This window comes from Amycolatopsis lurida (assembly GCF_900105055.1).
GTDB lineage: Bacteria > Actinomycetota > Actinomycetes > Mycobacteriales > Pseudonocardiaceae > Amycolatopsis > Amycolatopsis lurida.
The window spans coordinates 399,825-515,167 of record NZ_FNTA01000004.1; the positions used below are offsets into that span (position 1 = coordinate 399,825).

At 66.5% G+C, this 115,343-nt stretch carries 78 protein-coding genes, 1 tRNA gene and 1 pseudogene (1 of these 80 only partly in view); 32 read left to right on the forward strand and 48 right to left on the reverse strand.

Features of this window, described 5'->3' with window-relative positions:
* The first annotated feature begins 32 nt into the window (after positions 1-32).
* Positions 33-116 (forward strand) — tRNA-Leu (locus tag BLW75_RS07125).
* On the opposite strand, the gene BLW75_RS07130 is transcribed toward BLW75_RS07125, so the two are convergent.
* The 6 genes from BLW75_RS07130 to BLW75_RS42165 all read right to left on the reverse strand — a co-directional run bounded on the left by BLW75_RS07130 (position 98) and on the right by BLW75_RS42165 (position 6,021).
* Entirely contained in the window at positions 98-556 is a 459-nt protein-coding gene (locus BLW75_RS07130) for a hypothetical protein (protein WP_091597000.1), read from the reverse strand. The genes BLW75_RS07125 and BLW75_RS07130 overlap by 19 nt on opposite strands.
* A 29-nt stretch (positions 557-585) precedes the next feature.
* Positions 586-1,653, reverse strand: a complete 1,068-nt coding sequence (locus tag BLW75_RS43420; protein WP_034307010.1) for an integrase core domain-containing protein — start codon at positions 1,651-1,653, stop codon at positions 586-588.
* A 233-nt stretch (positions 1,654-1,886) separates the two neighbouring features.
* On the reverse strand, positions 1,887-3,500 hold the full coding sequence (locus BLW75_RS07140) for a hypothetical protein (RefSeq protein WP_091597003.1): 1,614 nt from the start codon (positions 3,498-3,500) through the stop codon (positions 1,887-1,889).
* 6 nt (positions 3,501-3,506) lie between these two features.
* Positions 3,507-5,009 carry a trypsin-like peptidase domain-containing protein gene (locus BLW75_RS07145; RefSeq protein ID WP_034307012.1) on the reverse strand — a complete coding sequence of 501 codons (1,503 nt, stop codon included), beginning with the start codon at positions 5,007-5,009 and terminating at the stop codon, positions 3,507-3,509.
* Position 5,010: 1 nt separating this feature from the next.
* Positions 5,011-5,346: a trypco2 family protein gene (locus BLW75_RS07150; protein ID WP_034307015.1), complete on the reverse strand. Its 336-nt coding sequence runs from the start codon at positions 5,344-5,346 to the stop codon at positions 5,011-5,013.
* Between the two features lie 459 nt (positions 5,347-5,805).
* The gene (locus BLW75_RS42165; protein ID WP_143055298.1) at positions 5,806-6,021 is read right to left on the reverse strand and encodes a hypothetical protein; all 216 of its coding nucleotides are present in this window, start codon (positions 6,019-6,021) and stop codon (positions 5,806-5,808) included.
* A gap of 163 nt (positions 6,022-6,184) precedes the next feature.
* On the opposite strand from BLW75_RS42165, the gene BLW75_RS42170 reads away from it, so the two are divergent.
* Positions 6,185-6,853: a hypothetical protein gene (locus BLW75_RS42170; protein WP_143055299.1), complete on the forward strand. Its 669-nt coding sequence runs from the start codon at positions 6,185-6,187 to the stop codon at positions 6,851-6,853.
* Between the two features lie 1,054 nt (positions 6,854-7,907).
* On the forward strand, positions 7,908-8,348 hold the full coding sequence (locus BLW75_RS07155) for a hypothetical protein (RefSeq protein ID WP_034307017.1): 441 nt from the start codon (positions 7,908-7,910) through the stop codon (positions 8,346-8,348).
* A 590-nt stretch (positions 8,349-8,938) separates the two neighbouring features.
* On the opposite strand, the gene BLW75_RS42175 is transcribed toward BLW75_RS07155, so the two are convergent.
* Both BLW75_RS42175 and BLW75_RS07165 read right to left on the reverse strand, forming a co-directional pair.
* Positions 8,939-9,790 (reverse strand): hypothetical protein, encoded by an 852-nt coding sequence (locus BLW75_RS42175; RefSeq protein ID WP_143055300.1) that lies wholly within the window; start codon positions 9,788-9,790, stop codon positions 8,939-8,941.
* 631 nt (positions 9,791-10,421) lie between these two features.
* Positions 10,422-13,982 carry a DEAD/DEAH box helicase gene (locus BLW75_RS07165; protein WP_244175780.1) on the reverse strand — a complete coding sequence of 1,187 codons (3,561 nt, stop codon included), beginning with the start codon at positions 13,980-13,982 and terminating at the stop codon, positions 10,422-10,424.
* A 94-nt stretch (positions 13,983-14,076) separates the two neighbouring features.
* Here BLW75_RS07165 and BLW75_RS43165 point away from each other — a divergent pair, with 94 nt between their 5' ends.
* Both BLW75_RS43165 and BLW75_RS07175 read left to right on the forward strand, forming a co-directional pair.
* Positions 14,077-15,453, forward strand: a complete 1,377-nt coding sequence (locus BLW75_RS43165) for a phosphorothioated DNA-binding restriction endonuclease family protein (RefSeq protein WP_198935669.1) — start codon at positions 14,077-14,079, stop codon at positions 15,451-15,453.
* An 84-nt stretch (positions 15,454-15,537) separates the two neighbouring features.
* The gene (locus BLW75_RS07175) at positions 15,538-16,101 is read left to right on the forward strand and encodes a sce7726 family protein (RefSeq protein ID WP_158005352.1); all 564 of its coding nucleotides are present in this window, start codon (positions 15,538-15,540) and stop codon (positions 16,099-16,101) included.
* On the opposite strand, the gene BLW75_RS07180 is transcribed toward BLW75_RS07175, so the two are convergent.
* Complete coding sequence (locus BLW75_RS07180; protein ID WP_034307021.1) at positions 16,067-17,113, reverse strand: beta family protein; 1,047 nt, start codon at positions 17,111-17,113, stop codon at positions 16,067-16,069. The two genes, BLW75_RS07175 and BLW75_RS07180, sit on opposite strands and share 35 nt — an antisense overlap.
* 338 nt (positions 17,114-17,451) lie before the next feature.
* Here BLW75_RS07180 and pglW point away from each other — a divergent pair, with 338 nt between their 5' ends.
* The 10 genes from pglW (at position 17,452) to BLW75_RS07230 (ending at position 44,732) form a co-directional block, all read left to right on the forward strand.
* Positions 17,452-21,888, forward strand: coding sequence for a BREX system serine/threonine kinase PglW (gene pglW / locus BLW75_RS07185; RefSeq protein WP_091597006.1), 4,437 nt, complete (start codon positions 17,452-17,454; stop codon positions 21,886-21,888).
* Positions 21,885-25,538, forward strand: coding sequence for a BREX-2 system adenine-specific DNA-methyltransferase PglX (gene pglX / locus BLW75_RS07190; protein WP_091597009.1), 3,654 nt, complete (start codon positions 21,885-21,887; stop codon positions 25,536-25,538). The genes pglW and pglX overlap by 4 nt, the downstream gene beginning before the upstream one ends.
* The gene (locus BLW75_RS07195; protein ID WP_034307025.1) at positions 25,535-29,356 is read left to right on the forward strand and encodes a BREX-2 system ATPase PglY family protein; all 3,822 of its coding nucleotides are present in this window, start codon (positions 25,535-25,537) and stop codon (positions 29,354-29,356) included. Before pglX ends, BLW75_RS07195 begins: the two co-directional genes overlap by 4 nt.
* Positions 29,356-32,058: a BREX-2 system phosphatase PglZ gene (gene pglZ / locus BLW75_RS07200; RefSeq protein ID WP_034307028.1), complete on the forward strand. Its 2,703-nt coding sequence runs from the start codon at positions 29,356-29,358 to the stop codon at positions 32,056-32,058. The genes BLW75_RS07195 and pglZ overlap by 1 nt, the downstream gene beginning before the upstream one ends.
* A complete protein-coding gene (gene brxD, locus BLW75_RS07205; protein ID WP_034307030.1) occupies positions 32,055-33,380 on the forward strand; it encodes a BREX system ATP-binding protein BrxD in 1,326 nt (441 codons plus the stop codon). The genes pglZ and brxD overlap by 4 nt, the downstream gene beginning before the upstream one ends.
* On the forward strand, positions 33,377-35,479 hold the full coding sequence (locus tag BLW75_RS07210; RefSeq protein WP_034307032.1) for a DEAD/DEAH box helicase: 2,103 nt from the start codon (positions 33,377-33,379) through the stop codon (positions 35,477-35,479). Before brxD ends, BLW75_RS07210 begins: the two co-directional genes overlap by 4 nt.
* 660 nt (positions 35,480-36,139) lie before the next feature.
* The gene (locus tag BLW75_RS07215) at positions 36,140-38,083 is read left to right on the forward strand and encodes a DNA/RNA helicase domain-containing protein (RefSeq protein ID WP_034307035.1); all 1,944 of its coding nucleotides are present in this window, start codon (positions 36,140-36,142) and stop codon (positions 38,081-38,083) included.
* A gap of 524 nt (positions 38,084-38,607) precedes the next feature.
* On the forward strand, positions 38,608-40,110 hold the full coding sequence (locus tag BLW75_RS07220) for a hypothetical protein (RefSeq protein WP_167373480.1): 1,503 nt from the start codon (positions 38,608-38,610) through the stop codon (positions 40,108-40,110).
* Positions 40,107-42,758: a phospholipase D-like domain-containing protein gene (locus tag BLW75_RS07225; RefSeq protein WP_091597015.1), complete on the forward strand. Its 2,652-nt coding sequence runs from the start codon at positions 40,107-40,109 to the stop codon at positions 42,756-42,758. Before BLW75_RS07220 ends, BLW75_RS07225 begins: the two co-directional genes overlap by 4 nt.
* Positions 42,759-43,418: 660 nt before the next feature.
* Complete coding sequence (locus BLW75_RS07230) at positions 43,419-44,732, forward strand: MFS transporter (RefSeq protein ID WP_034307037.1); 1,314 nt, start codon at positions 43,419-43,421, stop codon at positions 44,730-44,732.
* Positions 44,733-44,776: 44 nt separating this feature from the next.
* On the opposite strand, the gene BLW75_RS07235 is transcribed toward BLW75_RS07230, so the two are convergent.
* From BLW75_RS07235 to BLW75_RS07290, 12 genes are all read right to left on the reverse strand, one after another.
* On the reverse strand, positions 44,777-45,574 hold the full coding sequence (locus BLW75_RS07235; protein WP_034307040.1) for an SDR family NAD(P)-dependent oxidoreductase: 798 nt from the start codon (positions 45,572-45,574) through the stop codon (positions 44,777-44,779).
* A 25-nt stretch (positions 45,575-45,599) separates the two neighbouring features.
* Complete coding sequence (locus tag BLW75_RS07240) at positions 45,600-47,066, reverse strand: aldehyde dehydrogenase family protein (RefSeq protein ID WP_091597018.1); 1,467 nt, start codon at positions 47,064-47,066, stop codon at positions 45,600-45,602.
* Positions 47,063-47,788 carry a hypothetical protein gene (locus BLW75_RS07245; RefSeq protein ID WP_034307042.1) on the reverse strand — a complete coding sequence of 242 codons (726 nt, stop codon included), beginning with the start codon at positions 47,786-47,788 and terminating at the stop codon, positions 47,063-47,065. Before BLW75_RS07245 ends, BLW75_RS07240 begins: the two co-directional genes overlap by 4 nt.
* A gap of 37 nt (positions 47,789-47,825) precedes the next feature.
* On the reverse strand, positions 47,826-49,394 hold the full coding sequence (locus BLW75_RS07250) for a class I adenylate-forming enzyme family protein (RefSeq protein WP_158005353.1): 1,569 nt from the start codon (positions 49,392-49,394) through the stop codon (positions 47,826-47,828).
* Positions 49,395-49,399: 5 nt separating this feature from the next.
* A complete protein-coding gene (locus BLW75_RS07255; RefSeq protein WP_034307044.1) occupies positions 49,400-49,660 on the reverse strand; it encodes a hypothetical protein in 261 nt (86 codons plus the stop codon).
* Positions 49,661-49,672: 12 nt separating this feature from the next.
* Positions 49,673-51,589, reverse strand: coding sequence for a hydantoinase B/oxoprolinase family protein (locus BLW75_RS07260; protein ID WP_034307047.1), 1,917 nt, complete (start codon positions 51,587-51,589; stop codon positions 49,673-49,675).
* Positions 51,590-51,601: 12 nt separating this feature from the next.
* Positions 51,602-53,668 (reverse strand): hydantoinase/oxoprolinase family protein, encoded by a 2,067-nt coding sequence (locus BLW75_RS07265; protein WP_034307049.1) that lies wholly within the window; start codon positions 53,666-53,668, stop codon positions 51,602-51,604.
* 95 nt (positions 53,669-53,763) lie between these two features.
* Complete coding sequence (locus BLW75_RS07270) at positions 53,764-54,819, reverse strand: LuxR C-terminal-related transcriptional regulator (RefSeq protein WP_091597027.1); 1,056 nt, start codon at positions 54,817-54,819, stop codon at positions 53,764-53,766.
* 42 nt (positions 54,820-54,861) lie between these two features.
* On the reverse strand, positions 54,862-55,821 hold the full coding sequence (locus BLW75_RS07275) for an alpha/beta hydrolase (protein ID WP_034307052.1): 960 nt from the start codon (positions 55,819-55,821) through the stop codon (positions 54,862-54,864).
* Positions 55,818-61,967, reverse strand: coding sequence for a type I polyketide synthase (locus BLW75_RS07280; protein WP_034307054.1), 6,150 nt, complete (start codon positions 61,965-61,967; stop codon positions 55,818-55,820). The genes BLW75_RS07275 and BLW75_RS07280 overlap by 4 nt, the downstream gene beginning before the upstream one ends.
* On the reverse strand, positions 61,964-63,682 hold the full coding sequence (locus BLW75_RS07285) for a fatty acyl-AMP ligase (RefSeq protein ID WP_034307057.1): 1,719 nt from the start codon (positions 63,680-63,682) through the stop codon (positions 61,964-61,966). The genes BLW75_RS07280 and BLW75_RS07285 overlap by 4 nt, the downstream gene beginning before the upstream one ends.
* A 10-nt stretch (positions 63,683-63,692) precedes the next feature.
* Entirely contained in the window at positions 63,693-64,850 is a 1,158-nt protein-coding gene (locus BLW75_RS07290; RefSeq protein WP_241783328.1) for an MFS transporter, read from the reverse strand.
* Between the two features lie 243 nt (positions 64,851-65,093).
* Here BLW75_RS07290 and BLW75_RS07295 point away from each other — a divergent pair, with 243 nt between their 5' ends.
* Both BLW75_RS07295 and BLW75_RS07300 read left to right on the forward strand, forming a co-directional pair.
* Positions 65,094-66,524, forward strand: coding sequence for a beta-propeller fold lactonase family protein (locus BLW75_RS07295; RefSeq protein WP_034307060.1), 1,431 nt, complete (start codon positions 65,094-65,096; stop codon positions 66,522-66,524).
* A gap of 358 nt (positions 66,525-66,882) precedes the next feature.
* A complete protein-coding gene (locus BLW75_RS07300) occupies positions 66,883-68,367 on the forward strand; it encodes a helix-turn-helix domain-containing protein (RefSeq protein ID WP_091597033.1) in 1,485 nt (494 codons plus the stop codon).
* Positions 68,368-68,510: 143 nt separating this feature from the next.
* Here the strand turns inward: BLW75_RS07300 and BLW75_RS07305 are convergent, their stop codons facing one another.
* From BLW75_RS07305 to BLW75_RS07315, 3 genes are all read right to left on the reverse strand, one after another.
* Positions 68,511-69,269, reverse strand: a complete 759-nt coding sequence (locus BLW75_RS07305; RefSeq protein ID WP_034307063.1) for an SDR family NAD(P)-dependent oxidoreductase — start codon at positions 69,267-69,269, stop codon at positions 68,511-68,513.
* A gap of 32 nt (positions 69,270-69,301) precedes the next feature.
* Entirely contained in the window at positions 69,302-69,664 is a 363-nt protein-coding gene (locus BLW75_RS07310; RefSeq protein WP_091597035.1) for a nuclear transport factor 2-like protein, read from the reverse strand.
* Positions 69,665-69,750: 86 nt separating this feature from the next.
* A complete protein-coding gene (locus BLW75_RS07315; protein WP_034307065.1) occupies positions 69,751-70,926 on the reverse strand; it encodes a CaiB/BaiF CoA transferase family protein in 1,176 nt (391 codons plus the stop codon).
* Between the two features lie 88 nt (positions 70,927-71,014).
* On the opposite strand from BLW75_RS07315, the gene BLW75_RS07320 reads away from it, so the two are divergent.
* Complete coding sequence (locus BLW75_RS07320) at positions 71,015-72,469, forward strand: aldehyde dehydrogenase (RefSeq protein ID WP_034307066.1); 1,455 nt, start codon at positions 71,015-71,017, stop codon at positions 72,467-72,469.
* Positions 72,470-72,481: 12 nt separating this feature from the next.
* Positions 72,482-73,861, forward strand: coding sequence for an MmgE/PrpD family protein (locus BLW75_RS07325; RefSeq protein WP_034307068.1), 1,380 nt, complete (start codon positions 72,482-72,484; stop codon positions 73,859-73,861).
* A 79-nt stretch (positions 73,862-73,940) separates the two neighbouring features.
* On the opposite strand, the gene BLW75_RS07330 is transcribed toward BLW75_RS07325, so the two are convergent.
* The 14 genes and pseudogenes from BLW75_RS07330 to BLW75_RS07395 form a co-directional block, all read right to left on the reverse strand.
* Positions 73,941-75,365: an aldehyde dehydrogenase gene (locus tag BLW75_RS07330; RefSeq protein ID WP_034307070.1), complete on the reverse strand. Its 1,425-nt coding sequence runs from the start codon at positions 75,363-75,365 to the stop codon at positions 73,941-73,943.
* A gap of 17 nt (positions 75,366-75,382) precedes the next feature.
* Positions 75,383-76,432, reverse strand: coding sequence for a zinc-dependent alcohol dehydrogenase family protein (locus BLW75_RS07335; RefSeq protein ID WP_034307072.1), 1,050 nt, complete (start codon positions 76,430-76,432; stop codon positions 75,383-75,385).
* Between the two features lie 25 nt (positions 76,433-76,457).
* Positions 76,458-77,945 carry a sugar ABC transporter ATP-binding protein gene (locus BLW75_RS07340; RefSeq protein WP_034307074.1) on the reverse strand — a complete coding sequence of 496 codons (1,488 nt, stop codon included), beginning with the start codon at positions 77,943-77,945 and terminating at the stop codon, positions 76,458-76,460.
* The gene (locus BLW75_RS43425; protein ID WP_034307075.1) at positions 77,942-78,982 is read right to left on the reverse strand and encodes a hypothetical protein; all 1,041 of its coding nucleotides are present in this window, start codon (positions 78,980-78,982) and stop codon (positions 77,942-77,944) included. Before BLW75_RS43425 ends, BLW75_RS07340 begins: the two co-directional genes overlap by 4 nt.
* Positions 78,979-81,159, reverse strand: a complete 2,181-nt coding sequence (locus BLW75_RS07350; protein WP_091597038.1) for an ABC transporter permease — start codon at positions 81,157-81,159, stop codon at positions 78,979-78,981. Before BLW75_RS07350 ends, BLW75_RS43425 begins: the two co-directional genes overlap by 4 nt.
* A gap of 12 nt (positions 81,160-81,171) precedes the next feature.
* Positions 81,172-82,245 carry a sugar ABC transporter substrate-binding protein gene (locus BLW75_RS07355; protein WP_143055302.1) on the reverse strand — a complete coding sequence of 358 codons (1,074 nt, stop codon included), beginning with the start codon at positions 82,243-82,245 and terminating at the stop codon, positions 81,172-81,174.
* Between the two features lie 14 nt (positions 82,246-82,259).
* Positions 82,260-83,270 (reverse strand): ABC transporter permease, encoded by a 1,011-nt coding sequence (locus BLW75_RS07360; protein ID WP_091597041.1) that lies wholly within the window; start codon positions 83,268-83,270, stop codon positions 82,260-82,262.
* Between the two features lie 17 nt (positions 83,271-83,287).
* On the reverse strand, positions 83,288-84,715 hold the full coding sequence (locus tag BLW75_RS07365; RefSeq protein WP_034307083.1) for an MmgE/PrpD family protein: 1,428 nt from the start codon (positions 84,713-84,715) through the stop codon (positions 83,288-83,290).
* Between the two features lie 289 nt (positions 84,716-85,004).
* Positions 85,005-86,108: a LuxR C-terminal-related transcriptional regulator gene (locus BLW75_RS43430; RefSeq protein WP_143055303.1), complete on the reverse strand. Its 1,104-nt coding sequence runs from the start codon at positions 86,106-86,108 to the stop codon at positions 85,005-85,007.
* A 130-nt stretch (positions 86,109-86,238) separates the two neighbouring features.
* Positions 86,239-86,727, reverse strand: a pseudogene (locus BLW75_RS07375) (nitroreductase family protein); the annotation flags it as partial.
* Between the two features lie 30 nt (positions 86,728-86,757).
* Positions 86,758-87,918: an acyl-CoA dehydrogenase family protein gene (locus BLW75_RS07380; RefSeq protein WP_034307086.1), complete on the reverse strand. Its 1,161-nt coding sequence runs from the start codon at positions 87,916-87,918 to the stop codon at positions 86,758-86,760.
* A gap of 10 nt (positions 87,919-87,928) precedes the next feature.
* The gene (locus BLW75_RS07385; protein WP_034307088.1) at positions 87,929-89,839 is read right to left on the reverse strand and encodes an AMP-binding protein; all 1,911 of its coding nucleotides are present in this window, start codon (positions 89,837-89,839) and stop codon (positions 87,929-87,931) included.
* 2 nt (positions 89,840-89,841) lie between these two features.
* A complete protein-coding gene (locus tag BLW75_RS07390) occupies positions 89,842-90,303 on the reverse strand; it encodes a MaoC family dehydratase (RefSeq protein ID WP_034307090.1) in 462 nt (153 codons plus the stop codon).
* Positions 90,304-90,340: 37 nt separating this feature from the next.
* A complete protein-coding gene (locus tag BLW75_RS07395) occupies positions 90,341-91,234 on the reverse strand; it encodes an HpcH/HpaI aldolase/citrate lyase family protein (protein WP_034307093.1) in 894 nt (297 codons plus the stop codon).
* A 67-nt stretch (positions 91,235-91,301) separates the two neighbouring features.
* Here BLW75_RS07395 and BLW75_RS07400 point away from each other — a divergent pair, with 67 nt between their 5' ends.
* Complete coding sequence (locus BLW75_RS07400) at positions 91,302-92,171, forward strand: alpha/beta fold hydrolase (protein WP_241783330.1); 870 nt, start codon at positions 91,302-91,304, stop codon at positions 92,169-92,171.
* 170 nt (positions 92,172-92,341) lie between these two features.
* Here the strand turns inward: BLW75_RS07400 and BLW75_RS07405 are convergent, their stop codons facing one another.
* From BLW75_RS07405 to BLW75_RS07435, 7 genes are read right to left on the reverse strand one after another with little or no spacing between them, the layout of a single operon-like run.
* Positions 92,342-93,118: an SDR family NAD(P)-dependent oxidoreductase gene (locus BLW75_RS07405; RefSeq protein WP_034307097.1), complete on the reverse strand. Its 777-nt coding sequence runs from the start codon at positions 93,116-93,118 to the stop codon at positions 92,342-92,344.
* Positions 93,115-94,677: a class I adenylate-forming enzyme family protein gene (locus tag BLW75_RS07410; RefSeq protein WP_091597047.1), complete on the reverse strand. Its 1,563-nt coding sequence runs from the start codon at positions 94,675-94,677 to the stop codon at positions 93,115-93,117. The genes BLW75_RS07405 and BLW75_RS07410 overlap by 4 nt, the downstream gene beginning before the upstream one ends.
* Complete coding sequence (locus tag BLW75_RS07415) at positions 94,674-96,134, reverse strand: aldehyde dehydrogenase family protein (RefSeq protein WP_091597050.1); 1,461 nt, start codon at positions 96,132-96,134, stop codon at positions 94,674-94,676. The genes BLW75_RS07410 and BLW75_RS07415 overlap by 4 nt, the downstream gene beginning before the upstream one ends.
* Positions 96,131-96,853, reverse strand: coding sequence for a hypothetical protein (locus BLW75_RS07420; RefSeq protein ID WP_034307100.1), 723 nt, complete (start codon positions 96,851-96,853; stop codon positions 96,131-96,133). Before BLW75_RS07420 ends, BLW75_RS07415 begins: the two co-directional genes overlap by 4 nt.
* Positions 96,850-98,772 (reverse strand): hydantoinase B/oxoprolinase family protein, encoded by a 1,923-nt coding sequence (locus BLW75_RS07425; RefSeq protein ID WP_091597053.1) that lies wholly within the window; start codon positions 98,770-98,772, stop codon positions 96,850-96,852. Before BLW75_RS07425 ends, BLW75_RS07420 begins: the two co-directional genes overlap by 4 nt.
* Positions 98,773-98,777: 5 nt before the next feature.
* Positions 98,778-100,805: a hydantoinase/oxoprolinase family protein gene (locus tag BLW75_RS07430; protein WP_034307106.1), complete on the reverse strand. Its 2,028-nt coding sequence runs from the start codon at positions 100,803-100,805 to the stop codon at positions 98,778-98,780.
* 14 nt (positions 100,806-100,819) lie between these two features.
* On the reverse strand, positions 100,820-101,029 hold the full coding sequence (locus BLW75_RS07435; RefSeq protein WP_034307108.1) for a hypothetical protein: 210 nt from the start codon (positions 101,027-101,029) through the stop codon (positions 100,820-100,822).
* Positions 101,030-101,205: 176 nt separating this feature from the next.
* On the opposite strand from BLW75_RS07435, the gene BLW75_RS07440 reads away from it, so the two are divergent.
* Entirely contained in the window at positions 101,206-102,165 is a 960-nt protein-coding gene (locus BLW75_RS07440; RefSeq protein ID WP_034307110.1) for an AraC family transcriptional regulator, read from the forward strand.
* On the opposite strand, the gene BLW75_RS07445 is transcribed toward BLW75_RS07440, so the two are convergent.
* Positions 102,053-103,273 (reverse strand): CaiB/BaiF CoA transferase family protein, encoded by a 1,221-nt coding sequence (locus BLW75_RS07445; protein WP_241783332.1) that lies wholly within the window; start codon positions 103,271-103,273, stop codon positions 102,053-102,055. The two genes, BLW75_RS07440 and BLW75_RS07445, sit on opposite strands and share 113 nt — an antisense overlap.
* Before the next feature lie 114 nt (positions 103,274-103,387).
* Between BLW75_RS07445 and BLW75_RS07450 the strand changes: the two genes are divergently transcribed.
* Entirely contained in the window at positions 103,388-104,080 is a 693-nt protein-coding gene (locus tag BLW75_RS07450; RefSeq protein WP_076167327.1) for a GntR family transcriptional regulator, read from the forward strand.
* Positions 104,081-104,148: 68 nt separating this feature from the next.
* Here BLW75_RS07450 and BLW75_RS07455 read toward each other — a convergent pair whose 3' ends face one another.
* Complete coding sequence (locus BLW75_RS07455; RefSeq protein ID WP_034307112.1) at positions 104,149-104,409, reverse strand: hypothetical protein; 261 nt, start codon at positions 104,407-104,409, stop codon at positions 104,149-104,151.
* Between the two features lie 134 nt (positions 104,410-104,543).
* Positions 104,544-105,191, reverse strand: coding sequence for a GntR family transcriptional regulator (locus BLW75_RS07460; protein ID WP_034307114.1), 648 nt, complete (start codon positions 105,189-105,191; stop codon positions 104,544-104,546).
* A gap of 91 nt (positions 105,192-105,282) precedes the next feature.
* Here BLW75_RS07460 and BLW75_RS07465 point away from each other — a divergent pair, with 91 nt between their 5' ends.
* The 10 genes in view from BLW75_RS07465 to BLW75_RS07510 are tightly spaced (at most 11 nt apart) and all read left to right on the forward strand, a layout consistent with a single transcriptional unit that may run on beyond the window.
* The gene (locus BLW75_RS07465; protein WP_034307117.1) at positions 105,283-106,440 is read left to right on the forward strand and encodes an acyl-CoA dehydrogenase family protein; all 1,158 of its coding nucleotides are present in this window, start codon (positions 105,283-105,285) and stop codon (positions 106,438-106,440) included.
* The gene (locus BLW75_RS07470) at positions 106,437-107,273 is read left to right on the forward strand and encodes an HpcH/HpaI aldolase/citrate lyase family protein (RefSeq protein WP_034307120.1); all 837 of its coding nucleotides are present in this window, start codon (positions 106,437-106,439) and stop codon (positions 107,271-107,273) included. The genes BLW75_RS07465 and BLW75_RS07470 overlap by 4 nt, the downstream gene beginning before the upstream one ends.
* Positions 107,270-108,418 carry an acyl-CoA dehydrogenase family protein gene (locus BLW75_RS07475; RefSeq protein ID WP_034307122.1) on the forward strand — a complete coding sequence of 383 codons (1,149 nt, stop codon included), beginning with the start codon at positions 107,270-107,272 and terminating at the stop codon, positions 108,416-108,418. Before BLW75_RS07470 ends, BLW75_RS07475 begins: the two co-directional genes overlap by 4 nt.
* A gap of 9 nt (positions 108,419-108,427) precedes the next feature.
* Entirely contained in the window at positions 108,428-109,156 is a 729-nt protein-coding gene (fabG, locus tag BLW75_RS07480; RefSeq protein WP_034307124.1) for a 3-oxoacyl-ACP reductase FabG, read from the forward strand.
* Entirely contained in the window at positions 109,156-110,010 is an 855-nt protein-coding gene (locus BLW75_RS07485; protein WP_034307126.1) for an HTD2 family dehydratase, read from the forward strand. Before fabG ends, BLW75_RS07485 begins: the two co-directional genes overlap by 1 nt.
* The gene (locus BLW75_RS07490) at positions 110,003-111,217 is read left to right on the forward strand and encodes an acetyl-CoA C-acetyltransferase (RefSeq protein ID WP_034307129.1); all 1,215 of its coding nucleotides are present in this window, start codon (positions 110,003-110,005) and stop codon (positions 111,215-111,217) included. Before BLW75_RS07485 ends, BLW75_RS07490 begins: the two co-directional genes overlap by 8 nt.
* A complete protein-coding gene (locus BLW75_RS07495; protein ID WP_034307131.1) occupies positions 111,214-111,666 on the forward strand; it encodes a MaoC family dehydratase in 453 nt (150 codons plus the stop codon). The genes BLW75_RS07490 and BLW75_RS07495 overlap by 4 nt, the downstream gene beginning before the upstream one ends.
* 11 nt (positions 111,667-111,677) lie before the next feature.
* Positions 111,678-113,009 carry a phenylacetate--CoA ligase family protein gene (locus BLW75_RS07500; RefSeq protein ID WP_034307475.1) on the forward strand — a complete coding sequence of 444 codons (1,332 nt, stop codon included), beginning with the start codon at positions 111,678-111,680 and terminating at the stop codon, positions 113,007-113,009.
* Positions 113,006-114,700, forward strand: a complete 1,695-nt coding sequence (locus BLW75_RS07505) for a CoA-transferase (protein ID WP_034307133.1) — start codon at positions 113,006-113,008, stop codon at positions 114,698-114,700. The genes BLW75_RS07500 and BLW75_RS07505 overlap by 4 nt, the downstream gene beginning before the upstream one ends.
* Positions 114,697-115,343: the 5' portion of an enoyl-CoA hydratase/isomerase family protein gene (locus BLW75_RS07510; RefSeq protein WP_034307136.1), read on the forward strand. It continues 172 nt past the right edge of the window; 647 of the gene's 819 nt are visible here — the first part of the coding sequence; the start codon lies at positions 114,697-114,699; its stop codon lies beyond the right edge, outside the window. Before BLW75_RS07505 ends, BLW75_RS07510 begins: the two co-directional genes overlap by 4 nt.

The window sequence follows — 115,343 nt, forward strand, 5'->3', positions numbered from 1 at the left end:
CCAGGCGACGTATACTCTTCTCACATCAGCAAGTCCGAGTGGCGGAATGGCAGACGCGCTAGCTTGAGGTGCTAGTGTCCTTAACGGACGTGGGGGTTCAAGTCCCCCCTCGGACACACGCAATATCTACACCGGGGCTGGTCATCGCATAGATGGCCAGCTCTTTTGGTTCGTAGCGTAACTCCAGGTTCAACCGCTGGTAGAGCCGGGCCAGCCCGGCTGGCTTCGCATCGGCGAGCATCGCTCCGACATCCCCGAGCGAATCGATCATCGCGTAGACCTCCGCGTCCGTGACTCTCCGGTCCGCAGGCGCGCCGTCCAGCTCGGCCTTGGCCGCAACACGCTCCGCGTGCGCCTGGTTCATGGCATCGACGACGGCCGTGGGATCGACTCCCGCCCCGATGGCTTCCTGGAACCGACGAAGCCGCGCCTCCGCGTCCGCCAGCCGGCGCCGAGCCGCCTCGTGCGCACCGCCAGTGTTCCCACCAGCGGAGTCAAGCAGCGCCGCAACGGTCTGGTCGACGTTGTCGGGCGCGAACAGCCTGTGGGGTTCCAAAAGTCGGTCTCCGGTGCTGACCAGTGGATTTACGCGGCTCGTTCGTATTCGTTGATCAGGCCTCCGAGAAGCCGCTGTCGTTTGATCCGGTGGGAGTTGAGGTCTGCCACGGGGTGGGTCGGCCGTGGTGGGCGGAGCTCGCGGGAACGATGCGGCCGTCGTCCGTTGTAGTGCCGGACGTACTCGGCGAGCACGGCACGCAGATGCCGCTCGCCCAGGATCAACATACGGTCGGTGAGCTCGGTTCTGACCGTGAGCACAAACCGTTCCGCGTAGCAGTTCGCCCGCGGGCAACGCGGAGGGATCTTTACCGTCTCGATGCCCACGTCGGCCAGGACGGCATCGAACGAGGCCGAGAACTGGCCAGCCCGATCACGGATCAGAAATCTGAAGTCGTCGATGCGATCATCGAGATCCATCACGAGGTTGCGGATCTGTTGCGTAGTCCACTCGCCGTCCGGATTCGTGGTCGTGCCGAGGACGCGGACGTAGCGGCTGCCGACCTCCAATACGAAGAACACGTAGATCCGCTTGAGAGTGACCGCACAGTCGACGTGGAAGAAGTCGCACGCCAGCATCGTCGAAGCCTGCGTGCGCAGAAACTGCCGCCACGTCGTGTCGGTACGCCGGACCGGCACTGGCGATATGCGCGCCCGCTTCAGGACCCGCCGGATCGTCGACGCGCCGACCCGATATCCAAGCTTGAACAGCTCACCCTGAATCCTCTTGTAGCCCCAGCCGTGGTTCTCTGTGGCCATCCGCTCGACCAACCCAGCGATCGCCTCGTCGACGGGAGGACGTCCGACCCGGTGTGGATAGGTCCACTTCGCGGCTACCAGGCGCCGATGCCAGCGCAGGATCGTGCCCGGAGTGACCAACCGGTGCAGCCGCAGCCTCTTGGGCAGCCTGCGAACCAAAACGGCGAACACAGCCCGATCAGCCCAGTCCAGACGAGGTTTCGGATTTCCTCTGCGCAACACAGCGACCTCGTGGCGCAGCACCAGCAACTCGACGTCCTTGGATGCCGACGAGCGGCCGAGCAACACCACCAGGCCCACCAGTCGCAAGAAGATCAGATAGAGCAGACGCAACGACATGGCCGCCGATCATGCCCTGCTCGGCGAACGCGTCTGTAGCCGCAGGCCGGACGTGTGGACCGACTTTCTGGAACCCCACAGGTACGCATGCACTCCACACTTCGCCGAACGCGTAACCATAGGAAGTCCTCGCCATCACGATTCTCGGAGCAGTAACACACCGAGGATGCGGCGGGCGATGCGTAGACTCGGCTGCAGCGATCGAACGAACGGCTGCAAAGATTCTGGCCCATTCAGCAATTCTGCGCCAGGCCAACCTTGGCCAGGTTTCTCACCCGGATGCTGCCGTTCCACTCGAGCACAGCGGTCCACCGCTGCTCGCATTGACCGGCGCCTTCGTAGGACTTCCAGCTCACCGACACGTGGCCGTCCCTGCTCTCCAGCCAGTCCACCTCGGAATGCTCCGCTGGCACGAGGTCACCCAGGTTCACGGAGCCTATGACCTGGATATCAGGCGTATAGACGACGAGGCTTTCCGGCCAGTTGACCCCGCCCTGGGAACAGCCGAAAACCGCGACGATCTCGGCCTTGCCGTCACCGGTCAGATCCTGCGCGAGCGCTGGGTCGTCTTCCAACGCCACATAACCGTCGATCTCGGGGATTCCAGGCAACGAACCTTCGACCAGCTTGCCTGCCGGATGCTCGCACAGGCTGGGCACGGGCGCACTGTCGAGACCAACAGTGCGCGCAGACTTGGACGTCTGCGAAAGCACCGGTGCGGTGTAGAGGGAAATGACTCCCTCGGCGATCGCCTTCCGGCCACCATCCTCGGCGATCTCAAGCTTCTTCTCGCGGAGACTGACCATGCTTCGCTGATCCAGCCTGCGCACAAAAGTCGTTGGGGTGGTGTCCTCCTGAACCCACTTAGACCCGTCAAGCCGCCACAGGCGGGCGGGCCCCCGCAACACCTTCTTGGTGGCTTCGTCCGGCTTGCTCTCATCGCACGTCCAGGAGCTAACGGACGCGTGCAGCCCGCGGTCAGTGTCCCACCACAGATCATGGACCGCTATGCCGCCGCCAGTCTCGTTCGGCACGAAGCCGGGCGGCTCGGCCGCAGACAGGTTGGTTTCGCGAGACTTACCATCGGCCGTGATGAGAAAGACCGAGGAGGCGTTGAAGCAAAGCCCGGGACTGTGACTGACCGCGACAGCGAAAGAGGAATCGCTCTCTGCGGGGCCACCGACCGCTGCCGCTGACATGGCCGATTCGAAGAAGCCCAGATTCCGTCCGTTCGCTCCGTCCGGCCGGAACAGCTCCAGGCGATCGCTGAAGGCCGAGGCGCCAACCTGAATCGTTTGCTGGGTCAGCACCAGATGCTCAGTACTGGCGAGAAAAGTTCGCGAGTAGCCCTTGGACGGCGGGGCGGACAGGCTCACCGGTGCGCCATCTCCGGGTATGTCAAGGTCGAACCTGATGTGGCCACCCGGAATGGCCGCCAGCACACCGTCACGTCCCACCGCGGTGAGCTCCGAGCACCGCGGGCATCGCCGTCGTTGCTGCTCCCCTGTGCGAGTGTCGACGGTGATGAGCTCTTCAGTCTCCGGTGGCTCCTGCAGAAGAGCCGCCCCGGCCAGCAGAGCAACATAGTTGCCGCTGACAGTCCAGGCGACCTGGTGGGTATTGGGCAGGTCCCGGTCGAACGGCCTGGCGACCTTCATCACCACCGATTCCCCACGCATGAGGACGAACTCCCTTTCGGTGGTGTAGGCGTACGCGGGAGCGGTGGTGTCGGCTGCTTTCGGTGGCTCAGCGGTTACGCCGTTGTCCTTTCTGAGAACGAGCACTGTCACGACAGCCGCCACGACACACGCCACCAAAGCGAGAAGGAATACCTTGCGCAACGACATCCGTACTCACTTCTGTTCGTAGGTCGTCGGGTCGACGCTCTGCCAGACCAGCAGCTCGTTCTGAACATATGCAGCCCTGTAGCCGGAATAGGGCCGGTCCGGCTGTTTCGGCATCGCCTCGGCTGACACCTCGAACGGCCTGCCGCCCGCATCGACGTCCTGAGTAAACGTGCCGTTAGAGGTAGCCACTACCAGGCGAAAGGTGAACTTGCAGTGGCTGTGGCGGGTGTACGCGCCCACTGTGATGGTCTGACTTTCCCCACGAGCCAACACGACCGTCCGGTCGGCGAAATAGTTGGTCCCCAATCCCATCAGCCCAGTGGTCACGAAGGCCATCCGCTCAGGGATCGGATCGGGCTGGTCGAGGTTAAACCCGATCTTGACCGTGTCCTCACCGCCGCCCTGCGTATAGCCCTGCAACACGGTCCCGTCGACGGGATGGCCGCAGTTCTTGAGCACCTTCATGTCCGTGATCCGGACCGGGTCACGATCGTTGCCCTGCACGGTGATGTTGGTGAAGCCAGAGTTCAGGGCGACACCACCGTGCCGGCCGTACCACTCCTGGAACGTCGCGGATGTCGAGGCGGTGCCGTCCTTGAAGGACCCCACTTCAGTGGGCGTCATGGTGACCACGTCTGGCAAGACGAGCTTGTCATCCTGTTTGCTGGTCTTAAACGTGGTGACGTCCTGCACTGTCACTGGCGGTGCGTCAGGCGAAGCCGCTTCCGGCGTGTCGGAGTCACCACCGAGCGTGGTTATCGCGACGGTCGCGCTGACTGTCAAGGCGACGGCGGCCGCCAGAATCGCCACGGTCATGCCGCGACTGACGGTTCGCCGCTGCGAGCCTGTCCATTCCGTTCGCACGTCTTCGCGCTTCGCGTTCACCAGGCGCGCGAAGACGTCATCGTCCAGCAGGGCGACGATCCGTTCCGCGCCAAGGGCAGAATTGTGGAACCTCGGGTCATCAGCACGGACAACCCCGAGGACCCTGCTCCCGTCCTTGGTCAGCAGCGGCCCACCGGAAAGCCCCGCCCAACTGGACGGGCGTTTCTCGCCGGATTCGCGCGGACGATCCCTTGGCGGGGCGTCCACTAAGTGCAACTCGTAACGCTGGACGGCGCTGGACGGCGTCGGAGACGCCCGGCAGGCCAGTTCAGCCACACGCGGCCCCGTACCGTCCTTACTGACCCACGGATAGCCGAGGACGAGACACTCGCCGTACCCTGCGCCGCGTAGCTCCGCCCAGCCGACGCCAGCGGGGGCCCAGACCTCTCCCAGCACCTCGACCAGGGCCGCGTCCAGACCGAGATGGTCCGCGCGCCAACGCACCACACCAATGTGCTCACCGCCGGATTCGGGCCACACGGCACAGTCCGATCCGACGTCGCCGACGACGTGCCCCGATGTCAGCACCAGGCCGGCGGTCACCGCGTATCCAGAGCCGCGGGCTTTGCCCTGTATCCGTGCGAGCCGACGCACGTGGGCTTCCAGCCGCTCGGTCGCCGCCATGTCAGTCGTCGCCGATTAAAGTCTCTTCATCCGGGGACAGCACAGTGTCACGTGGCTTGAGTACCAACTTCAGCCTGTGCTTGGCGCCCGACTCGTACTGCTTCGAACCCCCGGCCGATAGCACCCGCCACAGGCTGAGCTTGCCGTCCACCTTACGCACGTCCTTGATCACCATCTCGAGTTCAAGCTCGATCGACTCGGCCACGAACCGCACACCTGCTTCGCGGCCAGCGTCGATCGCTTCTGCCAGTTCTGAGCGCAGGAGCGCAATAGCCGTCGACAACGGCACCCCATCCCGATCCATCAGCAATTGCCCATCCGCACCCGACTCGTTCACGCGTCGTCTCCACCTCCGGGCTCGCGCTGTCGACGAACCTCCTCCGACAAGTCGCTGACGGGCATGATTCGTTACAGCCCAAGTACTGCAGCACAAGCCGAGCTGATGGAGTCAACGCTTCCTGCCCTGGCCACCGCAGACCCCGCCAGAGCCCTCCTTAACCTAGGAATTGTTAGACCCGGCCTGCCCAAATAGGGGGACGGGATAACCTTCGAGGTTCGGCCCCACCCCTTCCGCAACTGCAGAGACCCTCACGTGCGCCGAGTCCCGTGACACCGGATCCCGACAGGTGTACGACCACCCGAAACTGGCCCGAGGCGGAAGATCGTTCACATCGATCCCCAACAAACAGGCACCCACAGCGACTGCCACCCCAGTAACGACATCGCCAGCAACAACGACTATCGAAGGTCGCTCAGCAGGAACACAAGGCTCATCTCATGAGCAACACCGAACACTTCACAGGCCGGCCAGCGTCAGGCGAAGCGCACCACCCGGCTCGACCTCCAGGACCGCCGCGCCGCCAATCCCCGCGGCTCGGCCACCAGTGCACGCCGCAGCAGGGAGAAGAATGCCGATGACATCTCGCCGGACTTCCGCCAGGAACCAGCGGAAACCAGCTCGCGCCACAACAAAACCCACGAAACGGGCATCGGGATCTTTCAGCAAAACCAATGACGTGCCTGCGCAAGAAATCAGACAGGGAGACAAAATTCTCGGAGTTGATACACGAATTGCCTTTATAGGGCTTGTTTTTGCTTGCGTCGCCGCAATTGTAGCTACGTGCACCTACTTCGCTCCCCCACCTGCGCCTCCGCCTCAAACCCGAGATGGCCAAGTGACAATGACACTCGGCACAACCTCCTACATGTACCCCAAAGAAGGGGTGCTGCCCATGACAGCCCCGCCACGCTACCCATCAACCGAGAATACTCAACATTGTGACGAATGGTACGATTGGGCGGTAGCAAACTCAGCCGCCATGATCGGTAATTCCGTGGAAATTGAAGTCAATGCCAACGTCACGTCGCCGATCACGGTGAAAAATATTGCAATTCGGACAATATCGAAAGCTCGACTAGCCGGCAATGACCGCATTAAATGCCAATATGGCGCCGGAGGCGAACTGGGAACGAACGTCAAGGTCGATCTGGATTCGCCCGCGCCAAGGCTTCCAATGGATATTGACGCCGATGGTGAGCCGGAGACCACGATACCCGGCGGCGTCGTTGTCGTGGAGACCGCGCAGACAGGATACATCACCGTATACTACTCCGGCGAACCCGACCAAGTGTACGGGTCAGTAGTATCCGTAACATACTCAGAGAACGGAATCGAGAAAACGAATACCTTTGGCTCGGCCAACTCGCCAATCTATCTGGCCACCCAGGCGGAATCAGTATCGCCAAACGAAAAACAATTCGACTGGGATTTCTGCGTTAACACCTGGAGGTCAGCGCCGAGTTTTGATTCACTCGTCGGCACCATACCCTGCCGTGGACATTAGAAGTACAGACCAATTCATTTAACTCATCAGAGTCTGACGATTACGGCCCTGCCTACGTCAGACTTGTGGGTCCCGAAAACGGGGTCACATACCGCTTTCACGCTGCAGTGCCGTCCCAGCGCGCTCATTCCCCTCGACCAGACACGCACCGGCGGGCTGGTGACCCTGCTCGGCGCTACGTCGGCGTTTTCATCGTCGAGACCGGCGGTAGGGTCTTCCTGGTGGATGAGTTCGCGCTAGGGCGCCTGACCGACTCGACATCGAAGAGCTCTGCAAGGACCTCTTCGAGATCGTTCTCGACTGTCCACTGGCCCGCTGAGGCTGTCAACTACGTGCTCAATGAGATCACCGGCGTCGAAACACCTGAACCGCGCAAGCTACGCCGCGCGATCAACATGCTACGAGGAAACTGTCAAAACTCGTCGTCGGCGATGCGGCAGCCCAGCACACCACTATCCTGGGGATGCCCAGTTTCGGTCCGGCTGCGGGAAGGTCGAGTTTCAACGACTGATCCACAAACTGCCCGTTCACTCGCTCATGTAGCTGAAGAGCGGCTGCAAGGTAGTCCCACAGACCGAGGAGCTCGGACTCCGTCTGCTCCACTCCGACCTTCGCGCGCCACCCCGAGGCGCCGGTGCGATGCCAGACAGCCGAAGACCTTCCACCGCAAGATCAGATGGTCGCGGTGGCTACGTCGCTGCGGAATAGTCTGGGCATGCGCAACCGAAACTTTCGAAGCACGCTCGAGCAACGCATCGCACAGCACGTCCGACGGGGGAGCCGATAGCGCTGGCGTCCGCGTCGGCAGCGGCGATTACCCGGGTCCTGCTCAAACGCGTTACTTCGCAGCCCGGGCGAACACCACTGTTCCACATGCGTGATACGCAGATCACCGGTGCGCTCGAACTACAGCATACGTCCCTCGGAATCCCACTCCTGTTCGAGAACTGCACCTTCGACGAGCCGGTGACTATTCGGGAGAGCGAGGTGAAGGTGCTGGAGTTCCGCTCGTGCACCCTGCCGGCCTTCAAAGGCCAGGCTCTGCGGGTGGCTGGTGACCTTGCCCCCACCGACACCCACATTTGGGTCGATCGAACTTTTCGGCGCGCAGATCGGTGGCCAGCTCTGGCTCACCGACTCACACGTGGAGAGCCCGAACTCGGACTCCTACGCCATCAAAGCGCCGAGCATCCACGTCACGGGGGGTTTCTACGCCAGGCGACTTACTGCTATCGGTGGCGTCAACCTCTGGGGCGCCGACATCGGCGCGAGTCTAGATCTCCACGGCTCCACTCTTTCAACCACCGACCACCCGGCGCTTCGTACGCATGCGCTCGCCGCGCGCCTGGACGTCAACATCACGAACTGTCGGATCGAAGGGGGGATCGACCTGTTCGGTGCACGGGTCGGCGGCCAGCTCTGGCTTGAGGCAGAGATGCCAGCCGCCGTCTTACAGATGCGTTCGGCACAGCGGCGACCGCTCAGGCATGTGTGATTCTAGGCGGCAAGTCTGTTGTCGTGATCGAGGCCGGGCACTGGCTGGGCTTTCGCCGCGCACACCGCGAGTTTCGGCGCTAACCGTGCTGGTCAACGACGTCGAACGAGCAGCCGGCCGAGTAGATCGTGATCAAGGGCGATAAGGCCGTGGTAAGTCACCAATCCATAGCAGGTACGACGTTGGGCAAGACAGGAAGGCAGCGGACCCACCCGAGTGAGCTCTCTCATGCGGCTACTCGATGCGACACTCGGAATTAGCCTCAACTGCCGCGATGGCTGGTGACTACAGCAGTCGTCATCGCGCCAAGTCCAGGCGTGTGGATAGTGAGCAGCTCCCCCCTCGGACACATGATCAAGCCCCTGAACAGGGGCTTTTTTCTTTGCCTGCTTGCTTCGAGGCGTAATACGCAGGTCAGCGTTGTGGGGGCTCAAGTCCCTCTCTGACATGCTCGCCGTTCGTCAGGTTCCTGCGGAGAGACCTTGTCTACGTCGACCTGGCACGCCAGCCTAGCCGACCCCTACCATCGAATGCAGGTAGAGGCAAGGCCGATCGCCGAAGCAGGCGCTGACACCCACCGAGGTCGATCCTCACTGTGCCGACGTCTTGTTCACGACCGTGAAGACTAGATTGAGCACGGCAACCGGGACGAAGATGAAGAACCACCACTTCAAACTCTTCAAGCACGCCCCCCTCAGCCAGTTTGAGCTTCGGCTGCAGATGCCAGAACTCGTTGCCGCCCACGCCAAGACGAACCCCAACGTCGCGAGGTACTGAAGAACTGTTTGCGCCGTACCGTCCAGCAAGACCGCAACCGCCGTTAGCGCGATCGCAGCGATGAACGCAACCATTGCGAACCTGGTCGCAGCGACGACCCGCTCAAGGCCCTCTGCGACGTCGGTGCGCGTGGAACCAATCCCTCGCTCTACTTGGCGGTCATCAACGGGTTCTTTGAGGCGGGCTTGCCTGATCCGGCGCCATGCGGCCGCCGCCGCAGCCGGCAACTGCTGAAGTACAGATAGCGGCGGACGAGGGTATCCGCGCTGGTATAGCAGCGTTGCCCCGGCCGGTCGCAGCCTCAGCATTCCCACCCCATGTTCGGGACGATCGATGATCACGTTGCCCTGGCCGAAGGTCTGCCATCGTCGGATGTTCGGATTCACCGAGTGTCCAAACCGGTAGCTTCGCCGGCTGTTGTGATGCCTGCACCGGGACCACTCGCCCGGCACCCAGTTCCGACATTCCCACCCACGGCTGGTCTTGGGGTAAGCGCAGTGCACCAGCCAGCGCCCCCGTAAGAACCAGACGACAATCGAGATCGCCGCTACGTAGATCGGGAACAAAAGGCCGATCCACAACGGCCAAGGCACGGCGGACACGGACCCGAGCTGGTTCGACACCCACTGCAAGGTCGATGGCAACAGCGACAGATAGTCGTTCAACTCGCCCTCCCCGGCGGCGCAACACTAAGGTCGACTACTAGCTGTACTTGACCAATCGCGCTTCGGAAATCCGCCAGCAGAAGAACTGTAAGTCATCAGTTGCGCACGTGACGTAGTCGCCGTGATTGCGGTCGTAACTCTGGTGACTGGCGGGGCGAGCTGTGGTCATGTGGGTGACAACGGGTAACTGATCGATCCCACATCGCCTGAGTTTCGAGCCGGAGCCGCCAGCCCGGACCTCACTGCAGCGGCGGCATCAGTCTGAGGACCGCAGCCGGGCGCACAGTAATCCACTCTGACGGGCCACGGCCAGATAACGACGGACCACCACGTTTGTTCGACTCGCACGACGTCGACGCCACTGACCAGCCGAGAGTCCCGCTCAGCGAACATCCACCACATCTATGGCGCATACACAGGTCAGCTCCATGACATGCAGGCACCGAACCCACCAGCTCGCGCTGCGCTTGCGCACTCAACAACGTTGTCACGCTACATGAACCTGACTGTCTAGCTCAGCCAGCCTGCCTCGGGTAACTACATTCTGCGGACCGACATTATTCAGCGGCAATACCAACTCGCGAACTGGCCACCGGGGAACGCCCGTGAGTTCCCCTGTTGAACTTTTGGTTCAGAACGTTCGGTGTACGTTGTCAGGCAGGTCATCCATTGGCCAAGCTCGCACCGAAAGGCGGGCAGCAAGCGTCTCGAAGAAGCGCTGTTCCCGCCAGAGACCGCGGTTACCAATGACGTAAATCCGTCGTTTCGCCCGGGACACCGCGACATTGAGCAGGTTCGGTGTTTCCGCTGCCCACTCTCGAGCTCGAACCTTACGTGGCGCACTGCCCAGAACGAGGATGATCACGTTCGACTCCTGGCCCTGTACGGTGTGTACCGTACCGACGTTTTCTCTGGCAAACGTCCAGCCGAGTCGGTTGCTGGAGACCCCCGTGGCTCCCCGGACTGTGTCACGGAACGGGCTGATCACACGGATCTCCTCGGGAGCAATGCCATCCCGTTTCAGCTCGTCGAGCAAGTGGGCTAATGCTTTGCCCTCTTCAGGCACCCAGTTGTCAGACGATGGGCCGCGCACATCGATCCATGCACTGTGGCCGGGATAGTCACCCTTGACCTGGGTTCCGTAGATCATTAGGTCGCCACCGTAGGCTATATCGTTCGAGATGCCGAACATCAATCGTTCGCAGCGTCGATGCACCCGTAGTGGCGCGCCAACCCATACCCGACCGTTGCCATCCGGTTCCGGAAGCGACGTGCCGAACCGAGCCGAACGATCGGCAAGCCGCTGTACCGAGGCGTTTTCCGGCGTCCACTGCTCGTCGACGCGATGGTTGCGCCTCAACGCGTGCTGCGCGGACAGGGGCAATGGCACAATCGGCTTCAGCTGCTGCGGGTCTCCGACGATCACGCTGCGTCGAGCACGCCAGATCCCACCGAGTGCCTGTTGCGGCGTTGCCTGACCGGCCTCATCGATGAACAACCATCCGAACGTTTCACGCTCAAGACCGCGAAACAGGTGCGGCAGCGAGGCAAAGGTGGTGGAAACAACCGGAACAACGAGGAAGAAGGATTGCCATACCATGCGCAGTGTCTCAGCCGGCATGCGCAGACCTTCGCGCAACATCGCCATGGCGACGTCGAGGTTGTCCTTCAGCCGGGGCTCCGCACCGAGGATAAAGGTCTTGTGCAGACGGAGCGCCTCAAGGAACAGACGATTGCGAGCCTCGGTGTACGCGGCGTCAGCCCACGGCGTGCAGAGTTGGAACTCTTCATCTGTGGCGAAATCCGCCCGATACGGAAGGCGCTCCGGCCACCGCGCGCGGGCCTGCGCAAGCTGGTTTTCCAACGCGGCGATTTCATGCAGGGTCTTCTGCAGCCTGACCTCGTGCCGCCGCTGCGCGGTGCTGGCCTCCCCCACCGCAGCCCTATGGATGGCCACTGTCGATCGGACGGCCTCGACAGCCGCCTTCGCGTCATCGAGTGCTCTGTCGAGTTTACGGCGTTTCGTGTCCCACTCACGTCCAGCACGAAAGAAAGTAGAGAGGGACACCCAGAAGTTGGGTTGGCGCGCCGCGTGCTCGTCGCATGCTTCGCCGGCATCCGCGGCCTTCTTCTCCACAACTACCAGCTTGGCGTTCGCTTCGGCGAGGGCTGCGGTGTGGTGTGCGGTTGCCGTGCGTGCCGCGTCGACAGTGGCTCGTAAATCGACGAGTCCTGCCTTGCGAGGGACGAGTCGATCAATCACATCAGCGGCCTGCTGCCGCTGGGCTGTTAACTCGTCGACCTCGGCACGCACCTGCTTGAACCGACGCACAGATTCTGCCCAGATGTCCGCGGTCAGCGGGCGCGCGGCCGCGTCTTCGAGGATCTCTTTCATGCCCTTAATCGGCGCCGGCTGCTCCGGCGCTGAAGCGCTGCCCCCACCAGCCTGGTCACCCCACCAGAAACGCTTGACAAACGTACCGCGGTTGCTCCGTTTCCCGAGCTTGGCCGCGATCAACCCCCACGCTTCTGCCCCGAGCACATTGCTGGCCAGCTCGGTGAAGTAGTCGGCTCCGCAAGCCGCGTCCTCTGCTCCACGCACCGCATCAATTCCAGGGATCTCCATGGTGATGTTGGCCGCTGCCTTGTTGCCCGCGGTCGCGACCACGATTTCGGAACCGGTCAGCTCTGGTCGAAGCCAGTGCACAGTCGCGGTGTACTTCGGCCTCAACGGGACTCGATCGGTCCGCTCGGCGAATGCATCGGTCGGATGCGCCACCCGTAGGTCGACGATGCGCTGGGCACGGTCGACGACAACGGCGGCCACCACGTCGCGCAACATGGTCGTCTTGCCGGTGCCGGGTGGTCCGTTCACCGCGAAAACTCCGGACGCCGAGGCGAACTCGCCCATGATCTCGTTGACCGCGAACTGCTGACTCACCGCCAAGGGCCTATCGATCGCGGTCGGCCACCGTCCTCCGGGAATGTGCTTCGGCGCGACCTTGCCCACGACAGTCTCGGGGAACGAGCGCACATCGATCCGATTGCCGACCGGAATGGAGGCTGTGTCGGCCAGGTAAGAGTCGATCCCGGGACCGACATCACCGTCCCGCACCGCGGCCTCTATACGGAGTAGGTCATCGGAGATGAAGCTGTTCAGGAAGTTCTGTTCTGACGCCTCGTCCGCGGTGCGTTGGTGGACCTGAACGCACTTCACCCGTACCCCTTCGACCTTGAGCAGGTCAGTCACGTCCAACGCTGCACCGAGCCGCGACACGAAAGCATGCACGAGCTGCGGTGTCATCAGCGGCGGTTCGGATAGTGGCGGCTCGGTAGTCTGCTGGTCAGAAGTGGCTCCCGTGGCTGCGGTTGCCGATTCGGGCTTCGGTGCCGGCGGGGTAAGCAGCTTCTCCACGAACGTGCCAGCCGCCGCCCCAGCGATACCGCCGATGAGCGGGCCGGCCACGGTGGTCAGAGCGGCTGCCGTCGTGACCTTGACTGCGTCACCAGTCGCCTTCGCCCCAGTCGTCACCGCATCGGCGGCCGCGCCTTTGAGCTGGCCAAGCACTGCTTTACCAGCCTTGGCCGCAAACCCGTTACCCCTCGAGCCGGACCGAACCGGCTTGGGCGGAGCAAGTCGATTGAGCGCTGCGACGAACGCCTTCTCCTCGGTTTTGAATCCCTCCAGCCAGCCTGGTGCGTCCGGTCCAGGCTTTTGGAGCCTGCTGATCGCCCATGCGCAAGCGGACAAGCAAGGTGAGTCCTCGACCAAGTAGCCTTCGGCGTCGAGGGTGAACGCGAACATCGCTGTATCCGAGTCGTCGCGTTCTACGAATTCGTTGTTCTCGCGACCGAAAACCGCGGCTAACGCCTCACGCGCAGCGGGCAAGCCATAGATTCCGCCGTACACGCTGAACTGCCATACTTTACCCTTGGGCAACGCAGCTTTGGCGATCCAATGCCGCTGATCCCAAGGAGCAATATCGTCGGCTGCCAGGTCCAGTACGATTTCGTCCGCGCCCTGACGTCGGTTCCGTGTCGGGCGCGGCGCGCTCTGCGGACTGAACGTTTCCACTGCCCGCCAAAACCGCACCACTTGCGCGGCGCGTGGATCTCCAGCCATCGATGTCCCCCGCAGCATTCTTTGCTCGAAAAGAAGCAGCCGACACGTTACCGCGCCGAGTACTGCCACCGTCGTCAGGGCGAGATCCCGCCACGCCCACTTGGAAAGCTCCCACCAGACGTCGTGTCCCCACTTTGATCGTCATCCCTCTAAACTCGTGCTCGTGACGATCGATGATCAGCCGCCTGGCGTGCTACTGCAGCCTCGCGGACGTTTGGCTACTGCACGCCGCCACTACGAGCGGTCAGTGCGTCGAGGCATCAGTCTCGCCGAGTACGCCGGATCGTTGAAAGCCCATCTCGAGACCCTTGCCGAGCTGTACCCGGATGGTGACGCGAGGCTGTGGGGCGCAACGCCCACCGAGAGCACTGGCAACGAGAAGTTTCAGGCGCTGCGGGACAGGCGTGTAGGAGACACTGTCCTGTTCTATGCCGACAAGGCCTTCTACGCGAGTGCATCGATCGCGCATCTGTTCCGCGACCCCGCCGCCGCGCGTGCGATCTGGGGCGCCGAACTGAGCGAGGGACGCGAGGTGACGTGGGAGCACATGATGGCCCTGGCTGACGTGCAGCCGCTCGATCCGCCGGTCCCCGCGGAAGAGCTGGGGGTGCCGGTTCCGCTGCGAGGCATGCGTCTGGCCGAGTCCAGCCAGGCCGCAACCATCCATGCTTTGCTGGACGGTCGAACACATAGCGCCAAGCCTTCATCCACATGGTTGAAGCAGGAAAGCTTGACACGGCGAGAGTTCGTCACTCAGCTCACGACGCTGGGAGCCTCGCGGTGGTCAGACGCTTTAACCGTATTGTGGATGATCGGCAAGCGAGCAGACTGCGGACTGCGCCGGGCGATTTGGCCGGAGTTTCGCGATGCGCTCGGGCCACTACTGGTCAAGGTCGGCTCGTCCGAGCCGCCTGAACAGCCCGTCCTGTCACTACGTTCCACGACCTTCTGGGAGGTCGACGGATTCGACCCACAGCGTAACGCGTTCGGCGAGGACGCTGCGGCAGGCTTCACGGTCGCAGCGAATAAGCTGCTCAACTCGACCAACGCACAAGGCGAAGTCATCGCCGTGACGATGCGGCAGCTGCCCGATGAAACCGACAGGGTCGAGCTTCTTGAGACCGTAGGTTTGGCCGGATTCGCGAGCGCAAGCGGGCAACCGGTCGAACGGGTCGAAGGCCGGGGTCTGCGCATGCGGCGAGATGCCGAGCTTGCCAAACGAGTCAAGTCTGTTCACGAGGACACCTGCCAGGTCTGCGACGTGCAGCTAGAGACCAGGGACGGTTTCCGAAGCGAAGCGGCCCACATCCGTGGCCTCGGCGCACCACATGACGGACCCGACGAAATTGAGAACCTTCTATGCCTTTGTCCGAATCATCACGCACAGTTCGACGGGTTCGCGATCTACGTCGACGAGGAGTGGAACGTTCGTCGAACCCGCAACCGTGAGTTGATCGCTCCGCTTCGGCGCGAGGCCGGCCACACCATCGACGACGTCCACGTGGCTTACCATCGCGCTCTGTGCGGCCGCGAAATCTGATCTCGACGAGAGAACTACGACGCGAATCGCTTGCAGCAACTGGTCGAAGCAACCAAGGATCCCGACGTGACGTATGGTGCCCAAGTGAACGACCGCGACATCCGGGCCGCGCTACGTGTCCACCTTGAGTCAACCACGGAACGCGGCGCGATCATCCGCGATGAGCTGGGCTTATGCCTCGGAGATACCCGTGTCGACATCGCGGTCATCGGAGGAACCTTGGCGGGGTTCGAGATCAAGAGCGACCGCGACAGGTTAGACCGACTACCAGGCCAAATCGACCGCTACAGCCGCGTGCTTGACTTCGCGACTCTCGTTTGCGGACCACGTCACCAGACCAAGGCATCGACCTTGCTGCCCAGCTGGTGGGGTATTTGGGTGGCGGAGGAGCAGGACGGCGCGATCACCTTCCAGCCGATGCGTGATGCGTCGCGCAACCCAGCCCCTGACCCCTATACCGTCGCGCAGCTGCTGTGGCGCGACGAGGCTATGGCCGCGCTACGCGAACGTGACCTTCACCGAGGCATGTCCTCCGCGACCCGCTTCCGACTGTGGGAACGCATGGCAGACACGATGTCGATCACGGACATTCAGCAGACGGTGCACGCAGCGATCATGGCGCGCCCAGACTGGCAAGTCTGCTCGTGACGTATTCGAGGTGATGGCTTGTCCCATATGCCCGCCATTTCTGGGGGTTTCCAGGGCCTATCTCCTCAGCGACGACCTTGGCGATGCTTGCGTCACCCCAGCTGAGCTCTGCGCCGCCGAATTCCGGCAGCTCAGAGACAACCCGGCAAACCTCACGGTACTGCTCATTCCCCCGAGGATCCTTCTTCGTGCCTCGCAGGACCATCCAGTGACCATCGACCGCGTAGCGGATATTCGGCGAGGGTGTGGCAGGAGCGGGCGGAGTATGGGGCGGATACCCCACGCCGTAGTCGCCAAAGATCGGTTGCCGGGCAAAGAACCGCCTCCGCGAGGCTAGCCCGCCCCATAGATCGACCTCTCGCCTGCGCAGTGATGTCAGCACCCACGGGTCTACGTTCGACAGGTCCTTGGGGAAAGCTCCCCCAGCGACTACGACAGAACGCCACCGGTCGAGCCACGGAAGACCTTCGAGATGTTCGATGGCTCGCTCAGCCGCATGTGCGACCACCTGGTCATCCCCAAGCACGCCGAAGTCCAGGACCAAGTCCACTTCTTCAGGCTCGACCAGCAGGTCCGCCACGAGATCTGTCGCCCAGATGGTGAGGTCCCGAGGGTTCTCGTCAAGCTCCGACGCATCGATACGCAGACAACAGCCACGCTTATCGGCAGCAATGGCGGTGCGTAGCACCTCCAGAACCGGTGCTTTGTCGGCGAAGTGGACGACGGGTCTCAATTTGACCTGGTAGCGCCGCGCGTCCGTGAGTAGCTGGTCCCATCGCATCGGTTGACTGTCTGAGCCAAGGCAGTCGAGGTCGACCGCTATCGCCTCTCCTAACGGCCAGTCGGTCCTGAGCTTGTGGACGAACCCTGCGACATCGAGTTCCGTAGTGCCCGACTTGGGTACCGCCTCGATCAGCGGCAGCACTGAGCCCGCCGTACTTCTGGCGATATGGGCGAGCGCCTCGAATTCTCCGCTCCGCCCCTTCAGGATGGGCATGTACAACAACCCCATGGCAACCCCCTACCACTCGGTGCTTCCAGTCGAGTACACAGGGTGCCCACAGTCAATCCACCGTTGTGAGGCAGTTGCGCAAGAGCGTCGCTGAGCCGGCCAAGCCACCGAACGATCACCACAGTGTGTGCACGTCAGAGCGCAACAACTCCCGAAAATAATCACGTTAGAGTGACGATTAGTTGCCTGCAGTAACAGTCCGGGATGGCTGGCGCGACAGCCGAGGTGGGACTACTACCTACCCGGAGCAGGTCGACGATCCCCTGCTGGACGATCGAAACAACCATCCAAAATGCGGGCGACCTCAATGTCGGACATGGGTTCGCTCGACCAGTAGCATGGCGATTCGGCAGGTCACAGAGAGCCACGAGAGAGGACAGGTGTCGGTGTCACAGACGTCTGGGAGGCCGACTCCGAAGCCAACGCCTCCACCCGCGCAGCAACGGTGGTTCCAGGAGCGCCCCTCCCCGTATCCGTGGGAGCAGGACGGCCTTGACCACATCCGGAAGCTGATGCCACGCGCCGAGCCATACCGAGCGTGGGCCACCTTCTCCTTCACCGCTGCCTCCAGCCGTATCAACGAATGCGATCTGCTGATCGCGGTCCCAGGCGGCCTCTACCTGGTCGAGCTCAAAGGACACCCGGGCAACGTCGTCAACAACGGTGAGACCTGGAGCTTCGGTTCGCCGGGCACACATCGAGTGCGCACCATGCGCAATCCCCTGCATTTGACCGATCTGAAGTCGAAGGAGCTCAAAGGCAGGCTGGATTGGGCGGCCAAGCAGCTCGGTATCAGTCTGCGAGTACCGCGAGTCGAGCCGGCGGTGTTCTTGTCGGCTCCGGGCCTGCATTCCGCACTCGACGATGTCCAGAGCACAAGGGTCTATAGCCGCGACGACAACTCGACCGGCCTGCCCTGGATCTGGCGAGATCTGCTCTCCCGACCGCCGCAGCGTGAGTCGCAGCGAGTCACCCCGGAGTTCTCCCGGCAGCTGCCCAAGCTGCTGGCCAAGATCGGCCTGGGTGTCTCGACAGCGCACCTGCGGTTCGGTGACGATTGGACGTTGCAACCGGACCCTCTCGACGCGGGAACCACCTGGGAAGATCGACTCGCCTCACGTAAGGGCCTTGTGCTCGAAGAGGGGCGCGTCCGGATCTACCTCACTTCGCAGCAAGCCACTGAAGAACAGCGTCAGTCGGTGGAGCGCGCCGCACGACGCGAGTACCAGGTGCTCCAGGGCATCACTCATCGCGGCATTGCGCAGGCAGTACAGATCGGCAATCACCAGGGTGGTCCTGCGATCCTCTTTCGTCACCGTGCGACGGATGTCCGATTGGACTCCTACCTCGCGGTCTACAGCGAAACGCTGAGCCCGGAGGTCCGTCTCGATCTGGTGCGGCAACTGGCTGAAGCCATCCGCTATGCGCACAGCAGGTCGCTTTACCACCGCACGCTCGCGGCTCGCTCGATCTACGTCACAGCCAAGGACGACGGTTCGTCGCCGGTGTTGCGGATCATCGACTGGCAGGCCGCCGCACGAGACTTCGACACCACCGGCATGTCGTCAATCGGCAACACCTCGCTACCGGGAGAGCACGTAGGGGACGCCGCGGAGGTCTACCTGGCACCGGAGTTCGACACACCGTTCGCCGACCCAGTGGATCTCGACGTCTTCGGCCTGGGATCGCTGTCTTACCTCATCATTACCGGCCAGCCGCCGGCCACCCGCCGGACCGGCTTGATCGAGCGGTTGACAGCGGAGCGAGGACTGCATCCCTACGCCGTATCAGATTCTGTCTCCGACGCACTCGACGAGCTGATCTTCCACGCCACCCGCACCGATATCGCCGACAGGCTGGACTCGGCGGACGCGTTCCTCGACGGCCTCGACCGGGTCGAGCAGGACTCCCCCGCTCCCGAAGTCGCCACGCCGAGCATCGACCCGTTGACCGCGATGCCCGGGCAAATCCTCGACGGCGACTGGAGTGTCGAGCGAGTGCTGGGCACTGGCGCCACAGCGCGCGCACTGCTGGTGGCCAGGACACTCGAAGACGACCACGGCGAACCACATCAGGAACGCAAGGTCTTCAAGATCGCGCTCGACGAGAACAAGGCAGAGCGGCTCCATGCTGAGGCCGGCGCGCTCGCGCTGGTCGGTGGCGGCGTGGTGATACGGCTGCTGGCCGAACCCCGCATCCTCGGTGGACGGACGGTCCTCGAACTCGAATACGCAGGCGGCGAGGATCTGGCGGGACGTACCCTGGGGGCGCGGCTGCGCGCTGAGGGGCAACTGACCTACCACGAGTTGGAGCGCTTCGGTAACGACCTGCTGACAGCGCTGGATCAGCTGGCCGCCAAGGGCGTGCGACACCGCGACCTGAAACCGGACAATTTCGGAGTCTTCCAACGAGCCGACCGGGTCAAGCAGCTCATGCTGTTCGACTTCTCGCTCGCCAATGTCTCCGAGCGGGACATCAAGGCCGGGACCCGCGGCTACCTCGACCCGTTGCTCGGGACAGTGCGTCGTCCCTCGTTCGACGACCACGCCGAGCGCTACGCCGCTGCCGTCACGCTGCACGAGATGGCCTCCGCGGTCCGGCCGATCTGGGGCGACGGCATGACCGACCCGCGAACGACTACGGATGAGACGCCGACCATCGCGGCGGAACTGTTCGAGCCGGCGTTGCGGGACGGCCTGACCAAGTTCTTCTTGAGAGCCTTCCACCGCGACGTAGACCATCGGTTCGACACGTTCCGGCAAATGGAGGACGCCTGGCGAGCCGTGTTCACCTCCGCGGACGCCGACACGCCGGTGACCACCCCAGCGACCGTCGGTCTCGAAGCCGAGTCTTTGGCGGAGATCCGGGACGCACACGCCGCGGCCGCGAAACTGGACACCGCGTTGGAGGCCGCGGGGCTCTCACCTCGCGCGGTGGCGGTCGCGCGTGGATTCGAAGCGACGACCGTAGGCGAGCTGCTAGGCGTACCGCTGCACAAGATCGCTAAGGCCCGCGGTGCCGGCGCCCTCGCCCGCAAAGAACTGAACAGGCGACACAAGCAGTGGAGTGCCACTCTCCTGCAGAGCGGATCCCAGGCTGCAAGGAAGTCGGCGGACAGCGCCGAGGAGGTAGCCTCCGGTGGGCCTTTCTCAGTCGACGACCTGGCTGCGCTGCTCACACCCAAGCCTGGTCGGAAAGGGTCGAAGAAGTCCGACACCATCCGGCTAACTCTGGGTTTGCCCAGCGACAACGGCGACGTCCCAGACCAGCTGGACATCTGGCCCACTCAATCCGAGGTGGCGAAGAAGCTGGCTATTACGCAGGCGTCGGTCTCGCGTCATCAGCAAGCCGCCGCCGCGGAGTGGGCAGGACAGTTGTGGATGCGTCCGCTTCGCGACGAGCTGGTGGATGCGGTCTGCTCGGCAGGCCGCGTGATGACCGCGTCCGAGCTGGCAGCGGCTGTCCGGACTCGCCGTGGCGCTCCGGCGAGCACCCCTGAGCAGGCCGTCGCCCGCGCGCTCGCCGCTGTCCGAGCTGCAGTGGAAACGGAGATCTGGATAGGGCTCAAGGCGGAAGACGACGAAAGCGACCCGCGCCTCGCCGTGCTGCGACGCGGACACCGGGTTCTGATCGTGGCCGAATCCATGCCTGGCACCGACGACCCGAGCGCTCCGGAACTCGCCGACTATGCACTCGAACTGGGCCGGAAAGCCGATGAACTGGCAAAACTCGAACCGCTGCCTGGCCGCGGTGTGGTCATCCGTGAACTACGGGCCATCACACCGCCGATCGGTCTCCCACCGATGGCGGACACGCGGCTTGTCGAACTCGCCGCAGCAGTCTCGCAGGGCGCGGCAGCATCACCTCGGCTCGAGGTATACCCCCGTGAACTGGATCTGACCCGAGCGTTCCGCATCTCCCAGGCGGCCGCGGGTGTGCGCCGCGACACCGGCATCACCGTGGACGATCTGCTGGCGAAGGTCCGTGCTCGGTTCCCTGAACTGTTACCGGGCCGGCAGCCGACGTACGTCCAGATCGAGGAAGCGCTGAAGGCCGCGGGCGTGCCATTGGAATACGACACGACCAAGAAGCGGTTTCTGCCGCCCGCCTTGGAAGTCTCCCGGATCGTCACTTCGTCGAGTACGTCGCTCAGTACACACAACCGTACGGCTATAGCCGGTCTCGACCCGCAGGACGTCCTGACCCGCAAACTTGCGTCCGCCGTCGAGCGCGGCGGTTTCCTGGCATTGACATTGCGAGGGCGCCACTTGCCCGGCGCCGCGGACGTGATCTCGGCTCAGAACACTGTGCGCCCAGTGGACCTCAACGATCTGTTCCTCCAAGAGTTCCGTGCGCTGGCGGCCGAGCGCTCGCAGGACTGGCAGAAGGTGCTCACCATCGACGCCAGGTTCGACGCCACTGGGCAGATGTCCCGCGGGCTCTCCGTCTACGTCCGTGACACGTGGGCCCGGGTCGAACAGCAGCTCGACTCGCTCGGCAGCGAGGGCCCAACGGTCCTTTTCCTGTACAACGCCGGGATGTTCGGCCGTTACTACGAAGCAGGTGGCCAACCGCTGCTCGCTCGTTTGCAGAACGCGGCTCGCCTGCCCTCAACCACACCTCACGGACTATGGCTGCTCTGCCCGGCGGACTCCGCTGTGGGCGCCCCCCAAATCGACGGCAAGACAGTCGAGATCCTCACCGAGTCCGAGCGCGTCGTACTGACCGGCGAGTTTCTGGCGAAGCTGCGCGGCGAACCCGAGAGCGCGGCATGAACGATCAACACGGAAAGGGGACGGCAGTGGCCGCCCAAAATTTCGACCTGGCGGAACTCGTCAAGGACCTGCGCAAGCAAGTCACTCTGCTGGAAGACGACCTGCGCGCCCGTAGCGAGGAAGTCGAAGAGTCCGCGACTGCCCTGCGCACGGAGTACGACGAAGCCTTCGCCGCGAAGCGGATCGCCGCGACCTATGAAGCTTGGCGGGACGACCGGGTCACGCAGGTGGCTGCCGCATGGGTGCTGGGCACGGTGTTCGTCCGGTACTGCGAGGACAACGATCTGATCGAGTGGCCGTTCATCGCCGGTCCTGGCGAGAAGCTGATCGATGCCGAGGAGCGGCACGAGAAGTTCTTCCGTGAGCATCCTGAGCTGAACGACCGGGACTGGATCATCGAGGCGTTCAACCATCTGGCGGGGACGAACCCGACGGTGGCTGGGTTGTTCGACAGGCAGCACAACCCGCTGTGGGAGATCATGCCTTCGTTCGAGGCTGCGACCTCGCTACTGGGTTTCTGGCGTCGACGAGGCGACAATGGCGAAATCCGGTACGACTTCACCGGTTCGGATACACGATTCCTCGGTGATCTGTACCAGGACCTGTCAGAGCATGCCCGCAAAACCTTCGCTCTGTTGCAGACGCCTGAGTTTGTAGAGGAATTCATACTCGACTTGACCCTGGAACCGGCCGTCGAGGAGTTCGGCCTCAAGAGCCTGCGTACCATCGATCCCGCTTGCGGTTCTGGCCACTTTCTGCTCGGGATCTTCCACAGGTTATTGGACGCCTGGCGAGCGGCAGAACCGGGAACTAACGACTGGGAGCTGATCAAGCGCGCACTGGAATCGGTTCACGGGTGCGACAAAAACCCGTTCGCGGTCTCGATTGCGCGCTTTCGGCTGATGATTGCAGCGATGCAGGCGGCCGGGGCGCAGCAGCTCAACGAGACGCGACGGTTCCCGCTCAACATCGCAGTCGGCGACTCGCTGATGCACGGTGAAGGCGTGAAGAATGAGCAGGCTGATCTGTTTGCATCTGAGGATGCATATACGTACCGTACCGAAGATGTCGGCGAGTTCATCCGTTCCTGCGAACTACTCAAGACTTCCAGCTACCACGTGGTGGTAGGTAACCCGCCCTACATAACGGTAAAAGACAAGCAGGAGAACGCGAACTACCGCGAGCGATACAGCACTTGCTCGGGCACCTACGCGTTGTCAGTTCCTTTCGCGCAACGGCTGTTTCAACTCGCGATTCGCGGGGACGGTAGCGAGCGAGACGCCGGATTCGTTGGCCAGATCACTGCGAACTCGTTTATGAAGCGCGAGTTCGGCAAGAAGCTGATCGAAGAATTCTTCCCGACCATCCACTTGACGCACGTAATCGACACTTCAGGTGCCTATATCCCGGGACACGGTACACCCACTGCGATCCTGGTCGGTCGCAACCACATCGGCCGACCTCACCAAGCGATACGTGCCGTGCTTGGCATTCGCGGGGAACCATCACAGCCAGAGAACCCAACGAAGGGGCTCGTGTGGTCAGCGATTGTTGAACAAGTTGACAAACTGGACAGTGAATCCGAGTGGGTCTCTACGGACAACATTGATAGGTCCGTTTTCGGCGTGTATCCTTGGTCGCTAAGCGGCGGCGGTTCCGCGACGGTCGTCTCCGCTATCGAGGAAAATGCGACGCGGCTAGGAATTCGCGCCACGAGTATCGGACGAACCACCGCAACGGGTGCCGACGAAGCATATTTTCTCCCCAATCAACAGACTGCTCAACGCCTGGGCGAACTTGCTCAAACTCGAGATCTTGTGACCGGAGAGTCAGTCCGCGATTTTCGGTTTACGAGCACAGTTCGAGTCCGAAACCCTTATGTCAACCAACAACAAACTTCTTTTGTTCCCGAGTCGGATCAACCCGCCGCACGCAGTCTTTGGCCCTATCGAAACCTGCTGTCTAAGCGAATAATATTCGGCAAGAATGTCATTGAAAATGGATTTCCATGGTATTGTCATCTTGAAAATTATTCAAGCAAGCTAAAGTCCAGGAAAGGAATAAGCTTTGCGTTCGTCGCAACCCATAACCACTTTGTATACGATCGAAACGGACTTCTGTTTAACCGAACTGCCCCGGTCATAAAACTTCCAGAGGAGGCGACTGAAGACGACCACTTGGCGCTACTCGGAGTGCTTAACTCTTCCACGGCATGCTTCTGGATGAAGCAAGTTAGTCACAGCAAAGGCAACGCCACAGCGGCGAGCGGGATGCCCGACCAGCCGTGGTCATGGAACTGGGAATTCACTGGCACGAAAATGCTAGAATTTCCTTTACCCGGAAGTCTCCCGCTTGAGCTTAGTCGAGTGATTGACAATCTTTCGCTGCAGCTCGCTACACATGAGCCCTTGGCATTGATCGATTCCGGGGCGCCAACCCGGGGCCGTAACGACATTGCAAGGAAGGGGTACGAGCACATTCGGCAGCAGATGACCGCACTACAGGAAGAGCTCGATTGGAAAGTTTACGGCGCCTACGCGCTACTCAACACAGCCGAGCTCGCCAAGGTTACCGCATCCGATTTAGACAATATTCCTAAGATCAAGCCAGGTGAGCGCGCGTTCGAAATTATTCTTGCTCGCGAACTGAAGGCGGCTACAACCTCTACTCGATGGTTCAGCCATCACGGACATTGTCCTGTAACTAACATCCCCAGCCATTGGCCGGAGTGGTACCAGCGAATCGTCCAAGCACGGATCGACATCATCGAGAAACGCAAGGACATCGCGCTTATCGAGCGTCCAGAATGCAAACGACGCTGGGCAACCCAGCCGTGGGAAAAGAAGGAAGCCGAAGCGCTCCGCACCTGGCTCCTCGACCGCTGCGAAATCAAGGACATCTGGTTCACCCTCCGCGACGGTATGAAGCAACCCCGCACTCTCACCATCAGCCAGCTCGCTGACCAGTTCCGCGACGACGCCAACATGAACAGCGTCGCCCAGCTCTACGCCGCCGATCACCTCGGCAAACGCGATCTCACGTTGGCGCAGGTACTCGAGCAGGTCGTCGCCGATCAGCACGTTCCCTACCTCGCAGCCATGCGCTACAAGGACACCGGCTTGCGCAAGCGCGAGCAGTGGGAGCGCGTCTGGGAGATGCAGCGCGAGGAGGACCGAACCGGCGAGCGGCTGGACATCCCCGTGCCGCCGAAGTACGGGAACCCTGACTTCCGCAAGACCAGCTACTGGTCGCAGCGCGGCAAGCTCGACGTGCCCAAGGAACGGTTCATCTCCTACCCCGACGCCAATCCGGAAGCGGACCCGACCCTGCTGCTCGGCTGGGCAGGCTGGGATCACAAGGATCAGGCGCAGGCGCTGGTCAATATCGTTAACGACCGCGTCGAGCAGGCCGGCTGGGGCACGGACAAGCTGACGCCGCTGCTGGCCGGGCTACGCGAGCTGATGCCGTGGGTGCACCAGTGGCATGGCGAGTACGACGACGCGTGGGGCGGGACGCCTGCCGAGGAGTATCAAACGTTCCTCGACGACCAACGCGCCAAGCAACAACTGACCGAGGACGACCTCCGCACTTGGCGCCCCGTCGCCGGCAAGCGGAGCCGACGAGCCACGACGAAGGATGATCAGCAGTGAGCACGACCGAGAAGTATCTTCGGGACGTCATCCAGCTCCCCGAGTCGGTGCACGCGGGCGACTTTAAGGTTGAGCTGTCCGGTGGGTTCACCGAGACCGCGGCACGGCTCGATGAGTACGTCGTCACCGACCAGCTGCGGCAGGCGTTCAGCAAGTCGCTCTCGATCGTTCAGGCGGCGGTTCGCGACAACACCCCGCACGCCGCCTACCTGCATGGTTCGTTCGGATCCGGTAAGAGTCACTTCCTGACCGTTCTGCACGCGATCCTGAACAACGATCCCGCCGCGCGAGCCAAGCCCGGTCTGCAGTCAGTGATCGCGGACAATGACAGCTGGTTGCGCGGCAAGAAATTCCTGATGGTGCCGTATCACCTGGTCGGTGCGACGGACATCGACTCGGCGCTGCTCGGCGGGTACGTCTCCACCATCCGCAAGCTCCACCCCGGGCAAGCCACTCCCCCGGTCTACCGTGCCGACGCCATGTTGGCGGATGCACGACGCCAGCGCGAATTCCTCGACAACGACGCCAAGTTTTCCGAATGGCTGGGTACTGGCAGTCCTTCGAGCACCGACGATGACATCGACGATCTCGAGGTCGCCGAAGAGATCGGGGCAGCCGGCTGGACGACAACCGAGCTGGATCAGGCATTCGCCGCACCGGCTGGCGACCGCGTGCGCGATGCACTCGTGTCTGCGCTGTTGACCGGGCCGATGTCGTCCTACGTCCGTGGTGCCAGCGGGGACGCAGAAGCGTTCATCCCGCTGGAAGACGGACTCGCGGTCATCAGCAGGCATGCCAAACAGCTCGGCTACGACGGGTTGATCCTGTTCCTCGACGAGTTGATCCTATGGCTCCAAGCTCACATGTCCGACCAGAAGTTCCTGGACAATCAGGTCAGCAAGCTCGTCAAGCTGATCGAATCCGGCGAAGGCCAGCGGGCACTTCCGATGGTCTCCTTCATCTCTCGTCAGCGTGACCTGTCCAAATTGATCGGCGACGACGTCACCGGCGCTGACGTGAAGAACCTCGAAGCGCATGTGGAGTACCTCGCCGGCCGGTTCGACGTGGTCAGCCTCGAAGATCGCAACCTTCCCGCGATCATCAAGGAGCGTGTGCTCAAGCCCATCCCTCCTGACGGCGCCTCCGCATTGGACGAGGCCTTTGCTGGGATCTCTTCGGTCAAAGCCGCGGACAAGGACGTACTTCTCGACTCCGCCGGTGCGACCGGCGCCACCTGGGCTGACTTCCGCGATGTTTACCCGCTCTCTCCTGCGCTGCTGAACGTACTCGTGGCACTGTCCGGAGCGCTGCAGCGCGAACGCACTGGTCTCAAGCTGTTGCAAGAGATGCTGTACCGACGCCGCGGGGACATGAAACTGGGCCAGCTCATCCCGTTGGGTGATCTGTGGGACGTGCTGGCGGACGGCACGGGTGAAGCCTTCACCGACCGGCTACGCAGAGAAGCCGAGGCCGCACAACGCTTCCACGTCAAGGTCCGCACGCACCTCCTGGAGAAGTACGGCAGCGAGAGCGATTCGCGGTTCATCGCCGACGATCGATTCGTCAAGACGCTACTGCTGGCCGCGCTCGCGCCCAATGTGCCCGCGCTGGCCCGGCTCAACGGCAACAGGCTGGCCGCGCTGAATCACGGCTCGATTCGGTCAAGGACTGTCGCGGCGGGTTCGATGGTGGTCAGCAGGCTACGGGAACTTCAGGCCGAGTTCGGTGAGCTGAGGTCCGACGGTGACGAAGACCCGGTGTTCACCCTGCATCTGTCCGATTTGGATGTCGAGCCCCTGCTGGACTTGGTGGGCGAGCAGGACTCTCTGGGTGCCCGCCGAATCTGGGTCAAGAATCAGCTGTGGTCGGCGTTGGGCGTTCGCGACACCGGCGACTTCGTGTGCGAGCGGGAGATCGTCTGGAAGGGGACTCGCCGCACCGCCGAGTTCGTCTTCGCGAATGTCCGCGATGGCGACGATTTACCCGACCTTCAGTTCACGCCGGGTGTACCGGGTCGGATCAGGTTCATCCTGGACTATCCGTTCGATGGCCACGAACGCACACCACGCGAGGACGCCGCACGGGTGTCCAAGCTGCAGCGCAGCGGGCTCGAAGCGGCGACCATCGTCTGGTTGCCGCACTTCCTGTCAAGTCAGAAGTCCTCTCAGCTCGGACGGCTCCTCAAGATCACGCACCTCCTCGAGCGCGATCGGCTGCAGGACTATGCCGCGAACCTTCCCGCGGACGACCGCATCCGGGTACAGAACCAACTCCAAGCCCAACGCGCGAACCTCACGTCCCAGCTGACCGCGGCGCTGCAGCAGCTCTACGGCATTTCCCGGGCAGACGATTCCACTGTGGGTGCCCAGGTCGGCGACGAAGGGCACGTGCTGTCGCTGTTCCCCGGGCATACCCCGCAACTCGCCGGTGGCGCAAGCTTTGATTACAACGCCCTTCACCTAGCTGATGGCCTGTTCAACAAGGTTTACCCAAATCACCCGAACTTCGATCCAGCCGGCAGCCGCAAAGCGATCACCAGCGGCGAGTTGCGGACGGTGCTTGGCTGGATCACCAAGGCCATGGAAGACGGCCAACGCCGCGTCGTTGTCGACCGTAACCAGCTCACGCTAGTGAAGCGGATTGTGCACCCACTGGAGCTGGGTGAGGTCAGCGATGGTCCGCTCAACCTTTCCACCGAATGGCGCAGGCGAATCGAGCAGTACGCCGCCCAGCAGGGAGTCACCGGAGACTTCAGCGCGGAAGACATCCGGCGCTGGATCGGTGAACTCGGCTACACCGGACTCGACAAGCTGGTCAGCAACCTGATCATCGCCACCTACGCGCTACTGTCCGACCGGGCGTGGATGTACCACGGTTCGCCCCTGCCGGGGGTACCCGAACTGGACAAGATCAGCACCGGGTACGCGCTGCGGGCTCAGGAACTGCCCACGGAGGCAGAATTCGCCGCAGCTCGCGAAAGAGCAGCGAAGCTGTTCGGCGTGCACGTGCCTGACGTCCTCTTCGCACGCAATGTGAATCGGTTGGCGACCGATGTCCAGCGCAAGGTGACCGAAGCGGAGCCTGCGGTCAACGGCGTGTGGCGATCCCTGGACAAGCACGCTTCCGCGCTGGGCACCGACGCCACCACACCGAGTTCTCGGCAGCGAAGCGCGCGAGATGCCGCAGATCTCCTTGCGCGTCTTTCCCGCACTCACGACGCCACTCCGCTCGTAAGGGAACTGGCTGCGGCGACCTATGCGGTGAGTGAGCAGGTACTCGGTACCGCGATCTCCTCCGCACCGCAGGTGCTCCGCGCACTCGAAGCGGTCGACTGGTCGCTCTTGGAATCCGTCCGCGGGTTCACGGGGCACGCAGCACTCGGTGACCGGGCCGAGCGGTTGATCAGGGAGGTGACCAGTGCCGCGAGCGACGACGAGTTCACTGTCCAGCTCGCGCCTGTGCTGGACGGGATTCGTGAGCGAGCGGTGGCGTTGATCAGCGAGGCGGGACGACTCGTACGCGCGGCGGACCCTGTACCGGCACCTGTCAAGACCGTCGAACCCGAACACGCGACCTCGGCTTCGGACATCAACCTGACCCAACAGGGTTCGCCTTCCGTATCCGGCCAGGCAGCGACACAAGCAGCGTTTGGCGTTCGTCCGAGATCACATCGGGTCCGAGCGGGCGTAGTGGAAGCGGAACTCGCCAGGATCATCAGCGAGGTCCAGGGAGAGATCGCAGGCTACGCTGAGCATCACCCAGGTATGGAAATCGAGATCACCTGGCACGCCCTGCACGCCGACGAGGAGAACAGCTGATGGCAGCTGTCCCCGAGCTCAATCGGCGTGTCATCGAGGCGTTACTGCAGTCGGAGTTGCCCTCTGCACCAGAGCGGCGGCTGGTGCTCGTGCACGGCCGATACGACGCACTGTCTCCCGCGGAGTTCAACCTCAAGCTCGCGGGCGCGACGCGCCGTGTCCACGTCACGGATCAACCGTCCGTGTTGGGCATCGCCGAGGCGTGGCAGCACCATCAGAAGGCACTTCCCTCCAGCGACGACGTTCTTGTGGTGACTACCGCAGTCGATGACGCGCACCTTGGTTGGGACTTGCGGGCATATGCGCTGCGTCGCGGCATTCGCAGCGTCGATCGAGCGGAAATCGTCAAACAGCGGTTCGGTGCGGCCGATATCGATCCGCGTATCCGACGGGAACCGTGGCTGGTCGATGCCTTGCTGGACGCGGAGCCGACCAGCGGTTGGCGGCGCAGCGGTTCCGTGCTCACGAGAGATGCGGCGGTCCGTGCGCTCATCGGAGCGCGGTTGGGGGGTGACGAACTCGGCGAAGGCACCCTCGATATGGATGGGTTGCTGGCTTGGTCCCAACGGGCAGGTGGCCCCGAACGGTTCGCTGAGCTTCCCCCGGCGGAGCAGGACGGGCTCACGAATTGGCTCGGTGACGTGATCGGCGGCGCGGCGACGGTGGTGCTCGGGCTCGCGAGGATCGGGCGAGCGGCCGACGCCATGGCGCTGGGGGTCATCGGCACGGTGACAACCGGACCGATGGCCTCGGCGGATTCAGCAGTCGCGTTCGGTGCGCTCCTTGGTGGTCCGCAGTTCTCCGGAGCGCACCGACGGGCCTTTATCGAGGCTGTCGAAGGAACCTTGGAACGATGGGTCGCCGAAGCCGAGAACTCTGGACCGTCCGCGGGGCATGCCCGAAGCCGGGTAGTCGATCTCGTCCGGCGCGCCGACGACCTCGCGGCAGGTACAGAACTGGCTGAGGCTTTGGCCGAGAACCGGTTCGTCCCGACCGGACTGCAAGCCCGGCTGCGTTCGCTGGCTACTGCCTTGTCCGGCGCACCCACGATTCGATCAGTGGCGGCAGCCGAAGCCGCCCTCGTTTCGGTACGCGGCCACGCGCTTGCCCGGCTTTACCCGGAGCGGCTATTGGCAGCCGAAATGGCCGTCCGGGTACAACGCTGGCTGGCCGCTCCTGTACCGACTATCGAGTCCGTCGCCTCAGGGATCGACGCACAGTTTGCCGATTGGGGCTGGGTCGATCGCGCGCTGAGCGCGCTCTGGCTCGGCGATTCGTCGGCCGACCTCATTATCAGCCGAGCGTACCGAGCAGTCTATAAAGCCGGAGTGGCCCGGCGGGACTCACTCGACGAGACCTTTGCCCAGCGGCTCAGCTTGTGGACCACGGGAGCAACCACCCAAGCGCCGGGCGGCTGTCTGCTGATCGAAGATGTCATGGACACGATCGCACGGCCCCTACTGACGGGGCAGGCTCCACTGATCATCGTGCTGGACGGGATGAGCAGCGCTGTAGCCGTTGAACTGGCTGAACAACTCGCCGGACGAACCTGGACAGAAGCATCTCCGAAGGCAGGCCGTCGGTCCGCGGCGGTAGCGGCGATCCCCTCCGTGACGCGTGCGAGTCGAGCCAGCCTGCTGACCGGCGGGTTGACGACAGGCGACCAAGCCACCGAGAAGGACGGTTTCGCGTCGTTGTGGCGTAAACATCACCGTGACGGCGCGCTGTTCCACAAGGGCGAGATCGCAGGGCAAGCCGGTCACCGCTTGTCCGAACCTTTGATCACTGCCCTCGCCGAAGACGTAGTGGTGGGAGTTGTCCTCAATACCATCGATGACGCGCTCGATCACGGGCGCGAAGGTGATCGAGTCGGATGGCGGCCGGCCGACATCACCTATCTGCCTGAGTTACTGGACGCGGCGCGCAGCTATCGCCGTCCAGTCGTGCTGGTGTCCGACCATGGGCATGTCCTGGAACGTTCGGCTTCAGGTGAAGGGCCGCTGTCTGCTGAGGGCGTCGAGTCCGCCCGATGGCGCACGGGCACAGCAGGGTTTGGCGAGGTCGAACTCGCAGGCCCGCGGGTGCTCTACGGGAATGGACGCGTAGTCGCCCCGTGGAACGCAAGCATCCGTTACACGCCAAGGAAGTCTGGGTATCACGGGGGCGCATCGCTAGCCGAGATGACGGTTCCTGTGCTGGTTCTCCTTCCTTCCGCCGAGCTGCTGCCGAAGGGGTGGTCGGTGCTACCACCCGAGTCGACCGCGCCACTGTGGTGGGCACAGCGGCGCGCTGAAGAGACGACGACCAGTCGGGCGCCGAGCCGTAGGGCGACGACCAAGCCAAAGCCCGCGAGCCCTGCGTCATTGTTCGAGGTAGAGGTGGGAACGCCGAAGAGCCTCGGAGCGCTCGTAGTCGAAACTGACTTGTACACGACACAGCGCGCCTTCGTCCGCAAGCCACCGAACAAGTCAGACATCGCGGCTGTGATCGACGCGCTCGTCGCTGCGGACAACACCATTTCTCTGACTGCCGCGGCAGCAGCGGGTGGCCGAGCTGGGCGCAGCCCTGAGGGCTTTGCCACCATTTTGCAACGTCTGCTCAATGTCGAAGGATACCCCGTTTTGTCCGTTGTGGACGGTGGCCAGAATCTTAGGCTCAATCTTGAGCTTCTTCGAGTACAGTTCAAGATCGGATCAGCATGACCGGGCCAGTCAGCGAAGCGCGACGTCGTGCCGTCATCGACGCACTACGCCGAGGCACCGTCCCGCAGTCCGGGCTGGATCTCCTGGCTGTCGGGCTGGACCGCTTCACCCCGTCCAGCGACGACGACCTGGCCACGGTCGCCCGAGGTGGTGCAGCATTTCATGCAGTACGCGGCGACTACGGATCTGGTAAAACGTTCTTCGCCCGCTGGCTCGCCGAACGGGCAAAACGCGCGGGCCTGGCCGTATCGGAAATCCAGATATCGGAGACCGAGACTCCGCTTCACCGGCTTGAGACGGTCTACCGTCGATTGACAGAACGCCTGAGCACCGCGACGCATCAACCCAGCGCGTTACGTCCGATCGTCGATTCGTGGTTCTACACGCTCGAAGAAGAGGTCCTGGACGCTGGCGAAGTGGAGGCGTCCGATTCCGGCGCTCTCGCGACCGCCGTCGATGTGCTGATGGAACAGCGTCTTGCCGAAGTGGCCAGAACGACGCCGGCATTCTCAGCCGCCCTGCGTGGATATCGGCACGCTCAGTTGGCCGGTGATGCCGCCACTTCGGAGGCTCTCATCGCGTGGCTCGGCGGCCAGCGGTCAGTTGCAGCCGCGGCGCGACGCAGCGCAGGAGTGCGCGGCGAGCTTGACCATTATGCCGCGCTCGGGTTCTTGCAGGGACTACTGACCGTCTTGAAAGACTGCGGACACCCTGGACTGCTGGTAGTCCTCGACGAGATCGAGACCCTGCAACGGGTGCGCGGCGACGTTCGGGAGAAGGGGCTCAACGCGCTGCGCCAGCTTCTGGACGAGATCGATGCTGGGCGTTTTCCTGGGCTGTTTTTGATCATCACAGGAACCCCTGCCTTCTACGACGGTCAGCAGGGAGTGCAGCGGCTACCACCGCTCGCGCAGCGTTTGGCCACTGATTTCACCACGGACCCGCAATTCGACTCGCCGCGAGCGGTGCAGCTGCGACTACTCGGCTTCGATCTCGACCGGCTCAGTGAACTCGGACGCAAGGTGCGTGACCTCTACAGCGGGGTAGCGCGAGACCCGATACGGATCTCCTCGGTCGTCGATGATGCGTACATCGCCGAACTCGCAACCGCCATCACAGGTGGCCTTGGCGGCAAAGTAGGCGTTGCGCCCCGAATCTTCCTCCGCAAGTTGGTGGCGGACGTGCTGGATCGCGTCGACGATCACCCCGGTTTCGACCCCCGCAAGCACTATGCGTTGACACTGACAGATAACGAACTCAACGACGTAGAACGAAACGCGGCAGCGTCGAGCGCGAACGACGTCGAGCTGGATCTCCCATGAGCGTCGACCGGTTGCATCCGGTGATCGCACATCACCTGGTCAACAGCCTCGGCTGGCGATCACTCCGTCCACTTCAACGCGACGCAGTGGTCCCCCTGCTTGAAGGCAGTGATGCACTGTGTCTGGCCCCGACAGCAGGCGGCAAGACCGAATCGGCTTGCTTTCCGCTGCTGACGGCGATGGAAGAGCAGCAGTGGTACGGCCTGTCGGTCGTGTATGTCTGTCCGCTCAAGGCACTTCTGAACAACCTCCTCCCCCGTTTGGAGACCTATGCTGCGTGGCTCGGGCGTAGCGTGGCCGTGTGGCACGGCGACGTGGCCGCCGGCACTCGGCGGCGAATCTTGCGTGAGCCGCCGGACATCTTGTTGACCACCCCGGAGTCACTCGAGTCGATGCTGGTGAGTGCCAACGTCGATCATCACGAACTCTTCTCCGGACTTCGCGCAGTGGTGGTTGACGAAGTGCACGCGTTCGCCGGTGATGATCGGGGCTGGCATCTCCTAGCGGTCCTGGAACGGCTGACTCGTATCGCTGGACGCCCACTTCAGCGTGTTGGCCTCTCGGCAACGGTGGGTAATCCCGCTGAGCTGCTGGAGTGGCTGCAGGGTTCGGGTCGCAGCCGACGTCCTGCTGTCGTGATCGCACCTGATCTGGTCGTCACGACCAAACCGCCTCCGGGCGACATCGAACTGGACTACGTGGGCTCGGTGGACAACGCAGCCACCGTCATCACGGCGTTGCACCGTGGCGAGAAGCGTCTCGTCTTCTGTGATTCGCGTGTGTTGGTGGAGCAGCTCGGGGCCGCGCTGCGCTCGCGAGGTGTGACCACCTTTCTCTCCCATGCGTCTCTCTCCAAGGACGAACGCCTCAGGGCAGAGCAAGCGTTCGCCGAGGCACGAGACTGTGTCATCGTGTCCACTTCCACTCTCGAGTTGGGCATCGACGTCGGCGATTTGGACCGCGTGATCCAGATCAACGCTCCGCGCACGGTGTCGTCGTTCCTGCAACGTCTAGGCCGCACAGGCCGCCGGGCGGGGGCCTCGCGCAATTGTCTGTTCCTCGCGCTCGACGAGTGGCAATTGCTCTGGGCCGCGGGCCTGCTTCGGCTATGGGGCAACGGTTACATCGAGCCAGTGACGGCCCCGCCGGAACCGCGCCACATTGTCGCGCAGCAAGTACTGGCGGTCTGTTTGCAGGAGAACAAGATCGGCAGGAAACTCTGGCATCAGGAGTGGAACAATCTCGCTCCCTTCGATCAAGGCAGCGGCCCGATCATGCGCTACCTCGTCGACGAAGGGTTCATCGAGCGAGACGGGGAGCTATTCTTTATCGGACCCCAAGCTGAACAGCGCTTCGGCCGCCGACACTTCATGGACATGATGGCGGTGTTCACCGCGCCACCACAGTTCACCGTGCTCGCGGGAAGGCAGGAGATCGGGCAGACCGACCCTTCGCTGCTCACCGATAAGGTCGAAGGACCGCGGTTACTGCTTTTGGCCGGACGTAGCTGGCGTGTGACCTGGATCGATTGGAAACGCAAACGCTGTTTCGTCGAAGCAGCGGACAGTGGTGGCCGGGCTCGATGGCACGCCCCAGGCGCTGGCGGCGCCAGCTTCGCATTGTCCCGCTCCGTAAGAGACGTACTACTCGGAGAAGACCCGCCTGTCAAGCTCACCCAACGCGCACACCGTGTACTCGCCGAAACACGTGACGAGCGCGGGCTAGCCGCCCACCCTGCCGGTACAGTCGTTTCGCGCAATGGCATGGACATCCGATGGTGGACTTGGGCCGGCTACCGTGCCAACGCGACGCTGGCAGCGACGCTGGGGGGACTCACCGACGAGAAGCAACGGTTCGACGACGTATCCATTCGCCTCCGGACTGATCTCACGTCCGAGATCTGGCGAACGGGGTTCTCTTCCGCGTCCTCTCAACTCAGCCTTCCCGAAGTCGACGAACGAGCTCTTGCGGGTTTGAAGTTCAACGAGGCGCTATCAGAGCGCCTGGCCATCGCGACTCTCTCCGCTCGACTAGCCGACCTCGACGCGGCGTCGGCAGTGCTGAGCGAACCGGCCAGATTTGTCGTTCGAGGTCAGTGACCTGATTAGCCGTGCACAGAACGCCGCCAACCGAACTGCGTGTACCGGCCTCTAGTTCGGCCAAGCCTTCACTGCGTTGATGAAATATCTAAATACTCATGTGGTGGGCCACGCGCAGGCGCAGGCAGGTAAATCCTCGCTCATCGAAGCTGTGAGCGTACATTCGGTGCCGGTCTGGTAAGGGCGTCGCGATACAGATTCCAGCGCGTCTGTCCCCGGGGCCATCCAGCTACTCGGGTACCAGCAAGCCTTCCTCGCCGCGAGCGACCTCATTTTGTCATGCACCCATAGTTTCGAACTGTTTGCGCTCAGTAGCATCGAAGCTTGCTTCGATCGCCGAGCCAGGGCGAGCCTCCACAATCCAAGCAAGTCACCTCCGCAGCGGAAGAAATCCTTGTCCTTCACCCGATAGTGTGGAAGTTGTCTAGACTTCCAGGTAGGCAACTTCGATCACTCAAGGACGCGAAACGTGAAGACACTCTGACTATCCGTAACCGCGACACGGACTCCGGTTCAGAAAGGTCGGACCTGCTTGCACCCGACTGAACCGCCCTAGCCAGGCCGGCATCTCGTCCGGCCAGACGACGGACAGACGACGGACAGACGACGGATAGACGACGGATAGACGAGCGTTACAGATCTTCGAGAAACCCTGGTGGAATGGCTCAAAGCAGCTCAGCAAAGAACAAGTGGAAGCCGATAGAAGCCTATTGGCCGGCCCGAGAGTTCCTCCGGGACAGCGGCAGGCTGATTCCGGTGATCGAGCAATGTTACGCCGAAGCACATCCCGTCGGAAAAGCACCTGGCGAAGGAGAGGTGACGTCATGGAGGGAAAGCGTGTACTGGCTGGCGTCCATGCTGGATCGCCTCGGCCTCGACCAGGTCTGGATGTTCGTAGAGTATCGCGTCACCCCGGAAATGAATCCCATTGACGTCGTCCTTGCAGGCTGCCACCCGGATGGTCATCCCAGCTACGCAACCATCGAACTGAAGCAATGGAGCAAGGTCACACGCCCGACGCCTGACGTTCCTCATGGCCTGTGCGCGACCTGCCGCCGAGCAGGAACCGTATTTATGTGCGCTCGGTGTACCCTCGACAAGGTGTACCTAGACGATTATGGGAAACACAAGAAACATCCGGCAGTGCAAGTATATGAAAACATGCTCGCACTCAAAGTTCACCACAGCATCTTCGATGACCGCTACGTAAACCTTGTTGGCGCTTCATATCTGCACAATCTCAAGAATCAGGAATCTCAATGGGTCAAGAATGTTTATCCCCACCCTGGGATACCGACGTTCACGGCTCGCTTCCCATCCGAGCTTGAGGAGTTTCTCAAGGGCAACTTCAGCAGCGAATCGGGCACAAAAGCAGCCGAAGGCCTACTTGAACAGCGCCGCTCCTCTTCCCTGATCGAGCCAGATGTCGGGGCGATTGTGAATGGACACACACGGTTCAGCCTCGTGGAGAATCAGCTGACCGCTGTGAACAGAGTGACTGAGGCGCTTGACGAGACGTCGAGTGCTGGCGCCAAAAAGGCCTTCGTCATCAGCGGCCGCGCTGGCAGCGGGAAATCCCTGGTTGGGCTCACCCTGCTCGGCCAAGCGCTCAGCGCCGGGCGCAAAGCCTGCTATGTATCCGGTGGAGTCGCGTCACGCGAGACATTCAAACGTGCCTCCGAAGGGAGGCGTACCGCCTTCACCACGCTGAACAATATCGCCGATAACCGAAAGTCAGACGAACTGGATCTAATTCTCTGCGATGAGGCACACAGGCTGACAGAGCGACCAATGAAGGGCTCGTACTCCATGAGGCCCGGCGAGTCGTCGGTATCGGTGATCGTGACACGAGCGAAGGTGCCGGTATTTTTCATAGACGGTGATCAGCGCTTGTTTTCCGACGAAGTCTGGTCACCTGAAGCACTCATCGACGAACTCCAGCAACTCGGCGTGGAGATCGTGCCGATCACTCTGGATCGCGTGCTCCGCGCTGTCGGCAGTACGACCTACGACACATGGGTTCGGCACTTGCTCGCCGGCGACCCACTTCCGTGGAAGCCCGATGGCGGGGACGACCCTGAGCCGTTCCAGCTCTTCTACTCCGACAGGCCCGCAGTCATGGAACGGTTCCTGCGAGAAAAGGAGAATTCAGGAAGAACTGCTCGGATGTGCGCCGGCATCTGCTGGAAGTGGGAGGACCGGAGCGGAACCGTCCCGGAGGTCAACCCGGAACCGGGCTGGGCACGCCCGTGGAACGCTGGTGACCAGCACAACACTCCCGGAATACCAAAACGAAGGTACTGGGCCACCGAATCCGGCGGGTTCGGACAGATCGGCTGCGTCCACACCGCACAAGGCCTCGAGTACGAGTGGGGTGGCGTGATCATGGGGCCCGATCTCACCTGGAATGGCGATCGCTGGGAAGTTCACCGCGAGCACGTGCTGAGCAAGGCCAGCAGGATCCGTGCGGACGATGACCTCGCACGCGCGATCCGCAACGCGTACGGGGTGCTCATGAATCGTTCGATCCGCGGTACCGTGCTCTACTCGGTCGACCCGGTTACGAGAAGACTCTTCGCTGATCTCGGCGTTCAGAAGCTGTGACAAACAGAACCGTACGGAGTGTGTGCTTGTGTCGTCGAACGCCCCGTTGAGATGCTAGGTAGCGAGCTCAAGTGAAGCGACAAGCGACGTGGCCCACCATCGCCCCGCGAGCCTTGGCGATAGAGCCCGCGCCAGCTCCAGATCGCCTCCGCCGGGCTGAGTGGAAGCGGTCTCTGACACGCCCGAAGTTGTAGTGTAGGTCTGCATCCACCTGCGGTTTGCCTTCTGGATCATCAGGGAGTCAATTCCGCCGCCCGCGGGGGCGTACGACGCCTATCCAGCCGAGCAGTTGAGCCAAGGCGGAACTTCGACGCATGCGCCATGAGATCGATGACCGTGCTGCGGGCTAGTGGCGACCTTGCGATCACCACGGTAGCGCGATGAGATATCAGCTCGCCCGTGTCAGAGGCGGGCGATCGATGGTCAGCTAGAAGCGGGGCCGCGGCGTGTCGGTGAAACGAAACCGCGGTGACCACCGACGGAATGTTCATGATCCAGCGAGGATATTTCCGAGGTACCACCCGATGACCGCGGCGGCACATGCCCAGGTCGCGGGTCCTGCGTGGTGCGAACCAGGCCTGGACCTCAGCGGAGGCCGCTACCCCCTTTCGGTCGAATCATCGGTGATGGGCATGGTCGACACGTTGGTGCCCGGCGTCTCGACGCTGACCAGGCTGGTGCGCTACTACTCGCTCTATTGGGCGCTAGCGGATATCGCAGGACGGAGAGGCTGGGACGCCGAAAAGTGCCAGACGGTCCTGCGATGTTCCGAGGTCGCGCTAGCTCTCGTCTCACGCGGCAATGAGATCGCCGCGCACGGTGGCGACCGGGTCGCGTCGTTGCTGGACAGTGGTCGGGTCGATGAGCTTGCCGAACTGGGTCGCGGCTCCTATTCGCCTCGGGCCTGGGGCTTCTGGTCGCAGTACAGCGGACCCAGTGCCGTCATGGGAACAGTTGCGGTCGAGGACGGCGCACTACGTCCTGGTCGTCGCGACTGTCCAGTGGCCGTGCGGCAGATGTATGCGCCTCTGCTCGCGACTGCGGCCGATCGTCCGATTCGGCCGGAGGAAGCCATCGACCTGGCCGAAGTCGCCATGGACGCGACCGGAACTGCGGATCTGGGACCACTGCGAGACCTCTTCACCGCCACCCGCGACGGACTTCACCTTCCCGCTGACTGGACGGGTGACGATCGCACCCGCCGCTCGACGCTGCGGATCCTTGCCAGATCGGCACAACTCGAGCCGACGGCTTCGACCTGGTCGGATGCGTTGTATCTCAGCGTCGCTTACGGCGGCCGCATCAGTACCGACCCTGTGCTGGGCGGAGAGCAACGAGCATCGGCTTGGCGGGGAACCCTTCTCCGGAGGCTGTCCGTCGGTGCCTGGCGGCGGCTCTGGGCCGAGTTGGTCAGTGAGGTCAGTATGAACGGCTCGGCAACGAAGGATGACCTCCATGAGTGGATCTCGGCGGAGGCGACCGCGGTGACCGTGCAGGACTTTGTCGCGAGCTGGCCTGCTCTGGTCGATGACGAGAACGAACCGAGCCCAGCCGAGCAACAACTATGGGCCGAACATCCGCCGGTCCTGGCAGATCTCGCCGTGTTGCTGGCCGGTGGACGGCGTAAAGAGCAGCTCACCGGGCGCAGCCGTGCCGCCTTCCTCGGCCGATATCCCGAGCGGAAGCAGTTCCTGGATCCGAATTGGGTGGCGAACCGGCACCGCGAACACGCGAGTGGCACCATGGCCGAGCTCGCTCGTTCCTTGGTCGACGACATGCTCGCGCAATCCCGCCGAGTCGCGCTGCGCAAGCTCAAGTTCGACACCCATGGCCGGATGAAGCTGTTCACCAAGCTGCACGAGCGGAATGGCCGGTACTACGCGGTCGGCGCGGAGGGCGCGGGCAACGTCGGACTACGGGTCGAACAGCTAGAGTTCATGGCCGGGCAACTGGGATTCACCGAGCCGAGCGGCGACCGCCTCGTAATCACACCGCTGGCCGAGACATTGCTGGATCTTCACACATGAGCCAAACAGACTTCCAGTTCCATTCACCGCTTTCGCTCCTGCACGAGTGGGAAGACCGTACGGACGGCGCGCCGCTGCGCGAGTTCCTCGTCACCGGCTTCACCCTCGATCTGGTCTTCTTCGAACGCCACTGCGCCTCCATCGCACGCGCACTGGGCGCCAGGATCACGGTGCTCGGCGACGCTGCCCAGGCCGTCCACGAAGCCGTCGACGTGCGGCACGCCGGCAGGAGCTATCAACACGGTCAGGTGAACTGCGGTGGAGCGTTTCACCCGAAGCTCGTCGTCCTTGCCGGCGACGACGAGGTCTGGGTAGCCATCGGATCAGGTAACCCGACCATGTCCGGCTGGGGCCACAACCACGAGTTGTGGCTCGTGATTCGGGCTTCCCGCCGAACGGGGCCACGGGCACTGCATGATCTCGGCGCCTGGCTCGCCGACCTGCCACGAGTCGTTGATATGGCGTCCTGGATCGGCGACACCGTGGCGTTCATCGGGGAGTGGATCACGCCGTCCGAGATCGACGACGCCCTGCCAGAAGTCCGGGTATTCGGTAACCTTCGACGCTCGCTGATCGACCAGCTTCCGACGGGCCCCGTGGATTCGTTGCGGATGACCGCGCCGTTCTTCGACGCGCGTGCCCGCGCGGTAGAGGCGCTGATCGGGCGGATGCGCCCCGACGAACTCTCCGTAGCGCTCCAGGAAAGCCTTTCCCAGTACTGCGGGAAAGCCCTGCTGGAAGCCACGGCCTCCGTGCCACGAACCGATTTCTCTTTTCTCGACGAGAACCGAACCCGGCATGGCAAACTCGTGGAATGGAGGGTCGGCGGTACGACGACGGCCATGACCGGCAGCGCGAACCTCAGCGCCGCAGCACTGCTCACGACCACGGTCGACGGTGGCAACTGCGAACTCGTGACCACGGCCCCGATCCCCGCGTCGCTCTTGCCCTGGGAAGCACCAGTAGATCGGTCCACGCTCAGTCAAAAGGACACGATCCCTGACGACCTGCGCACTGACCCCGCCGTGGCGCTCGTCGTCCTGGGCGCGCGACGAGTCCAGCACACGATCACCGTCGAGCTGATGACCACCACCCATGAGCCGATCACCCTTGAGTCCTCCCCCGACGGCTCCCCAGACACGTGGACGGCCCTGCACGTCTTCACCCCTGGCGGTTCCACTGTCCAAAGGGTGCAGTTCATCGCGCCGGAACAGCTCGGTGGCGCCGTTCGTGCCAAGACCCGGGTGAAAGACCAGCAGGTCGTCTCACCGGTCGTCTTCCTCACCGATACGGTTCGGTGCCGCCCTCGCGCGGACACTCCAGACCAGCCGCGGATGACCTTCGTCGGCGACGACGACACCGTTCTCACCGACAAGGTCCTGGCAGGCCGGTTCAACGCCGATCTGCTCCGGCTCCTCGGTCATGTGCAGGAGCACAAGGCGGCCACCGCCACGGCACCCCTTCGCTCAGCGGCAGTCACGGCATCGGCCGCGGACTCCGACGATCGTTGGGGTATCTGGCTGGAATCCGTGGAACGTAGCCTAGGTCCCCACCTCACGGGTGTGCTTTTCCCCGGCGCCCTCGTCAGTCCCGGTACCACGACAGCCGAGTGGGCGGTCGGCCCCGAAGCCAACGATTCGGAGATCGCCGAGGGAGAGTCCGACGAGACGATCGATGATCTGGCCGATACCCCAGCCGAGTCTCGCCGCACCGCGCCGGACATTCCCACATCGCAGAGGAGTCAATATCGAGCATGGGCGCGCCGCTGGACGAAGGCGGCGACGGCCGTTCCCCGGCCCCCCTTGGAACTGCGCATGCTCGTCGCCCGCACCTACTTGGTCCTCCTCGCCGCGTCAGTCTGGGGCACGGACGAAGACTGGAGACCGGAACTTCGCGACCTCACGTGCTCACTCGTCCCCGACGCCGACGAACAGTCGAGTATCCCAGGACAAGCACTGGACTTCTTGAGCTCACTGATCTCCGCATGCTTGGCCCTATTACTTCAGGACGCCACACTGCACGGTGGTGGCGAATACGACGTCATCGCGAAGTCGGCTTGGGCGGACACAGCAGAACTGGTGGCCTACGCAGACCCGGAGCTCGCGTACGAATACCTCTACGCCCCGGGCAAGCCCTATGCACGGGTCCCCACGTGGAGCGAGGTGAAAGGCGTGATCGACCTCGCCGCGACCGCAGCCGACGATCCGCATGCGGAGGATCGTGCCGCGTTGGAGCAAGAAGACCTCCCCGCCGAAATGCAGGACGGTGTATGGGTCATCGACGGCACGTTCCGCAACCCCCGACGTGTTGCGGCATGGGCCGCGACTCTCGTGCGTACACCGTCCGCGGTACTCGCCCGCAACGAGCACAAGACCACCGTGCTCCTCAGAGAAGGCAGAACGCTCGCCATCGCCGAATCCACCGCGCCCCGATGGCGCGTGTACGAACTGGGCCCCATGAGCACTCCACTCTCCGTGTTGGCCGGCGACGACGGTCTTCCCCAGGGAGGAAAGACCTATCCCCTTGAACCAGTACCGACACAGGTCCACGCACTGGCCGAGTCCATACCTGTCAACCATCAGCTTCTCGTGGCGGCACTGCAGGCATACCGACGCGGTCTCACCGGGAGCAACCCGCACAGCAGGTAGGCACGACGAGATCACCCCAACCCGCGCATACACGGAGGTACTCACTTACCGGCTACCACTACAGTCACGTAATCTGGAGGCGTGTGGTTAGTGAGCAACTCGCCCCTCGGACACCGCTTTAGGTGAGATCTCACCAGTTGCGAGAACCTTCACTCAACTCTACCGAGTGAAGGTTTCTTCTTTTTCAGCGGTGGGCGGCCCGGCAGCACGACGCGGGCGAACAGCCCGACAACGGATGCGATCCGCGGCGACCGGCCACGCGAGGCCAGGCCAGGTAGTATCGCCAGCCAGGTAGGCGGCCCCGTCGAAGTATCCAGCCAGCCCGAAGCTGATCGACCGAGTAGGTACGCACACTCGTAAACGGTGAACTCGGCACGCCGATCAATGGCGGCTGTCGAACTGACGCGTCGACTGCCGCGGATCCCCGGCGCGAGCGCGTTCGCACGAGTGGGCTAGATCGCCTCCATCCGGCCCGACGAGTGCGTTCGTGCCCATCCGAGCGATCCGGGCCCGAGGTCGAACGGAGTCGGCCACGGACACCCGATTGCCACACCGTCAGACGTGATCAGCCTCTTGATCAGGCACAACAGTCTTGACACATCAAATTTTGTGCATAATGCTTCTGAGTCGCCCCTCCCCTGCCGAGCGAAAGAGGTGTCCATGGCGGCCACCGAGCCCGACGTGACGAACCGGACGATGCGGCGCATCGCGATAGCGAGCGGAACCGGCACCGTCATCGAGTACTACGATTTCTTCATCTTCGCGACGGCCGCGGCCCTCGTGTTCCCCAAGGTCTTCTTCCCCGCGCTGGGCTCTGCCGCCGGGGTGGTCGCCTCGTTCGCGACGCTCGGCGTGGCGTTCGTCGCACGCCCGGTTGGATCGGTCCTGTTCGGGCACTTCGGTGACCGGCTGGGGCGGAAACGTACCCTGGTCACGACGCTGTTGATCATGGGCCTGGCCACCGCGTTGGTCGGCTTGATGCCGACGGCGGAGCAAATCGGCGTCATCGCGCCGATTCTCATCGTCATCCTGCGGTTCCTGCAGGGACTCGCGGTCGGTGGCGAATGGACCGGGGCGACGCTGATGGCCGCGGAGAACGCGCCCAAGGCCAAACGCGGCTTCTGGTCGATGGTCGGCGCGCTGGGTGGATCGATCGGTTTCGTGCTGGCGAGCGTGACCTTCCTGATCATCGGCGAGACGATGTCCGATGAGACCTTCCACAGCTACGGCTGGCGGATCCCCTTCATCGCGAGCCTCCTGCTGATCGCGATCGGGCTGTTCGTCCGGCTGAAGATCGACGAGACCCCGGTGTTCAAGGGCGAGGTGTCTCAGCGGGGCACCTCGCGGGCGCCGTTCGTGGAGGCGCTCAAGAGCCAGCCGCGCGAGATCGCCTTCGCCTCTGGCGTGCTCGTGATGACCTTCGCCTTCTACTATCTCGCCGTCGGGTACCTGATCAACTACGGCACCGCCGTGCTCAAGCTGCCCCGGACGACCGTGCTGCTGATCGGCATCGCGGCGGGCTTGATGTTCGGGCTGGCGATCGTGCTGGGAGCCGCGTACTCCGATCGCGTGGGACGCAAGAAGGTCATCCTCGCCGGGAACGCGGTGGCGGTGGTGTGGGCGCTGGCGCTGTTCCCGATCCTCGACTCGGCCTCGGCTGTCACCTTCGCGATCGGCTCTTGCGTGACTACGCTTATCGCCGGCTTCGCGTACGGGCCGGTCGGTGCCTTCATGCCGGAGTTGTTCCAGACGCGCTATCGGTACACCGCCACCGGGTTCAGTTACAACGTGGCAGGTGTCCTCGGCGGCGCGGTTCCGCCGCTCGTCGCGGCGGCGATCACCGCGGCGTACGGGGGTTTCGCGTTCGGGATCTTCCTCGCCGTGCTCTGCTTGATCAGCCTTGGCTGCACGCTCGCCCTCCGCGAGACCAGGAACGCGGAGATGAGCGAACCCGTGAAGGCTCCGGTCCACTGACGACGTCCCTTGGGATGCCGCTCCGGGAGCGGCATCCCAAGGGGTCAGCTGTCGAAGACCACGGTCGAGGCGTCGACAGCGGCTCCGCCACCGTCGGCGACCAGCACGTGCCCGGTCACCATCGAGGCGTCGCCGGACGCCAGGAACGCGCAGCACGCGGCGATCTCTTCAGGCTCCGCCACCCGGCGCAACGGAACGTGGGCCGCGCTCGCGGCATAGGCCTCGTCGAGTGTGATGCCCTCTCGCTGGGCGAGGTGGGCCATACTCCCCTCCGCGAGCGGCGTCCGTATGAAGCCGGGGCAAACCGCGTTGACCCGTACTCCCTTGGGGCCGAAGTCACGGGCGAGCCATTTCGTGAGGCCGATGATCGCCGCCTTGGCCGCGGTGTACCCGGCCGCTCCGGGCGGGCCGGCGATCAGTCCCGCGGTCGAGGCGAAGAGGACCAGCGACCCGCCGCTCGCCACCAGATGCGGCAGTGCCTCGCCGGCGAGGTAGAAGGATCCGTGCAGGTTCACATCGAGTGCGCGGTGGTACGAGTCGACGTGCTTCGGGCTCGCGCCGCCGCCGATCGCGGCACCTTGGGTGGCGATGACGGCGTCCAGGCCGCCGAGTTCCGCCGCGGCCCGCGCGACGACGTTCCGGACGGCCTCGCGATCGGTGCCGTCGGCGGGCAGCGCGAGTCCTCCGGTCTCCTCGGCGAGCTTGGCGAGCCGGGTTTCGTCGATGTCGGTGATCGCGATCTTCGCTCCGTCTTCGACGAGGCGGCGCGCGGTCGCGGATCCGACGCCGCCGGCCGCTCCGGTGATCAGCGCCCGTTCAGGCCTGCGCGGTGAGTGGACCATGTGTCAGCTCCGTGTCGATGAGAGCTCAGAGGCCAGGTCCGAAGAGGACCTGCTTGAGCTCGGTGAATTCGTGGATACCCTCCGGGCCGGATTCCCGGCCCCAGCCGGAGCCCTTCCGGCCGCCGAACGGGGCGGTGACGGTGGGTCCGAACGTGTTGATCGCGACGGAGCCGGTGGTGATCCGGGCCGCCGCGGCCATCGCGGCGTCACGGTCGGTCGTGTAGACCGTCGCCGCGAGGCCGAACCCCGTGTCGTTGGCCAGCGCCAGCGCGTCGTCGAAGTCGCGGTAGGTCAGTACGGCCGTGACCGGGCCGAAGACTTCCTCCCGCGCCAGTTCCGTGCCCCGTGCCACCTCGGTGAGCAACGTCGGCTCGTGGAAGAAGCCGGCCTCCAGCCCTGGAGGTCGGTGCCCGCCCGCGACGACCCGTGCTCCGTTGGCTTTCGCTCGCTCGATGAACCCCTCGGTCCGCTTCAGGGCCGCGTCGTTCACCAGCGGTCCCACGCGCGTCGCCGGGTCGAGGGGCTCGCCGATCTTCAAGTTCTGCCAAACGATGCGCAGCGCGTCGACGACCTCGTCATGGCGCTGTTCGGACACCAGGATCCGGGAAAGCAGGGCACACACCTGCCCCGCTCCCCCGGTGGCGCCGGGCACGAGCGACTTCAGCACGCGTTCGAGCGGCGCGTCGTCCAGGATGAGCGCGGGCGACTTCCCGCCGAGTTCGAAATGAGTCCGGGCGAATCGGTCGCGGGTGGCGTCCAGGATGCGCTGTGCCGCGACCTGGCCACCGGTGAGGGAGACCAGGTCCACGCGCGGGTCCGCGGTCAATCGCTCGGCCACGTCGATCTCGCCGCACAGGATGCTCAACGCGCCGGTCGGGAAGTGCGCCGCGATGGCGCATTCGGCCACCAGCCGCATGATCAGCTGTGATTCCGGCGCGGCTTTGACGATCACCGGGCAGCCTGCCAGGAGCGCCGGGATCACCTTGGTCGCCAGGGTCACCAGCGGACCGTTGTACGCCATGATCGCCACGACCACACCGGCGGGCTCCCGCCGAACGAGGACATCTCCGAGCGGAGAGTGGCGAACGTCTTCGCGCAGTGCGGCTTCCGCACTGTCCAATGCGGACCTCCACCCACCCGCGGCGCCGAACTTGTGCAGGATCGCACTGTAGGCGACCGGCATCCCGGCCTCGACGGCCCAAACGACGCCCAGCTCCGGGATCCTTTCCTCGATGGCCGCGCAGAAACGGCGGCACACCTCGACCCGTTCCGCCACCGAGGAGCGCGCCCAGGTGTCCCGGCCGGGCCCGTCCGCGCTTTCCAGTGCCAGCCTCGCTTCGGATTCCCCAGGGAGGACAACCTCCAGGACGATCTCGCCGGTCGACGGAGAGACCACCCGCCGGGTCAGACCGGTGGCCGTCACCCAGTCGCCGCCGACGAAGACCGACCCGGGGCCCGGCACCCGTACCCCGGCGACGTCCACGTACCTCATCGGCCGGCGAGGAAGAACGGGCTGACGGGCTTCAGGAACATCGTCGAGAACGGCGGGATCATGAAGTCCGGCAGCACCATCTCCCCGGAGATCAGCTGCCGCTTGACCTCGGCGCGGAAACCCTCCAGGTCCCCGGCGGTCTCGTAGATCGCGAGATGCCCGAGATCCGGTGTCACGACTCCTGGCAGCGGTTTGACGTCGGAGACCTCGAACCGCTGGGCCCGCAGCATTCCCGGTGCCGACATGATCTGCGGGATGTGCTCCTCGTCGTACCACTTCGCGAAGGTCGCGTCGTCGCCGGTGTGGCGGCTCCAGGCGAAGAACAGATGCCGGTCGTCGAGGTCATCCGCGTCGGCGAAACCTTCGGCGTGGAACGGTTCGCTGACCGCGGCCAGGAAGAGCGCCTTGAACGGCCTGTCCATGAAGTCCGGAAGCACCATCTCTTCCGACATCAGCTTCCGCTTGACCTCGGCACGGAACGGCTCAGCGGAACCCTCCATCTCGTAGATCGCCAGATGGCCGAAGTCGAGTGAGTTCACACCGGGCAGCGGCTTGGTGTCGGAGATGAGGAAACGCTGTGCTCCCACCATTCCCGGCACGTCCATCACCTGGGGGATGTGCTCCTCGTCGTACCACCGCGCGTAGGTGCCGTAGTCGGTGCTGTAGGTGCTCCACGCGAAGAACAGGTTGCGGTTCTCCGGGGTCGGCACGCCTGACGCCATGTCGCTGGTTCCTTTCTTTGCTGGGTAATGGAAACGTTCAGACGCGACGCTGCAGGCCGTCCCACAGCTTTTCGCGCAGGAGTTGTTTCTGGATCTTCCCCGTTCCGGTCTTGGGCAGTTCGTCGACGAAGACGACCCTCTTCGGGACCTTGTAACCGCCCAGATGAGCCCGGCAATGCGCGAGCACACCCTCCGGAGACAGCGTCGGCCCGGGCTCGGTCGACACGAAAGCGGTGATCGCCTCGCCCCACCGGTCGTCGGGTGCGCCGACAACGGCCACTTCGCGCACCCCGTGCAGCTCGGAGATGACGTTCTCTATCTCGCGCGGATAGACGTTGAACCCACCTGTGATGATCATGTCCTTCCGCCGGTCGAGCAGGAACAGGAAGCCGTTCTCGTCGAGGTAGCCGACGTCGCCCGTGTGGGCCCACCCGTCGGCGAAGGTCTCGGCCGTCGCTTCCGGCTGACGCCAGTACCCGGCGCTGACGTGGTCACCCCGCGTCCGGATCTCCCCGGCCGTCCCCGGCGCGACCGGCCGCCGGTCTGCGTCGACGATCTCGACCTCCACGTGCGGGGTCACCTTCCCCGCGGACGCCAGTCTGGGCAGTCCGCGTTCGTTGGTGGTCTCGACGTGGTCTCCGGGCAGCAGGGTGGTGATCGGTAGCTGGGCCTCACTGGCGCCGTAGAGCTGCTGCATCGCCTCGCCGAAGTAGGCTCGCGCCTTCGCCGCGCGATCGGGCTGGATCGCCGATCCCGCGTAGGGCAGGACCCGGACGTTCCCGACGCGCCCGGCAGGTTTCCCCCGGGTGGCGAGTTCCTCCAGCAGCATCGTGATCATGGTCGGGACCAGCGGCAGAACGGAGATCTCCCCGCCCTGCGCCGCATCGGCCACCCGCGCCGCGTCGAAAGCCCGTTCGTAGACGTTCAGTCCGCCGCTCGCGGTGACGACATCCGCGATACCGCCACTGAAGTGGCTGATCGGCGCGGTGTGCAGGGCGGCGTCCCCGGGTCCGAGGGCGGGAAGCACCTCGCGGGCGTTGCGGATCAGGGCGCCGACCGTCCGGTGCGTCACCCGGACCCCTTTCGGCCGCCCGGTCGAACCCGAGGTGTAGAGCAGCCAGGCGTCGTCCTCCGCGTCCGGCAGCGGCAGCTCGTCGTCCGTTCCGGAGGCCACGAACTCCTCGTAGGGAATCCGGCCGTGCGGCTCGCCGCCGCCCAGAACGACGATTTCCTTGACCTGCGGCGGTATCCACGCCGTACCGTGCTCGGCGAGCCAGGCACCGTCCACAAGCGCGAACGACGGGTCCGCGTCGGCGGCGATCTGGGCGAGTTCGGCCGGATGCAGCCGGGGCAGGAGCCCGACGCGGACGTGGCCGCCCAGCGCGAGTCCTTGGTAGGCCTCGGCCCATTCGCAGCTGTTCGGGGACAGGATCACCACCCGGTCCCCCGGTTCAGCGCCGAGGGACCGGAACGCCCGCGCGACCCGGCGAGCGCGGGTGCCCAGCTCGCCGTAGTTCAACTGCCGCGTGCCGTCCCTGATGGCCGGGCGGCTCGCGTGGTCCTGGTGTGCACGCGCGTAGACATGCGCCAGTGGAACTGGAGGCATCCGGATCACCCGAGCCGCGACGGTGCCCAGTCGCGCGTCGGCGACCGCCACGCGGGCCAGTGATCCTCGGGTTCGGGCCGGGTCACCGACAGGTGGGTGAAGCAGTCCTGGCATTTCACGACCATGCGCGGGCCGAGGTGATTGGCCACCGGGTAGCGGGCGATGTTCGTTCCCCGGCACGACGGGCAGACGGCCTCGACAGGCTGCCGCTCCACGGAGACACGCTCGGTCTCCGGACGCGGGAAGAGAAGTCGGTCGACGGACATGAAGCGCTCCTCTCAGAGAATCCAGTTCAGGGGTGTCGCGACGGGAACCGACCAGGTCCCCGCAGCGCGGCGTGCGGCCAGTTGCTTACGGAGGGAGGCGGTCGCTTCGTGGTCGATCCGGCCTTCGGTCGCGACGACACCGAACGCCAGTGCCACGAATTCCTCGCTGTAGAGGCCGTCGTCGAGGTCTCGCTGGAGTCGGCCCAGATCGCGTTCGAGCGGGTCGCCCCAGCCGCCTCCGCCACCGATGACGAAGCGGATCGCGTCGCCTGCCTTGAGCACCAGGCCGGAGAACTTGCCGGTCGAGTACCGCGCGCCTCGGCAGAAGTCGCCACCGTTGGGGTCCGGCCTGCCGTCGTCGTCGAACATGCCGAACAGCGGCTCGGCGGCGCGAAGGTCGAGTGGATCGGCGTGCCGTGCCAGGTCGAAGTCCTCGATGTACCAGCCGAAAGCGGGTGCGCCCGCGCCTCCGCCCGCCGCGCCGGGGGCGCCGATCCGGATGCGGTCGCAGGTGACCGTGACCATCGTGTCGGACTGGGCGGTGAGCGTGTACACCGAGCCGAGGCCGCCGCGGTACTGCCCGGCGCCGGCGGTGTCGAGGACCATCTCGTGCTGCGCGACGATCAGCGGGCTTTCGATCTCGACGTGCTCCTGCACCGAGGTGCGGCAGTTGCCGATCGGGGTGACGCAGAAGGAGATCCCGTCCTCCTTCCAGGTGCCGCCCCAGCCGCCGCCGGTGAGCGCGAAGGCGCCCCAGGGCATTCCCTCGTGTCCGGTACGGGTGTCGATGCCGCCGAGGCTGATGACAAGCGCGGTTCCGGTGTCGCAGGCGATCGACCGGTCGCCGACGGCCTCGCTGAGCGCGCTCGCGACCGCGTTGATCCCCCGGGCGCCGATGTCGGCGTGGTTGGAACAGCTCGACGGCGGAAGGACGCACACCACGCTGCCTTGGGGCAGCAGGGTTTCGATGGGACGGAGAGTGCCGCTGTTCACCGGTGTCCCCGAATCGACCATGAGCTTCACCGCTTCGATGCAGCGGGTGGCCTCGCACCAGGCGGTGCCGCAGTTGCCGAGCGGCTGCCGTCCCGAACCGGAGAAGTCGATCTCCATGCTGTCGCCGCGGACCTTCACCATGACCCGCACGGGGATCGGCTCGTCGGTGACGCCATCCTCGTCGAGAAAGTCCTCGACGGTGTAGTCGCCGTCCGGGATGCCCGCGATGCCGCGGCGCATGCTTGCCTCCGTGGCCTCGATCGCGTAGTGGCCGGCGGCCTTGACCTTCTCCAGCCCGCCGCGCGCGACGAGCGCCTGCAATTGCCGCTCCCCCACGACGAGGCAGCCGTGCAGTGCCCGCAGGTCACCGAGCACCAGCTGCGGCACCCGGTTGTTTTCGAGGATGTAGTTGAACAGCGGCCGCACGGGGACGTCGTTGGCGTACAGCAGCGACGGCGGGAGCTTGATCTGTTCCTCGAACGAGGTCTGCGTGCCGTTGGAGAAACCGCCGGGGATCGGACCGCCGAGATCGACCAGATGTGAGGTCGAGTGCAGGATGAACTCGACGCGGCCGTCCACGAACACCGGCCGCAGCAGGTTCACGTCGGACTGGTGGATGGTGCCGCGCCAGGGATCGTTGACGAAGATGACGTCGCCGGGCTGCAGGGTGTCGAGGTCGAACTCGTCCATCACGAAGTTGACGATGTGCGGCGAGGTGAAGGCGTGCTGCATGCAGCCTTCCCATTGCGCGGCGGTCTCCCAGGCGTCGCCGCTGCGGATGTGGATCGCCGTCGTGCAGTCGAGGATGTCCCGGCAGACCGGGGAGAACGCGCTGCGCATCAGCGCCTCGTTCATCTCGCGCGCGACCTCGATCAGGCCGTACCGCAGGATGTCGAGTTCGGACTCGGCCGTCGTGTGTTCAGCGGACAGGGTCATGATCGCTGCTCCTCAGCCGTTGTTCTCGATGATCAGGAGACGGTCTTCGCCGAGCCGGGCGCGACGGCCCGGCAGGACGACCGTCGTGGCGAACTTCTCCGAGACGATCGCCGGGCCTTCGACCACGGCCCCGGCTTCGAGGCGTTCGCGGACGTGTACGGGGACCGAGACCGTCCGGTCGGAACCGGGCACCCGCAGGTCGCGGTGTCCCAGTAGCGAGACACCGTCCTCCGCGGCCGCGCTCGGGACCTTGTGCGGGCGCGGGATCACCGCGGTCACCTCCAGCGTGGAGGCGACGACCGGGATCTCTGCGGCGGAGAAGCCGTAGGACTCCTGGTAGAAGGCGTGGAAGTCGGCGACGGTCTCCGGCACGCTGTCGGCGGTCACCCGGTCTCCCCGGATCGGCAGCCGGTTGTCCCAGGTCTGGCCGCGATACATCGCGAAGATCGCGCGGTCGAAGGTCAGGCCGTCGACGTCGACGCCTTGCGCGGTCAGTTCCTCGATGAGGTTCCGTTCCATGGCCGCGAATCCGTCTTCGATCGCGGTGGCGTTGTCCGGCGACAGCGGGACCATCACCGATCGGGCGCGGGTGGTGCGCAGGTCGCTTTGCAGCAGCCCCAGCGCGGAGAACTGACCGGGGGTGGTGGGGACGACGACGGTGTCGACCCCGAGGATCCGGGCGACGCGGTCCGCGAGCATCGGCCCGGCGGAGCCGAACGGGAGCAGCGCGAACTCGCGGACGTCGAGTCCCCGGTAGACCGAGATGGTGCGGATCTTGGCGGCGATGTCCTCGCACGCGACCTGGTAGGCGGCCTCGGCCAGTTCGTCGGCCGTGAGGTTCCAACGCTCGCCGGCGCGGGTCAGGGCGGCACGGGCGGCCTCGACGTCGAGGGTGATCCGGCCGTCGGCGAATAGATCCGGCTGCAGGACGCCCAATACGAGGCAGGCGTCGGTCAACGTGGCCTCGACCCCGCCGCGGCCGTAGCAGGCGGGCCCCGGATCCGAACCTGCCGATGCCGGCCCGACCGCGATCTGTCCCAGCGCGTTCGGCCCGATGACACTGCCCGCACCGGAGCCGACGCTCTCGACGTCGACCAGGGGCAGGGTGAGGGTCAGCCCCGTCTCCAGGGTCCACAGGTCGGTCAGCGGGGTCTTGGCGTCCACGATCGCGGCGACGTCGGTGCTGGTCCCGCCGACGTCCATGGTCAGCAGGTTCCGCCTGCCGGCGTCGCGGGCGAGGGCGATACTGCCGGTGACCCCGCCGACCGGGCCGGAGACCAGCTGGAACACCGGGGCGCGGCCCGCGTCCTGCACGGTGGCGACGCCCCCGTTGGTCATCATGATCCACAGCGTGCCGCCGAACGAGCGTTCGGCCAGCGCGGCGGTCAGCCGTTCGAGGTAGCCGACCACGGCCGGTCCGACATAGGCGTCGAGTGCGACTGTGGTGGTGCGCTCGTGTTCCTTGCTGACCGGGTACAGCGCGGACGTCTGGATGTAGGCGTTCGGCAGCTCCTCGGCGAGGATCTCCGCGGCTCGCTGCTCGTGCCCGCGGTTCTGATACGAGTTCATGAAACAGACGCCGACCGCTTCGACGCCCTGCTCGGCGAAGGCGCGTCCCGCCACCTGGACCGCCTCTTCGTCCAGCGGGAGCAGTTCCGAACCGTCGTAGGCGATCCGCTCCGGGATCCCGATCCGATCGCGCCGCTCCACGATGGGCCGTTCCTGGTGCGGGCGCAGCCAGGTCGGGTCGTAGAACCGGTCACCGAACTCCCGGTGCATCCGGCCGATGTCGAGCAGGTCGCGGTGCCCCTGCGTCGCCAGCAGCCCGGTCCTCGCGCCCGCCCTGCTCAGGAGGGCGTTGATCCCGACGGTGTGCCCGTGCACGATCTCCGCGACCTCGGGAACGGTGATGTCGATGGCGCCGAGGGCCTGCAGCACCCCCGACTCCTGTTCCCTGGTCGAGAGCACCTTCCCGTCGCGGATCTCCCCCGTCGTCCGGTTGAGTCCGATGATGTCGGTGAAGGTTCCCCCGACGTCGATGCCGACCAGCCAGTCGGCTGAGCCACGCTGCTCAGTCACTTTCCGCCTCCACGGTCGTCCGTGTATGAGGCGTTCATTCTGGGAACGGAGGGCCCGCGGCGGCATCGGCCAAGGGTCAGGGATTTCGTGCGACCTTAGGGCAGGTTCCGGCGGAGCCAGTACGCCATCGCTTCGGTGCGGCTGCTGACCCCGAGCTTGCGCAGGATGCTGGTGATGTGCGATTTCGCCGTACGCTCGGAGATCACGAGCCGCTGGGCGATGTGCCGGTTGGAGTGCCCGGCCGCGAGCAGATCCATCACCTGGCTCTCGCGCGCGGTGAGGCGGGGGTCCACCGTGGGCGGGGCCGGGGGCGCCTGCCGCGGGACAGCCGACGGGTTCGTCAGCAGCTGGTCCGCCGCGCCCCGCAGGAAGGCGACCCCTTCGAGCACCGTCAGCCTGCCGAGGGAATGGCTCAGTGCCTCGGCCAGCACGGACAGCAAAGCCTGGTCGGCGTCGTCGACATCGCGACGCTGGTGGTAGCAGTCGCCGTGCAGCAGCCCGGCGACCTCACCGTGCAGGGTCAACGGCGCGACACCGTACGAAGTGGACTTGGTGACGTGGATGAGGTCCTTGTCGACACGAGTGCTCCGCTGCGCGTCGAAGATCAACCTCGGCCTCCCGGATCGGACGACCTCGCCCTCGACGAGGTCTGCGCCGAGCTGAGGCGGCGAGGCTTTGCCGACAGCCACGATCTCGTCGGCCCACCGGGGCTCCTTGGTCACGCACATGGTGTGCAGCCGCCAGACCGAATCCTCCACTGTGGACACCAGAACCCGGTCGAAACCGAGACGGCACCCCGCTTCCGGAACCCGGCTGAGGAACTCGTCCACGGTGTTCGCGTCGCGAAGTGATGCCAGGGACTCCGCGACACTGCGGAGGAGGACGTGCCTATCGGCCAGCCTGGCTTCGGCGAGTTCACCCTCGAAGGCGCGGATACGGCCGAGCAGTTCAACCAGGGCCGGTGGCGCGGTTTCGCCCGTGCGTCGCAGGGTTTCGCCCATGACAGCGTTCCAGAGCCTGCCCAGTACCGTTTTGGCTTCGTCCGCCCACGGGCCTGCCGGCCGGGGCATCGGGATATCGAGGCCCAGGGCGGAACGCACGTCGGCGCACAGGTCGCGATACCGCCGCGCGAGGGCCTCGTCCGCTTCCATCGTCCACCTCGACAATCCACGCTTCTATCGACAATATATGATCTATTGCCTCTCGGCCAGCTTCAGCGCGGCGGCGAGGAACGGCCATGAGGTGTGCAGCTCTCGCTCCCAGTAAGGCCAGCTGTGCGTACCGTCGCCGTAGTAGTCGACAGTCACCGGGATCCCGTGAAGCCGGAGCCGGTCGGTGAAAGTGCGAGACGACGCCGACGCGGCGGCCTCGATGGGATCGGTCGACCATGGGTTTCCCGCTTGGCGTCCGTTACCCGAAGAGACGTACAGGGCGGTGCCTCGCAGGTCGTCGACGTGATCGAAGGGGTTGCGCGCGCTCCAGGCGGCGTGATCCCACCACTGCGAACCCCACAGGTCCTCGGGCCCGTGGCCCTGACGGACGAGGATCAGCTGGATCAACTGGGCCGCGGTGGGCAGCAGTGTGTTGGGAAGGCCGCTGTAGGACGCGGCCGCGGCGAACATTCCCTTGTGGCGGAAGGCGTAGGCCATCGCGCCGTAACCGCCGGTGGACAGGCCGGCCACCGCACGGGTCTGGTTGACCCGGAATCTGCTTTCGATCAGTTGCCGGACTTCGGTCGTGTGGAACGTTTCCCAGTCCGGTTTCCCGGAGCGCCACGCGGAGTAGAACGCCGCGTACCCACCGGCGGGCATCACCACCACGACGTCCTTGTCCGCGGTGAACTCTTCGACGTCGGTGTGCGCGGCCCAGCCGAGATAGTCCGGTGTCGGCACGGTGTCCTGATCCGCGCAACAGCCGTGCAGCAACCACAGTTGCGGGAACGAGCGTTCGGGCCGGGCGGTGTAGTTCGACGGGACCAGCACCCTGACCATGGCGGTGGTGCCCAGCGAGGGCGAGTCGATCGCGAGATCCGTTGTCCGCTCGTCGATCCGGACCTCGCCGACGACGCGGGCACCTTCGCCCGCCGCGGGCGGGATCGTCACGCCCGCGGCGACGACGAGCACAATGGTCGCGATCCTGAACAGCCGTCTCATCGGGAGTCCTCCGGGAAGTCGAGTTCGGCGGACAAGGCGGCCGCGAGCGCTGTGACGTGTGGCGGGTCGATCATCGAGACGTGGTCGCCGGGCACCCGTACAACCCGCAACCGCGGGCACAGCGCGTCCCAGCCGAGAGCTTCGTCGGTCCGCAGGTACCGTGGATCCAGCATCGTGGTCAGCGGATGCGGCTGATCCGCGCGGAGTAGCACAACCGTTCCGTACCACGGGCGCGGGGTGTACCGCTCGGCCAGCAGTGCGTCCACAGAGGACGTTCGCTGATGAAGCAGGACGCCCTCGCCGATCCCGGGCACTGCGGTGCGGACACGGTCGAGCACGAGCCCGATCCGGTCGTCCTCCCCGACGGCGGCGAGTTCGTCGTGGGACAGTCCGAGCGGGACGCCGTAGGTGCGCTCGATGTGTTCGGTGAAGCGGAGGAACCGGTCGAGCGGCGCGGTGTCCGGCCCGGGCAGCGGGAGGATCGAGTCGATGAGCACCACCGGCCCGACCAGCCTGCCTCGTTCGGTGAGCACCCGGGCGACTTCGTAGGCGAGGTAGCCCCCGAAGGACCAGCCCGCCAGCGCGCAGGGGCCGTCCGGTTGCCGGGCGATGATCAGGTCGGCGTAGTGCGCGGCTTTCTCTTCGACGGAGTCGAGGTGGTCGATCCGCTCGTAGCCGAGGCACGGACGGCCGAGCGCGGCCACGAGGGGCTGGTACACGCTCGTGGCCCCGCCCGCCGGATGGAACAGGTGCAGTGGCGGGCCGTCCCCGTCTCGCAGAGTACGGACGGTGCCTTCAGGAGAGGCGTCGAGCAGGTCGCGGACGACATCGGCCATGCCGGCCACGGTGGGGATGTCGAACAGGCCGGCAGGTTCGGTGCCGAGGCGGCGAGTGACGGCCTCGCGCAGCCGCCCTGCGGCCACGGCTGTGCCCCCGAAGTCGTCGTGCACGCCGACTTCGGGCACCTCCAGGACGTCACGCCACAGCGACGAGATCCAGCGTTCCGCGTGGTCGCGGGCTCCGACGACGACAGGAGCGGCGCCAGCCTCGATGCCGAGGTCCGCGGCGATGGCGGCGGCGATCTCGGACGTTCCCGCCCCGCGTAGGAGCAGAGCGGTGGACGGCTGGGTTCCGAACTCCCGCAGCACCGCCGTGCGCAACCGCAAGGCGGTCAACGAGTCGAGCCCCAGTTCGAGCAGCGGTGTCCGTGGATCCGGTGGAGAAATCCCCAGGACGTCGGCGATGCAGGCGAGCAGCCGTTCTTGGACGGTGCCGCTTCTCCCGGTCGGCGCCGAGCGGGAGACGAGTCCGGCCAGGAACGGCCGGTCCGCCAACGCTGGGAAGGCGTCGGCGACGGCGTTCGGGTCGCTGTCCAACAGGCCGAACGCCGGACGGCCGTCGGCGAGGACCGCGCCGAGCGCGTTCAAGGCGGAGGCGGGATCGATCGACGCCAGTCCCGCGTTGAGCCGCTCTTCGGCACCGTCACGGGTCCACGCGGCCCAGTTGACGGTGGTCGCGGGCAGCCCGGCGGCCCGGCGGAATGCCACCAGCGCGTCCAGCCAGGCGTTGGCGGTGGCGTGCGCGGTCTGACCGGGCGAACCGACCAACCCGGCCAGCGAGGACTGCGCGAGCCACCAGTCCAGTTCGACGTCCTTCGTGGCTTCGTGCAGCCGCAGGCCGCCGAGGACCTTGGGCCGCCAGGCGCGGGCCAGGTCGTCCGCGTCCAGCTCGGTCAGGACGCGGTCCGCGAGCAAGCCCGCGCCGTGCACCACACCCCGCAGGCGAACGCCCCCCTCCTGCGCACGTTCGACGAGCCGCTCGGCCACCCCGGATTCGGCCAGGTCGCCGAGCACGACGTCGACGTGCGCCCCTCGAGCACGCAGACCGTCGAGCACACCGGGGGCGGGTCCGGTCCTGCTGTTGAGGACCAGCCGGGTCGCGCCGTGGTCCGCCAGCCACCGGGCGATCAGCAGGCCGAGTTCGCCCAGGCCGCCGGTGATCACGTAGGCGCCAGGTCCGACCGGGACCGTGCCCGCCGCCGGGACGGTTCGAGTCAGTTTCGCGGCGAAGCGGCGGCCTTCGCGCCAGGCGACCTCGTCCTCCGGCTGATCCGCGCGGAGTTCGGCGACCAGCGAATCCATCCGGTCCAGGTCCACCTGTGTCGCGCGCAGCCCGGGATGTTCGAAGGCGAGCACCCGGATGACCGCGCGGAGCGAAGCGAGACCGGGGCGACCGGGCTCCCCCGGCAGCACGGCGTGCGCTCCTCTCGTGACGAGCCACAGGCGTGGCAGTTCGGGCCGATCGGCCAGTTTCCGCACCAGCGTTGCCACTCGGAGCACCTGTCGCTGGGCAGCGTCCGGGTCGGTGGCCTCTCCGGCGACCAGTACCACCGCGTCGGCCGGGCGGGAGGGGTCGGTGTGCACTCTGTCCCCCGCTTCGGCGAGAGCGGTGGCCAGTGCCGATTCGTCCACTTCGGACATCAGTGCCCAGGTTTTCGGACCGGATGCTTTCTGCGGCAACGGAACAGGCTCCCAGCGCGGTTCCAGCGCGGTGACCGGCGTCTTCAATCGCGAAGCCCGGACTCGCGCGAATTCGACCAGCACGGTGTCGTCGTCGGCCAGCAACTGGACGGTGCCGGTGATGCCGTCCGGGGTGGATCCGGTGACCTCGGCCGCGCACCAGGTGCCGCGTGAGGGATCGCCGAGTAGTCGGACCGAGCCGAGGACGGTGGGCACGTACCGTCCGGGGGCGGCCCCGGAACTCGCCGCGGCCGCGGCGAGGACGTGGAGGCAGGCGTCGGCGAGCGCGGGATGCAGTGCGTATGCCGGATGCCGTGTCGCCTCGTCGGGCAACGTCAGGCGGGCGGACGCGGCTCCGCTAGCCGCGTGCACACCGTGGAGTGCACGGAAAGCCGGTCCATACGCGTGGCCGGCGTCGGCGAAACGGCTGTACAGGTCGATGTCCGGTCCCTCGACCCTCGACAGCGGTGGAGGGGCGGCCGTGTCGTCGTCCACGACCGTGGCCCGGGCGTGGGTGACCCATTCGCCGACCGAACGTGCCACCACTGTGAACTCGTCACCGGTCAAGCTCGAGGTGACCGTGACCGGAGCTGCTAGGTGCAGGAGGGCCTCCAGGGTCAGCTCGCGGACGGCCTTTCCGCCTGCGGCCAAAGCCAGTTCCAGGTAGCCGGTGGCAGGGAAGACAGGGACGTCCTCCAGGGCATGGTCGGCGAGCCACGGGAGACGTTCGGCCGAGATCTCCGCCTGCCACAGGTGACGGCCGTCCTCCGGCACCTCGACGTGTGCGCCGAGCAGCGGATGCCTGGCCGGAAACGCCGTCGTGGCTCGCCAGTACCGGGTGTGTCGCCAACGTGGCCCGGGTAGGTCGAGGACCGGCGCCTCCGGATAGTGCCCGCGTAGCGCCCCGGGGTGCCCGGCGGCGTGCAATCCCGCGAGCGCGGGCATGAAGCCGTCGGCGTCGCGGCTGGTGCTCGCCAACGCCAGAGTGTCCGGGCCGCAGGTGTCCTCGATGGCGGTCAAGGTCACCGGATGCGGCGCGATCTCCAGGAAGACCGTATGTCCGTGATCCCTGGCGGCCTGCAAAGCCTGTGCGAAGCGCACCGGACGCCGCAGATTGGCCGTCCAGTGGTCGAGGTCGAATTTCGGCTCCGTCACCGGGTCTTCGGGGACGCTCGAGAACACCCGGACCGAGGGCGCCGACGACGTCACCGCCCCGACAGCGTCGCGGAATCGCCGTAACCCCGGCTCGACGGCCGCGGTATGCGCGGCCGCACCGATGGGCAGGCGACGGGCGAACCGTCCTTCAGCCGACGCCCAGGCCACGACGCGGTCGACAGCCGGCGCGGGCCCGGCGACGGTGCACTGGCCGGGCGACGCGTACACCGCGACCTCCAGGCCGGGAAAACGAGCGTCCACTTCGGACGCCGACAGTTCGACCACCGCCATCGCGCCCGCGTTCGCGATGTCCAGCCCGGCGAGAAGCCGCGCACGTGCGCGGACCACCAGCAGTCCCTGCTGGACCTCCAGCGCTCCCGCCACGACCGCGGCGGCGACCTCCCCCACCGAATGCCCCACCACGGCGGCCGGGTGTACTCCACGGCTTTCCCAGTACCGTGCGAGAGCGACCTGCACACCGAACAACGCCGGTTGCGCCACCTGGAGATCGCCGTCGTCACCTTCCAGCGCGTCGCGCAACGAGAAACCGCATACCTCGGTGAACACGGGGTCCAGGTCGGCCACGGCGGCGGCGAAATCGGGTTCGGCGGCAGCCAGCCGTGTCCCCACGCCGGTCCAGGACGCCCCGAATCCGGAGAAGACGAACACGGGCGCGGCCGCTTCGGCACGGACGAGATCCGTGTTCACCTCCGGCGCGGCATCACCGCGCGCGATCGCCCGCAGCCCGGCGACGGCGGCGGCACGGTCGGCCGCGCGCACGACGCCGCGGACACGGCCGTGGTCACGCCGCCGCGCCAAGGCCGCGGCCACCGACGGCAGGGATACGTCGGATCGTTCTTCGAGCCAGTCCGCGAGATCGGCGGCCTGGGTGGCGAGCCGGCCGGAATCCGCACCGGACACGGCGAAGAGTTCGGTCCGGCGCTCGTCTACGGCTGCGGGAGCAGGTGCCTTGGGCCACTCCTCCACCACGACGTGGGCGTTGGTCCCCCCGAAGCCGAACGCGGAGACCCCGGCGCGCGCACGGCCCGAATAGCGCGGCCACGGTGTGGGTGTGCTGACCACACTGAGGCCGTCGAAAGCGATGTGCGGATTGGGTTCCCGGAAGTGCAGGACAGCCGGGACGAGGCCGTGATCGAGGGCGAGGACGACCTTGATCAGCCCCGCAATCCCCGCCGCCCCTTCCAGATGTCCCAGGTTTGTCTTCACCGATCCCAGTAGTAGCGGGTTTTCCGAGGTCCTCCCGGAACCGAGTGCCGCCCGGAGCGCACCCGCTTCGATCGGGTCGCCCAGCAGGGTCCCGGTGCCATGCGCCTCCACATAGTCCACAGTGGACGAATCGACCGCTGCCACGGAATAGGCTTCGCGCAAAAGATCGGCCTGTGCCGCGGGATTGGGGGCCATCAGTCCGTTGGACCGGCCGTCGGAATTGACCGCGCTGCCACGCAGGACCGCCAGGATCCGGTCGCCCGCCGACCGGGCGTCCGCGAGCCGCCGCAGGACGACCACCCCGCATCCTTCGCCGCGCACGATCCCGTCGGCCGAGGCGTCGAAGGCCTTGCAGCGTGAGTCGGCGGCGAGCAGCCCGGCAAGCCGGAAAGTGGTGAAGGGACCTTCGCTGAGCAAGAGGTTCACCCCACCGGCCAGCGCGAGGTCACATTCTCCGCGTTGCAGGCTCGCCAAAGCGTGGTGTACCGCGACCAGCGACGAGGAGCATGCCGTGTCCACGACCACCGAGGGACCTCTCAGGTCCAGCAAGTAGGACAGGCGGTTGGCCACGATCGCGGCCGACGCCCCGGTGCCCGACCAGGCGTCGACCCGTCCGGGGTCGGCCATGCTCAACGCCCCGTACTCGGCGGCCGAGACACCCGCGAAGACCCCCGTCCGGCTGCCCCGAAGCCCGCCCGGGGCGATACCCGCGTGCTCCAGAGCCGCCCAGGCGACCTCCGCCATGATCCGCTGCTGCGGATCCATCGCCTCTGCCTCGTGGGCGGTGACACCGAAGAACTCCGCGTCGAAGCCGGCGACGTCGTCGAGATAGCCGCCCGGTTCGTCGGGTCCTTCACGGCCGGGAGGCCGAGGACCGATGACGTCTCGTCCGTCGGTCAGCAACTCCCAGAACCCGGCGGGAGAGTCGATCCCACCCGGCAGGCGGCAGCCGACACCGATGACTGCGATCGGCTCCGCCTCGACGGCGGGACCGGTCCTGGTGCCCTGGGGATGGGGTGCGAGCAGCGCGGCGACCAGTTCGGTGACGCTCGGGTGCCGGTAGACCAGATCCGGAGCGACAGGCCTGCCCAGGACGTCACCGAGTTCGCCTGCGACACCGACGGCGTCACGCGACGAGACGCCCAGATCGCGCAGCGGCCGGTCCACCTCGATCAGGCCGGGCGGCAGCGACGTCAGTTCCGACAGGCGGGTGACCAGCCAGGCGGTGAGCTCGGCGGGGGTCATGCGAACTCCGCCAGGTACCGGTCACGGCAAGCCGACCGGGCGATCTTCCCGCTGGAGGTGCGGGGCAACGTGTCCGGCTCGACGAGCCGCACGTCCTGCAAGGCGAGCCCGTGCCGCCGGGCGACCGCGGCACGCACGGTCGCGGCGAACCGCAGAGTGTCCACGGCACCCGGCTCGATCCGGCGGTTGCGCTCGGCGAGGACGACCGCGCGTTCACCGCCCGGGGTGTTCACGGCGAACGCGACACTATTGCGCGGCCGGACGGCGTCGTGTGCGCCTTCGACGGTGTCCTCGACGTCCTGCGGGTAATGGTTGCGTCCGTCCACGATGATCAGATCCTTGATCCGCCCGGTCACGTACAACTCCCCCTCATGCCGTGCGCCCAGATCGCCGGTGCGCAGCCAGCGGCCGAGGCCGGGCCGGTCGGCCAGCCGCGCGCCGAACACGGCGGCGGTCTCCACCGGCCGGTTCCAGTAGCCACGCCCGACGTTGGGCCCGTTCACCCAGATCTCGCCCACCGTCCCGTCGGGTACCTCCCGCTCGGTGCCCGGATCGACCACCAGCACCCGCTGGTCTATCGACCGTCCACAGGAGACGAGTTCGACACCGCCTTCCGCTGTTTCGGTGAGCTTTCCGCCTGCCAGCGCCGCCCGGTCGAACCGCCGTCCTCGCGCCACCGAACCCGCCGTGCTCGCCGAGACGTACACCGTGGCCTCGGCAAGCCCATAGGACGGACGGTGGGCCTCGGGTCTGAGCCCGCACTCCGCGAACGCCTCCCGGAAGCGCTCGATCGCGGCGGGGCGTACGGGCTCGCTCCCATCGACCAGGGCGAGAACGGTGTCCAGCCGCAACAACGCTTTTTCCGGCCCGCGGACCCGCGCGGCGGCGTAGGCATAGGCGAAGCCGGGTGCCGCGGTCACCGCACCGGGGTTGTCCGACAGCGCCTGTAGCCATCGCAGCGGCTGTTCCAGGAACGCCAGCGGTCGCATCAGGACGGTGCGGACCCCGCTCACCAGCGGCCCGGCGACCGACAGTATCAGCCCCATGTCGTGGAAGAGCGGCAGCCAGCTCACCGTGACGCCTTGCCCGCTGCTGACCCCGTAGGCCGCGCAGGCCTGCCGCGCGTTGGCGACGACGTTCCCGTGCGTGATGACCACGCCGCGCGGGGTGCCGGTGGAGCCCGAGGTGTATTGCAGGTACGCGACGTCGTCGGGGGTCAGGGCGACCGCCGCGGTTTCCCCACGCGCGTCCGGAATTTCCTCCACCGCGTGGACGGCGACGTCGTTCATCCCCCGCTCGTCGAGAAAGGCCCGGACCTGCCCGCTCTCGTCCGCCCCGGTCAGCACCAGGCGGGGCGCGCAATCGGCGAGCACGGCGGCGAGCCGGTCTCCGTGGCCCGGCAGATCCGGGCCGAAGAGCGGCACCGCCACCGCGCCCGCGCGCAGGATTCCCAGGAACGCCGTGACGTACCCGGGACTCTGATCCGCCATGATCGCCACCGGTTCCCCGGCGCCCACCCTCGTACGCAGCCAGACCGCGATGTCGGTGGCCCGGTCGTCGAGCCGGCGCCAGGTCAGCGAAATCGCGCGCCCGGCGGGATGCCGCCGGTGGTCCAGGAACGTGAGGGCCACGGCGTCGCCGTCCAAAGCGGCACACGCCGCGAGCTGCCCTGGCAACGGGGCGATGGCCGTCGAAACGGCTGCGACCGAGATCATCGAATCTTCCTCACTTCGTCGGTGTGCGGGGAAGGAGCAGGCGCGTGGCCAGCAACGCGGCCACGGCGGTCAGAACCGCGGAAAGAGCGAGTGCGCGGGTGTAGCCGTCGACGAGCGGGCCGATCGCGACCAGCGCCCCGGACAAGCCGACACCGACGGCGCCCGACAGTTCCCGTGACGCGGACAGCAGCCCGGCGGCGGTGCCCGCCAGCTGGGACGGGGCGACTTCCAGTACCTGTGTCGCCAGCGGGGCGGTGAAGGCGGAACCGAACCCGACCAGCGCGAGCGAGACGAGTCTCGGGACGATCTCTGGCTCGTTCCCGAGGACCGCGAGCGTCCCCAGGCCGACGGTCACCATGGCGAGTCCACCTGCGACCGGCGCACCGGCGCCCAGCCTGTTCACCGCTCGTCCGACGAAGGGTGTAGCCGCGATCAGCGCCAGCGCCACGATCACCAGCGGCAGGGCGGCGGCCCCTGGCCCGACGCCGAACAGCTCCCCGTACGCCAACGGCGTGAAGAACGCGACGCCGGTGACGCCGACCCCCCAGAACGCCTGCAGCAGCAGGGATCCGGTCAAAGCCCGGTGTCGCATCAGCTCCGGCAGAGCCCGGCGCAGCCGTGGAGCCCTCTCCCCCAGCCCGGCTGGCGCCGCTCCGGAGAGCAGCAGCACGACCACGGCGCAGGCCAGCACCGCCCAGAACACCCACCGCCAGTGCAGGTACTGACTCAATGCCCCGCCGAGGACCGGCCCACCGGCCAGACCGCAGGCCAGTGCCGCCAGCCATCCGGCCGCCCCGGTGGTCCGGCGAGCGGGTGGAAGGGCCGACCGGAGGAGGGTCAACGTGGCGGGCACGATCGCCGCGGCCGCCACACCCTGCACCACCCGGCCCGCCATCAGCGGGGCGCTCGCCCGAGCCGTCGCGGCGAGAAAGGCCCCGAGCGTGAATCCGGCGCCGCCCCACCGCAGTACCATCCGCGCGCCGAACCGATCGATCACCGGTCCGGCGAACACCAGCAGCGTGGCGAAGGGCAGCGCGTAGCCCAGTCCCAGCCACGGCACCAACCCGATTCCGGTGCCGAGATCCGCCACGATGGAACCGGCGGCCGCCGCGACGATCGTGTTGTCCACCGCGACCAGGAAAGCGACCGTGACGATCAGCGCGAGCACGGACGCAGTCCGTCCACAGTGGATTATTTGGTCATCCTGGCGGCAGATTGCCATTTCCACTCCACTCTTCGTCGAGTCGGGCGGCGCTTTCCCCGCTACGACGGTAAGGAGCGGACCCATTACCGGCTGTCCAACTTCTTGGACAGTCACCAGCGGTCAAAGCTCCTTTACTTCGAAGCGAGCCCCGCTCCGCTGATCTGGCTCAACGTCGAGAAGTTCACAACACGGAGGTTTCACGCGCTCATGTCCAGAAACCCTCTTCTCCGCCCCCGTCGCGCGGCGGCCGGTCTGACGGCTGTCCTGTCGCTCCTCGCCGGTGGCCTCCTGGCGTCGTCACCGGCGTACGCCGCCACCGCCACCCCGGGCAGGTTCCTGCTCGTGGGCGGTCTGCTTTCCCAGAACGTCGCGGTACATGGTGTCGCCAAGGACGGCACGCTTTCGAAGGTCTCCGGATCGCCGTTCTCCGCGTCCGCCGGCTTTTCGATCGTCGTCACCCCCGACGGCAAGAAGGCCTACGTCGCCAGCCTGACCGGCTCGTCGATCACCGGATACCGGATCGGCTCCGATGGCAAGCTCACCGCGATTCCCGGCGGCAAGGTCGGTACCGGCGCCGCCGTCGTCGGCCTCGCCCTCACCCCCGACGGCTCGCGACTGTTCGCGACCATGGGCGGCGGTGAGAACGAGGTCCGTTCCTACGACGTCGCCGCGTCCGGCACCCTCACGAAGACGACCGCGCCCCCGGCGGCGGTTCCCGGCGACAGCGCGCTCAGCCTGCCCGCACTCACCCCGGACGGCCGGTTTCTGTTCGTCACCAGCACCCTGCTGTCCAAGGTGACCAGTTTCGCGGTCGCGCCGGACGGTCGTCTCACGCTGATCGGCCAGTACCCCACGGGCAACGTCCCGGCGCTGCCCGCGGTCACCCCCGACGGCAGGTTCCTGTACATCAGCAACGAACAGGGCGCCAGCATGATCGGGTTCGCGATCGGCGCGGACGGCGCGCTCACTCCGACCCCGGGTGGCCCGTACCCGACCGGGGATCTCCCGCACGGTGCGGCGATCACCGCCGACAGCGGCCGTCTGTACGTGCCCACCGCGGGCAGTGGCGCGGTCGAAGGATTCCGGATCGGCGCGGACGGCGCGCTCACCTCGCTGCCGGGTTCGCCTTTCGACGCTCCGGACGGCATGCCGGGCCGCACGGTTCTGAGCCCGGACGGGAAGGTGCTGTTCCTCGCCGACGTCTTCTCCCCCGGGGTGACTTCGCGGGTGCACAGCTACACCATCGGCGAGAACGGTGGCCTGGCACCGACCGGGCTGCCCGCCACGAACACGGGCGTACTGATGAACGACGGCCCGTCCGCCGTGCTCACCCCGGACCAGGGGCCGACCGCGTCCGTGCGCGTGGTGTCCGCTCAGGGCGGCACCGGCTTCTTCTCCGCGGCGGCGTCGTCCGACCCGGACGGAAGGATCGTTCGCTACGACTGGGACTTCAGTGACGGTCAGACTTCGACCACCACGGAGCCCGAGGTCGCGCACACCTTCACCGGCTCCGGTCCGCGGACCGTGCGGGTCACCGTGACCGACGATGAAGGCTGCTCGACGAAGGCGGTCTTCACCGGACAGACCGTCAGCTGCAACGGCGGACCACGGGCGACCGCGAGCGTCACCGCTCCATAGCTCTTCCGGACAGACACGGCGGCCCACCGTCCATATCGGACGGTGGGCCGCATCCGTCTGCCGGAAGGCAGCGCCCCCTGGAGGACCACATGGCGAGGATTCCGAGGCAGAGAAGCCAGAGCCGAGACCGCCCGAGAGGACGCGATAGCCGCAAGTCCACCCAGCGGGCGCTCATGAGAGAACTCCTCACCTGGACGGGGAACCACACCTGTCGAGTCCGTTCAGGCCAGTGTGACAAAGCGCAACCACGTCCGGGAGGGACGGGTTTGTCCCTCCCTCGATCGTGACTACTTCCGTAACTTAAAGGCATTATATATTTAACGCTTGCTTTTCTGTCGACCGTGCCGAAGGAGTCGCGATGACAGACCGGACGGCACCGCACGACACCACCCCACTGAGCCGCGCGGCCGAACCTGTCCTCGAGCGATTCGCCGCCGAACTCGACGGTTCCCCCGTCGCGCTGGTCCTGGCCGATCACACGGCCAAGGTCGTCGGCGTGCGCTCGGCGAACCGGTCGTTCCATCGGACCATCGAGGAGCTCGGAATCACGCCGGGCGTCTCGTTCGGCGAAGACGAGATCGGGGTCAACGCGGTGGGTACACCGGTGGAGACGAGGCGTGGACTGCTCGTTCGCGGCCCCGAGCATTCACTGGCGTCCTTCCACACGTTCACTTGTTACGGGCACCCGATCGTCCATCCGATCACCCGCAGGCTCGAAGGGGTGCTCGGGATCGGCAGGCCGTCCGGAGAGGACGACCGGCTCTTCCCGCCACTCGTCCAGCGGATGGTCCGTGACATCGAGGACCGCCTGCAATTGGCCTCCCCCAATGCCCAGCGCCTGCTACTGACCGCGTTCCAACGGGCCGCGCGCCGGCGCGACCGCCCGGTGATCGTGCTCGGCGAGGGTCTGGTGCTGGCCACCCCAGCCGCACTGGACCTGCTGCAACCCGCTGATCACGTGGCCGTCCGGGCCTGTGCCGAACAGGCACCGTCGCGTCCCGGTGAGACACAGCGCCTCAACCTGGCTTCCGGCCGTGCCGTCGCGGTGCGCTGTGCCCCTATCGACGGGGGGCACGGTGTGCTCGTTGACCTCATCGCCGACGCCCCCGCGCACCGGCACAACCGCGACCGCGAACCGGGTTGGCCGCTCCTTGTCGTCGGCGAGCCGGGCAGTGGACGCACCACCGCGGCGAATGAGGCCACCAGCCACGAGCCGAGGACACTGGACGCCGCCGAAATCGTGCGGCAAGGCGAGCAAGCATGGGCCACCACCATGGACGACGTACTCGGAACCCCGGGACAGGCCGTGATCGTGGAGAACGCCCAATTGCTGTCCGAGCGGACGACCGCGCTGCTGGTCCAGCGGCTGCGCGACACCCGGCGCGAGGTCGTCGTGGTCTCGACTCCGGACGGCCTGCGGGCGCCACTGGCCGGGCTGTGTGCGGCGCGCCGGAATCTGCTGCCTCTGCGACGGCGCCGACACGAGATCCCCGGGCTCGCCCAGCGGATGCTGGACGACGCCGTGGGGAAGGGCCGTACCCGTCTCACCGCCGACACCTTGAGCGTGCTGACCGCGCAACCCTGGCCCGGAAACCTGTCCGAATTGCGGCGGGTCGTGCAGGCGATCGCCGAGGTGCGCTCCGCGGGCGACATCCTCCCCTCGGATCTTCCCGAGTCGTATCGCGGGAGACCGTCGCCCGATTCGCCGCTACGCGAAGCCGAACGCGAAGTCATCGTGGCCGCGATCCAGGCCGCGGGCGGAAACAAGCAAAAAGCGGCGACCGCACTGGGTGTCAGCCGCTCGACGCTCTACAACCGGATACGGGCACTGCGCATCGACTGACCCGCTGTGAGGGTCGGGACCGGGGTGTCCGTGAAGGACTCCTTGAGGGACTCTGGGTCCCTCAAGGAGTCCTTCACGGATCTGGAAGGGCGCCGGTGACCGTTGGATGCAGAGCCCGAATCGCCACTCACGAGCCATTTCACTCAGTAGAGCGTGTAGCCGCCGTCCACCGCGAGCGTCACTCCGGTGACGTAGGACGCCGCGTCGGAGAGCAGCCACATCGCGGCCTGCGCCTGTTCGACCGGCTCGCTGCCTCGGCGCAACGCGTGCGTCGCCTCGACCGTCTTCACGTAGTCCGGGTTGAGCTTGATGTACTCCAGGTACATCGGCGTCATGGACGTCGAAGGACCGATCGCGTTGACACGGATGCCACGCTCGCCATATTCGGCCGCGGCCGCCTTGGTGAGCCCCATCAGCGCGTGCTTCGACGCGGTGTACTCCGCGGCCTTCGGGATGTAGATGAACGCCCCGACGGAAGCGGTGTTGACGATCGAACCCCCGCCGGTTTCGAGCATCGCCGGGATCTCGTGCTTCATGCACAGGAAGGGCCCGGTGACATTGATGGCGAAGATCCGGTCGAAGTCCGCGCGGTCGATGTCGGTGAGCAGTTTGCCCGTGTTCGGGACGCCCGCGTTGTTGAACGCGCCGTCGAGCCTGCCGTAGGCGGACACGGCGGCGTCGACCATCGCCTTCACCTGGTCCTCGTCGGTCACGTCCGTGGCGACGAACTGGACCTCGCGACCCTGCCCCTTCAATTCCTTCGCCAGGGCTTCCCCCGCGTCCTCCGTGCGGTCGGCGATGGTGACCTTGGCGCCGTTCTCCGCGAAAAGCCGCACTGCGGCCTCGCCGATGCCACTTGCACCGCCGGTGACGATGACGGATCTGCCCGCGATTCCGGACATGTCTTGCTCCTTCTGCCTTACCGGGCGGGATTTCAGACCGCGAGGTCCGTCTCGGGGCCGATGTACTCCTCGGCCTGGACGACCTTGCCGCCTTCCACGGTCGCGATCTGGATGAGGTGGACCTTGACCTCGGGCCCGTCCTCCCCCTGCGGCTTGAGCACACCCGAGGTCTGGGCGAAGAACCCCTTCTCGGTGATCGTCACGCGCGAGTTCGTGAACTCGGGGAGGCCGCCGCGGTCGTGCACCGCGTCGATGGCCGCCTTGAGCGACATCCACTTGTCGTCGGCGCTGTGCCACACCCGGCAGTCCGGCGCGCAGATCTCGTAGAAGTGATCGACATCGGTCAGGGCCTTGAGCCAGCCCTGTGCGAGTTCTTCCTTGGTGGCTTCGGACATCGTCGTCCTCACTTTCCTGGGGTCACGGGGATCTGCTCCGACGATAGGGAGCCAAGACGGCGCTTACTGTCCAAGAATCTGGACACTCAGGACTCGTCCGCGTACAGCACTCCGGCCGTGATCAATTCCTCAATCTCTTTCGCAGTGAGCACTTCACCAGCCACCGCGCGGGTGTCGGCACCGACCTTCGGCGCACGACCGGGGCGGTCCGGGCGTTCGCCGTCGAACGTCCACGGTGGACGGAGAAGCGCGAGACCGTCGTCCTGGCGTTCCACGAGATCCAGATGCTTGACCTGTTCGTGGTCGAGGTAGCCGTTCATCGACAGCACCGGGGCGAACGGGACGTCGTGGTCGGTGAGGACCTGTTCCCAGTGCTTCTTCGGTTTGGCCGCGAACTCCGCTTCGACGATGGGCACCAGCTCGAAGTAGTTCGCCTCGCGGGCCCGGTACTCGGCGAAGCGCGAATCCTCCGTGAGATCCATCCGGTCCATCGCCCTGCACAGCGAGGTCCAGAACTTCTGCGACGACGACAGGTGCACGGCCAGATACTCACCGGTCGACGTCGGCACACAGAAGTTCTGCGCCTGCGGGTGACGGCTCGTGCGGCTGGGATCGTGGCCGAGCTCGAAGGCCTGGGTGACGCCGTCGGTGATGAGGACGCTCACCGCCTCCATGATGGAGGTCTCCATCCGCTGCGGCTGCCCGGTCTTGAGCCTGCCCACCAGCGCGGCCAGCACACCGGTCGCCGTGCTGAGTCCGGTGACCAGGTCGGCGCTCAGCCCGCCGGCGAGTTGCGGATGGTCGCCGTCGCTGAACAACGAGTAGAGGCCGCCGAAGGCATGGCCGATCGTGTCGTAGGCCGGCCGGTTCGCCAGCGGCCCGGAGGTGCCGAAACCCGTGACGGAGCCGTAGATGACGTCCGGGCGCAGGGCCCGGCAGTCGTCGGGTCCCAAGCCCATCGCGGCGACCTTTCCGGGCCGGAGGTTCTCGAGCACGACGTCGAAACGCGGAACGAGCGCTTTCACCACGGCGACGCCGTCGGCCGATTTGAGATCGACCGCCAGACTGCGTTTGCCGGTGTTGTACTGACGGAAATACGGGCTGCGGTCGTTCTGGTGGCGGCGGAAGTCCTCACCGGAACCGGGGCGTTCCACCTTGACCACCTCGGCGCCGAGCGCGCAGAGCATCGAGGTCCCGAACGGAAGCGCGATGTAGCCGCCGATTTCGAGGATCCGGATGCCGTCGAGCGGCTTGTGCTGCATGCTTCCTGCCTTCCGGAGAATTCTACATATTTTATATAATCTACGGTAAGGTCGGTCAAGGCAGCGAACGACAAAGGAGCCGAACGCGATGAGTGCGCCGACCGAACTTTGGCAAGGCCAGTACGACAAGTTGTTCATCGGCGGCCGGTGGGTGGCGCCCGTGTCCGATCGGGTCATCGAGGTGGTCTCCCCCGCGACCGAGCAGACGGTGGCGCAGGTTCCGGAGGGCGTCGAGGCGGACGTCGACGCCGCCGTGGCGGCAGCACGCGAGGCTTTCGACAACGGTCCTTGGCCCCGGCTGCCGCTCGACGACCGCATCGCCGTTCTCCGCAAGCTCAGTGCGGAACTCGCCGCGCATGAGACAGAGGCCGCTCACCTGGTGAGCACCGAAATGGGGTGCCCGATCACGCTGTCGACCAAGATGCAGGCGATGGGCCCGCGTCTGCTGCTGGACTCGTTCCTCGACCTGGCGTCCACGTACCCGTGGTCGGACACCCGGCGGTCCGCCACCGGGCACGCCCTCGTCACCCGCGAGCCCGTCGGCGTCGTCGCGGCGATCGTCCCCTGGAACGCGCCGCTGCTGATCACCATGATCAAACTCGCCCCGGCCCTGCTCGCCGGCTGCACCATGGTCGTCAAACCGTCGCCGGAGACACCGCTCGACGCGTATCTGCTCGGCCACCTCCTGGGACGGGCGGGACTGCCCGCCGGGGTGGTGAACATCGTCCCGGCACAGCGGGAAGTCAGTGAACATCTCGTTCGGCATCGCGGCGTGGACAAGGTGTCCTTCACCGGGTCCACGGCGGCGGGCCGCCGGATCGCCGCCTTGTGCGGCCAGGACCTGCGGCGGGTGACGCTCGAACTGGGCGGCAAATCGGCCGCCGTCCTGCTGGAGGACGCCGATCTCGACGCCGCGATCGGCGCCGTCCGCGCGGTTTCGCTGCGCAACAGCGGTCAGGTGTGCAGCAACAAGACGCGCATCGTGGTGGCCCGCTCGCGGCGGGACGAGCTGCACGACCGGCTCGTCCAGCTGATCTCCTCGATGCCGGTGGGCGACCCGCTCGACCCGGCCACCGAGGTGGGTCCCATGGTGAGCGCTGCCCAGCGGACCCGCGTCGAGGGTTACATCGCCGAGGGCAAGGCGTCGGGCGCGCCCGTCCTCGTGAGCGGCGATCGTCCCGAAGGCCGTGGCTGGTACGTCGCGCCGACGGTCTTCGCCGACGTCGACCCGGACGCGAAGATCGCGCAGGAGGAGATCTTCGGGCCGGTGCTCACAGTGCACACCTTCGACACCGAGGCCGAAGCGGTCGCCATCGCCAACAACTCGGAGTACGGCCTCAACGGCTCGGTGTTCGCCGCCGACCCCGAACGCGCGTTGTCGGTCGCGCGACGGATCCGGACCGGGACCGTGGAGGTCAACGGCAATCCGGTGGGCTTCACCGCGCCCATCGGCGGTTTCAAGAACAGCGGCATCGGCCGCGAGGCGGGTCTCGAAGGGTTCGACGCGTACGTCGAGCTGAAGTCCTACGGCCTCCCCCACTGAAAGGCGGCAAGCATGGGAGAACTCGAAACAGCGGCGGCGCGGTTCGTCACCGGACTCACCTACGACCGGATCCCGGCGGACGCGCTCGCCGGTGCCCGGCGTCTCCTGCAGGACCAGCTCGGACTGCAGGTCGGCAGTACGGCTCTCCCGTGGAGCCAGGCGATCCTCGACGTCACCCGCACCGCGCACGTGCCGGGCACCGCGCATGTGACCGCGACCGGGGACGCGATGGGCGCCGCCGACGCCGCCTTCGTCAACGCGACGTTCGGGCACGGCTTCGAGTACGACGACGCGCACCGCGCGAGCTCGTCCCATCCCGGGAGTTGTGTCGTCTCCGCGGCGCTCGCCGTCGGTGAAGAACTGGGCGCCACCCTGGGCGAGGTGGTCACCGCCGTCGTCGCCGGATACGAGGTGTACACCCGCATCGGCGTCCTGGCCGCACCGGAACTGCTGGAGCGCGGCTTCCACCCGCACGGCTTGCTGTCGAACTTCGGTGCCGCCGCGGTGGCGGCCAAACTGCGCGGGTTCGACGTCGAGACCACGGTGCACGCGCTCTCGATCGCGCTGAGCCACGCCTCGGGCACGACGGAGTACACGTCGTCCGGCGGATCGATCAAACGCGCGCACTCCGGTATCGGGACCCGCAACGGCATCCGTGCCGCGGAGCTGGCCGCGGCCGGCATCACCGGCCCGACGACCTTCCTCGGCGGCCGCAAGGGCTTCTATCGCACCTTCGCTGGGCGCGAGGTCACCGACACCACCGCGTTCGACCTGGACCGCCCGTTCGAGATCACGCGGGTGTGGATCAAGCCGTACTGCTGCTGCGGGATCAACCACGCCTACATCGACGGAGCGCGTCGGATCAGCTCGCGCGCCTCGGAGATCGAGTCGGTGCTCCTCGGCATCCAGACCGGGGGCGACGTCATCATCGGCAATCAGAACGCGAACGCCTACGCACCGAAGATTATCGAACATCTGCAATACAGCCTGCCGTTCCAGTTCGCGTTGTCGGTTCTTGGCCACGGCAACGGCTTCACGACTCATCACGACTATCTGGCCGGGCGGCTCGACCTCGGTGAGGACAGCGACATCGCCGCGATGGCGCGTCGGGTCAAGATCGAGGTCAAGCCGGAGCTGGACCGGGCGTATCCGGGTCGCTGGGTCGGCGACATCGCCGTCACCTATCGGGACGGCACCAGCGAGCACGTGTTCGTCGACAATCCCGCCGGCACGGCGGAGAACCCGATGTCGCAAGAGGATCTGGACGCGAAGTTCCGCGACGTGACCGTGTCCACTATGGGCACCGAGCGGAGCGAAACGCTGCTGAAGGCGATCCAGACGCTGGACCCCGACCAGCCGGTCGCCGACTTCGCTGCCTTGCTGAGGGCCTGACGCGCAATTCGTCATCTAGTTGCGATGGGGTCTCTCCCCCGGTTTGGCCCGAGGGAGAGACCCCATCGCAAGTAGGTGACTAATTGCGGGGAGCACGGAAGATCGTCTTGTACTCCAGGTACGCGTCCACGCTCTGCGGCCCCAGTTCGCGGCCGATCCCGCTCTGCTTCACGCCGCCGAACGGCGTCTCGATGGGCAGTGTCGACGTGTTCACGCCGACGCTGCCACTCACGATCCGGCGGGCCACCTCCGTCGCCCGGTCGACATCCGGCGAGAACACACCTCCACCCAGCCCGTAATCCGAGTCATTCGCGATGGCGACGGCCTCGTCGACGGTCTCGTAGGGCATCACCACCAGCACCGGCCCGAAAATCTCCTCCCGCGCGATCCGCATGTCGTTCGTGACGCCGCGGAAGATCGTCGGCTCGACGTAGTAGCCGCGGTCGAGCCCCTCGGGTCGCCCACCGCCGAGGACGAGCTCGGCGCCTTCGGAAAGCCCGAGGGCGATGTAGGACTCGACGCGGTCACGCTGCGCCGCGTTCACCAGCGGCCCGAAGAAGTTCCCGGGGTCCGTCGGATCCCCCTGCGGGATGGCGCTCATCGTCGCGCTGAGCATTTCGACGATCTCCTCGTACCGTGACGCGGGTGCGAGCACCCTGGTCAGCGCCCGGCACGTTTGCCCGGTGTTCGGCGCGCACGCTGACATCACCAGCGGCCGGAAGGCGTCGAGGTCGACGTCGTCGAGCAGGATCCCGGCGGACTTGCCGCCGAGTTCGAGGGTGACGTGCTTCAGCTGCTTCGCGCATTCGACGGCGATCGCCTTGCCCGCGACCGTCGATCCGGTGAACGCGACCTTGTGCACGCCGGGATGCTCGACCAGGGCGGCACCGGTTTCACGCCCGCCGGTGACGATGTTGACGACGCCGTCCGGGATCCCCGCGGCGGTCAGGATCTCGGCGAACACGAACGCGTCCAGCGAGGTCTCCGGCGCGGGTTTGATCACCGCGGTGCAGCCCGCGGCCAGCGCGGGGCCGAGTTTCCACGCGATCAGCGGCTGTGGTCCGTTCCAGGGAGTGATCGCGCCGACCACTCCGACGGGTTCCCGGCGGACGACGGCGTCCCCGCTCGCGGTCTCGACATGGCTCTCCGTCTCGAGTTTCTCTGCCAGCGAGGCGAAATACCGATAGGTCACGGGGACTTGGCTCTGCATCGCGCGGGTGATGCTGATCGGCGTGCCATTCTGCCGGGTGACCAGCTCCGAGATCTCCTCGGACCGGGCTTCGAAGGCGTCCGCGATCGCGCGTAGATATCCGGCCCGCTCGGCGGGCGTCCGGGCCGCCCACTGCTCCCCCGCCGCCGTCGCCGCTCCGACAGCGGTGTCGACGTCGGTGGCATCGCCGTCCACAATGGACGCGAACGCCTCTTCGGTCGCCGGGTTCGTGACCTGGATGCGATCAGCAGAGTGCGCGGGGGTGAGTCTGCCGTCAATGAAATGGTTCGTCATGGGGACTCCAGGGATCTTCAGAACTCGATGACGGCTTTGCCGCCGGTCTGCCGGTCGAAGGCTTCGTAGGCCTTGACCGCGTCGTCGAGCCGCCACCGGTCGGTGAAAACGCGGTCGACCTCGACGCCGTGCGCCGCGATGAACCGGGCGCAGTCGGCCTGCCCGACCAGGGAAAAGGTGTACGAGCCGAGCACGGTCAACTGTTTGCGGATCAGATCCGGGCTGACGTCGAGGGTGACGTTCGAGCCCTCGCCGACGAAGGCGACCGTGCCCCACTTGGCCGCCGACTTCACCGCGGCGGCTCGTGCGGGCGGGGCTCCGGAGCAGTCGAGGGCCTTCGTCACGCCCTTGCCACCGGTGAGGTCCCGGATGGCTTCGACAGGATCAGTGGCGCTCGAGTCGACGGTCTCCGCGGCCCCGAACTCTGTCGCCCGCTCGACCCGTGCCCGCTCGATGTCGACCGCGATCACCCTGGCGCCCATCGCGGCGGCGAGCTGCACCGCGGACTGGCCGACCGGGCCCTGGCCGAACACGGCGATCGAGTCGCCGGCACCGACACTCAGCCGGGTCAGCGCGCCGAAGGCCGTGCCGGTCCCGCACGAAATCGCCGCGCCGGCGGCGAAACTCAGTTCGTCCGGCAGCGGGACGAGGGTGCGGGCGGGCACGGTGAGGAAGTCGGCGTGTCCGCCGTGCGCGGTCGCGCCGTAAATGACGTTCCCGCGTTCGCACAGTTGCGGCCAGCCGGTGCGGCACTGGTCGCAGAACCCGCAGCCGTCGTAGTGGTGGACCATCATCCGGTCGCCCACGCGGACCGCGCGGGGGTCGACGTCCGCGCCCACGGCGGCGACCACACCGCAGGGTTCGTGTCCGCCGATGATGCCGGCGTCGTCACCGCTCATTCCGAACGCGGCCAGCGCCTGCCCTGCCGGTGCCCGATAGAAGTGCAGATCGCTCCCGCACATCCCGGACGCCTTCATCTCCAGCACCACTTCGTCGCGGCCCGGAGCGGGGTCGTCGAAAATTTGGATCTCGACGACCCGGTCGCCCTTGAAAACAACTCCACGCATGTTCTTTTCCTTGCGATAGAAGGGGTCAGTGCACGGCGGCGAACATCAGGCTCTCCTCGTCCGCTTCCTCCGGGGAGAACTCGGCGGCGATGCTGCCCGCCCGCGCCACGAGCACGCGGTCGGACAGCGCCTGGATCTCCGGGAGGTAGGACGAGATGACCACGACCGCGACGCCGTCGTCGGCGAGTGCGCGGATCATCGCGTGGATCTCGGGAATGGTGCCGAGGTCCACGCCACGCGTGGGTTCGTCGATGATCGCGACGAGCGGTTTGCGGGTCAGCCCCTTGGCCAGCACGACCTTCTGCTGGTTGCCACCGCTCAGTTCTTCGACGGTCGCCTTGCCGGGTTGCAGGGTGCGCACCTGGAAGCGTTCGACGAACCGTTTCGCGACCGACTTGCGGTCACCAGGGCGGTAGAAGAACGGCCGGCGCGGCGCGCTGCACAGGTGCCCGAAGTAGATGTTGTCCGCGATCGTGAGATGGCTGAAGAACCCCGAAGCCTTGCGGTCTTCGGTGATGTACACGATCCCGGCCTTGCGGGCGTGGCGAGGTGTGCGGAAGCGGACCGGTTTCCCGTTCAGCCGCACCGTTCCGCCGCGCAGCCGTCGCCGTTTCATGACACCGCTGACGATCATCGCGGTCTCGCTGCGGCCGGCGCCGACCAGCCCGTAGATGCCGACGATCTCGCCCGCGTACGCCGAGAACGCCATGTTGCGCACCACGGGCAACAGCGTGACGTCCTCCACCTGCAGCGCCGGGACGGGTTCCGGCGCGCGGCCGGGCGCCACGCGGCCCATCTCGACGGTGCGGCCGACCATCATCTTGACCACGCGTTCCCGGGTGAATTCGGGGCGTGCAAGGGTTCCCTGCGCGACGCCGTCCCGCAGCACCGTGATGCGGTCCGCCTGCTCGAACGCCTCGTCGAGCATGTGCGTGATGAAGATGACGCCGATCCCGCGGCGCTTCAGCCGCTGCATGGACAGGAACAGCTGGAGCCGTTCCTCGGGCGTGACCGAGGACGTCGGCTCGTCGAGGATGACGAGTTTCGCGTTCCGGTGGACCGCCCGCGCGATCTCGACCATCTGCTTCTGGCCGATGCCGAGCGCCCCGGCCGGAACGTCGGGCCGGATGTGGAAGTTGTGCGATTCCAGCAGTTCACGGGCGACGACGTTGAGCCGCCCGAGGTTGTTGAACACCTTCTCGTCGCCCATGAACAGGTTCTGCGCCACCGTCATCGACTCGACGAGCGAGCCCTCTTGGTAGACCATCGCCACCCCGGCCTCGACCGACTCGCGCGGGGTGGTGAAGGACCGCCTGTGCCCGTCGATCTCCAGCGTGCCGGAGTCGTGCGCGACCGCGCCGGAGATGATCTTGACCATCGTGGACTTGCCGGCACCGTTCTCCCCCAGCAACGCGTGGATCTCTCCAGGCTCCACGTCGAAGTCGACGCCGTCGAGGGCGTAGGTCCCGCCATAACGCTTGCTGACGCCGGTCAGCCGGATCACGGGTGTCACGCTCGCACCTCCAGGAGATTGCCGTAGCCACGCGCCGCCGCGAGCACGCGGCCGTCGCGCACGGCCACACCGGTGACGCCGTGTCGCGAGCTGTCGACGCGGGCGTGGGCGCTTTCGGCCACCCGGCCCGCACCGTCCACCCGGAACACGAGGCCGCAGGATCGGGCCGGCGCCCAGCTCTTCACCACGCCGAGTACGCGCAGTTGGCCCATCTGCATGGTTTCCGTGAACGGGCTCCCGCCGCGCAGACGGGGCACGAACCACTCCGCCGGACTGATCGTCCCGGTCATCTCGGCGAGCACTTCGGGCTCGTCGAGGAGCATCTCCGTGACCCGGTTGCGGATGTACGGCGCGGCGAACCACCGGCCGGACACGCGCCCGGGATAGACGGGCAGATTCGCGATCAACGCCTGCCCAGGCCTGCCCAGCGCGTCCGGCGATCGCGTCTCGACGCGGTGCTCGAGACTGAGCGACACGAGCACCTCTTCGTCCGATGCCTCGATCCCCGACGGCCAGGCCAAACCCTCGGCCACCACCTCGGCGCTCGGACCGTCCACCCGCACGATCGACCCCGACCGGTCGCCGGTGACCAGCGCACGGGCCCATTCCCGCTCCGCCGTCGATCCGACGGTGACGAGCAGCGAACCGTCCGGTGCCACGGTCAGATCGGTCACGCCGGATTTGACCGGTGCGGCGGTGCACACCTCTTCCGCAGTGCCGGCCGAGACGATCCCGACGCCGTCCACCGCGGCGAGGGTCTCGTCGCCGCGGGCGGCGAGGGCGGCGACGCGGCCGCCCACCTCCGCGACGCGCACCACGTCATCGCCGCGCAGAGCGAGAACCAGGTTCCCGCTGCTGAACACCACCTCACCGGCGCCGGTGACCACGACGTCGTCCGGCTCGAAGTCACCGGACGGCAGCAGTTCAGCCGCTTCGTCGAGCCGGAGATTCGGCCGCAGCCCGGTGTCCATGGGCGGCACACCACGGCGCCTGGCCCAGTTCGGATTGATCAGTTCCTTGAGCGTGGAAAGGCTCATCGGGCCACCTCCGAGACCTGGCGCGCGCCCGCCGTACCGGGCACGGCCGACGGATCGATGCCGCCGATCTCGGCCGGGTCCAGCGGCAGCCGCCCGATTCGGTTGTTGCTGACGCCGCACAGGTATAGATACCCGTCGCGTTCCTTGACCGCGGTGACCATCGGATAGTTCTCCATCGTCTCGTCCCACAGCACCGCGAGGATCTCCCCGCTGTCGCTGAACTTGATCGCGCACGACACGTTCAGCTGTGGCACCACCCAGTTGTCGACGGAGACCTCGCGGGTCATCCGCCGCCGGACCGACGGGTACCGGCCGAGCAGGTCCGACATCTGGGTCCGCATGGCGCACAGCGGCATCCAGTAGTTGCCGTCCGAGGAGCGGTTGATGTTGTCCGGGTAGCCGGGCAGGTTCTCCAGCACCGGTTCGAGCCGGCCCTCCTTGGGGCCGGAGATCCACAGCCGATCCACGCGGCACAGGCCGGTGCTGGCGATGAGGATCGACTCGCCGTCGTGGGAGGTGCAGACCCCGTTGGGGAACACGTAGTTCGACACGACCACCTCGGTGGTCCCGTCCGGTTTCACCCGCACGATCCGCCCGTTGGGCCGGAACTCGACCAGTTCGAGCAGGAAGTCCGCGGTGTTGGTCCGGGTGGAGAAGTCCGAGGCGTAGATCGACCCGTCGGGCGCGATGTCGAGGTCGTCGATCGCGCGCAGGCCCGAATCGTCGATCAGCGACAGCGGGCTGCGTTTGACCTGGTTGGCGACCAGTTCCGGTTCGCCGTCCGGACCGATGCGGTAGATCCCCATGCCACCGACCGCGACGACGAGCCTGCCCTCGGCGTCCCAGACGTGTCCGCAGGGGAAGCCACCGGTGCGGGAGAAGACCTCGCCTTCGGTGTCCTCCAGCCCGCGGAAGCGCCACACCCAGCCACGCTGGTCACCGCAGTACACGTTGCCCTCGGCGTCGACGGCGCAGTCCTCGGCGCCGCGGATCTTCCCGAGCCCGACCGGCGGCGCGTCGGTGAGCCGCCGGTTCGGTGACCAGACGGTGCCCGGTTCGGTGACGTCGAGAAGCGGACCGAGCGAGAGCCGGGCGGGGTCGATCTTCAGCTTCTCGACCGCGCGCTGCCGGTACTTGCCCCATTTCAGGTCCAGGATGGTGAACACGGCGAGCACGGCCGCGAGCACGACGGTGTAGAACGACCCCTGCGCCCCGTCGGCGACGGTCGCCTGCTGGATGATCGCCACCACCGCGACCCCGACGGTCGCCCGCAACACCGAACCGCGCCCGCCCTGGATGCTCACCCCGCCGAGGACGACGGCCGTGAGCACGATGATCTCCCACCCGTGTCCCACGTTCGGGTCGGTCCGAGCCAGCCGCGCCGAGGTCAGGATCGCCGCCGTGCCGGCCAACGCGCCGGAGAGCACGTATGTCCAGAAGGTCACCGCGGTGACCGGGATGCCGTTGCGCCGTGCCGAACGCCGGTCCGAGCCGGTCGCGGTGACCCACCAGCCCCAGCGGGAGCGGGTCAGCACGAGATGCACGACGAGCAGCACCACCGCGAAGAGGAACCAGGCGGCCGGGACACCGATGATCCGGCCGTTGCTCAGGAAGTCCCACACCAGGGAGTCCTTGGCGATCCCGATCCGGGTGCTGTTCGCGTTCTGCAGGACCGAAGCGGCGCCGCCGAAGGCGATCAGCGTGACCAGGGTGGTGATGAACGGGCGCATCCGCAGGATCGCGATGAAGAGCCCGTTGACCGCCCCGAGCAGGGCGCCGGTCACGATCGCCGCCGGGACGACCACGGCCGTCGGCCACAGCCACACCCGGTCGGCGACCAGCGCGCCGAGCGCGCAGACCCCGACCATGGAGCCGACCGACAGATCGATGCCGCCGCCCACCAGGACGACCGTCAGGCCGATCGCCAGCAGGCCGAACTCGGCCATCTCGTCCAGCACCAGCGGCGCGTTGTCGGCCCCGACGTTCGTGGTCATCAAGACGTACAGGCACAGTGCGAGCGCCAGTACCAGCGGGACGGCGCCTTCCATCCACCGTTTCTCGAACAGGTCGGAGATCGTGCGGAACCGCGCGATCCTTTCGGTGGGCCGGCCGCCGGTCATGCCGAAGGCGTCGAGCCCGCGCCGCAGCGGGGAGAACCCGCGAGACGAAGTCGTCATCGGTGCTCGTCCCTACTGGCTCTCGTAGCAGGCGATGGTGGTCTTGTCGATGTTGGTCTTGTCGACGATCGTGTCCGACACGTAGGCCACCGAGTGCGTGCTGCCGGGCTGCGCGCCGTTCATGATCAGGTTCTGCGCCGCGACCGCGCCCGCCGCGCCGATGCCCTGGACGTCGTAGGCTGCCGAGGCGGTCACCAGGCCTTGTTTCAGGGCGGCGCACCAGTTGCTGTCCGCGTCGAGGGTGTAGACGCCGACCGAGCCGGGCTGCACCTGGCCGCGCGATTCGGCGGCCTTGACCGTCTGCCCGACGGTGATCGAGTTGAGGTCGAAGGTGACCATGAAGCCGCAGAGTTTGCCCTGTTGCTGCTGGAGCACGGATTCGGCGGCCGCCTGCGCCTGGGCGTTCTGGAACTGCGAGTGGGCGACGAGGACCTTGTAGCCCGCCGGTTCCACGACGTCCTTGATCCCCTGGTTCCACAGGATCGACGCCGGGTCGTTGCCGGGGCCGTCGATGATCGAGATCGTCTTGGGCGCGTTGCGACCGTCGCAATCGGACATCGCGCGCTTGGCGATCGACTGTGCCGCGCCGTAGACGTCGACACCGACGAAGGCGTCACCGAGGCGAGCGGACATCATGTTGAGCACCACCGTGTAGATACCGGCCTTCTGCGCGCGGTCGATGGCGTTGTCGAGCAGGCCGAGATCCTGGTTCTGCAGCACGAGGACGTCGGCGGCCTTGCGGGCGATCAGGTCGTTGATGGTGCTGATCATCCGGTCGCTGCTGAAGTTCGAGTCGTACACCTTGAACTCGGCGCCGAGTTTGTCGAAGGTGCGCTGCATCGTCGTGCCCCAGTTCTCCGTGAGCTGGTAGCCCTTGAAGAGGATCGGCACGAAGGCGATCTTCTTGCCCTTCATCGTGTCGAGCGCCTTCTGTCGCGCGGGCATCAGTTCCACAGTGGACCCGAACGCCTGGTTGCCGTTGCCGGACTTGGCTTCCGGCGAGCCGCTGTCGACGGAGCAGCTCGCGACGCCAGTGGCCGTCACCGCGGCCAGCGTGAGGGCGAGGATCTTCTTGGTGAGTTTCATGGTTCCGTTCCCGTTCACAGTTCGCCGGATTTCTCGGTTTCGTCGTTGCGCGGATGCAGCCACGCGTCGAACGCGATGGCGGCGGCGAGCACGCCGCCCCGGATCAAGTCCTGCACCGCGGTGCTCAACCCGTGCAGTACCAACAGGTTGTTGAGCACGCCGACGAAGAGGGCGCCCGCGAGGACGCCAAGGATGGTTCCGCGGCCACCGGACAGCGACACCCCGCCGATCACGACCACCGTCAGCGCGGTGAACAGGATCGGGGCGAAGGACGTGACCGTGGTCTGCACGCTCCCCTGCAGGGAGACCGTGACATAGCCGGCGAGCGCGGCGAGCAACGCGGAAAGCACGTAGGTGAGGATCTGCAGCGGCCGGACCGGGGCGCCGGTCGACCGTGCCGTCGCGAAGTTGTCCCCCATCGCGCGGGTCAGCCGCCCGGGCGTGGTGTAGGCGACGAACAGCCACGCGATCAGGAACACGGCGCCCGCGATGAGCACCGGCCGGGGCACCCCGAACACCGAAGCACCACTGAGTTCGGCCAGGAACGACGCGGGCGGCACGCCGTAGACGTTCTCGGTGAGGAACAGGATGTCGATCCCGCCGATGGCGAGCATGCCGGTCGCGAGCGTCACGAACAGCGCGGGTACCTCGAAGAGGGCGACGAGGATACCGTTGACCAGGCCGATCGCCAGCGCCAGCGCGGTCATCAGGGCGATCGCCTGCCATTCCGGCATGCCCCTGTCGATGAACGCCAGCGTCGCCTGGGCACAGCCGAGGCCGATGCCCGCCACGGACAGATCGAGTCCCTTGCCGAGGATCACGATCGCCTGGCCGATGGCCAGGATGCCGAACGCCGCCGACAGGTTCAGGATGCTGGCGAAGTTCCCGGTACTCAGGAAGTTCGCCGTGGTCAGGCCGCCGGCCAGCGCCAGCAGGACGGTGATCGCGAGGACCGGATAGGTCTGGTCGTAGCCACCCAGGCGCGCGCGAAGCGACCCGCGTGGCTTCGTTGCCACAGTAGTCATGGAGAACCCGTATTCGGTCAGGAGGGAAGGACCGGGCGGAGCCGTTTCGTGAACTCGGTGACGTCCTCGACGTTCCGCAGGTCGAAGACGGCTTCGATGACGGCGTCCGCGTCGGCGTCGGTCAGGACGTCCTCGACGTTGTGCCGGAACTTGGCGATCAGTTCGCCGTCGGTCATGAACGTCGCCGGGTCGGGCGAAGGACTGCCCTTCGGATAGGCGCGTTCGCCGGTGAAGGTGGTGCCGCGGGCTTGCACCTCGACGCGGGATCGCCGCGCCGCCGGGTCGCCGCGCAGGGCGGCGGTGTAGTCCGGATGTTCCCGGAAGGTTGCCTTCTTGGTCAGGTCGAGCACGGACGGGTCGAGCACCGCTTCCGGTGTCTGCCAGTCCTTGCCCGGCGGGATCCGGTGCGCGGCCATCGCCAAGCCGTGCGTCATGCCGAATTGGGCGTCACGCGGATTGCGGATGTCCTCGTTGACCCACACCGGCTGCAGCACGAAGCTCTCGCCCCACGCGTCGATGGCGTCGATCTCGTCCGGACGGATGTCGTGGGTCTCGACGATCTCGGTGAGCGCGTCGAACAACGCGTGCATCACGCGGCAATGCGGGTACGGCTTGAAGGACTGGAACGGTGTGAAGGTCCATTCCGTACCCAGGCCTGCCGTGATGGGCGCCGGCTCCCACCGAGAGGTGCCGATGAAGCGCGGGAAGCCGTACTCGCGGTCGTCGAGCATCTCCTGGTCGCCGGTGTGCCCGAGTTCGGCGAGATTCGCCGCGGTGACCGCCGACAGAGCCATCCCGCCGGCGAGCTGGTACTTGATCGTCGTCGACGGCGCGTGCATCATCCACGCCCGCTGGGTGTTCGTGGGGGCCGTGGACCCCATGATCCCGAGCGCGTCGGCCAGGGTCTCGCGGGAGAATCCCTTGACCACACCGATCGCGGCGGCCGCGCCGAACAGCGTGCTGCTGTAGCCGATGACGTCGGGGATGGTGACGACACCGTCCTTGATGTCGCGCAGGTAGTCAGTCGCCTTGCCGATGCGGAAGGACATCTCGTGCGCGACCGCGATCGCGGTCAGGAGCTTCTCCCCGCTGCCCTGCAACGATTCCGCCGTCGCCAGCGCTCCGGGCAGGACGTACGGCGTCACGTGACCAGGCGGCAGGACGGCGTCCTGGTCGAGGGCGTTGATCAGTTCCGCGTTGGCGAAGGCCGCACCCGGCACGGAGGTCGTGGTCCCCGTGCCCAAGATCGACGCGGGCCCCTCGGTACCACCGAGGTACCGGCCGTAGCCGACGCCGCGTTGAGCGCCTTCGTCGTCGAGGGAGGCGACAGCGCAGCCGAGCGAGTCGAGCAGGATACGCTGGGACTCGCTCACCACCTCGTCCGGCAAATTCCGAACCTCGGTATCTGCCGCGAATTCCGCGAGTTGCTCGATGATCGTCGGCATCTTCTGCGCGCTCCCTCGGTGATCTGTGCCACGTTGCGGGAGTCAGTGTGGCCGCCGAACGGACCAGGTCACATCTGTCGCCGGTCGGAGTTCTTTTATTACCGGCGACAGATTTCCCGGTTTCGGCTGGACAGCTGCTCGCGTGTTTCTTAGGATGCGCCGCCGTTCACGCCGAGTGCGCACCCCGCTTCTGCTGCAGGCCTGGGAAGGGTTGCGAAAGCCACTTTCGCAACGTTGAAGGTTATGAAAGTGGCTTTCACAACACCGCCTTGCCCACCCAAAAGCCCGCTCAGTTCGCGCTGGTCCGGCGAAGCCAGCGTGAGACCGCTTCGGCCCGGTTGGCGGCACCGAGCTTGCGCAGAATATGGGTGACGTGGGACTTCACGGTCCCCTCGGATATGAAGAGTCGCCCGGAGATCTGCTGGTTCGACGCACCCGCCGCGAGCAACCGGACGATCTCGGTCTCGCGCTGGGTCAGCCCGAAGTCCTCCGCCGCGATCTCAGGCACCCGCACCGGTGGACGACCGCCCGGCGCGACGAGCCGCTCGATTCCAGCGGCCACTGTGGACAGTCCATCCAGAATGGTCACCCGCGCGAGGATCTGACTGAGCCCCTCTGCGAAGAGGTTGAGCATCGCGCGATCGGTCGCGTCGACGTCGCGGCGCTGGTGATAGCAGTCGCCGTGGACCAGACCGACCACCTGCCCCTGGACCGTCAGTGGCGCGATGCCGTAGGAGCTACAGCCGGAGATCCGGACCAGGTCCCGCGCGACGCGGGGATTGTTCTGCACGTCGTACACCAGCCCCGGCTTCGCCTGCGAGACGACGTCGGTCTCGACGAGCGTGCCGTCGAGCCGGGGCGGATTCGCCTGCCCCGCCGCGACCATCTCTTCGGCCATCCGTGGATCGCGGATGATGCACATGGTGTGCAGCTTCCAGACCGAATCCTCCACACGCGACACCAGAGCGCGGTCGAAGCCGAGACCACAGCATGCCTCGGGGGCGCAGGTGAGCAGTTCTTCGACACCGGTGACGTCGCGGATCTCGGCCAGCGCGCCGCGCACCCGGTCAAGCAGACCGGCGCCGGCGGCGAGCCGGAAGTCCGTGACCGCCGATTCCGCTGAACGGATGCGGGCGAGCAACTCGGTCAATCGTCGCCGCCGCTCCGGCGATACCTCCGGCCCAGCCGAGCGCATCGTCTCGGCGAGCACGGCGTCCCACATGGCCGACAGCGAGCGCAGCGCGTTCGCCGCGTTACCCGCTGGACCCCGCGGCGGGATGAACTCCCGGTCGAGCACGGTGCCGACGTCGGCGGCCAGCTGTTCGAGCCGGGTACCGAGGCCTCCATCGAGCACAGCACCGCCAGGCGACCTGCGAAAACGTTCGAGCGTCATTGCTCACTCCACGACAACCGGAAATACACAATATAAATTGTGCTCGCCAGACGGTCAACCCGGAGGACGACCTCAGTCCCCACCACGAACACGGTGTCGTCCACCGCCGCGCGCTCAGTCCGGAACCGGTTCACCGGATGCCCTGTGTCCGCGTACCCGAACGAAACAGCGCAGACGACCAGGCGGTCGTCCGGGAGACCCAAGTACTCGCGGACGTGACCGGAGTGCATGGCACCGCCGCCTGGGGAATCGTCGCGACGCCGAGGGACTGGGCCGCCAGGAGCAGGTTCGTCACGTAGCCGCCGCAGTCGATCGCACCGTAGGCGCCCTGCTCGCGGTCCGTGGTCACGATCGCCACATGCGGTGCGCCGAAGAAGTCGAAGTTCTTCAACCGCTGCGCCACGCGGGCGTCCCGATCCTCCTTCGAGATGCCTAGGCTGGCGTAGAGGGCGTACCCGGCGGCGCGACGGCGATCGCGGTCGACGCCGTGGTAGCCACTCGACATGTCGAGATCCGGTGCTTCCGCGTGGGTCTCGGCATGCTCGGTCAGACTCTTCGCGAACCGCCGGGTCGTCTCGCCCCTCGTCATGTGGACCTGCCAGAGCTGACCGCAGTGGGCTTCCGGAAGCTGGTGGCCAAGAGGTGGAGCTCAGTACGAACGCGGCAAGCCGAGCACCTGCTGCGAGATGTAGTTCCGCACCATCTCCTGCGAGAACGGCGCGTTGCGCAGCAAGCGGACCTCCCGCCACAGGCGTTCGATGTGGTACTCCCTGGCATACGCGTAACCGCCGAGGGTCGAGAACGCACGGTCACACGCCTCGAAACCGGCCTCCGCGCCGAGGTACTTCGCGGCGGCGGCCTCCGGCCCGCACGGCTTCCCCTCGTCGAACAGCTCCGCCGCGCGCATCGCCATGCCTTCGGCCGCTTCCAGCCGGATCCACGAGTCGGCCAGCGGGTGGGCGACCGCCTGGTTCTGCCCGATCGGCCGGTCGAACACCACCCGGTTCTTCGCGTACTCCGAGGCGAGCTCCAGGGCGGCTCGGCCGAGACCGATGCCTTCCATGCCCACCACGATGCGCTCGGGGTTCAAGCCGTCGAGCAGGTAGTAGAACCCCTTGTCGATCTCGCCGACCAGCCGGTCTTCGGGCACGAAGAGGTCGTCGATGAACAGCTCGTTGGTGTCGATGGCGGCACGGCCCAGCTTGTCGATCTCCCGCACCGCGATGTGCTCACGATCCATGTCCGCGAGGAACAGCGACATCCCCCAGAGCGGTTTGTCGTCGCGACGGGGGGACGTCCGCGCCAGTAGGAGGATCTTCTGCGCGTTCTGCGCGTTGGTGATGAATACCTTCTGGCCGTTGACCTTCCAGCCACCGTTCACCTTCACGGCCTTGGTCTTGATCCGCGAGGTGTCGACACCGGCGTCGGGCTCGGTGACGCCGAACGCCATCAGCAGTTCGCCGGAGGCCAGCCGGGGCAGGAACTCGCGCTTCATCTCCTCCGAGCCGTACTTGACGACCGGTGCGGGCGGGAAGACGTAGAAGTGGATGGCCGAGCCGCCGCTCATCCCCGCACCCGAGGACGAGATCTCGTTCATCATCACGGCCGCCTCACGGAGGCCGAGGCCGATGCCGCCGTACTCCTCCGGGATCATCGCGCCGAGCCAGCCGCCCGCGGCGAACGCCTTGATGAAGTCCCACGGGTATTCGTGCTTGCGGTCCTTGTCCAGCCAGTAGTCGTTGTCAAACTTCCGGGCCAGTTCCCGGGTGGCCGTCCGGACGATCTCGACAGTGTTTTCGGCTTCCGCCATTGCTGCTCTCCTAGTCTTCGTCCGCGAGGACGGGGATGTCTTCCAACGGCGTCGCCGGGTCCAAAGAGGACAGATCGCCGACCGGTGTGCCGGTGAACCTCGACCGGATCGCGCGGCGCATGATCTTGCCGTTCTTGGTCTTGGGCAACGTCTTCACGACGTACACGGCCGGGGCGAACGACCTGCCCGCGTTCGCCAGTGCCGTGGCCCGCAGGTCGTCGAGGTCGACGTCCTGGCGCCGGAGCACGACGAAGGCCACCGCGCGCTGGCCACGGCGTTCGTCGGGGGCGCCGATAACCGCGACCTCCGCGATCCGCCGGTCCTTCAGAAGCGCGGCCTCGATCTCGGCCGGGCCGACCCGGCGACCCGCCAGTTTCAGCGTGTCGTCGGAGCGGCCGTGGATCACCCACGAACCCTCATCGTCAACACTCGCCAGGTCACCATGGACCCAGACGTCGTCGAACCGAGCCCAGTAGGCGTCGAGGTAGCGCTCCCGGTCCTGCCAGAACGCGTGCGTCATCCCCGGGAAGGTGTTGCGGACCGCCAGTTCGCCGATCGCGCCCACGATCGGTTTCCCGTCGTCGTCGAGCACGGCCGCGTCAACGCCGGGCAGTGGCCCGGTGAACGCCGCCGGCGCGGCGGGCAGGAACGGATAGCCGATCAGGATGCCGCCACCGACCTCGGTGCCGCCGCTGTAGTTGACGATCGGGATACGCCGCTCCCCGACCTGCTCGAACAACCACCACCACGTCGGCTCGTCCCACGCTTCGCCGGTGGAGACGAAGGACCTCAGCGTCGACAGGGCGTGCGCGGGCCGCTCGTCCGCGGACCGCAGGGCACGAGCCGCCGTCGGAGCGATGCCCTGCACGGTCACACCGTTACGCTCGACGACCTCCCACAGCCGGTCCGCAGTCGGATGAGTGGGCAGACCCTCGATCATGACGATCGTCGCGCCGAGTTGCAGCGGTCCGGCGATCAGCATGGGGCCGACCAGCCAGCCGAGGTCGGTGATCCAGCAGACCACGTCGTCGGCGTGCACGTCGAAGCCGTAAGCGAAGTCGGTGGCGGTCTTGACCGCGAACCCGCCGTGCGAGTGCACGATGCCCTTGGGCCGCCCCGTGGTCCCGGAGGTGTAGACGATGGTGAGCGGGTCGTTCGACTCCGTCGCCGCGGTCTCGACCGGCTCGGGATCGGCGTCGAGTTCGTCGTAGTAGACGTCGCGGCCGGCCTTCATCGGCACGTCGGTGCCCAGATGCCGGAGGACGACGACCGCGCGGACGGACGGCGCGTCGGCGACCGCGGCGTCGGCGGTGGCCTTGAGCCCGATCTCCTTGCCACGCCGGGTGGTGCCGTCGGCGGTGATCAGCGCGACGGCTTCGGAGTCCTGGAGCCGGGTGGCCAGCGCGTCGGCCGCGTAGCCGCTGAACGCCGGGACCGACACCGCGCCGAGCATCGCGATCGCCAGGAACGCGACCGCGGCTTCCGGGACGACGGGCATGAAGAGCACGACGCGATCACCACGGGACACTCCGAGCGCGGCCAGGTTCGCGGCGAACCGCCGCACCTGGTCGTCCAGTCCGGCGAAGGTCAGCGTCCGGCGCTGCCCCGAGTCGCCTTCGTAGATCACGGCGAGCTTCTCCGACCGCGAGTGGCGGTGGGCGGCCAAGGTCGCGACGTTGATCCGGCCGCCGGGGAACCACCGCGGGAACGGCTTGCCCTCGGACTCGTCCAGCACCCGGATGAACGGTTCGGCGAACTCGACACCGAGGTCGTCGACGACTTCACGCCAGAACCATTCGGGGTCCGCGATGGCCCGGCGGTTCAAGTCGTCCACTCCGGCGAAGCCCCATCGGCGCAGCGCGGCCAGCAGGCGGCTGCGTTCCCGGACCGCGTCGTCCGGGACCCAAGCGATGTCAGGCATGATCAGTCCTGCTTCACGGGGCGCTTCATCATGAGCCCGGCGCGCAGCGCGTCACAGACGATCTCGTCGCGCTGGTTGAGCCCGAAGTGCCGGAACATCACGATGCCGGAATCGTCGCGGCTCTTCGACTCGCGCTTGCTGACGATCTCGGTGCGCACGTGGATGGTGTCGCCGTGGAAGACCGGCTTGGGGAACTTGATCTGCTCGAACCCGAGGTTGCCGAGTGTGGTCCCCTGCGTCGTCTCCGGCACCGTCACCCCGGACACCAGTCCCAGGATGAACAGGCTGTTGACCAGACGCTGGCCGTAGATCGAGTTCTTGCTGTACTCGGCGTCCAGGTGCAGTGGCGCGAGGTTCAGTGTCATGACGCTGAACAGGGTGTTGTCCGCCTCGGTGACGGTGCGGCGGGTCGGGTGGTCGATGACCATCCCGGGTTCGAACTCCTCGAAGTACAGGCCTGCCATCAGACGATCCTTTCAAAAATATTATATATGTGATGAGTCACGCGTGAATCGACAAGGCGTCCGCCAGCTCGATGACGCCTTCGGCCGTCTTCACGTGCGCGATGTCGATGTGCTGCCCTTCGAAGTCGACCGCCGCACTGCCCGCGGCCTCCGCCTCACGGAACGCCGCGATCATCCGGCGGGACTGCTCGACCTGCTCCGGCGACGGCGCGAACACCTCGTTCGCCACCGCAACGTGGGACGGGTGGATCGCGACCAGGCCCCGGTACCCGAGGCCGCGGTTGTCCAGACAGAACCGGCGGCAGCCGTCCAGGTCCTTGATGTCCTGCCATACCCCGGCCACCGGGTGATGGAGGCCGTTCGACCGGGCCGCGAGCACCAGCCGGCTGCGCAGGTAGAGCGTCTCCAGTCCGGCCGGGGTGAATTCGAACCCGAGTTCACGCCCGACGTCGGCGTTCGGCCCCGTGGCACCCAGCAACGACGCCACCCGCGGGCTGGCGGCGGCGATCTCCTCGCAGTGCGCCATCGACGTCGCCGTCTCGAAGCTCAGGATCAGCTTCACCGAACCCGGTTCGAGCTCGTCCCGTTGCTCCAGATGGGTCAGGACTCCGTCGAGGCGGACGATCTCTCGCGCGGTGAACACCTTCGCGAGGAACAAGCCCGCCAGGCCGGGGCGGACGACCGCTTCGAGGTCGGCGCTCAGCAGGCCGCTCACCTCGGGATTGGCGCGTACCCACAGGTCGGGACGCACTCCGTCCGCGGTCAGCCGGTCGATCGTGCCGGCGACAGTCGCGCGAGCCTGATCCTTCTCCGCGGCCGGGACCGAGTCCTCGAGGTCGAGGATCAAGGCGTCCGCCCCCGAGGCGATGCCCTTGTCCGCCCAGGCCGCCTTGTGGCCGGGAACGAAGAGCATCGAGCGATACGGTTTCATCGTGCGTCTCCCTTGACTTCCTCGAAGCTGTTCGCCGTCGTTAAATATAAAATATATACTACGGACCGTGTCGAGGCGAGAGGCGACCGAAATGCTCCAAGAGACGACCACCTTCCGCGGGGCACACGGCCTCCGGCTCAGTGGCGACCGCTGGGAACGGCCCGGCTCAGATCGCGGCACCGTGCTGTTGCTGCACGGCGGCGGCCAGACCCGTCACTCCTGGAACCGCACCGCGCGCGCTCTCGCCGCGGAAGGCTGGCAGGCCTGGACGATCGACACTCGCGGCCACGGCGACAGCGAATGGTCACCGGGCGGCCGGTACACCCTCGACGACTTCACCGCCGACCTCTACGCGATCGTGGCCCAACTGGGCACGAAGCCCGTGGTGGTCGGTGCGTCGCTGGGCGGGCGCACCGCCCTCGCCGCCGAAGGTGAACGCCCCGGCACCCTGGCCGGACTCGTGCTGGTCGACATCACCCACCGCACCGGGCCCTCCGGACAGTCCCGCGTCAAACGATTCATGACCGGTGCGCCGCACGGGTTCGCCACTCTCGAAGAAGCCGCTGACGCCATTTCCGCCTACCGGCCGGAACGACCACGTCCCCGCAGCCTCGACGGCCTCAAGCGCAACCTGCGCCGGGGTGAGGACGGGCGCTGGTATTGGCATTGGGATCCCCGGTTCCTCGGCTCCACCGCCGACGCGGGGTACTACTCCCCCGAACGACTCGGGCGCGCCGCGCGCGCGATCGCGATACCGACCCTGCTCGTGCGCGGCCTGCACTCGGACATCGTGACAGCCGAGTCGGCGGCGGAGTTTCTTGACCTCGTCCCCACCGCGCGCGAGATCGCGGTCACCGCCGGGCACATGATCACCGGCGACGACAACGCCGTCTTCACCACGCACCTGCGAGATTTCCTGACTCACGACGTTGCCTGATGCCAGGAGAAGTACGTGAAGGACCCCTTCCTGTACCTAGGCGCAAGGAAGGGGTCCTTCACGTACTGACGAAGGCGTGAAGGTCGAGTTTCCTCGGCTCAGCCGAGGAAAGGGGTCCTTCACGCACCGCCGTTGTGACTGGTGGGTACCACCGACCCTGCGAGTGACACCTAGGGCGCGTCGAACACCGTGGTCGCCGGGTCCACCGCCGCGCCGCCGCCATCGGCCACCAGTACCTGCCCGGTTATGATCGAAGCGTCCGACGAGGCCAGGAAGGCGCACACCGACGCGATCTCCTCAGGCTCGGCGACCCGACGCAACGGGACGTGTTCCGCCACCAGCTGATAGGCCTCGTCGACCGTGATGCCCTCACGCTGGGCGAGGTAACCCATCGCGCCCTCCCCCAGCGGCGTGCGAACCCAGCCGGGGCACACGCCGTTGACCCGGACGCCACGCGGGCCGTAGTCCCGAGCCAGCCAGCGGACCAGGCCGATCACGCCGGCCTTCGCCGCGCTGTACCCCACGGTGCCGGGCGGCCCGGAGAGCAGACCGGCGGTCGAGGCGAACAGCACCAGCGATCCGCGGCTCTCCACCAGATGCGGAAGTACTTCACCCGCCAGGAAGTACGAGCCGTGCAGGTTCACGTCGAAGGCGCGGAACCACGCGTCGTCCGCCTTGGGACTGGCGGTGCCGGCGACGGCGGCGCCCTGGGTGGCGATCACCGCGTCCAGCCCGCCGAGCTCGGCGACGGCCTGCCGTACGACCTCGGCGACGGCTTCCCGTTGGGTACCGTCGGCGGGCAGGGCGATCCCGCCGATCTCGTCGGCCACTTCCTTGAGCCGGTCGGCGTTGATGTCGGTCACCGCGACGCGAGCGCCGTCCGCGGCGAAGCGGCGCGCTGTCGCCGAGCCCACGCCACCGGCGGCTCCACTGATCAGGACGTTCATGTCGTAGTCTTCTCTCTGTCCACTTCGGACTCGATAGCGGCGTGGGTCTCCCGCAGCCGGAACTTGAGGATCTTGCCCGAGGCGTTGCGGGGCAGTTCGTCCGCGAACACGAAGTACTTGGGCACCTTGTACCCGGCGAGCCGTTCCCGGCAGAACGCCCGGAGCGCGTCCGCGTCGACGGCCTGGTCCGCTTCGGTGACGACGACCGCGCAGCCGACCTCGGTGTAGCGCGTGTCCGGGACCGCGACGACCGCGGCCTCCAGCACCTGCGGGTGGGTCGCCAGCACCTTCTCGACCTCGGCCGGGTAGATGTTCTCCCCGCCACTGCGGATCATGTCCTTGGCCCGGCCCGCCAGATGCAGGAAACCGTCGGCATTGACGTATCCGAGGTCCCCGGTGCGGCACCATCCCTCATGGAAGGTCGCGCGGGTCGCGTCCGGACGGTTCCAGTAACCCTGACTCACCGCCGGGCCGCGCACCTCGATCTCACCGACCTCACCGACCGCGGCCCGTTCACCGAACGGCGTGACGACGCGCGCCTCGGCCAGCGGCAACGGACGGCCGATGCTCTTCGGCTGCGCGAGGAAATCGGCGTCTTCGAGGGTCGTCGCGATCGCGCCGCCTTCGGTCAGGCCGTACACCTGCGTGAGCTTGACTCCGGGCAACCGCCGTTTGACCTCCTCCGCGGTGGACGGCATGAGCGTGTCCCCGCCGAGGATGAGCCGTCGCAGTGATTTCGGCAGCAGCTCTTCCAGGTCGGGCCGGTGCAGCAGCTCGTTGAGCATGAACGGGAAGAGCAGGCAGTCGGTCACCTGCTCCGCGCGCAGCACCTCCAGGAGCCTGTCGACCGTGAAGTTGCCCGAGGGCAGGAACACTCCGCGTCCGTGCATGAGCAGCGCGGGCGCGACGACGGCCTCGAACCCGCCGGCGTGGTAGATCGGCCCGGGGACCAGCGCGACGGTGTCCTCGGAGAACTGCCAGCGCAGGGCCTGTGCCGTCGCGACCGCGACGGTGTTGCGGTGCGTCCAGATCGCGCCCTTCGGCGAGCCGGTGGTGCCCGAGGTGTACAGCAGGCTCATCGGGTCCTGCTCCCCCAGTTCGGGGAGGTCGGCGAGCGGCTCACGACCACGCAGGACGTCGAACGGCGATGCCCATTCAGGCACAGGGTCGTCCGTGTCGGCGAGCACCACGTACGTGCCGACGCCCGCTTCGTGCCGCACAGGCGCGACCCGGTCGGCCAGGCTGCCGTGCACGATCACCACCGACGCACCCGAATCCGCCAGGATGAAGGCCAGTTCCGCCGGTGCGAGCCGGAAATTCAGCCGGACGGTGATCACCCCGAGCCTCGTGGCCGCGAGGAACAGCGGCACGTACTCGGCATCGTTGAACAGCATCAGGCCGAGCCGGTCGCCTTTGCGCAACCCGAGTTCGCCGAGTGCGCGTGCGTACTGCCTTGTCCGCGCGTCTAGCTCGCCGTAGGTCATCCGCACGCGGGTGTCGAAGCTGAACGCGACCCGATCCGCGTGGGGCGCGGCCTCGAGAATCCAGTTGAACGTCATCTCGTCCCTCCCCGCCCTTGCAGGATCTGCTTGAGCTCGGTGAATTCGAGAATCCCCTCGGGCCCGGCCTCCCGGCCCCAGCCCGACCCCTTCATCCCGCCGAACGGCGCCGTGAGCGCCGGACCGAACGCGTTGACGGCGACCGAACCCGCCCGGATCCGGCGGGCGTACTCGACACCCTTCGCCCAGTCTGCGGTGTAGACACTCGCCGACAACCCGTAGCTCGTGTCGTTCGCCAGCCGAAGCCCGTCCTCGGGATCGGTGTAGGTCAGCACGGCCGTGACCGGGCCGAAGACCTCGTTCTGCGCCAGTTCCGAGTCGCGAGCGACATCGGTGACGAGCGTGGGCTCGAAGTACCAGCCGCCGTCGAACCCGTCCGGCTTCTTCCCGCCGGTGACGATCCGTGCCCCGTCGCCGACCGCGCGAGCGAGGAACCCCTCGGTGCGTTCGACGACCGACGGCGAGGCCAGCGGCCCGAGCTGGGTCCGTGGGTCGAGCGGATCGCCGATCGTGAGCCCTTCCCAGGCCTGCCGCAGTACCTCGATGATCTCGTCGTGCCGGCGTTCGGGCACGAGGATCCGGGACAGCGCGGCGCAGACCTGCCCGCCGCCGCTGGTCGCACCCGGCACGAGTGTCTTGAGCACGACGGTCAGGTCCGCGTCGTCGAGGATCAGCGCCGGGGACTTCCCGCCCAGTTCGAGATGCGTGCGGGCGAACCGGTGGCGAGTGGCCTCGATGATCTGCTGCGCGGCCACCCGGCCGCCGGTCAGCGACACCATGTCGACGTACGGGCTCGCCGTCACGGCGCGGCCGACCTCGGCGTCGCCGCAGAGAATGCTCAACGCTCCCTCGGGGAATCCGGCGCCCGCCGCGCAATCGGCGATGATCCGCATGATCAGTTGCGACTCGATCGCCGCCTTGACGATCACCGGGCAGCCCGCGAGCAGCGCCGGGAGCACCTTGCTCGCGATCGTCACGAGCGGTCCGTTGTAGGCGATGACCGCGGCGACGACGCCCGCCGCCTCGCGCCGCAGCACGACATCACCGAGCGCGGACTCGCGGGAGTCGTCGCACAGGACGTGGCCGGCGCTTTCCAGGAGCGTCCGCCAAGCGGCCACGGCGGCGAACCGGTGCAGAGTGCGGCTGTAGCGGACCGGCATCCCGGATTCGACGGCCCAGACCGCCCCCATGTCCTCGAGCCGCGCTTCCAGCGCCGCGCAGAACCGGCCACAGATCTCGACCCGCTCCGTGACCGGGAGTTCCGCCCACGTGGACAGTGCCTCACGAGCGGCCTGGATCGCGGCGAGCGCGTGCTTTTCCGACGGCAGCCCGACCGTGGCGACCGGCTCGCCGGTGCTCGGCGACACGATCTCCCGGCGTCCGCCGTCGGCAGGCACCCAGCCGCCTGCCAGGAACAGCTCGTCCGGATGCGGCACCGCCACGCCGCCGATGGTCACTTCGTCCCCTTCGCCGGGAAGAACGGGCTCACCGGTCGCAGGAACATCGAGCCGAACGGCAGCTTCATGAAGTCCGGCAGGATCATGTCACCGGAGATCAGCTGCCTTTTGACGTCTTCGCGCATCGGTCCGAGGTCGCCGCTGGTCTCGTAGATCGCCAGGTGGCTCACTTCGGGTGTCACGACACCCGGCAAGGGCTTGACGCTCGAGGTGACGAACCGCTGCGCCCGGACGAATCCGGGTGCCGACAGCACCTGCGGGATGTGCTCCTCGTCGTACCACTTGTCGTATTCGGCGCTGTCCTCCGGACGATCGCTGAAGACGAGCCAGAGGTGGCGATCGTCGAGGTCTTCGAGCTTGCCGAAGCGTTCCGAGTGGTGCGGTTCGCTGACCGGTTCGAGGAACAACGCCTTGAACGGCTGGATCATGAAGTCCGGCAGCACCATGTCGCCGGACATGAGCATCCGCTTGACCTCTTCGCGGAAGCCCGCCGGGCTGCCGTCCAATTCGTACAGCGCCGCGTGCCCATAATCGATCGGCTCGGTGCCCGACAGCGGCTTGGTGTCCGCGACCACGAACCGCTGCGCGCCCACCATGCCCAGGGAGTCCATCACCTGCGGGATGTGCTCCTCGTCGTACCACCGGTCGAAGGTGGCGCGCTCACCCGTGAACGTCGAGAAGGCGAAGAACAGGGTGCGGTCTCGGAAAGCGGGGATCATTTACCAGTCCTCTTCGTACGGAGTTTCTCGGTGGCCTGCTCGTCGACGCGCAGGCCTTCGGGATCGTGGTGTGGATCGCCGGTCACCACGACGCCGTAGTCCCTGGCCGCGCCCTCGACGCTGACGTACTCGTTGCGCACGTCGGCGAGCACGCGGGCCGGGTCCCGTTCGAACGGATCACCCCAGCCACCGCCACCGTTGGTGACGCAGCGCAGGATCGTGCCGGGCGTCGTCTTCCACACCGGTTCGCTGGCGAAGTAGTGGTAGACGCCGTTTTCGGGGTCGAGCGCCTTGGACTCCGGGTCGAGGACGCCCGCGACCGGGACACTGCCGGCGTAGACGTCGGTGCCGGTACCGAGCAGGCGCCGCTCGTCCTCGCCGGGCGGGAAGAACCACATCGCCCCGGTGGGGCCTGCCTGGCCGCCGTTGGCTCCGACACCGCTGGGCACCTTGGTACGGAAGGGCGAGAGGTAGTGGCTCGCGTCGGACAGCCAGAGCGTGTCCTTCAGATTCGCCGCACCGCCGCGGAACGTGCCGGCGCCACCGGTGTCGATCGCGTGTTCCTTGCGGAGCATCACGACCGGGGAATCGTGTTCGATCGTCTCCGTCGCCGGGTCGAGGTTGTTCAGGAAGAACAGCACCGTGTAACTGTCACCATCGCCGTCCTTGGTGGCGCCCCACGGACCGTGCTCACCACCGCATTGGGTGGCACTCGTCCAGGGGGTACCGTCGGCGGTCAGCCCGGAAGCGTTGTGGGTGTTGGTGGAGCCGTAGTCGCCCGCCACGCCTTTCTCGCCCAGCACCGGGTTGAGTGCGTCGAAGATGGCCGACACGACGGCCCCAGAGGCCTCCCAGAACATCATGATCCCGCCGTCCGGCGGCAGTGAGGAGACCAGTGTGCCGGGCGGGGTGGCGAGGTCGATGGTGCGCCAGGTCCCCGAGGTGAACGGCACTTCCGGGTCCAGCAGCATCGTCAGCGCGACGCCTACCGCGGTCTTCGTGTCCAGCACCCCGCAGTTGATGCAGGTGCGTGCCTGCGGCGATGTGCCGTCGAGGTCCACCTCGATGTCCTGCCCGCGTTTGCGCAGGGTCACCTTCACCGTGTAATCGACGCTGTCGTCCAAACCGTCGGCGTCGATGACCGCGGAACCGGTGTAGTCGCCGTCGGGGACCAGCGCGATCGCCTCGCGCATCCGCTCGGCGGAGGTGTCACAGGCGTAGGTGAGCGTGCCCAGGTAAGCGTCGAGGCCGTACCGCTCGATGTTCTCCAGCACGAGTTGCTCACCGAGTTTGAGCTGCTGGTGGATGCTCTTGAAGTCCGGCAGCAACATCCCGCCCCAGCGGGTGTTGTCGAAGATCAGACTGAAGGTCGACCGCACGGGTTCGTCCTTGGCCCACAACAGGACCGGTGGGATGACGAGCCCGTTTTCGTACACATTGGACTTCGTGGCGGAGAACCCGCCCGGGACGGTGCCGCCCATGTCGAGCTGATGGGCGCGCATGTTGACGAAAGAGACGATCTCGCCGTCGACGAACACCGGCCGGATGAAGCAGACGTCGTTGACATGCGTGCCGCCGCGATACGGGTCGTTGCAGATCAGCACGTCGCCCGGTGAGAGGTTCTCCGGTCCGTACTCCTCTACCGTGTTCCGCACCGCGTCGCCGAGGGTGCCGAGGAACACCACGAGGCTGTTGCTGACCACCGCCATCGGGTAGCCGCGGTCCGGCGGGCCGCTGATGGTGCAGGCGAAGTCGTACCAGTCGCGGATGATCGGCGAGAACGCCTCGCGCATGAAGCCGGTCGACATGTGCTCCACCGCGTAGCGCAGACGATTCAGGATCACCGCCGTGGTGAACCGGTCACTGCCGTAGGCGGCGGTGAACTCGTCGTCGGAGATATCGCGCAAACGTGTGTCCACTGTGGTCACTTCCTCCGGATGATCAGTTCGCCGTAGCGGCCCACGCTCGCGCGCTGCCCCGCGCCGATGTGCGTGGTCGAGAGACCTTCGTCCACGATGGCCGGGCCTTCGAGCACGTCGCCGGAGCGCAGTGCGGCGCGGTCGTAGACAGCGGCTTCCTGTCCGGTTTCGCCGTCGCCGAGGTAACGCAGCACGGTCGTGCGGACCGGCGCGAGCGGTTCGTCGCCGCGAACCGGGAGTTCCGGGTAGGTCACCTTCGGGGTGTCCAGGACCGCCCGGACTCGGAAGGTCACGCCCTCGACCGGGAGCATCTCGAAGCGGTTACCCGACCGGCCCTCGTAGGTGTCGTGGAAGGCGCCGATCATGGTGGCGATCGCGGTGTCGTCGATCGTGCCGTCGGGCACCGGGACGAACGGCGTCTCCCAGCTCTGCCCGACGAGGTGCGCGTCCATGCTCCGGTGGAAGGTCACGCGAGTCCCGCCGTCGAGCCCTTCTCGCAGCCGCGCCTCCATCTCCGCGAACAGCGCGTCGATCTCCGGCGCCACCTCCGGGGTGAGGACGAGGTAGGCACTGCGGTTGACGGTGAAGACCTGGTCGGCCGACAGCAGGCCCAGCGCGGAGAACAGGCCGGGGTTCGGCGGCACGATCACCTGTTTGCAGTGCACGGTGTCGAGCACCGCGGGCAGCAGCATCGGACCGGCCGCGCCGTAGGCGACGAGACTGTAGTCGCGCGGGTCGACGCCGTTCTTGATGGCGATGTTGAACACGCCTTCGGCCATGTTGTTGACGGCCATCTCGTAGGCGTAGCGGACCCGTTGAGCGAGCGTGAACTCCGAATCGAGGCTCTCGAACGCCTGCTTCGCCAAGGCGGGGTCCAGATCGACCTTGCCGCCGGCGAACCGTTCAGGGTCGATGATGCCGATCATCAGGCAGGTGTCGGTCGTGGTCGGTTGCGTACCACCCCGGCCGTAGCAGGCGGGGCCGGGATCCGCTCCCGCGCTGTCCGGGCCCACCTTGACCTCGCCCGCGGAGCCGATCGCGACGATGCTGCCGCCGCCCGCCCCGATGCTGGAGATGTCGTTGGCGAGCGCGTTGACGACGAGATCGTGTTCCAGTTCGAAGGTCGTGTTGACGAACGGTTCGCCCGCCGTCACGACGCTGATGTCGCAGGAAGTGCCACCGACGTCGGCGCACAGGAGGTCCCGCTCCCCGATCAGCGCGCCGAAGTGGGCACAGGCGACCGTGCCGGCGGCCGGACCGGAGAAGACGATGCGGAACGGCTGCTCCATCGCGCGATCGGACGGGACGAGGGTGGCCGCGCAGTCGGCGAAGTTGAGCTGACCGGTGAAACCCAGGTCGGCGAGCCCCTTCTCCAGTTTCGCGGTGTAATCGGAATAGATGATCTTCATCAGCGTGTCGACCACCGTGGTGGACGCTCGCGCGTACTCCTTGGCCAGTGGAGAGACCTCGCTGGAGATCGAACAGGGGACGTCGCCTACCACTTCACGGACCAGTTCGCGCAGGCGTAGTTCGTGCGCCGGGTTGACGTAGGCGTTGATCAGGCAGATCGCGACCCCGGTGACGCCGCACCGGCGGAGCACCTCCAGTTCCGCCCGCGCCTGCGCTTCGTCCAATTCGAACAAGACGCCGCCGTGGGCCGTGATCCGTTCGCTGATGCCCCGGCGAAGGTAGCGCTCGACCAGCGGACGGGCCGCGTCGCCGAAGCTGCGCCGCCAGCGCGGGTCCAGGATGGCCGACGCGGGCCGCCAGACGCGCCCCATGTCGAGGATGTCCCGGTGCCCCTCGGTGGTCAGGAAACCGATCTTGGGCAGGCGCCGGGTGATCACGGCGTTGAGGCCGTGCGTGCTGGCGTGGTTGAACACCTCGGTGTTCTCCACGCCGAGGGTCGCGGCCCCTTCCAGAACCGGTCCGTAGACCTCGGTGTAGGACGTGGACACCTTCGCGGTGCGGATCTCGCCGTCCTGCAGGGCCACCACGTCGGTGAACGTCCCACCGACATCGACTGCGATCATCGTTGATTCCTCCGCTACAGCAGGTCGGACAGGAGCTGGATCGGGCCGAGCCGTGACCACGGCGTGCGCTCGATCGACAGCAGGCAGTTCTGGCATTTGACGACTTGAAACCAGCCCCCCTCGGAAACGACGGGGTAACGGCGGAGTTCGGCGGCCCCGCAGCGAGGGCAGGGACCGTCCACAGGGGTCCGTTCGAGGACCGGCGTATCGCTCTGTTCACTCATGTCGCACAACTCCACTGGTGTGCTCGGTGCTGCACTGGTGTGGAGAAGGTAAGCCCACGTGGCGGCCGTCACCATCCCGTGAACGAAGCGCGGGCATCCACTTTTCGCAGGTCCCAGCCTCGGCGATACAAATATGATATATTCAGAGGATCGCAACGAGGCGCGAGGAGGCTGTCATGCGCCCGCTCAATTTCCGCACCGGCGACCTCGACGTCGCCCACGAGCAGGTCACCAAGACCTTCGCCAGCCACGAGGTGCACGTGGCCGAAAGCCGCGACCTGAACTTCCGGCTCGACCTCGCCCCTTCCTTGCGGCTCACGATCGCCCGGATGTCCTACGGCGCGGACACCACCATCCTCGGCCCCGCGATGCGGCTCTGCTACCACGTCAACCTGCCGGTCACCGGGCACAGCACGGTGGAACAGAACGGCGTGGGCCGCAGTTTCGCGGCGGGCGAGGCCGGTGTCGCCTTCGTCCCCGAGGCCCCGGTCATGGTGCAGTGGAGCGCCGACTCGTGGCAGTACCACGTCAAGCTGCCGAAGGACCTCCTCAAGGCGCACGCGGCGAAGCTGATCGGTCGGCCGGTGGACGAGGAAATCGCCTTCGACCTGACGTTCTCTTTGGAGTCGAGTTCGGCGCAGGCATTGCTCGCGACCGTGGGCTTCCTCTACACGGAGCTGAGCCGCGAAGGTGGAGTCGCCACGATCCCGGCCGCCTGCCACGAATTGGAATCGGCCCTGATGAGCCAGCTGCTCATGACGGTGCCCAGCCAGCTGAGCGCGGATCTGCACAGCAAACCCGCGCACAGCAGGCACTCGAAGATCCGGGAGATCATCGATCACATCGACCGGCATCCCGAAGAGGAGCTCACGACCGCCGATCTCGCGGCCAAGGCCGGGATCAGCGCCCGTGCTCTCCAAGCGGGGTTCCAGGAGGTGGTCGGCATGTCCCCCACCGCGTACCTGCGCGGCGTCCGTCTCGACCGGGTCCACCTCGAGCTGGTGTCGGACACGCGCTGGTCGGTCACCGAGATCGCGGCGCGATGGGGCTTCTTCCATCCTGGACGGTTCGCCCACCAGTACCGCGAGCGCTTCGGGATGCTGCCCTCGGAGACGGCTCGGCTGACCAAGCGCTGATCAGCTGGTCCACGTCCAGCACGTCCGCTACCGGTGGCCGCGGCTCACGAGCGGGCGTCCGCCCCAGCCGAGGCGCCGGGTTCGGATGCAGAACGCCGCCGACCCGGCGGAAGACCTCACGCTCGGCGTTGTGCGGATGTTCCGCGGCTTCGTCGAACGTGAGCACCGGCGTGACGCAGGCATCGGTACCTTCATAGATCCGGGCCCATTCGTCGCGACCTTTCGCCGCGAACGCCTCGGCGATCAGTTTCCGCAGGCGCGGCCATTCCGTGCGGTCGTCCTGTTCGGGCCATTCGGAAAGGTCGACGTCGAGCCGCGAGACGAATTCGCGGTAGAAGTCGGGTTCCAACGCCCCGACCGCGACGTATCGCCCGTCGGCGCAGGGGTAGGTGTCGTAGAACGGCGCACCGGAATCGAGATAGTTGGTGCCGGGCTCGTCGCTGTAGCGACCGGCGGCGCGCAAACCCTGAAGCTTGGCCGTCAGCAACGCGACGCCGTCGAGCATCGCCGCATCGATCACCTGGCCGCGACCCGAGCACCGGGCTTCCAGTACGGCACACACGATCCCGTAAGCCGCCGCCAGCGCGCCACCGGCGTAGTCGCCGAGCAGGTTGATCGGTGGCCGCGGGGCCTCCCCCGCCCTCGCCATCGCGTGCAGGGCACCGGACTGCGCGACGTAGTTGATGTCATGCCCCGCCTGCTGGGCCAGCGGCCCGGTCTGTCCGTACCCGGTCAAACGGGCATACACGAGCGCGGGATTGCTCCGGAGAAGGGCGTCCGGCCCGAGACCGAGCCGCTCGGCAACCCCGGGCCGATACCCCTCGATGAACACGTCAGCGGCCTCGACGAGGCGAAGCACCGAATCGACGCCGGCGGGACTCTTGAGATCGACCTCGACCGTGCCCACCCCGCGATTGGCGAGGTCGTGCTCGGGTGCCATCCCCTCGGTCTGCCCCAGTGCGCGACCCCGGCGGTTCGCCGGACGGGTGACCCGCACGACCTCGGCGCCCATGTCCGCCAGCAGCATGCTCGCGAACGGCGTCGGCCCCATTCCGGCGAGCGCGATCACCCGTACCCCGGTCAACGGCCCGCTCACCTCGGTCGTCATCGCACTCCTTCCACGAAATATTATGTTTCAGTCTGCGTGATGAACTGTCGACGCCATGCCATAATCGACAGAACGTTGTATATGATGTTCGCAACCGAATTGGGGAGGTGCCGGGTGGCCGACAACTCGATCAGGCTCCGGAGCAGTGAAGGCCGGCAGCAGCTGCCTGAGGAGGTCGCCACCTACGTGCGCGAGCTCATCATGTCCGGCCAAGTCAAACCGGGCGAGTTCCTGCGCACCGAGCCGATCGCGGAAGCCGTGGGCGTCAGCAACACGCCGGTCCGCGAAGGCCTGCTCTCCTTGCGCAGTGAGGGATTCGTCGAGCTGGTCCCCCGTCGCGGTTTCGTCGTCGCACCGGTTTCGCGGCAGGACATCCGGGACCTCTTCTGGGCGCAGGCCCAGTTCTCCTCCGAGCTGGCCGCCCGCGCCGCGAAGAAGATCACTCCCGATCAGATCGCCCGGCTCGAAGCGATCAACGAGGACTTCGAGAAGGCCGTCGAAGCCGGCGACCAGGAAACCCTCGCCCGGCTCGGACACGACTTCCACCGGCAGATCAACCTCGCCGCCGACTCCCACCGGCTGACGCTGCTGCTCAGCTCCGTGGTCAAGCACCTGCCGAACCGCTTCTACGCCTCGATCGAGGAGCACGTCACCGCCACCCGCAACGATCACGCGGAACTGGTCCAGGCGCTGCGCGGCCGGCACGTCCGCAAGGCGCGGACCATCGCGGAGCAGCACATCCTCGAAGGCGCCGACAGCGTCATCAAGGTGCTCGAGGAGCGCGGACTCTGGGCGGACGAGGAGTAACGCTCGCTGGTCACGAGCGGGGCGACGACCTTTCCGGCCGCCGCCCCGCTCGCCGTCTTCCCCGGTGTTCACGCCGCTTCGCCGACGACTCCGGCGGCCGCCACGCCCGCCGCGGTCAGCCGGGCCCGGACGCGATGCCCGAGCGGCCCCGGCTGCACCTGGACGATCAGGGCCCGATGTGCGAGCACGTGCGCGGCGTACTGGTCACAGCACGGCAACCCGTCGATGAACAGGTCAGGCTCACTGCTGCAGGTGATCTCCGCTCGCCCGGAGGCCACCGCGCGAAGGATCGCCAGCTCCCGGTGACTCAGTTCGTGATCCGGGATCATGGCGGCCTCCTGCGTCAGCTACTTAATATTTTATATTATGCTTGTTTCTGGTTCGGGTCAAGGAGAGCATCGGCAACGGTCTGAAGCTTCAGAACAAGGCACGTTTGCCTTACCTCCAAAGGACCTTTAGAGGACTAAACGCGGTCCCAGAACCCCTGCGCCTCCAGCAGCGCGACGGCTCGCTCGGCGCCGTCGGCGAAGTGCCTCTCCACCGCTTTCCGCGCACGGTCGCCAGAGCGAGCCAGCAACGCCTCGACGATCCGACGGTGGTCTTCGCATGCTTTCGCAGGCCAGTCTTCGTGGGCTTCGTAGAAGCCGTGCGAGACGGTCTTACCGAGGGTACGGAGGATCGAAATGAGCCTGCGCGCATCCGAACCATGATTGATCCGCCGGTGGAACTCGAAGTTGAGCCGTTCCTGCTCGGCGGGTTCAGCGCACGATTCCGCGCGGTCGACGAGGTCGGCCAGTCCTTGAAGACTCTCCGGCGACAGGCTCTTCGCGGCACGCTCTGCCGCCAGACCGGAAACCAGCCCGAACACCCGGTATTGGTCCCGAATGTCGTCGCGGGTCAACTCGGCGACGTAGGCTCCCCGCCGGGCGATGTGCTCGACGACGCCCTCGTGGTCGAGCGTGATCAGCGCTTCGCGCACCGGAAGCTTGCTGGTCCCGAGCTCCTCCGCGACAGCGTCCTGGTCGATTTTGGTTCCAGGCCGCAGTTCTCCCGCGAAGATCCGCCGCCTGATCTCCTGGGCGGCGAGCGTCTTCAGATTGCTTCGGCTCACCGGATGAAGCTAACCCGTGGACCGTGATCCACACCAGAAGTTGATAAAATATATTTTGTGCTTGTCGCCGGGATGATGCATAGTGTGGAGCATGTCAGCCGTGCCCCCCGAGGACTTCAAACCGATCCTGACCCTCGTTCGCGACTTCGTCCGCGCGGAGGTGCTGCCGCGCGAGCGGGAGATCATGGACACCGACGCGATCCCGGACGATCTGCGCGAGCAGGTCGCCGAGATGGGCCTGTTCGGTTACGCGATCCCCGAGGAGTGGGGCGGTCTCGGCCTCGACCTGACGCAGGACGTCGAACTCGCCATGGAGTTCGGCTACACCGCGTTGGCTCTGCGGTCGATGTTCGGCACCAACAACGGCATCGCCGGGCAGGTGCTGGTGAACTTCGGCACCGACGAGCAGAAGGCCGAGTGGCTGGAGCGCATCGCGTCGGGTGAGATCGTGGCGTCGTTCGCACTGACCGAACCGGGCGCGGGATCCAATCCGGCGGGGTTGCGGACCAAGGCGGTCCGCGACGGCGACGACTGGGTGATCGACGGCGAGAAGTGCTTCATCACCAACGCGCCCATCGCCGGCCTGTTCGTCGTGTTCGCCCGCACCCGTCCCGCCGACGCGTCCGGAACGGGGATCGCCGTCTTCCTTGTCCCGGCGGGCACTCCCGGCGTCGAGGTCGCGGCCAAGGACAAGAAGATGGGCCAGGAAGGCGCCTGGACCGCGAACGTCTCGTTCACCGGCGTCCGGGTGCCTGGCTCAAGCCTGGTCGGGGGCGACGAGGACACCGGTTATCGCGCCGCGATGACGTCGTTGGCGCGCGGGCGCGTGCACATCGCCGCGCTGGCGGTCGGCACCGCGCAGCGCGCTCTGGACGAGTCGGTCGCCCACGCCGCGACGGCCACCCAGGGCGGGACACCGATCGGGGACTTCCAGCTGGTGCAGGCGATGCTCGCCGACCAGCAGACCGGGGTGCTGGCCGGGCGGGCGCTGGTGCGTGAAACGGCGAAACGGTACGTGTCCGGTGAGGACCGGCGGATCGGGCCGTCCGCGGCGAAGCTGTACTGCACCGAAATGGCCGGGAAGGTCGCCGACCTGGCCGTGCAGATCCACGGCGGCAGCGGCTACATGCGCGAGCTCCCGGTCGAGCGGATCTACCGCGATGTCCGGCTTCTGCGGCTTTACGAGGGCACCAGCGAGATCCAGCGGCTGATCATCGGCGGCGGCCTGGTGCGCGGAGCCCGGCGATGACCACCCGTGCCGAACGTCTGGTGAACCGGGTGCGGGACGCGGCCACGCTGCTGTTCGTACCCGGCGACCGCCCGGAGCGATTCGCCAAGGCGGAGCGTGCCGAAGCAGACCTTGTCGTACTGGATCTCGAAGACGCCGTCGCACCCGAGCGCAAGATCTACGCGCGGGAGCAGGTCGTGGCCTGGCTGGGCGAGCACCCGCATTGCGCGGTGCGGGTCAACGCGGCCAGCACTCCGTGGCACGACGAAGATCTCGCCGCGCTGGCCCGGTTCCGCTGCGTCGTCATGCTGCCGAAAGCCGATCCGGTCAGCGCCCGTACCGCGGCGGGCGAGCTGGGTGTGCTGCCTGTCCTGATCGCCTTGATCGAAACCGCACGGGGAGTACTCGACGCGCGGGAGATCGCGTCGGTGCCGAACGTGCACCGGCTGGCGCTGGGCACTTTCGACCTGGCGGCGGAACTGGGGGTCGATCCCGCGGACGTGGACGCGCTCGCCCCGGCGCGCGGGGCGCTCGTCCTCGCGTCGGCGGCGGGCGGTCTTCCGGGTCCGGTGGACGGTGTGACCGGCGATCTGCGGAACACCGAGCGGCTCACCGGTGACGTCCGCTACGCGCGCCAGCTGGGGTTCACGGGGAAGTTGTGCGTGCATCCCCTGCAGGTTTCGGCGGCCGCGGCGGCGCTTCGCCCGTCCCGGGAGGAAATCCGCTGGGCTCATTCGGTGGTCACCACGGCCGGGGACGGCGCGGTCGCGGTGGAAGGGCAGTTGGTCGACAAGCCGGTGCTGGATCGCGCGCGGCGCGTCCTCCGGCAGGAAAGGGAAGGGTTGCGGCGATGACGCTGTCCGACGACGAAAAGCAGATGGTGGCGCTGGTGGCGGAGTTCGTCGACGAACGGGTCAGCCCGCGCGTCCGCGAGTTCGAGGAGGACGACGTCTATCCGGCCGAGTTCATCGACGAGATGAAGAAGCTCGGCTTCTTCGGCCTGCTGGCCCCTGCCGAGTACGGCGGTGTCGATGTCAGCACCGCCTGTTTCGCCCGGGTCACCGAAGAACTCGCCCGCGGCTGGATGAGCCTCGCGGGTGCGATCGGCGGTCATTCCGTCATCACCTACCTGATCAAGACCTTCGGCACGCCCGAACAGCGTGAGAAGTACCTGCCCGCGATGGCCGAGGGCACGATCCGCGCGACCATGGCGCTCACCGAACCCGCGGGTGGCAGCGACCTGCAGGCGATGCGCACCCACGCCGCCCCCGACGGCGATGGATACTCGATCACCGGAGCCAAGACCTGGATCTCCAACGCCGCCCACTCCGGGCTCATCGGGCTGCTGTGCATCACCGACCGCGACGCCTCCCCCAGCCATCGCGGGATGAGCGTCCTGCTCGTCGAGCCTGGCGACGGTCTGACCATCTCGAAGAAGCTCCCGAAGCTCGGATACCGCGGTGTCGAGGCCTGCGAGATCGTCTTCGACGGCCGCAAGGTCGGCGCGGACGCCGTACTCGGCGGGACACCGAACCAGGGTTGGGCGCAAATGATGCGCGGTCTCGAGGTCGGCCGGATCCAGGTGGCTTCCCGCGCGCTCGGTGTCGGGCAGGCGGCGCTGAACGACGCCGTCCGCTACGCGCAGGAACGCGAATCGTTCGGCAAGCCGATCTGGAAGCACCAGTCGGTCGGCAACCTGCTCGCCGACATGGCCACCAAGATGCGTGCCGCACGGCTGCTCACCCTCGACGCCGCGGAGAAACTCGACGCGGGTGAACGCGCCGACATGGAAGCCGGAATGGCCAAGCTCTTCGCCTCGGAATCGGCGATGCAGGTCGCCCTCGACGCCATCCGCGTGCACGGCGGCTACGGCTACTCCAAGGAATACGACGTCGAACGCTACTTCCGTGACGCGCCGCTGATGATCGTCGGTGAGGGCACCAACGAGATCCAGCGCAACGTCATCGCCGCCCAGCTCATCGCCCGCCACAAGATCTGAGGAACGACAATGTCCTTGCTGACCGATCGGACCGCGGTCGTCACCGGCGGAGCCCAAGGCATCGGGCTCGCCATCGCCGAACTGTTCGCCGCCGAAGGCGCCCACGTGGTGCTCGGCGACCTCGACGGCGACGCGGCCGCACGTGCCGCCGAGAAACTCGGTGGTGTCGGCGTTCGCTGCGACGTCACCCAAGCGTCCGATGTGGACGAACTGCTCGCAGCAGCCGAAGAGACCTTCTCCCCGGTGGACGTCCTGGTCAACAACGCCGGGATCACCAGGGACGCGACTCTGCGGAAGATGACCGAGGACCAGTTCGACCAGGTGATCAACGTGCACCTCAAGGGGAGCTGGAACGGCGTCCGCAAGGCCGCGGCGATCATGCGCGAACGCAGCCGCGGCTCGATCGTCAACATCTCGTCGCTCTCGGGCAAGGTCGGCATGATCGGCCAGACGAACTATTCCGCGGCCAAGGCAGGGATCGTCGGACTGACCAAGGCCGCCGCGAAGGAACTCGCCCACCACGGCGTCCGCGTCAACGCCATCCAGCCCGGCCTGATCCGCACCGCCATGACCGAGGCGATGCCCGCCAAGGTGTGGGACCAGAAGATGGCCGAGATCCCGATGGGCCGGGCCGGTGAGGTCGGGGAGATCGCCTCGGTGGCTCTGTTCCTGGCCTCGGACCTGTCGTCCTACATGACCGGCACGGTGCTGGAAGTGACCGGCGGAAGGTTCATGTGATGGAGCAGTGGGCTCCGCACACCGTCACCACCCGTGAACTGGTCGATCCGGTGCCGGTCGCGGCACTCGCCGCCCTGTTCGACGACGGGCTGCCCGCCCCGTTGCCCGGCGACGACCTGCCGCCGCTGTGGCACTGGGTCGCTCTCCCCCGCTGGCCCGTCTCGTCGGAGTTGGGCACCGATGGGCATCCGGTGCGCGGGACGTTCCTGCCGCCGGTGGACCTGCCGCGGCGGATGTTCGCCGGCGGCGAGGTGACGTTCCACGCCCCGCTGAAGATCGGTGCCACCGTGCTCCGCGAATCCACAGTGGACTCGTTGACGGAGAAGTCGGGGCGATCCGGTCGTCTGGTGATCGTCGTCGTGCGCACCCGTCTGTCCACAGCGGATGGCTTGTTGTGCTTGGAAGAGCGGCAGGACCTGATCTATCGCGACCGCGGCACGCCTGCCGAGCCGAAGCCGGCCGACTTCGACCCCGTCGGCGCGCCGTTCCGTCGCGCCGAGGCGGGTTCGTGGGACTTCGCCACCGACCCGACGCTGCTGATGCGGTTCTCGGCGGCCACCGCGAACGCGCACCGCATCCACTACGACTGGCCCTACGCCACCCGCACCGAGGGCTATCCCGGCCTGGTCGTGCACGGCCCGCTGATGTCCCTCGCGCTCGCCGAAACCCTGCGCCTGGACCGGCCCGCGGTACGGGTACGCCGCTTGAGGCACCGGAACCAGGCGCCGTTGTTCTGCGGCGAACCCGCCCAGCTCAAGGTCACCGGCTCGGTGCTGGAACTGATCGGCCCTGGTGGAACGCCGAGGACCAGCCTGGAAGTCGAATCTCACGAGGAAGGCACTCCCCATGCGTGACGCCGTCATCTGCGAGCCCGTCCGGACCCCGATCGGCCGCTTCGGCGGCTCGCTCAAAAGCGTCCCCGCCGCCGACCTCGCCACCATCGCGCTCACCGGCCTCCTGGAGCGCACCGGGATCGACCCCGAAGCGATCGACGACGTCATCCTCGGCCATTGCTACCCCAGCGCGGAAGCGCCCGCGATCGGCCGGGTCGCCGCGCTCGACGCCGGGCTGCCGGTGACCGTGCCGGGTATGCAGGTCGACCGGCGTTGCGGCTCCGGGCTGCAATCCGTGGTGCAAGCCGCCCTCCAGGTACAGGCCGGCGTCAGCGACGTCATCGTCGCGGGCGGTGCGGAGAGCATGAGCAACGTCATCTTCTACGCCACCGACCTGCGCTGGGGCGCCAAAGGCGGTGGAGTGATGCTGCACGACGCGCTCAACCGCGGCCGCGCGACACCCGGCGGCAAGCATTACCCGGTCGCGGGAGGAATGCTGGAAACCGCTGAGAACCTCCGGCGCGACTACGGGATCACCCGAGAAGAACAGGACCAGCTCGCTTTCACCTCGCACCAGCGCGCGGTCGCCGCGCAAAAGTCGGGGGTTTTCGCCGAGGAGATCGTTCCGGTCCCGGTCGAAACGAAGAAGGGCACCGTCGTCGTCGACACCGACGAACACCCCCGTGCCGACACCACCATCGAGACCCTCGGCAAGCTCCGCCCCGTTCTGGGTGAACAAGACCCTGAAGCGACCGTGACCGCCGGCAACGCCAGCGGCCAGAACGACGCGGCGGCCGTCTGCGTCGTCACCCATCCCGAGCGCGCCGCCGAGCTCGGTCTGCGCCCGTTGGTGCGGCTCGTCTCCTACGGCGTCGCGGGGGTCGCGCCGAAGATCATGGGCATCGGCCCCGTTCCCGCCACCGCGGCCGCGCTCGCGAAGGCCGGCCTGAAGTTCGCGGACCTGGACCTCGTCGAACTGAACGAGGCGTTCGCCGCCCAGGTCCTGGCCTGCACTCGCGAATGGGGCTTCGGTGCGGCCGACTTCGAGCGGCTCAACGTGCACGGCTCCGGCATCTCGCTCGGTCACCCCGTCGGCGCCACGGGCACCCGGATCCTCGCCACGTTGGCCCGCGAGCTCCACCACCGGGACGCGCGCTACGCGCTGGAGACCATGTGCATCGGCGGAGGCCAAGGACTGGCCGCGGTGTTCGAGAAGGTGACATCGTGACGCGGGTCTTCGCCTCCGCCGACGAAGTCAGTGCCGCACTCGGCGACGAACTCGGCCCCACCGAATGGCTGGTCGTCCAGCAGGATCGGATCGACGCGTTCGCCGACGCCACCGAAGACCACCAATGGCTCCACACCGACCCGGCAAAAGCCGCGTCAGGCCCGTTCGGCACGACCATCGCCCACGGATTCCTCACCCTGTCGCTGATCCCCCGGTTCGCGAAAGAGCTGTACCGGCTGGATTTCGGCACGGCGCGAATCAACTACGGCCTCGGCAAGGTCCGTTTCCCGGCGCCGGTCCCCGTCGGCTCCCGGCTGCGGTCGAGCGCGACCTTCACCGAGCTCCGGCCAGGAACGGCCGGGGTGACGGTGACGACCCGTTACGTCGTCGAACTCGACGGCGCGGCCAAACCGGCCTGCGTCGCCGAAACCCTGGTCGTCGTCAGCTGAAGGTGGTCGGAATGGCAGTCACACCCTTTTCCGCACAGTATTGGAGTGCGGTCGAAACCCTCCCGCCCGCCGTCGCCCGGGCGGTCCAGGACGAACGCCTGCGTGAGCAGGCCGCTTATCTGGCCGCGCATAGCGAGTTCTATCAAGCGAAGCTCGGTGCCGACCTGGCGAAGATCCGGTCCGTGGCCGATCTCGCCGGGCTGCCGTTCACCGAGAAGCAGGAACTGCGCGACAGCCTCGCCGCCGCCCCGCCGCTGGGCACGCACGCCGCCGCGGAGCTGTCCGACGTCGTGCAGATCCAGGCGTCGTCCGGTACCACGGGCAGCCCGTCCTACGTCGGCCTGACGTCCGGCGACATCACCACCTGGTGTGAACTCGGCGCGCGAGCGTTGTATGCCAACGGTTTCCGCCCGGGTGACCGGCTGCTGCACGCCTTCGGCATGAGCAAGGGGTTCGTCGGCGGGCTTCCGATCGTGCAGATCCTCCAGTACATGGGGATCGTCGACATCCCGGTCGGGGCGGAGGCCGGCGCGGAACGGCTCCTGCGAGTCCAAGCCGATCAGCGCCCCAACGCCTTGATCGGCACTCCGTACTTCCTCTCCCATCTCGCCGAGCAGGCGCCGGCGATCGTCGGCCGTCCGGCGCGGGATCTCGGTGTCCGCGCGATCAGTGTCGGCGGTGAACCCGGCGGTGGCCTTCCCGCGGTCCGCGAGAAGCTCGAATCGCTGTGGGGCGCGACGTCGCGGGAGATGCTGGGCGGCACGGACATCGCCTGCACGTACTGGGGTGAATGCGAAGCCGCCGACGGCATGCACTTCCTCTCCCCCGACCTGATGATCGCCGAACTCGTCGACCCCGATTCCGGCGAACAGATCGCCCCGGTCGAAGGCGCGCAAGGCGAACTCGTCTACACCGCGTTGCGGCGCCGGGCGTCCCCGTTGCTGCGGTTCCGCACCCGTGATCACGTCGTCGTCACCGGGACCGGTTGTTCCTGCGGCCGCACCGGCTACAAGGTCCGGTGCATCGGCCGCACCGACGACATGCTGATCGTTCGCGGTATCAACGTCTTCCCTTCGGCGATCAAACAACTCGTCGCCGAACTGACCACTGGCGAGATGCGGATCCGCGCCGACTTCGAGGGACATTCGACGCAACGCCCGCTCCCGGTCGTCGTGGAGGACACCGGTCTGACTCCTGAACAGCAGGCAGGACTCCGCGCGACCATCGAACAACGGATCCGTTCCGCCCTCAACGTCAAAACCGTTGTCGGCTTCGTCCCCCAGGGCTCGTTGAAGCGTCCAGACCATGTGAAGGTCAACCTCGTCGAGCGGGTGCCCTCATGACCGACTTCTGCCGCCTGGACGAGGCAATCGCGCGGCACGTCCGCGCCGGTGACGCCGTGCACGTGATGATGGGCCACAGCCGCTGGAGCGCGCTGGTCCGGGAACTGGCCCGGCAGCACTGGGGGCAGCCGTCGAAATTCACGCTGATCATGGCGAGCCTCTCCTCGCTCGGCGCCGTGCTGTTCCGCTCCGGCTGCGTCGAGAAGGTCGTCACCGTCTATTCCGGTGACTCGTTCCCGGTGTTCACCCCGAATCCGGTGTTCCAGAAGGCATACGCCGACGGTTCGGTCGAGGTCGAGAACTGGTCGTTCCTGAGTTACATCCAGCGTTTGCGGGCCGCCGCCACCGGGGTGCCCGCCGTGGTGACCGGATCCGTGCGGGACTCGTCGATGGCCGGGAACGAAGGCTACGAGGAGGTCGACACCCGGTTCGGCCGGGTGGGCCTGCTCTCGCCTCTGGTGCCGGACGTCGCGCTGGTGCACGCCGCGGTCGCCGACCGGCAGGGCAATCTCGCGATCGCTCCCCCGATGTTCGAGGGGTCGATCGGCGCGTTCGCCGCCCGTCGTGGCGTCCTCGCCACGGTGGAGAAGGTCGTCGATGATCTCCGTCCCTGGTCGTCGCTGGTCCGTGTTCCGGCGCACCGGGTGCTCGCCGTCGTCGAGGCACCGTTCGGAGCGCATCCAGGCGGGGTCTTCGCCGGGCCCGCGGGCACGCGGCTACCGGTCGAGGGATACGCCGAGGACGTCGCGTTCTGGATCTCCGCACGGGAAGCGAGCCGATCGCCGGAGTTCGACGACTGGATCCGGGAGTGGATCCTCGAGCCCGCCGACCACGACGCGTATCTCGCGAAGCTCGGCGAGGCCAGGCTCGGCGCCCTCGTCCGCTCCGCCGGTGAGCCGACGCCACCCACCGGCCGGGGCGAGCACGATGGCCCCGCGACGCCGGCCGAACGCGCGGCCACCTGGCTGGCCGGTCTCGTCCGGGCACGGATAGCGGAGACCGGCGCCGACGCCGTCCTCGCCGGTGCGGGTCTGGCGAATCTCGCGGCCTGGGTGGGTGTCGAGGCGGCAAAGGCGGAGGGTCACCGTGTCGCGCTCGCGGCCGAGCTGGGGCTCTGGGACTACACGCCGGCACCGGACGATCCGTTCATCTTCAGCTTCGCGAACTTCCCGACGTCGTCGATGCTGCTCGACACCGAACAGGTGCTCGGCACGGTGGTCAACGGGCCGTTCACGCGGTCGATCGCCTGCGTCGGCGCGGCCGAGATCGACCGGCTGGGCAACATCAACACGACCCGGATCACCGGAGGCCCCCACCTCGTCGGTTCGGGTGGCGCGAACGACGTGGTCACCAACGCCGACGAGACGCTGGTCGTCGGAACGATGAGCCCGCGCCGATTCGTCGAGCGCTGCGACTACGTCACGAGCCCCGGCGCGCGCGTACGCGCCGTGGTGACCGACGTCGGAATCCTGACCCGGCGCGATGACGAACTCGTCCTCACCCACGTCGCGCCGGGTTCCGAACCACTCTCCGAGCGCGTCGAATACGCCCGTTCGCGCTGCGGCTGGGGGCTCGCGGTGGCGGACGATCTGAAGGAACTGCCCGAGGTGAGCGCCGACGACCTGGCCCAGATCCGCAAGTACGACCGCGAAGGCCTTTTCCTGGGTCAGAGCAAGAAGGGAAGCGCATGAGCCGCTACGCACGTTTCGAGAACCTCCGGGTGGACGGCCCGGACGACGCGGGCGTCGTCGAACTCGTCCTGGACGCGCCGAACCTCAACGCGGTCAGCGAAGCCGCGCACGCGGATCTCGCCGACATCTGGCGGGAGTTCGACCGCGATCCGGACGTGAACGCCGTCCTCCTGCGTGGCGAGGGCAAGGGATTCTCGGCCGGCGGCTCGTTCGACCTGGTCGAGAAGCTGTCGAACGACTACGAAACGCGGACCCGCACGATGCGGGAGGCACGAGACCTGGTCTACAACGTCATCGACTGCTCGAAGCCGATCGTCTCGGCCATCCACGGCCCCGCTGTCGGCGCCGGCCTCGTCGCGGGCGTGCTGGCCGACGTCTCGGTGGTCACGAAGACCGCCAAGATCATCGACGGCCACACCCGCCTCGGCGTCGCGGCCGGTGACCACGCCGCCGTGTGCTGGCCGCTGCTGTGCGGCATGGCGAAGGCGAAGTACTACCTGATGACGTGCCGTCCGTTGACCGGCGAGGAAGCCGAGCGGATCGGCCTGGTCTCCCTCTGCGTCGACGAGGACGCTGATCTGCTGCCGACCGCGCGAGAAGTCGCGCGCGAGTTGGCGCTCGGCGCCCCGGACGCCATCCGCTG

Coding starts and splice junctions, on each gene's coding strand:
- BLW75_RS43420 (WP_034307010.1), bottom strand. CDS start 1,653: ATGTCGTTGCGTCTGCTCTATCTGATCTTCTTGCGACTGGTGGGCCTG.
- BLW75_RS07140 (WP_091597003.1), bottom strand. CDS start 3,500: ATGTCGTTGCGCAAGGTATTCCTTCTCGCTTTGGTGGCGTGTGTCGTG.
- BLW75_RS07145 (WP_034307012.1), bottom strand. CDS start 5,009: ATGGCGGCGACCGAGCGGCTGGAAGCCCACGTGCGTCGGCTCGCACGG.
- BLW75_RS07180 (WP_034307021.1), bottom strand. CDS start 17,113: ATGGGGTTGTTGTACATGCCCATCCTGAAGGGGCGGAGCGGAGAATTC.
- pglW (WP_091597006.1), top strand. CDS start 17,452: ATGGCGATTCGGCAGGTCACAGAGAGCCACGAGAGAGGACAGGTGTCG.
- pglX (WP_091597009.1), top strand. CDS start 21,885: ATGAACGATCAACACGGAAAGGGGACGGCAGTGGCCGCCCAAAATTTC.
- pglZ (WP_034307028.1), top strand. CDS start 29,356: ATGGCAGCTGTCCCCGAGCTCAATCGGCGTGTCATCGAGGCGTTACTG.
- brxD (WP_034307030.1), top strand. CDS start 32,055: ATGACCGGGCCAGTCAGCGAAGCGCGACGTCGTGCCGTCATCGACGCA.
- BLW75_RS07210 (WP_034307032.1), top strand. CDS start 33,377: ATGAGCGTCGACCGGTTGCATCCGGTGATCGCACATCACCTGGTCAAC.
- BLW75_RS07215 (WP_034307035.1), top strand. CDS start 36,140: ATGGCTCAAAGCAGCTCAGCAAAGAACAAGTGGAAGCCGATAGAAGCC.
- BLW75_RS07220 (WP_167373480.1), top strand. CDS start 38,608: ATGACCGCGGCGGCACATGCCCAGGTCGCGGGTCCTGCGTGGTGCGAA.
- BLW75_RS07225 (WP_091597015.1), top strand. CDS start 40,107: ATGAGCCAAACAGACTTCCAGTTCCATTCACCGCTTTCGCTCCTGCAC.
- BLW75_RS07230 (WP_034307037.1), top strand. CDS start 43,419: ATGGCGGCCACCGAGCCCGACGTGACGAACCGGACGATGCGGCGCATC.
- BLW75_RS07235 (WP_034307040.1), bottom strand. CDS start 45,574: ATGGTCCACTCACCGCGCAGGCCTGAACGGGCGCTGATCACCGGAGCG.
- BLW75_RS07240 (WP_091597018.1), bottom strand. CDS start 47,066: ATGAGGTACGTGGACGTCGCCGGGGTACGGGTGCCGGGCCCCGGGTCG.
- BLW75_RS07245 (WP_034307042.1), bottom strand. CDS start 47,788: ATGGCGTCAGGCGTGCCGACCCCGGAGAACCGCAACCTGTTCTTCGCG.
- BLW75_RS07250 (WP_158005353.1), bottom strand. CDS start 49,394: ATGCCTCCAGTTCCACTGGCGCATGTCTACGCGCGTGCACACCAGGAC.
- BLW75_RS07255 (WP_034307044.1), bottom strand. CDS start 49,660: ATGTCCGTCGACCGACTTCTCTTCCCGCGTCCGGAGACCGAGCGTGTC.
- BLW75_RS07260 (WP_034307047.1), bottom strand. CDS start 51,589: ATGACCCTGTCCGCTGAACACACGACGGCCGAGTCCGAACTCGACATC.
- BLW75_RS07270 (WP_091597027.1), bottom strand. CDS start 54,819: ATGGAAGCGGACGAGGCCCTCGCGCGGCGGTATCGCGACCTGTGCGCC.
- BLW75_RS07275 (WP_034307052.1), bottom strand. CDS start 55,821: ATGAGACGGCTGTTCAGGATCGCGACCATTGTGCTCGTCGTCGCCGCG.
- BLW75_RS07280 (WP_034307054.1), bottom strand. CDS start 61,967: ATGACCCCCGCCGAGCTCACCGCCTGGCTGGTCACCCGCCTGTCGGAA.
- BLW75_RS07285 (WP_034307057.1), bottom strand. CDS start 63,682: ATGATCTCGGTCGCAGCCGTTTCGACGGCCATCGCCCCGTTGCCAGGG.
- BLW75_RS07295 (WP_034307060.1), top strand. CDS start 65,094: ATGTCCAGAAACCCTCTTCTCCGCCCCCGTCGCGCGGCGGCCGGTCTG.
- BLW75_RS07300 (WP_091597033.1), top strand. CDS start 66,883: ATGACAGACCGGACGGCACCGCACGACACCACCCCACTGAGCCGCGCG.
- BLW75_RS07305 (WP_034307063.1), bottom strand. CDS start 69,269: ATGTCCGGAATCGCGGGCAGATCCGTCATCGTCACCGGCGGTGCAAGT.
- BLW75_RS07310 (WP_091597035.1), bottom strand. CDS start 69,664: ATGTCCGAAGCCACCAAGGAAGAACTCGCACAGGGCTGGCTCAAGGCC.
- BLW75_RS07315 (WP_034307065.1), bottom strand. CDS start 70,926: ATGCAGCACAAGCCGCTCGACGGCATCCGGATCCTCGAAATCGGCGGC.
- BLW75_RS07320 (WP_034307066.1), top strand. CDS start 71,015: ATGAGTGCGCCGACCGAACTTTGGCAAGGCCAGTACGACAAGTTGTTC.
- BLW75_RS07325 (WP_034307068.1), top strand. CDS start 72,482: ATGGGAGAACTCGAAACAGCGGCGGCGCGGTTCGTCACCGGACTCACC.
- BLW75_RS07330 (WP_034307070.1), bottom strand. CDS start 75,365: ATGACGAACCATTTCATTGACGGCAGACTCACCCCCGCGCACTCTGCT.
- BLW75_RS07335 (WP_034307072.1), bottom strand. CDS start 76,432: ATGCGTGGAGTTGTTTTCAAGGGCGACCGGGTCGTCGAGATCCAAATT.
- BLW75_RS43425 (WP_034307075.1), bottom strand. CDS start 78,982: ATGAGCCTTTCCACGCTCAAGGAACTGATCAATCCGAACTGGGCCAGG.
- BLW75_RS07350 (WP_091597038.1), bottom strand. CDS start 81,159: ATGACGACTTCGTCTCGCGGGTTCTCCCCGCTGCGGCGCGGGCTCGAC.
- BLW75_RS07355 (WP_143055302.1), bottom strand. CDS start 82,245: ATGAAACTCACCAAGAAGATCCTCGCCCTCACGCTGGCCGCGGTGACG.
- BLW75_RS07360 (WP_091597041.1), bottom strand. CDS start 83,270: ATGACTACTGTGGCAACGAAGCCACGCGGGTCGCTTCGCGCGCGCCTG.
- BLW75_RS07365 (WP_034307083.1), bottom strand. CDS start 84,715: ATGCCGACGATCATCGAGCAACTCGCGGAATTCGCGGCAGATACCGAG.
- BLW75_RS43430 (WP_143055303.1), bottom strand. CDS start 86,108: ATGACGCTCGAACGTTTTCGCAGGTCGCCTGGCGGTGCTGTGCTCGAT.
- BLW75_RS07380 (WP_034307086.1), bottom strand. CDS start 87,918: ATGGCGGAAGCCGAAAACACTGTCGAGATCGTCCGGACGGCCACCCGG.
- BLW75_RS07385 (WP_034307088.1), bottom strand. CDS start 89,839: ATGCCTGACATCGCTTGGGTCCCGGACGACGCGGTCCGGGAACGCAGC.
- BLW75_RS07390 (WP_034307090.1), bottom strand. CDS start 90,303: ATGGCAGGCCTGTACTTCGAGGAGTTCGAACCCGGGATGGTCATCGAC.
- BLW75_RS07395 (WP_034307093.1), bottom strand. CDS start 91,234: ATGAAACCGTATCGCTCGATGCTCTTCGTTCCCGGCCACAAGGCGGCC.
- BLW75_RS07405 (WP_034307097.1), bottom strand. CDS start 93,118: ATGAACGTCCTGATCAGTGGAGCCGCCGGTGGCGTGGGCTCGGCGACA.
- BLW75_RS07410 (WP_091597047.1), bottom strand. CDS start 94,677: ATGACGTTCAACTGGATTCTCGAGGCCGCGCCCCACGCGGATCGGGTC.
- BLW75_RS07420 (WP_034307100.1), bottom strand. CDS start 96,853: ATGATCCCCGCTTTCCGAGACCGCACCCTGTTCTTCGCCTTCTCGACG.
- BLW75_RS07430 (WP_034307106.1), bottom strand. CDS start 100,805: ATGATCGCAGTCGATGTCGGTGGGACGTTCACCGACGTGGTGGCCCTG.
- BLW75_RS07435 (WP_034307108.1), bottom strand. CDS start 101,029: ATGAGTGAACAGAGCGATACGCCGGTCCTCGAACGGACCCCTGTGGAC.
- BLW75_RS07440 (WP_034307110.1), top strand. CDS start 101,206: ATGCGCCCGCTCAATTTCCGCACCGGCGACCTCGACGTCGCCCACGAG.
- BLW75_RS07445 (WP_241783332.1), bottom strand. CDS start 103,273: ATGACGACCGAGGTGAGCGGGCCGTTGACCGGGGTACGGGTGATCGCG.
- BLW75_RS07455 (WP_034307112.1), bottom strand. CDS start 104,409: ATGATCCCGGATCACGAACTGAGTCACCGGGAGCTGGCGATCCTTCGC.
- BLW75_RS07465 (WP_034307117.1), top strand. CDS start 105,283: ATGTCAGCCGTGCCCCCCGAGGACTTCAAACCGATCCTGACCCTCGTT.
- BLW75_RS07470 (WP_034307120.1), top strand. CDS start 106,437: ATGACCACCCGTGCCGAACGTCTGGTGAACCGGGTGCGGGACGCGGCC.
- BLW75_RS07475 (WP_034307122.1), top strand. CDS start 107,270: ATGACGCTGTCCGACGACGAAAAGCAGATGGTGGCGCTGGTGGCGGAG.
- fabG (WP_034307124.1), top strand. CDS start 108,428: ATGTCCTTGCTGACCGATCGGACCGCGGTCGTCACCGGCGGAGCCCAA.
- BLW75_RS07485 (WP_034307126.1), top strand. CDS start 109,156: ATGGAGCAGTGGGCTCCGCACACCGTCACCACCCGTGAACTGGTCGAT.
- BLW75_RS07490 (WP_034307129.1), top strand. CDS start 110,003: ATGCGTGACGCCGTCATCTGCGAGCCCGTCCGGACCCCGATCGGCCGC.
- BLW75_RS07500 (WP_034307475.1), top strand. CDS start 111,678: ATGGCAGTCACACCCTTTTCCGCACAGTATTGGAGTGCGGTCGAAACC.
- BLW75_RS07505 (WP_034307133.1), top strand. CDS start 113,006: ATGACCGACTTCTGCCGCCTGGACGAGGCAATCGCGCGGCACGTCCGC.